Origin of the sequence: Pseudomonas sp. ME-P-057, assembly GCF_030208975.1 — a bacterium.
GTDB classification, from domain to species: Bacteria; Pseudomonadota; Gammaproteobacteria; order Pseudomonadales; family Pseudomonadaceae; genus Aquipseudomonas; species Aquipseudomonas lutea.
The window spans coordinates 1-82,903 of the sequence record NZ_JARVSX010000008.1 but is presented as its reverse complement, the minus strand read 5'-3'; the positions used below and the strand labels follow the sequence as shown (position 1 = coordinate 82,903).

The following is an 82,903-nucleotide window of genomic DNA, read 5'->3' as shown; positions in this document are numbered from 1 at the left end:
ACAAACACCGCATACCCCTGTAGGACCGGCTTCAGCCGGGAAGCCGGTCCCACAAACACCGCATACCCCTGTAGGACCGGCTTCAGCCGGGAAGCCGGTCCCACAACCACCGCATACCCCCGTAGGACCGGCTTTAGCCGGGAAGGCGTCAGTCGCCTACACCCGGAACTGCCTCAACAAGCCATTCAGCTGTTCACTCAAGCCCTTGAGCTGGTTGCTCGCCGCGCTGGACTGTTCGGCCGCCACGGCGGTGCTCTGCGACAGCTGAGCGGCCTGGGTGACGTTCTGGTTGATGTCTTCGACCACGTGGGATTGCTGCAGGGTGGCGCTGGCGATGGAGGCGTTGAGGCCATTGAGGTTACGCAGCGCCTGACTGATCGACGTCAGGCTCTGGCCGGCCAGGTTTGCCTGCTCGATGGTCAGTTGCGACGAACGACTGCTGTCGGCGATCACTTTGACCGCCGCGTCCGAATGCGCCTGCAACCGCTCGATCATGCCCTGGATTTCGGCAGTGGATTTCTGCGTGCGCTGGGCCAGCAAGCGCACTTCGTCGGCTACCACGGCAAAGCCTCGACCCTGGTCACCCGCGCGTGCGGCTTCGATGGCGGCGTTCAGCGCCAGCAGGTTGGTCTGTTCGGCGATCGAGCTGATCACTTCCAGCACCCCGCCGATCTGCGTACTTTCGCTGGCCAGGGTGCGGATCACCTCCACGGCCTGGTCGATGGTGCCGGACAAATGGCCGATCTGCTTGAGGCTGCTGTCGATGTTGGCCTGGCCCTGCTGCGCCTGGGATTCGGCGTTGCGCATCTCGCTGGCCGCGTGCTCCGCGTTTTTGGCCACGTCCTGCACGCCATAGGTCACTTCGTTGACGGCGGTGGCAACCTGTTCCATCTGCAACGACTGCTGCTGGCTGCGCTCCTGGGCCTGAATCGCATTGCTGCCCAGGTCGCTGGAGGCCTGGCCCAGACCGACGGCCGACGACTGCAGCTCCCCGACCACCCGGCGCAGCTTGGCGGTAAAGGCATTGAAGTGACGAGCCAGCTGCGTGACTTCGTCGTCGCCCTGGGTCTCCAGCGTGCGGGTCAGATCGCTTTCGCCGCTGGCTATGTTCGCCATGGCTTCTACGGTGGCTTTGAGCGGACGAGCGATGCTGCGCGCGATGGTGATCAGCAACAGCGCCATGACCAGAATGATGCCGGCACTGATCGACAGCGCTTTGACCACCTGGCGGTAGAACTCGGCCTGCACGTCATCGACATAGACGCCAGACCCGATGATCCAGCCCCATGGCGAGAACAGCGAGATGTAGGAGGTCTTGCCAACCGCTTCACTGGCGCCGGGCTTGGGCCAGCGGTAATTGACCATCCCGGCGCCTTTGGCTTTGGCCAGCGTGACCATCTCGTTGAAAACCTGGAACCCGTCAGGGTCCTTGATGCCCGACAGGTCCTGGCCCACCAGCTTCGGATTGGCCGGGTGCATGATCATCACCGGGCGCAGGTCGTTGATCCAGAAGTAGTCCGTCTGGTTGTAACGCAGCCCGCGAATGGCATCCATCGCCTGCTGCTGCGCCTGCTCGCGGGTCAGCGTGCCCGCGGTTTCCAGCCCATGGTAGTAGTCGAGCAGGCCACTGGCGGTCTGCACCACGTGCATGGTCTTGACGGTCTTGGCTTCGTACAGATCGTCGTGAATCTGCTTGAGCATCGCCGCCGCCAGCGTGAACAGCATTACCACGGCGACGATGAGGATCAGCCACAAGCGTCGGCTGATCGAAAGGTTGCGCATATTCATGATCGTCACTCCGTTTCTTTATTCTTGTTATGGGTGCAGGCGTGTTGGAACAGCGCGCCGGATAAACCGGATGCGCAACTGCGGATCGACAACCACGCAATGACAACGACAATGAGAGTGCGCGGTGTCATTAAGCGTCTCGGCTTGCCACCGACAAACCTGAGAGCGGCGAAGGGATTTATCTGCAATTTGCCGTTACGCGAACTACATTCGATGTAAGAAATGCCTTCGCTTTGCGTCAGATCCACTACCGGTATAGCGAAACGCTTACACGAGGAGAGGAAGTTGGCTCTAGGCCGGATGGCCCACACGCGTTACATTGGATCCATCAACTGCAGCAACGGACCGCTGCAGGATCAAGGACGATCGACCGTTGCCAGGCATTGGCGGCCAACAGGAAGTTGGACGGTGTTGGGAAAGCCCGCTTCGGCGGGTTTTTTATTGCCTGCGATTCGGCAAATGCCTTCTGCGCCACAACAATTAGGCCAATCTGCCAAACGTTTCGACCAAATGTTGTTTTCCGAGGGAATTTCCTGCGCGCGCGCCGCTCACAGTACGGACTACACCCGAGTCCAGGACAGGGCCGGCCGGGCAGGCAATGGGAATAATTATTGTGGATGTGGCGCAAATGGCAGCAGACGTACCGAACAAGGGACTCATTCTGGTAGTTGAGGACGAGGAAATCATTCGCGATTTCGTCTGCGAAATCCTCGGTGACGAAGGCTACGACACTTACGCGCTCGAGAGTGCGGACAAGGCGGAGCAGTACCTCAATGATCATGCAGGCAATGTGTCGCTCCTCCTGACCGACATCCTCATGCCGGGCACTTTGAACGGTGCCGACCTCGCCAACTTGTCAGGCAACAAGTGGCCAGAGATTCCGATCCTGATCATGTCCGGTCATGAAACACCGGAAAGCTCCGGCGTGGTCCATCCCGTGGAGTTCATCCGCAAGCCCTGGAGCTTCGGGCAACTGATCGACGGCGTTGACAGGGCCCTGCTGAGCGTCAAGGGCGCGTGAGACTCATCAGTCCGGCTCGCAGCCTTTGAGCACGAGCCGGATGATGGTCCGGGCGGCGGCTTCGTAGTCGGCGTCGTCCAGGGTGGGCTTGCCGGTCACCGTGGAGATCTGCCAGTCGAAGTCGGCGTAAGTCTGAGTCGCCGCCCATATGCTGAACATCAGGTGATGTGGGTCGAGCGGCGCAATCAGCCCGTCGTCGATCCAGCCCTGAATGCACTCGATGTTATGCCTCGCCTGACCGTTCAACTGCTCGACTTGCTCGGGCGTCAGGTGCGGCGCCCCGTGCATGATCTCGCTGGCGAATACTTTTGAAGCGAAGGGCAGGTCGCGGGAGATGCGGATCTTCGAGCGGATGTAACTGCTCAGGACTTCGGCGGGCACGCCTTCGCGGTTGAACGGGGTGGATGCCTGCATGATCGGCTCGATGATGCTCTCAAGCACCTCGCGGTACAGGTTGTCCTTGGACTTGAAGTAGTAATAGACGTTGGGCTTGGGCACACCGGCCTTGGCGGCGATGTCGCTGGTCTTGCTGGCGGCGAATCCCTTGTCGGCGAATTCTTCACTGGCTGCGCGCAGGATCAGTTCTTTGTTGCGCTCGCGGATGCTGCTCATAAACCGGTTTGTCCTTGCCTGCTCGGCGGTGGCGAATGTTAGCACCGGCCTCGCAGCAGGCTCAAGATTGCCACCGCCCCACAAAACTCCCTGGGTTTAACACAGGCGCGACGCTGCCGCCGGCAAGCGCCGGTGTTATTGTGTGGGCGCAGTAACGGGAGGCTTGGATCAACTGACGCCTTTACAAGGCTGAACGCGTATTCGGTGGCGAGGTGTCGGCAGAATGAACAGCCCTTTGTTTTCCAGCGTCGTTGCATATGCCCAGCATTGCGAGCGTCAGCTGGTGGAAATCCTGCATCGCCGGCCGACGCTTGACCGGCAGCAGGTCATGACCTGGGTCGACGAGCAGAGCCATGCCATGAAAGACCGCGATCCTCTCGACCTGTTGCGCTCGCTCAATGCGAGGGTCAGAGCGGGCAAGCCGCTGCCGTGGGAAGGGCAGGCCTGAGAGGGTCGCGCTTGCCCGGGTGAGGAGGTTGCAGTGGGCCGGGTCAGGCACCGCCAAGGTGTCTGATCCTATGCCCTGCGCCGCTCGCCTGAAGCGACTCGCAACTGGGGGTAGCCCCCACATTCATCCCAAGATGCGCTTAGAAAAAAACCTTCACCAGCAAACTGGCGGTGTTCTGGTCAGTGTCGAAATAACGCGTGTCGTTGATGCCGTACTTATTGGTCCAGTAGTCGTACTCGATGCCCACATACAACTGCCGCTCCGGAAGGTTCATGGCTTTGCCCAAGTCATATTTGATCTGCGGATTGAAGTGCAGGTTGGAGTGGTAATCGCCTTTGCTGTTGGACTGTTTATTGTCCACGACCCAGTCCATAAAGCCGTCAATCAGAATGTCCGATTTACCCACGGGCAGGGTGTAAGACCAGACCGGTGTAATCTGCCATGCGCCATAACCCGCCCGATGACCATCGTTGTATCGCTTGTAGAAGTTGAGCTGGAAATAGTCAAAACCCGGGACCTTCAGATCAAAGCCCGGCCCGATCAGAAACGATTCAACATCGCCTTCGCCGAACTCGTAAGTGGTCGCCAGCAACACGTCAGTAATGGGGCCCAGCTGGAATTTCTGATCGAAAATCTTGCCCATGGACAAGCGCGGCGAGATTTCCCCATACGTCGTGGCGTTGCCCACGCCCGCATCTTTCTTGCCGTTGTAACTGATGTAATCGAGGAAGACGAAGTTGTCTCCGTATTTCCAGCCATCGGCATGTTCGTAGGTGAACGTCTGCTGATTCTCGGGGTTCACGGCGAAGTTCTTGCCGTAAAGATAGGTCAGGCTGTTGCTCTGCCATTGCAGTAGATCACCCGACATCGCCGGCGCGGCGGCAAGCAGGCTACTTGCGGCCATGAGGCTGGAAAGTGTGCGTTTCATCTGAAGATTCCCTTGGTTTGACGTCGTTGTTTTTCACGTAGTGACGCTCTGTTATGGCGCCTTGGTTGATTCACTTAGTTGTCTGTTTGGTCAGCTTTGACTGGATAGCAAGAGCTGAGCCAACACCTTGAAAAAAGACAAAAAAGCCCCGCCGGCTGTTGGAGTGACAGTCGATTGGTGTGTGTTTCATTGCCGTTTGGAAGAGGCGCTGGCTGGCCGACGCGGTGTCCGGTCGGTCAGACGGGTAGCGTGTTGTTATTGGGCTGAATTCGAGCGGCGGCGGAGGATACTGACTCGCGCAGCGGCGCTCAAGTGCTCTGTGACAGAGCACTCCCGGCGAAAACAGGGCGGCCTACTGATGCGAATGCAGCGGCCCTGCCATCGCTGCACGTCCGGCGCCGCCCAGCACGTTGAACAACACGTTGAGCAGCACCGCGCTGAGGGTCGCCATGGCGATGCCGCTGTGGGTGATCGGCCCCATCCACATCGGCAACTGGCTGAAGAACTCAGGCCGCACCACCGGTATCAGGCCCATGCCGATGCTCACCGCCACCAGCAGTTGATTGCGACGGTCCGAAATATCGGCTTCCTGCAGGATCTTGATCCCGGTCGCGGCCACCATGCCGAACATTGCGATGGCCGCACCGCCCAGCACCGCCGGCGGAATCGAGGCGACCAAATACGCGGCTTTCGGCAGCAGGCTGAGCACGATCAGGAAGGCGCCTGCGACCGCGGTGACCGAGCGGCAGCGCACCCCGGTCATTTGCACCAGGCCGATGTTCTGGGCGAACGAGGAATGAGTGAAAGTGTTGAGGAACCCGGCGAGAAACGAGGCGGCGGCGTCGCAGAGCAGGCCTCGGCGCAACATGCCCGGCGTCACTTCGCGGTCGGTGATCTTGCCCAGCGCGAGGAACATGCCCGTGGATTCGACGAAGATGATCACCACCACCAGACACATCGACAGGATCGGCGCGAGGCTGAACTGCGGCATGCCAAAGTGCAGGGGCGTCATCACTTTCAGCCATTGCGCCTGGGCCAGACCGCTGAGGTCGACCATGCCGATGACACCGGAAAGAACGTAGCCCAGGCCCATGCCGATCAGCACCGAGATGTTGACCCAGAAGCCGCGCATGAAGCGGTTGATCAGCAGGATGGTCAGCAGCACCAGCGCGGCAACGCCCAGATAGAGCGGGTCACCGAAACTCACTGCTTTGCTGCCGCCGCCCGCCCAGTTGACGGCCACCGGAAATAGCGACAGACCGATCGAGGTGATCACCGTGCCTGTCACCAGCGGCGGGAAGAAGCGCACGATTTTCGACATGAACGGCGCAACCAGCATGCCGAAGAACCCCGCCGCAATGGTTGCCCCGAAGATCCCCGGCAGACCGACGCCGTCCATTCCGGCCATCGCCACCATGCTGCCCACCGCGGCGAAACTCGCCCCCATCATGATCGGCATGCGGATACCCAATGGGCCGATGCCGATCGATTGCACCACGGTGGCAATACCGGCGACCAGCAAGTCGGCGTTGATCAGAAACGCGATGTCTTCGCGCGACAATCCGGCGGCCTGACCGATGATCAGCGGCACCGCCACGGCGCCTCCGTACATCAACAGGACGTGTTGCACGCCCACCAGAATCAGTTGCAGCAGTGGCAGGGGCTGACGTGGCGGCGCAGCAGGGATGCGCGCGTGAGTGGGCTCGGACATGCAACACCTCATTGTTTTTATTGTATGAGTACGCCCGGTGCAGCAGGGCGGTGGAGCGCTTACATCGCAACAGTCATGGTGCGATTTTTTGTAGGAGCCGGCTTGCTGGCGAATGCTATCCATCTGACACATTGTGGTCGGTTGACACACCGCTTTCGCCAGCAAGCCGGCTCCTACAGGATTGGCTTCGTCAGACAGATCTGCAGGGCATCAGCCCCGCCCCGTTCATTAGTTCGCCTGCGCCCCCTTATCGATCCATTGCCCCAGCAGGTCGCGTTCCTGTTGGGTCATCTGGGTGATATTGCCCAGCGGCATGATTTGCGCCGTCACGGCCTGAGCCTGAATGCGCGGGGCCAGTTGCTGGATCTGTTGCGGCGTGTCGAACATGATCCCGGCCGGCGCGCTGCTGAACAACGGGCTGGTGGGTTTGGCGGAGTGGCAGACGGTGCAGCGTTCCTGAATCACGCTATGGACCTTCTCGAAGTCCACGCCGCCGGTGCTGGCTTGCGCCGGCTGGGCTGCAACCGCCTCGGCAGGCGCTGGGGTCGAGGCCGTCACCGGGGCTGTGGCCGGAGCCGGGACCGGGACCGGGGCTGAAGCGGGTGCAGGCGCTGACGCCACGTCAGGTTTCGGCTCGTCGGCGCGATGGCCGCCAATGGCCGTGCCCGGCAGCGGCTGATACTGGATTTTCTCTGCCACGTCCGGCCCGCGAGGCATTTGCGCAGGACCTGTGACGTACGCCAGGCAAATCATCCCGAGCGCACCCACTGGCAAGGGCCAGGCGTATTTGTGGCTGTTGTGACGGGTATTGAAGAAATGACGGACCAAGACCGCACACACCGCGATCCCGGCCAGGATCAGCCAGTTGTACTGACTACCGTAGGTGCTCGGAAAGTGGTTGCTGATCATGATGAACAGCACCGGCAGGGTGAAGTAGTTGTTGTGCCGCGAACGCAGCAAGCCCTTGGCCGGCAGTGACGGGTCCGGCGTGCGGTTCTCGGCAATGGCGGCGACCAGCGCGCGCTGCGCCGGCATGATGATGCGCAGCACGTTGCCCACCATGATCGTGCCGATGATCGCACCCGTGTGCAGGTAAGCTGCCCGCCCACTGAACACCTGGCTGAAGCCGAAACAGGCAGCGATGATCAGCACAAACAGTACCAGGCCCAGCAGGGCAGGCCGCTTGCCCAGCGGCGAATCACACAGGATGTCGTAGATCGTCCAGCTGGCGATTAACGAGCCGACGCCGATGGCGATGCCGGCGCCGCCACTCAGCGTGCTGCCCGGTGCCAGCAGGTAAAGCGTGGGGTTGGAGTAGAACACGATGCACAGCAGGGCAACGCCCGACATCCAGGTCCAGTAGGCTTCCCATTTGAACCAGTGCAAGTCGTCCGGCATGGTCGGCGGCGCCAGCTTGTACTTTTCCAGGTGGTAGATACCGCCGCCGTGAATCGCCCAGAGGTCGCCCGACAAACCGTCACGGGGGTTGGCGCGGTTGAGGTTGTTCTCCAGCCAGACGAAATAAAAGGACGCCCCGATCCAGGCAATCCCGACGATCATGTGAATCCAGCGCACGCTCAGATTCAGCCATTCCATCAGATGTGCAGCCACAGTCTTACCCTTTGCCTGCCACCCCTTGGCGGGTGGTCGGGCCCTTCTTATAGTTGGGGATCGAGAACCATCTTCTGACTCTCTTCGAAGAAATGCTCATCGCAGTTATTGCCACTGCCACTGCGATCAACCACCAGGAAGTCATCCCGCTTTTCGATCGTCAGCACCGGGTGGTGCCAGACGCCGCGATGGTAATTAACACCCTGCCTGCCATTGGTGATGAAGGCGCGGGTCAACTCTGGTTCAGGTGCATCGCCAATGGGCGCGACCACGACCAGAAAAGGATGGCCGAGCAGCGGAATGAAGGCCTGGCTGCCCAACGGGTGTCGCTCCAGCATGCTGATGGTCAACGGCATGGCCAGCGCTTCGGCGCGGAAGATGCTGATGATCGCCTTGTCCTCCGGTGTCGCCGTTTCCACCTCGGCCAGACGGTGGAAACGCATGGTCGAGCCGTTGTTGATCATGAAATGATCGCTGCCATCGGTCTCGATGACATCGCCAAACGGGGCGAAGGCGTGCTTGGTCAACGGCTCGATAATCAGTGTGCGCATGCGGGCTCTTCTGTTTCAGGTTCAGAATGAAAGCGCGTCCTCGCGGACACGGATCGTTAATGACAATGCGTCCGTGCGAACACGGATCGTTGATGACAATGCGTCCCTGCGGACACGGATCGTTTGGGCTTGCACATTCCTGTAGGAGCCGGCTTGCTGGCGAAGAGGCCTGTTCGACCGCCACACACGCCTGGCGGTCTGTCCACCGGGTTCGCCAGCAAGCCGGCTCCTACAGGTTCATGCGTTGCTCCTCCCAAGGCGTTCCCACGCGGAGCGCGGGAACGATCGAACCGTTCAGTCGCGCTCGTCAGGCGTTACTTCGCAACTTTGCCCAGCACCCGCAGCCGGCTCACGCCGCCATCGGGGAACACGTTCAGGCGAATGTGCGTGATCGGCCCCAGCGCCTTGATCTGCTCGACGAAGGTGTGTTCGGCGTGCATCTCCAGCTTTTGGCTGGGCAGCAACTCACGCCAGAACAGGCTCTGTGTTTCGATCTGACTGTCGGTGCCGCCTTTGACGAACGCCGCCTGGATCGAGCAGCTGTCCGGGTAGTTGCCCTTGAAGTGCAGGGTGTCGACCACGACTTGCTCAACCTCACCCGCATGGCCGAGGGCGACAATCACCCAGTCATTGCCGGGCGTGCGGCGGCGTGCTGTTTCCCAGCCGTCGCCCATGTTCGCACCACGGCCCGGGTTGAGGATGTTGCTCATGCGCCCGAAATGCTCGTCTGAACAGGCCAGTGCGCGACCGCCATTCAATGCAGCGGCGAGGTCGATCTGTTCGTTATCGCCCACGGCTGACCAGTCCCGGTGCGGCACGCCGTACACTCGAAGACGCGCCACGCCGCCGTCCGGGTAGATGTTGAAACGCAAATGGCTGTACGCCTTGGCGTCGCTGATCTCGTGGTAATGGTGGCTGTCGCCTTTGAGCTCTACCGCGCCCAGCACTTCGCTCCAGACGGTGTTGTCATCCGGCTCACCCGACGCCAGGAAGCAGCCTTCCAGCGAGGCGGATGGCGGGTAGTTGCCGGTGAAGTACGAGGTGTCGATGTCCACGCCCTTGATGCTCCCGGCGACGCCCAGACGGATCACCGCGCTGTCGTAACCTTCAAAACGCTTGCGCCTCGATTCCCAGCCATCCATCCACTTGCCGTTGTCGTCGAACACGCCTTCCTTCCACACCGCCGGGGTGGGCTGGAACAGGCGGTTGGCGTCGGCGAACCAGTCATCGGTGACGGAGAGGATCTTCGTCCCGAGACGCGCATCGGCCAGGTTGACGAACTTCTCGAAGGGTGCGGCGTAAGCTTTCATTCTTTTTGTCTGCCTTTGTGGGTGGGCGTGGGAGGGTCGGTCAGAGGGCTTGCAGGCGGAACATCGCGATCTTGTTGATCTCGTCGAGCGCGCAGGTGAACTCGGCGTCGGCCGTGTGGTGAATGCGCGTCTCGAATGCCGCGAGGATCTGATGCCGGTTGCTGCCTTTCACCGCCATGATGAAGGGGAACGCGAATTTCGCTTTGTAGGCGTCGTTCAGCTCGGTGAAGCGCTGGAACTCTTCGGCCGTGCAGTGGTGAATACCGGCGCCCGCCTGTTCAGAGGTGCTGGCTTCGGTCAGTTGGCCTTGCACGGCGGCTTTGCCGGCAAGGTCCGGGTGCGCGTTGATCAGTGCCAGTTGCGCGGCGTGATCAGCGCTCAACAGGATGTCGCTCATGCGTGCATGCAGCGTCTCGATGTCGTCCAGCTCGTGCAACTGGCCCCGGTCATACGCCTGTTCGGCGACCCACGGCGAGTGTTCGTAGACATCGGCAAAGGCCTGGACGAACGCCTCGCGGCCTAGGGAGGAGGGGGTCAGGGTCTGAAAGCGGCTCATTCGGCAGCTCCGTGGTTGAAGGGGTGGACCTGATGCCAGTGGCGCGCGATTTCGACCCGGCGCGCGAACCAGACCTGTTGGTGGCCTTTGACGTATTCGAGGAAACGCTGCAGCGAGGCCAGCCGGGCGGGGCGGCCAATGAGCCGGCAGTGCAGGCCGATGGAAAGCATCTTTGGCGCCTCGGCACCCTCGGCGTAGAGCACATCGAAGGCGTCTTTCAGGTAGTCGAAAAAGTCGTCGCCCTTGTTGAAACCCTGCACCTGGGTGAAGCGCATGTCATTGGTGTCCAGCGTGTAGGGGATCACCAGATGCGGTTTGCCGGTGGGTGTGTTCGGCTCCCAGTAAGGCAGGTCGTCATCGTAGGTGTCGCAGTCGTACAGAAAACCGCCTTCTTCCATAACCAGCCGCCGGGTGTTGGGCCCCGTACGGCCGGTGTACCAGCCCAGCGGACGCTCGCCGGTGAGTTCGGTGAGGATGCGGATGGCTTCGAGCATGTGCTCGCGTTCCTGAGCCTCGTCCATGTTCTGGTAGTCGATCCAGCGATAACCGTGGCTGCAGATCTCATGGCCGGCCTCCACCATGGCGCGGATCACATCGGGATGGCGTTGCGCGGCCATGGCCACGGCGAAAATGGTCAGCGGGATGTCGAATTGCTTGAACAGCTTGAGCACGCGCCACACGCCGGCACGGCTGCCGTACTCATAGAGCGATTCCATGCTCATGTTGCGCTGGCCCTGCAGCGGTTGCGCGGCGACCATTTCCGACAGGAACGCTTCGGACTCCTTATCCCCGTGCAGAATATTGCGCTCGCCGCCTTCTTCGTAATTGAGCACGAACGACAGCGCGATCCGGGCATTGCCCGGCCAGCGGGGATGGGGCGGGTTACTGCCGTAACCGATCAGGTCGCGTGGGTAGTCGGCGCTCACTGGATCTTCCTTATCTGCGTGTGTGCTGTGGCAAAGTGCATTCGGCGATGGCTGCTCACCACCGAGACGGTCATTGCGGTGTGAGATTGTATACAACTTTATTTACAAGTTGTAACGCTGTTTTTCCGCTCATTCTCACTTTTGTCCTCGGAAAAGGCGCTGCAAGAAACCTGCCTGCTTGGTCAAATAATCGTCTTCCGATGCCTTTGCCGCATCGATTGCGGCAACGATGGGGTTGCCCGGCAGTGAAAGGGAATTAGCTACCAGGTACTGATTTTTAATTGTGTACAATCCATGGCGAAACTGTCTTAATTCAGACGTCATCTGATCGAGGACGCTCTTTTCCGGTGCGTTCAGGTCTCACACCTAACTCAGGAGGCTTCACGCCATGGGACGACTCACCACTCACGTGCTGGACGCTGCTCACGGTTGCCCCGGCAGTTCGCTGCGCATTGCCCTTTACCGGGTCGAGGGCGATCAGCTGGAGAAAATTGCCGAGGCGCTGACCAACAGCGACGGACGCTGCGATGCGCCGTTGTTGCAGGGCGATGACTACCGCTCAGGCGTCTATCAGCTGCAGTTTCAGGCGGGCGATTACTTTCGCAGCAAGGGCGTGCAGTCAGGCGGGCAGGCGTTTCTTGATGAGGTGGTGCTGCGCTTTGGCATCGATGCCGGGCAAGATCATTACCACGTCCCGCTGCTGATCTCGCCCTACAGTTATTCGACCTACCGCGGCAGCTAAGCGGCTGCCGCTCCATCGCTTTGCCCCTGTTGCTCTTGCCCGCTCACACTGCGGGCTTTTTTTCGTCCCTTGCTTTCCACCTTGAAGTCAGTGGCTGATCAATGCGGCGGTCCCCGCACTGCCGAAAAGGCCGGCGCTGACGCGGTTGAACCAGGTCTGACCCTTGCCGGTGCGCAGGTAGCGGGCGGCGCTTTGGGCGCTGAGCCCGTAGAACAATTTGCAGCTCAGGTCGAGCACCGTCCAGGTGATGATCATGGTGATCAACTGGCCGAGAAACGGCTCGTCGGCGCGGAGAAACTGCGGCAGAAAGGCTGCGAAAAACAGGATGTCCTTGGGGTTGCTGCCACCCAGCACGAACGCGCGCCAGAACAGTGAGCCAAAGGCCGGTTTGCTGAGCGCATCGGGCACCTCGGCAGCGGTGGCAGGCCGGCGCGATTGTTGCCAGCTCTGCCAGGCGAGGTAAAACAGGTACAGACCGCCGACGATCTTCAACGCGCTGAAGAGCTGTTCGGACGCCAGCAGCAATGCGCCCAGCCCCAGCGCCGAGGCGCTGAGTAGGCAGATCGATGCGCAAACGCCACCGAGGAAGGCGGGGTAGGACCGCAACAGGCCGTAGTTGAGGCTGTTGCCGATCATCAGCAACGACAGCGGGCCGGGGATCAGAATCACCACCAGCGCGGCGCCGCTGAACAGCAGCCAGGTGTCCAGTGTCATGGGTGTTCTCCTTGTCGGTTTAAATCGAAAATATTGCCTGCGACCCCGATTCACTATCTGGCGCCAATCCACTGTAGGAGCCGGCTTGCTGGCGAACGCGGTGCGTCAAACGGTTCATCCTTGGGCGTTGCAGCGGGTTCGCCAGCAAGCCGGCTCCTACAAAGTCCGCGTATGACCGTGATCCATCCCTTGCCCGCTATGCATCCTGCAGCGGTACGCGCTGTTGTTCATCAGCGCTGTCTGGGTGATGGCTTACAAAAACACAAACTTGGCGATGAAAATCGCGCACAGCACCCACAGGCTGACCGAGATCTCCCGGTGCCGACCGGTGCCTGCCTTGAGCACCACATAGGTGATGAACCCCAGCGCGATCCCGTCCGCCACTGAAAACGTCAGCGGCATCATGATCGCGGTGACTATCGCCGGGATGCTGTCGGTGGCCTCATCCCAATCAATGTGCGCCATACCGCCCATCATCAGCATCGCCACGTAGATCAACGCGCCTGCGGTCGCGTAAGCGGGAATCATGCCAGCCAGCGGGGCGAAAAACATCGCCGCCACGAACAGCACGCCCACGGTCACGGCGGTCAGACCTGTCTTGCCGCCCGCCGCCACGCCCGAGGCGCTTTCCACATAGCTGGTCACCGGCGGCACACCGACCATGGCGCCGAATACGCTGGACGCGCTGTCCGCTTTCAACGCCCGCGAGAGGTTTTCAATGCGGCCATCCTCACGCACCAAACCGGCGCGTTGTGCCACACCCATGAGCGTGCCGGCCGTGTCAAACATGTGTACGAACAGAAATGCCAGCACCACGCTGATCATGCTGACGTTGAACACGCCGGCCAGGTCCATCGCCATCCAGGTCGGTGCCAGGCTCGGCGGCATGGAAAAGATGCCGCCGTAATGCACCAGCCCCAAGCCCCAGCCTGCCAGGGTCACGGCAATGATGCTGATCAGGATCGCGCCGAACACCCGGTGATAACTGAGCACGGCAATCATCAGAAAACAGATGGCCGCGAGCAGCGGACCGGGTTCGCGCAACGAGCCGAGCTTGATCAGCGTCGCCGGGCTGTCCACCACAATGCCCGCTGTCTTCAGGCCGATCAGCCCCAGAAACAGCCCGACCCCGGCGCCCATGGCGTAGCGCAGGCTGACCGGAATGCTATTGAGCAGCCATTCGCGGATGCGCGACAGCGTCAGAATCATGAAGATCACGCCCGAGACGAAGACCGCGCCCAGCGCCGTTTCCCAGCTGTAGCCCATGGTGCCGACCACGGTGTAGGTAAAAAAGGCGTTCAGGCCCATGCCCGGCGCCAGTCCGACAGGCCAGTTGGCGTATAGCCCCATCAGCAGGCAACCCAACGCGGCGGCGATGCAGGTGGCGACGAATGCCGCGCCATGATCGATCCCGGCATCGGCCATGATGTTGGGGTTGACGAAGATGATGTAGGCCATGGTGATGAAGGTCGTCAGGCCGGCCAGTAACTCGGTCCGGACCGTCGTGCCATGCAGGCTCAGCTTGAAAAGCCGCTCCAGCACACCTTTGTGCGGCGACGTGAGGTCGAGTGGCGCGGCTTCGGTTTTGCGACTTTCCACAGTGAAATCCTCGGGGTGTTTTTGTTGTTATTGCAAAGCCGACGGCAGGCTTTGGGAGGCGGTGGACCTGACAGGCCTGTTTGTTGACTGCGAGGTCAGAAACGTGCACGAGGGGATTATGCGTTTGTATACAAATATTGCAAATAATGTTTTTTATTATGTGTGCTTTATGGGTCGGATTGTATGCATATGTATCCTGCTTTTACGGGCCTGTGCAGACGGGGTCGGCTGTGTACAATGCGCCATTACTTTTACTGTGACTTTGCCGGGATATCTGCTATTGGTTGCTTCAACAGTGGTCGTACCCGCCCTGATCACGGCAAGGCCCAGCGCCGGATTCTGTTCCCACGAGTGCCCATGAACGATCAGTTGCAACCCCTCAAGAAACACCCGCGTCCGACCAAGTCCGGCCGCAGCGGAACCCAGGACGACATCGTCTACGCGCATATCTTCGAGGCCATTCTCGAACAGCGTCTCGCGCCAGGTACCAAGTTGAGTGAAGAAGCCCTCGGTGAGATCTTCGGCGTGAGCCGTACGATCATCCGCCGCGCATTGTCGCGTCTGGCCCATGAAGGCGTGGTGTTGCTGCGTCCCAACCGTGGCGCTGTGGTCGCCAGCCCCAGTGTTGAAGAAGCGCGTCAGGTGTTCTTCGCCCGGCGCCTGGTGGAAAAGGCCATCACTGAACTGGCCGTCGAGCACGCCACTGCCGAGCAGTTGGGCGAGCTGCGGCAGATGGTCAGCGATGAACGTGACAGCTTTGCCAAAGGGGATCGTGGCGCAGGTATTCGCCTGTCCGGGGAATTTCATCTGAAACTGGCGGAAGCGGCGAAAAACGCGCCGTTGATCAGTTTCCAGCGCAGCTTGGTGTCGCAGACCTCGCTGATCATCGCCCAGTACGAAAGCGGCAATCGCTCGCATTGCTCGTACGACGAACATACCCAGTTGATCGACGCCATCGAAGCCCGCGACGCGGCGCTGGCCGTCGACCTGATGATGCATCACATGGATCACATCGACAGCAAACTCAACCTCGACGAAGACAGCGCCTCGGACGACCTCCACGCCGTGTTCTCGCACCTGATGCTGCCAAAGAAAAAAGCCGGCCGCAGCACCGCGGCCTGACCCCACCCGTTCGCCGCAGAGCCTCTGGGAGTGAGCTTGCTCACGATTGCCTCGGGTCAGCAATGCATGCGGTGGCTGAAGGAATGCCATCGCGAGCAAGCTCACTCCTACAGTGGTTGGTGGTATTCGCGAATGGTTGATCTGGCCAAGGACCTGTAGGAGCGCGCTTGCCCGCGAACACGGTGGGTCAGCAATGCATGCGGTGGCTGAAAGAATGCCATCGCGAGCAAGCTCACTCCTACAGTGGTTGGTGGTATTCGCGAATGGTTGATCTGGCCAAGGACCTGTAGGAGCGCGCTTGCCCGCGAACACGGTGGGTCAGCAATGCATGCGGTGGCTGGAAGGATGCCATCGCGAGCAAGCTCACTCCCACATGGACCCTGTTTGCTGCGCGACAGCGCGGCGTCTGGACGACGACGAATCTCCTACATTTTCTGACGCTCATCCAATCCGCATTGAACGCACATCACTGTAGGAGCAATCGGAGGTTACGACGGTCGCGAAGCGGCGGGCCTGCGACATCAATGTCGGCTGACACACCGCATTCGCAGACAAGCGCTTCTACCGTTCGCGGCGCTGCCTTACCGCTTATGCACCAACACCCCCGCCGAATACGTTTCGCTGACGGTGCGGTCGTCGCCCAGCGTCATCAACACAAACAGCTGCTCTTCAATGCTCGTCGCCTGCTTCATGCGGTACGACAGCAGCGGTGTGGCGTTGAAATCCAGCACCACAAAATCCGCTTCGCTGCCCGCCTGCAGGTTGCCGATCTTGTCTTCCAGCCGCAGTGCGCGAGCCCCGCCAAGAGTCGCCAGGTACAGGGATTTGAACGGGCTCAGCCTCGCTCCCTGCAATTGCATGACCTTATAAGCCTCGTTCAATGTGTGCAGCAGCGAAAAACTGGTCCCCGCGCCGACATCGGTGCCCAGGCCGACGTTGACCTTGTGCCGCTCCGCCATCGGCAAATCGAACAGCCCGCTGCCCAGAAACAGGTTCGACGTCGGGCAGAAGGCAATGGCCGACCCGGTTTCGGCCAGGCGCTCACATTCCTCGTCGCACAAATGAACGCCGTGGGCGAACACCGAGCGTTGGCCCAGCAAGTTGAAATGGTCGTACACGTCCAGGTAGTTTTTGTGCTCGGGGAACAGCGCCTTGACCCATTCGATCTCTTTCAGGTTTTCACTGATGTGGGTCTGCAGGTAAAGATCCGGGTATTCGGTCAACAGTTGGCCGGCGAGGGTCATTTGCTCCGGCGTGCTGGTTGGCGCGAACCGTGGCGTCACCGCGTAATGCAACCGGCCCTTGCCATGCCAGCGCTCGATCAGCGCCTTGCTGTCGTCATAGCTGGACTGCGCGGTGTCCACCAGATAATCCGGCGCGTTGCGGTCCATCATCACTTTGCCGGCGATCAGCCGCAGGTTGAGCTTCTTGGCGGCACTGAACAGCGCCTCCACCGACGCCTTGTGACGGCTGCCGAACACCAGCGCCGTGGTGGTGCCGTTGCGCAGCAATTCGTTGAGAAAGATGTCGGCGACTTGCGCCGAGTGCTCGGGGTCTTCGAACTGCTTTTCGCAGGGGAAAACGTAGGTGTTGAGCCAGTCAAGCAACTGCTCGCCGTAGGACCCGATCATGCCGGTCTGCGGCAGATGGATATGGGTGTCGATGAAGCCCGCGGTAATGAGCGCGTCGTCATATGCCACCACTTCGACGTCGTCGGCGAGCGTGGCCAGCAAGTCTTCTGCATTGCCGAGCGCGACGATACGACCGTCTTCAACCAGCATCAGGCCGTCTGCGAAGTATTCGTACGACGCCTCCACGCCCACCTCGGCGGGGTCGGCGAGGCTGTGCACGATCGCGGCGCGGTACGCTTTTTTAGCGTGGGGCAGTGCTTGGGGCAGTGCTTGGGACAGAGGGGTCGTCATGTCTGGATTCGTTCTTCAGGGATTCAGGGCGTCAGGCTGCGGCGTGAGGCCGGCAGCAGACGGGCGACAGGTTCGGCGGACACGCTGTGCTCGCCGAAATGAGCGTTGTAGGTGGCAATCACTTCGCCGGCGATGGACACGGCGATTTCCATGGGCAGCTTGCCTTTGACCTCGGTGAGGCCCATCGGGCAACGCATGCGCTGCAGCGCAGCGGCGTCGAAGCCACGATCACGCAAGCGGTGTTCGAATTTGACGCGTTTGGTTTTCGAGCCAATCAGCCCGAAATAGCCGAAGTCACCCCGCTTGAGGATCGCTGCGGCCAACTCCAGGTCCAGTTGATGGTTGTGGGTCATGACGATGCAATAGCTGCCGGCCGGTAGATTGTCGACTTCTTCGATGACGTCCTCGGTCAGCACCTGCGTCACGCCCTCGGGCAGATGCGCTGGGAATTCAGTCTCGCGAGAATCGATCCAGCGCACCCGGCAGGGCAGGCTGGCAAGCAAGGGCACCAGCGCACGACCGACGTGACCGGCACCGAACACAGCGATATGCGCCTGGGGCTCGCCCATCGGTTCGAACAGCAGGACATTCACCCCGCCGCAGCACTGACCCAGGCTGGCGCCAAGGCTAAAGCGCTCCAGTCGGGTGTGCCCACTGCCACTGGCGAGCATGTCCCGGGCGATTTCCATCGCCTTGAACTCCAGGTGACCGCCGCCAATGGTGTCGAAAATGCGCTTGGCGCTGACCACCATTTTCGAGCCGGCATTGCGTGGCGTCGAGCCGCGTTCCTCGATGATGGTCACCAGCACACAGGCCTCGCCCTGGCGCTGCAGATCGGCGAGGGCGCTGATCCAGTTATTCATGTGATTCTCCTCATCGAACATCGATCGTACCCACGCTCTGCGTGGGCACGGCGGCTATGACGCTCGGCGTCGCTCAATCGGCGCGGAGGGTCTCGGGCTGCATTCCCACGCGGAGCGTGGGCACGATCTGCGAAGCCGCTGAATTGCGTCGCAACGCGCGCATTTGCTCACATCCCCACAACACCCGTTCCGGCGTCGCAGGTGCATCAATCCTTGGCTGATGCCGGTAATCCCCCAGGCTCGCGACGGCGTCCTTGATCGCACACCAGGCGGCGATCCCCAGCATGAACGGTGGCTCACCCACAGCTTTGGAGTGGAACACCGTGTCCTCGGGGTTCTTGCGGTTCTCGACGAGTTTTACGCGCAGGTCCGCCGGCATGTCGGCCACCGCAGGAATCTTGTAACCCGCCGGGCCGTTGGTCATCAGCTTGCCCTTGTCGTTCCACACCAGCTCTTCAGTCGTCAGCCAACCCATGCCTTGAATGTAGCCGCCTTCTACCTGGCCGATGTCGATGGCCGGGTTCAGTGAGGCGCCGACGTCATGCAGAATGTCCGTGCGCAGCATCTTGTACTCACCGGTCAGCGTGTCCACCAGCACCTCGGTACACGCCGCACCGAAGGCGAAATAGTAGAAAGGCCGGCCGCGCGCCTGGCTGCGATCGTAGAAAATCTTTGGCGTCTTGTAGTAGCCGGTGCTCGACAGCGACACCTGGCCCATCCAAGCCTGCTGCGCCAGGGTGTCGAAGCTGATCACTTGGTCGCCAACGCGCACGTGGCCGTTGCGAAATTCCACGCGCGACTCATCGCACTGGTAATGCTTCGCCGCGAATTCCACCAGCCGCTGCTTGAGGATTTCCGCCGCGTTCTGCGCTGCCTTGCCGTTCAGGTCGGCCCCGCTGGACGCGGCCGTTGGCGAGGTGTTCGGCACCTTGTCAGTGTTGGTCGCGGTGATTTGCACGCGGTCGATATCGACCTGGAACACCTCGGCCACCACCTGCGCCACTTTCACGTTCAGCCCCTGACCCATCTCGGTGCCGCCATGATTGAGGTGGATGCTGCCGTCGGTGTAAATGTGGATCAGCGCGCCAGCCTGATTGAGGAAACTGGCGGTAAAGGAAATGCCGAATTTCACCGGGGTCAGTGCCAGGCCTTTCTTCAACACCGGGCTGCTGGCGTTGTAGGCCTGGATGGCTTTGCGTCGCTCCACGTAGTCGCAGCTTTGCTCCAGCTCGGCGGTCATCTCTTCAAGCATGTTGTGCTCGACCGTCTGGTAGTAGTGCGTCACGTTGCGCTCGGTCTTGCCGTAATAATTCGCCTTGCGCACCGCCAGCGGGTCCTTGCCCAGATGCCGGGCGATGACGTCCATTACTTCCTCGATGGCGACCATGCCCTGCGGGCCGCCGAAGCCGCGGTAGGCGGTATTCGATGCAGTGTTGGTCTTGCAGCGATGACCGTTGATGGTGGCATCGCCCAGGTAGTAAGCGTTATCGGCGTGGAACATCGCGCGGTCGACGATCGAGGCCGACAAATCGGGCGAGTAACCGCAATTGCCGGCCAGGTCCAGCTGGATGCCTTGCAGGCGCCCATCGCTGTCAAACCCCACGTCGTATTCGACATAAAACGGATGACGCTTGCCGGTCATCATCATGTCTTCCATGCGCGGCAGGCGCATCTTGGTCGGTTGCCCGGTGAGGCGAGCGATCACTGCGCACAGGCAAGCCGGGCTCGCGGCCTGGGTTTCCTTGCCGCCGAAGCCACCGCCCATGCGCCGCATGTCCACGACGACTTTGTTCATCGAAACGTCCAGCACTTCGGCGACGAGCTTTTGCACTTCGGTCGGATTCTGCGTCGAGCAGTAGACGATCATGCCGCCATCTTCAGTGGGCATGACCGAAGAAATCTGCGTCTCCAGATAGAAATGCTCCTGGCCGCCGATGTGCAGCGTGCCCTGAAGCCGGTGGGGCGCGGACGCCAGGGCGGTGGCCGAATCGCCGCGCTGGTGAGTGTGGCTGTCGAGCACGAAGTGCTTGTTGCGATACGCCTGAACCACGTCCAGCACCGGCTCCAGGTCTTCGTACTCAATGATCGCGGCCATCGCCGCCTTGCGCGCGGTTTCCAGATCCCGAGCCGCCACGGCAATCACCGGCTGACCAACGAACTCCACCGTGTCGATGGCCAGCAACGGGTCGCCCGGCAGCAGCGGACCGATGTCCTTCAAACCCGGAATGTCGTCGTGGGTGATGGCGATGCGCACACCCTCGAAGGCGTAGCAAGGCGATACGTCGACGCGAACGATGCGCGCGTGGGCACGATCGGACAGGCGTGCGTAGACGTGCAGCTGATTGGGGAATTCCAGACGGTCATCGATGTAAATCGCTTCGCCGGACACGTGCTTGTCGGCACTGTCGTGCTTGACGCTTCGGCCGACGCCGGTGGTCAGGTCCTGTTGAAACAGGGCGAGCATGTCCTCTTGGGACCTGGCTGAATGATGGTTAGACATAGTCTGTCACCCGCGTCTGAATGTGGGGCGTCTTCACTTCAATGAAGTACTTGCGCAACAGGTTTTGCGCGCTGAGCAGCCGGTATTCCTTGCTCGCGCGGAAATCCGTCAGCGGGGTGAAATCTTCTGCCAGCGCCCCACAGGCACGCTCCACGGTGGCCTCGGTCCACGGCTGCCCGATCAGCGCCTGCTCGCAGCGCGTGGCACGTTTGGGAATGGCCGCCATCCCGCCAAATGCGGCGCGGGCGTCGACGATGACGTCGTTTTCCACCTGCAGCCGGAACGCCGCACAGACCGCCGAAATATCGTCGTCCAGCCGCTTGGATACCTTGTAGGCGCGGAACGTCTGTCGGGCGTTGGCCTTGGGCACGATGATGCGCTCGATGAATTCGCTTTCCTGCCGCGCGGTCACGCGGTAGTCGATGAAGTAATCCTCCAGCGCCAGGATGCGGCGCTGCTCAGCTTTGCGCAGCACGATTTGCGCACCCAGAGCGATGAGCAGGGGCGGGGAGTCACCAATGGGCGAGGCGTTGCCGATGTTGCCACCGAGGGTGCCCTGATTGCGGATCTGCAGCGATGCAAAACGGTGCAGAAGCTGGCCGAAGTCCGGGTACTCGTGGCTCAGTGCGCCATAGCAGTCGGTGAGTGATGTGGCCGCGCCAATCTCGATGCGGTCGTCGAAGTGCTGGATTGTTTTCATCTCGGCGACGTTGCCGACGTAGATCATTACCGGCAGCGGGCGGTGGAACTGGGTGACTTCAAGGGCCAGATCGGTGCCGCCGGCCAACAGCCTGGCGTGGGGATGAGCACTGTAGAGATCGGCCAGATCGGCCACGGTCAGCGGCACCAGGCAGCGCTTGTCGCCGTTGTCCAGTTCGCCGGTTTGCGTCGGCACGATGGCCTTGAGGCGGGCAATGGTCTGGGCCTTCAGGGCATCGAACTGGTCCGCTTGCGGTGCAGTGCAGCATTGCTCGGCGGCAGCGAGAATCGGTCGATACCCGGTGCAGCGGCACAGGTTGCCGGCCAGGGCCTCGTGGGCCTGGGCCTGTCTGAATTCAGACGACGCGTTCTCGGTGCTGTTTTTCTGCAGTGCAAACAGCGACATGACGAAGCCTGGTGTACAGAACCCGCACTGTGAGCCGTGGCAGTCCACCATTGCCTGTTGAACGCTGTGCAATTGACCCCGATGTTTGAGGTCCTCGACGCTGAGCAATTGTTTGCCGTGCAGCGAGGCCACAAAGGTCAGGCAGGAGTTGAGGCTGCGATAACTCAGTTGCTCCTGTCCCGCAGCATCGGTGGTCAATTCGCCCACCACGACAGTGCACGCGCCGCAGTCCCCGCTGGCGCAACCCTCTTTGGTGCCGGACTTGTGCAGATGCTCGCGCAGGTAATTGAGCACCGTCACGTTGGGGTCCAGAGCGTGTTCGGTTTTCAGCTCTTGGTTCAGCAGAAACTGGATCACGGGTCGCGCCTCGTTCTTGTCGTTGATAAGCACCGCTCACAGCCGCCGACGAGCGTGTCATCGAACGTGTCGATGAATTTATCAGCTCTGACTATCGGGTCAATAAATTTCTGACTCAAAGGTCAAGAAAATCACTGTTTTGTTTCATTGCCGACCGACCGTCGTTGCTACAGCGGGTCGTGGCGGTGAGAACCAGTGGTCAGAACTTCCATGTTTCTGCTTATTTCGTGCCAGTTTCCACAGGATGGCCCTGCGCCACAGGTGAGCAGTGCGATACACTCCGCCGCTTGTTTGCAGCTAATGAAGTTGAAGGAAAGAAATGACGTTCAAGGCACCTGACAGCCTCGCCGAGCAGATCGCTCATCACCTTGCCGAACGGATCATCCGCGGCGAGCTCAAGCCGGGAGAGCGGATTCAGGAACAGAAAGTCACGGCCGCGCTGAATGTCAGCCGCGGTTCGGTGCGCGAAGCGTTGTTGATTCTGGAGCGTCGTCACCTGATCGTGATCCTGCCGCGCCGTGGTGCGCAGGTGTCGGTGCTGACCCCGCACAACATCACCAGCTTGTGCGCACTGATGAGCGAAATGTACATCCTGCTGGGCCTTGCCGTTGCGCGCAGCTGGAAAGAGCCGCTGGACCTCGCGCCCTTCATGCAGATCCAGCAGCGGCTGATCGCCAGTGGCGAGCGCCAGGACGTCAAAGCCTTCGTCGAAGACAGTTTCAACGTGATGCGCGCGGCCTATCCGTTCGCCAACAATCCCTACCTGGAAGAGACCGTCGAGAACCTGCAACCCTCGATGAGCCGCTTTTATTTCCTGGCGCTGGACCAGCGCCAGGCAGAAATGAGCGAGTACCTGACCCTCTTCAGTCAATTGCTTGAAGCGGTCGTGGTGCGAGATCTTGCGCGCATCCGCGATGTGCTCACCCGTTACGCCGAGCGCAGCTGCCAGTCCGTGCTGTCCGCCCTGGAAGCCAGCTGATCCATGCGCCTGAAGTGCATCAGGCTGGCGGGGTTCAAATCGTTCGTCGACCCGACGACCGTGAACTTCCCCAGCAACATGGCGGCCGTGGTCGGTCCCAACGGATGCGGCAAATCCAACATCATCGACGCGGTGCGCTGGGTCATGGGCGAAAGCTCGGCCAAGAACCTGCGCGGCGAGTCGATGACGGACGTTATCTTCAATGGCTCCACCAGCCGCAAGCCGGTGAGCCAGGCGAGCATCGAGCTGGTTTTCGACAATTCCGACGGCACGCTGGTCGGCGAATACGCCAGCTACGCGGAGATATCCATTCGCCGCAAAGTCACCCGCGACAGTCAGAACAGCTATTACCTGAACGGCATCAAATGCCGCCGCCGCGACATCACTGACATCTTCCTCGGCACCGGCCTGGGCCCGCGCAGCTACTCGATCATCGAGCAGGGCATGATCTCCAAGCTAATCGAAGCCAAGCCCGAGGACCTGCGCAATTTCATCGAAGAAGCGGCGGGCATCTCCAAGTACAAGGAGCGTCGTCGCGACACCGAAAACCGCATCCGGCGCACCCACGAGAACCTGGCACGCCTGACCGATTTGCGCGACGAACTGGGCCGTCAGCTGGAGCGTCTGCAGCGTCAGGCCCAGGCCGCCGAGAAATACCAGGAATACAAAGCCGAGGAGCGTCAGCTCAAGGCGCAGTTGTCGGCGTTGCGTTGGCAGGCGCTGAACGAACAAGTGGCGCAGCGCGAATCGGTGATCGGCAATCAGGAAGTCGGCTTCGAGGCGCTGGTGGCCGATCAGCGCAGTGCCGACGCCGCCATCGAACGCCTGCGTGATGGCCATCACGACCTCTCCGAGCGGTTCAATCTGGTACAGGGCCGTTTCTACTCGGTGGGCGGTGACATTGCGCGCGTCGAGCAAAGCATCCAGCACGGCCAGCAACGCTTGCGCCAGTTGCAGGATGACCTGCGCGAAGCCGAACGTGCGCGCCAGGAAACCGAATCCCATCTGGGCCATGACAGCACGCTGTTGGCCACGCTTGGCGAAGAGCTGGAAATGCTCGAGCCGGAACAGGACATTACCCTTGCGGCCGCCGAAGAATCCGCCGCCGCGCTGGAAGAAGCCGAAACCGCAATGCACGGCTGGCAGGAGCAGTGGGACGCTTTCAATCTCACCTCTGCCGAGCCCCGGCGTCAGGCCGAGGTGCAGCAGTCGCGCATCCAGCAGCTGGAAACCAGCCTGGAGCGTCTGGCCGAGCGTCAGCGGCGGTTGGGCGAAGAGCGCCAATTGCTCGCGGCTGATCCTGAAGACGCGGCCATTCTTGAACTCAGCGAGGACCTTGCTGCGCGCGACATGGCTCTCGAGGAACTGAATGCTGAAGAAGAGCAGCTCATCGAGCGCCTCGAGCAGTTGCGCGTCGATCTGCAGCAGGCCACGCAGTCGCAGCAACAGGCCCAGGGCGATTTGCAACGCCTCAACGGCCGCATCGCCTCGCTGGAGGCGCTGCAACAGGCGGCTCTTGATCCCGGCACCGGCACCGCCGAATGGCTGCGCGATCATCAACTGAGTGAGCGTCCGCGACTGGCCGAGGGGTTGCGCGTTGAGGCCGGGTGGGAGCTGGCGGTGGAGACCGTGCTGGGCGCCGATCTGAACGCTGTGCTGGTCGATGATTTTACCGGGCTCGACCTGGCCGGTTTCAGCCAGGGCGACCTGCGGCTGGTGAGCGCCGGCGCCGACGTGACGCGCATCCCTGGGAGTTTGCTCGACAAGGTCGAGACACAGGTCGATCTGACCCACTGGCTGGGCCCGGTCAAACCCGTTGAAACTCTTGACGATGCGCTGTCGCTGCGCGGCCAATTGAGCGCCGGGCAAAGCCTGATCAGCCGCGATGGCTACTGGGTCGGGCGGGATTTTCTGCGCGTGCGCCGGGCCAGCGAGGCCGAAAGCGGCGTGTTGGCCCGGGGGCAGGAATTGCAGCGTCTGGAGGCCGAGCGCGAAGAGCGCGAAGCCACGCTGGCGGCGCTGGATGAACAACTGCTCAGCCAGCGCGAGCAGCAGCGCACTCAGGAAGATCACCGCGAGCAATTGCGCCGCCGCTTGCAGGACGAAGCCCGTCAGCAAAGCGAGCTGAAAGCGCAGTTGTCCGCTGCCAAAGCCAAGGTCGAGCAGTTGACCCTGCGGCGCACCCGGCTGGACGAAGAATTAACCGAGCTCGCTGAACAGCGGGCCATGGAGCAGGAAACCCTCGGCGAGTCGCGCCTGCAACTGCAGGACGCCCTCGACAGCATGGCGCTGGACACCGAACAGCGCGAACTGCTGCTGGCCCGGCGCGACAGCCTGCGCGAGCGTCTGGATCGCGTGCGTCAGGAAGCTCGTCAGCACAAGGATCACGCCAACCAGCTGGCCGTGCGCCTCGGCTCATTGCGTGCCCAGCACGATTCCACGCGCCAGGCGCTGGAGCGTCTGGAGATGCAGTCCGAACGCCTGACCGAAAAGCGCGAGCAACTGAGCCTCAATCTGGAAGAGGGCGCCGCGCCGCTGGAAGAACTGCGCATGAAGCTCGAAGAGCTGCTGGAGAGGCGCATGGTGGTCGACGAGGAAATGCGCACCGCCAAGAACGCGCTGGAAGACGCTGATCGCGAGTTGCGCGACGCCGAGAAGCGCCGCACCCAGGCCGAGCAGCAATCGCAGCTGTTGCGCGGGCAGCTGGAGCAGCAGCGCCTGGAATGGCAAACCCTCACCGTGCGACGCAAGGCCTTGCAAGAGCAATTGCACGAAGACGGCTACGACCTGGACGGCGTTCTGGCGACCTTGACCGTTGAAGCGAACGAGAAAGATGCAGAGGACGAGCTGGAGCGCATCGCCGCGCGGATTCAGCGGCTGGGTGCGATTAACCTGGCGGCCATCGACGAGTATCAGCAGCAGTCCGAACGCAAACGCTACCTGGACGCGCAGGACGCCGATCTGGTCGAGGCGCTGGACACGCTTGAAAGCGTGATCCGCAAAATCGACAAGGAAACGCGCAACCGCTTCAAAGAGACCTTTGATCAGATAAACAGCGGAATTCAGGCACTCTTTCCAAAAGTTTTCGGTGGCGGCAGCGCTTACTTGGAACTGACGGGCGAAGATTTACTCGATACAGGGGTGACGATCATGGCGCGTCCTCCCGGCAAGAAAAACAGCACGATTCATTTGCTGTCCGGCGGTGAGAAGGCCTTGACCGCACTGGCACTCGTTTTCGCCATCTTCAAGCTCAACCCGGCGCCGTTCTGCATGCTCGATGAAGTCGACGCACCGCTGGACGACGCCAACGTGGGGCGCTATGCCCGGTTGGTCAAGGAGATGTCACAGACGGTGCAGTTCATCTACATCACCCACAACAAGATCGCCATGGAAATGGCCGATCAATTGATGGGCGTCACCATGCACGAACCCGGCTGTTCGCGGCTGGTGGCGGTAGACGTGGAGGAGGCGATGGCGCTGGTGGAGTCGTAGTGGATGCGCAGTTGATCGCGCGACGGTCATGCAGATTGATGGGCAAAGGTGGCAGTCGCACGACCCGTACAGGAACCACCGTTGCAGCGTGACAGATGCTTGTGACCTGCCAGATGTACGAGACGGTGTAAAGTTGCCTTTGGTCGTGCTAGCTTAATGGCCACTTTTTCATTTCGCGTGGGTAAAAGGCCATTCAGAACATAGAGTTGGCTCCACGTTTTAAAGGGGTTTGCGCCCTTAATTTTTCAGAATTTCATTAGAGGCACGGGACTACATGGAAATCGGTCTGCGAGAGTGGCTGATCGTCATCGGCATAATTGTCATCGCCGGTATTCTTTTTGATGGCTGGCGCCGGATGCGCGGCGGCAAGGGTAAGTTGAAATTCAGGCTGGACCGCAGTTTCTCCAACGTGCCGGACGACGACGAACCCACGTCCGCCGAGGTGCTAGGCCCTGCTCGCGTGCTGGACACGCACAAAGAGCCGCAACTGGACGAGCACGACCTGCCGACCATGAGCGCCGCGCCGCGTGAGCGTGCCGAGCGTGAGCCTCGCCGCGGCAAGCGCAAGGACGAGCCCCATCAGGGCGATTTGAACTTGAGCGCCAATGGGCCGGATCTGTTCAGCGCACGCGATGATGATTTTCCGGACGACAAGCCGAACCAGCGCATTACCGAAGACAAGGACCTGCCACCGGTTGAAGAAGTGCTGGTGATCAGCGTTATTTCCCGGGACGAAAGCGGCTTCAAGGGCCCGGCGCTGCTGCAGAACATTCTGGAAAGCGGCCTGCGCTTCGGCGAGATGGACATTTTCCACCGTCACGAAAGCATGGCGGGCAATGGTGAAGTGCTGTTTTCGATGGCCAACGCAGTCAAGCCGGGCGTGTTCGATCTGGACGACATCGACCATTTCAGTACTCGCGCGGTGAGCTTCTTCCTCGGCCTGCCGGGCCCGCGTCATCCCAAGCAGGCATTCGATGTGATGGTTGCCGCCGCTCGCAAGCTGGCCCATGAGCTCAACGGTGAATTGAAAGATGACCAGCGCAGCGTCATGACCGCGCAGACCATCGAGCACTACCGTCAGCGCATCGTCGAGTTCGAACGCCGCGCACTGACCCAGCGTCGTTGATTTGTTGAGTGGCGCGTCCCTGTAGGAGCGCGCTTGCCCGCGATTGCGGTGGGTCAGTCACCAGCGCGTCGATTGCACGGACACTTTCGCCGGCCACCAGGCTCCTACAGTTACAAGCATCACAAATTGAGCAGCTTCGGCTGCTCTTTTGCATTTTGAGAATACGCCTATGAAAGCCGCCGAAACCCGCATCCTGGAATTGCGCGCTGAGCTGGATCAGCACAACTTCCGTTACCACGTGCTCGACGAACCGAGCATCCCGGACGTGGAATACGACCGCCTGTTTCACGAGCTCAAGGCGCTGGAGGCGGAGAACCCGCATCTGGTCACGCCTGATTCGCCGACGCAGCGGGTGGGCAGTGCCGCGTTGTCGGCATTCACCCAGGTGCGTCACGAGATCCCGATGCTGAGCCTGGGCAACGCCTTTGAAGAAACCGACATGCTCGAGTTTGATCGTCGGGTCAACGAAGGGCTGGACCTGCCGACTGCTTCAAAAAAGGTCGAATACAGCTGCGAACCCAAGCTCGACGGTCTGGCCGTGAGCCTGCTGTACCAGAACGGCGCGCTGGTACGCGGCGCCACGCGCGGCGACGGCACCACCGGCGAAGACATCAGCGTCAACGTGCGCACCGTGCGCAACATTCCGCTGAAGCTGCACGGCAAGGGCTGGCCGGAGACCCTGGAAGTACGCGGTGAAGTGTTCATGTCCAAGGCCGGTTTCGAGCGCCTCAACGCCAGCCAGCTGGAAGTCGGTGGCAAGACCTTTGCCAACCCGCGTAACGCAGCGGCCGGGAGCCTGCGTCAGCTGGATTCGAAGATCACCGCCAACCGTCCGCTGGAATTCTGCTGCTACGGCATCGGCCAGGTGTCCCACGACATCGCCGACACCCACACCGGCAACCTGCAACAGCTCAAAGCCTGGGGCATGCCGATCAGCCGCGAGATGAAAATCGCCCATGGCATCGAAGACTGTCTGAAGTACTACCACGACATTGGCGAGAAACGCCTGTCGCTGCCGTACGAAATCGACGGCGTAGTCTTCAAGGTGAACAGCATTGCCTCCCAGCGCGAGCTGGGGTTCCGTGCGCGGGAGCCACGCTGGGCCATCGCCCATAAATTCCCTGCCATGGAAGAGCTTACCGAGCTGCTCGACGTCGAGTTCCAGGTCGGGCGCACCGGGGCCGTGACGCCCGTCGCACGCTTGAAGCCGGTGAAAGTGGCCGGTGTCACCGTTGCCAACGCCACGCTGCACAACATGGACGAAGTGGCGCGACTGGGCCTGATGATTGGTGACACGGTGATCATTCGCCGGGCGGGCGACGTGATTCCGCAAGTGGTGCAGGTGGTGCAGGAGCGCCGCCCGGCAGACGCGCGCGTGGTCGAGGTCCCGCAGGTGTGCCCGGTGTGCGGTTCGCAGGTCGAGCGCACGCAGCTGATCAAGCGCAGCAAAGGCAAGGAAACCATCAGCGAGGGCGCGGTGTATCGCTGCGTCGGCCGTCTGGCCTGTGGTGCGCAGCTCAAACAGGCCATCATCCACTACGTCTCGCGTCGGGCGATGGACATTGAAGGCCTGGGCGACAAGACCATCGAGCAACTGGTGGACGAGAAACTGATCGGCTCGCCAGCCGATCTGTACAAGCTGACCTACGAGCAGATCATCGACCTCGAAGGTTTTGCCGACATCTCTACTAAAAAGCTGCTCAACGCGATCGCCGAGAGCAAGAAGCCGACCCTGGCACGGTTCATCTATGCGCTGGGCATCCCGGATGTCGGCGAGGAGACGGCCAAAGTGCTGGCCCGCTCGCTGGGGGCGCTGGATCGGGTCACGGTTGCATTGCCCGAAGTGCTCACGTATCTGCCTGACATCGGCCTGGAAGTCGCGCACGAGATCCACAGTTTCTTCGAGGACGAGCACAACCAGAACGTGATCGGCGCCTTGCTCGGCGAATGCGAGATGCAGCTGCAGGACACCGGCGATCTGGGCGCTGAGTTCGCGGCGAGCGCCACGCTGGGTGGCATGCTCGACAAGTTGAATATCCCGACCGTGGGGCCGGGCGCTGCGCAGAAGCTGGCAGACAAGTTCGGCACCCTTGAAGCGGTGGTGCGCGCCGACTGGCTGGACATGCGTCAGACGTTGCCGGAGAAACAGGCGCAGGCGGTCAGGGCATTTTTCGACATCGACGATAATGCGCAGCGGGCCCTGGCTATCGAACAGCAGCTCAAAGACTTTGGCATGCACTGGCACAGCGAGAAGAAGGTGGTCGAGGGCCTGCCGCTGGCGGGCCAGACGTGGGTGCTGACCGGTTCACTGGAGTTGATGAGCCGCGACGTGGCGAAAGACAAACTGGAGGGGCTGGGGGCCAAAGTGTCCGGCTCGGTTTCGGCGAAGACCCACACAGTGGTGGCGGGGCCTGGTGCAGGCTCCAAACTGACCAAAGCCAACGAACTGGGCCTGAAGGTCCTGGACGAAGAGGCGTTTGTGGGATTTTTGAAGAAGCACGGCGTGGAAGGAGATTGAGGTTTACCCAGCGCCGACCAGCTTCTAAAGCCTCAACATCTGATTTAAGGCTTGCCGCGCTCCATTGCAGGAGCGCGCTTGCCCGCGAAAAGCTTCCCGGCTGATGCAGGTCCGACTGAAAGCACCGAGTACAATCCGTGGCACCGGCTGAAGCCGGGAAGCCTTTGATCTGCACCTGATCTTGATCTTCATATACAGCCAGCCCAGACACCGCCAATCGCGACTCGATCATCCACACGCTCCGCGTGGGCATGCAGCCCAAGACGCTCCGCGTCGCTCCCGCCGCTTTTTTGCGCAGGCCCGACATGTCGAATCCCCTGTAGGAGCCGGCTTGCTGGCGAACGCGGTGTGTCAGCCCCGTTATTCATACCTGATCCCCTGCATTCGCCAGCAAGCCGGCTCCTACGACGACATCATCACGCCAAGCACCGGCGGTCATTGCCGAGCTCCCCCTCCGGCTGTCTTGCTCCGCGAATCCACGGAACCCCCGTCACCCTTAACGATCTAGTGCTTGCAGCCCCCCTCAGGATATCGCCATGTTCCAGTTCTTCGAGCAACTCAGCACACGGATCGCGGCGCCATTCGCCGGGGAGAGCAAACGCAACAGCAAAGTCTGGCAGTGCCGGTGCGGACAGTCGGTGTTCTTCCGCAACAGCCAATGCCTGGCATGCTCGGCAGCGCTGGGCTATCTGCCTGAGCAGAGCAAAATCGCCGCGCTGGAACCGGGGCCCGACGCGCAAACCTGGCGCGTGAGTGACGAACCCCAGGCCGGCCTCTACCGTCGCTGCGCGAACCTCAACACAGCAGCGGCCTGTAACTGGATTTTCCCCGCACTCAACGCAGGTGATTTCTGCATCGCCTGCAGCCTCAACAAGACCATCCCCGACCTGTCCGTGCCGGAGAACCCCGAGCGCTGGGGCAAAATCGAGACCGCCAAACGTCGACTGGTGGCGCAGCTTATTACCCTGGGCCTGCAGGTCGTCCCCAAAAGCGTCGACGAAGAACGCGGTCTGGCGTTTGAGTTTCTTGGCGTCGACATCGAGGGCAACTTGCCCACCACCGGCCACGCCAATGGCTTGATCACCCTCAATGTCGAAGAAGCCGACGACGCCATCCGTGAGAAGGTGCGCGTGCAAATGCACGAACCCTACCGCACATTGCTCGGACATTTCCGTCATGAAGTGGGTCATTACTATTGGGATCGCCTGATCGCCAACACCTACTGGCAGGACGGCTTCCGCCACCTGTTCGGCGACGACCGCGCCAGCTACGCTGATGCTCTGGACCATCATTATCAGCACGGTGCCCCGACCGACTGGCAGCAGCATTACGTCAGCGCCTACGCCACCATGCACCCCTGGGAAGACTGGGCCGAAACCTGGGCGCACTACCTGCACATGATGGATGCTGTCGACACCGCCCTGAGCCTGGGCATGAGTGCGCGGGACATGGAGCTCGATTACCAGCCGTTTCCCCTCGAAACACTGTACGACCCCCAACATCCAGGCGGCCTGGCGTTCCTCTCCTTCGTCAATGCCTGGATCGAGCTGGCCGGCATGCTCAACGAGCTGTCCCGTGCCATGGGACAGGCGGACTTCTATCCGTTCGTGCTGCCGCCGGCCGTCATCACCAAGCTGCACTTCATCCATCTGGTCATACAGGGGGCGGGCGGCAAGGCGGATGAGGTCCTGCAAGCACAGTGACCCCCTCATTCGAGTGAGATGAGGCCCATCCCGGTACGAAGCGGTGAGACCTTCCACCGCTTGTCCGTCACCCCTGCACGGGCGGAAATCTGGTGCTATTTTCCCTATATATATCGTTTTGATACTACTGGCGAAGCGGTTGATGAAGCGGTTCAAAAGGGATTTAAGTTATGGCCACCAGTGCTCCATTGCCCAGGAACGAGCGTTCACGGCTTTCGCGCATCACCCATATGGGGCTTATCGATGCGGCGGCGGACGACGTCCTCGATCACATCATTTCGATGGTGACCCACTATTTTGAGGTCCCCATTGCGCTGGTCTCCATCGTCAGTGAGCACCGTCAGTGGTTCCGGGCCCGCGCAGGCCTGGAGGAGCGGCAGACCCCGCGCGAAATCGCCTTCTGCGCCTACACCATCCTCAGTCACGAGACGTTCCAGGTCCCGGACGCGATGCTCGACCCACGCTTCAGCGACAACCCGCTGGTCACCGGTGAGCCGCATATCCGCTTTTACGCCGGCGTGCCCCTGGTAACGGCCGATGGCCTGGCGTTGGGTACGCTGTGCATCATCGGCACCCAGCCCCGGCCGCTGCTGGATAAGCGCGACGCTGCCATGCTGGAGATGTATGGCCAGTTGGTGATGAAGCGCCTTAATAACCTGCGCAACGCCAGTTACGTTGACCAGCCCACCGGGCTGTTCAACCGCCTGCGTCTGGAAGAAGACCTCGGCGCGCTGACCGATCGGCGCAAACATGCGCTGGTCGCTCTGGACATGGTCGCCCCCACCTTTCTCGACAGTATCGTCAAGGCCCTTGGCTACAGCTTCGCCCAGGAGCTGGTGCGCTGCATGATCGATAACTGCCGCAGTCAATTGCCCGCCGACACCGCGCTCTACAAGGTCAGCCCGACACGCATCGCGCTGATCACCCGCAATGCCAGACCGGAGCAGGCGGAGCGGCTGTTCAGGCAACTGCTTGAGCATTTTCGGCGGCCGCTGGTGTGTCGCAATATCCCGATCCAGATGGACGTCGGCATCGGCGTGCTGCCGCTGGGGCTGGAGCGCTGCGATGAGGGCGACTGGATTCGGCTGGTGGTCAGTGCGGCGGACGAAGCCCGCGGCAAGTCCATCGGCTGGCGCTGGTACGAGCCGCACCTGGACTTCGCCCAGCAGCGCGCTTTTTTGCTGCTGGCTTCGCTGGCCGAGGCGGTGCGCAGCCCGGATCAACTGTCTTTGGTGTATCAGCCACGGCTGGAAGTGGCGACGGGGCGGATCGTTACCGTCGAAGCCCTGTTGCGTTGGCAGCACCCGGTGCTGGGGCCGATCAGTCCGCTGGAGTTCATCCCGCTGGCGGAAAAAACCGCGCTGATTCGTTCACTCAGCCTTTGGGTGCTGCACAAAGCGGTCGCCCAGGCCGCGCGCTGGCAGAAGCAGGGTTTTGCCTTCAAAGTCGCCATGAATGTGTCGGCGATCGACTTGGCCAATTCGTCATTCAGTGACGCGCTGTTCGAGCAGTTGACCACCAGTGGGCTAGAGCCCAGTGGCTTCGAGCTTGAGTTCACTGAAAGTGCGCTGTGCGATAACCCCGAGGTGACCCGCTTACAGCTGGAGCGACTGCGCGCGCTCAACATCGACATCGCCATCGACGACTTCGGCACCGGCTATAGCAACTGGACCTACTTGCGGCAGCTGCCAGCCACCACGGTCAAGCTGGACAAATCCCTGGTTGAAAATATCGACAGCGACGAGAAGGATCGCGGCCTGGTGGAGGCCATCGTCGATCTGGCCAAGCGCCTGGGCTATCGCGTCGTCGCAGAAGGCGCGGAGACCGAGGCCGTGTATGAAATCCTCTGCGAGCTGGGCTGCCACGAAGTTCAGGGCTTCCTGATTGCGCGCCCGATGAGCGTCAGCGCGCTTGAACACTGGATGAACGCAGAGCGCCGTTGCAAGGTTCGGGCGTTGCGGTCTCTGGCGCACTGACCGCTAGAGCTTCAGGCGCATCACGCATTCCGCCCCTGCATTCACTGCGTCACGCTCCGGCAGCTCCTGCCAACCCTGCGCCCGGTACAGCTCGCGTGCGACGTGGTTGCCGGCGTCCACGGCCAGCATCAGTTGCTCGGTGTCAGGCCACAGCGCCCGGGTGAGTTCGGGCAGCGCTTGCAGGCAGCGCTTGCCCAGACCCTGGCCTTGAAACCGCCGATCAATCATCAGCGCGTGCAGCGTTGTCGTCACATGGGATTGTTGAAGGGCCCAACCCGGCAGCAGCGTCCGGCATTTGAGCAGGAAAAACCCCCGGGGGAGCTCATCGATCAGCAGCACGAAGCCCTGCCTGTCGGCGACGGGACGGGCTGTCAGGGTGTGCAGCCCGCCGTGGATGTCGCCGACGTGGCGGATTTGTTGCTGGGTTAACGCAAGGTCCAGCAATTGATCGTGTTGGCCGGGGGAAAGCGATTCGTAGCGGGTGAGGGCAACATGCATCGGGGTTTACCTGTGTCTTGCGCCAGGGCGCTTCAGCAGCGGCTGGCGAGAAGCCTAAAACAGCGCGTCATTGTGCCGTAACCGGTCCTCAACGGATGCAGTCGCATGGGTAACAAAGGCTTGAACGCGCTAAAAATCTTAATCTGAAACAAGAGGTTGTAACTTGGCGCGAGACCGGTACAATGGCGCGGCTCGCCACTGGCGAGCGTCGTTATGGTGACCCCATCGGTCCCCCCGCAACGATTACCCGTGAACCTGGTCAGAGCCGGAAGGCAGCAGCCACAGCGGGAACATTGTGTGCCGGGGTGTGGCTGGTGGGGTTGCCTCCATAACGCACCCTCCCTAGCGTCATCTCCTCGCCTCTCGATTAGCACTAAATTCTGTACACGCACATCATCCATCGCGTCTTACCTTAACTATTGTTCCAGCCGATTCCGGTGGAGCATCAGTTGTGACTTAACAACGGTCGGTTTTCCTAAGCATCTCAGAGTGAGTCTTCAGATTTTTGGGCTGTTCCACGCTACATCTGAAACACGACTCAAGAGTTGCTTGTAGGATCACAGTCGTTTTCTGAGTAAGACGTTTCTGAGTATGGAAATTTTGCTGTGATTTGGAATTGCCAGTACCGGGAGTTGGTACTACTCTGATTTTCCCGAGCAAGGAGCGAAATATGGAATTTCTAGCGAGAGTCAACGCGTTATCGGCCAAAATCCAGCAACAATCTGCAGCTATTCAGACCGAGGAAGCAACGAAAACAGCGTTTGTGATGCCTTTCATCAATTCTGTGCTGGGATACGACGTTTTTGATCCGCTGGAAGTGATCCCTGAATATATCTGTGACGTTGGGACTAAGAAGGGAGAAAAAATCGATTACGCCATCATGAAGAATGGTGAGGTACAAATCCTCGTTGAGTGCAAGAAAATTGGTGAGCCTCTTCATATCAACCATGCGAGTCAGCTCTTCCGTTACTTCCATGTCACCAGTGCGCGAATTTCCATCCTTACTAATGGTCGGGTCTATCGGTTTTATACCGATCTAGATGCGCCGAATAAAATGGATGACAAGCCCTTTCTTGAGTTGGATCTATTGGACCTTGATGAACATGCGCTGCCGGAGTTAGAGAAGCTAACGAAGTCCGCATTCGACGTCGACTCAATTATCAGTGCGGCAGGTGAACTGAAATACGTTGGACAGATAAAAAAGGAAATAGCTGCTCAGTTCACCAAGCCCGACGATGAGTTTATTAAGTTCTTTGCCGGTCGTGTCTATGAAGGCATTATTACGCAAAAGGTCCGCGAACAATTCGCGGTATTAACACGAAAGGCTGCTGCCCAGTTCTTGGGCGATCAGGTAAATGACCGCCTCAAGTCCGCCATCAGCGGTCCGATTCAGCCAACATTCGCCCTAGCCCCTGTTGACAGCAGCCCTGCGAAAGAATCGGTGGATGCGCCAGAAGATGATCGCGTCCAAACCACACTTGAAGAGCTGGAGGGATTTCACGTTGTAAAGGCAATAGTGAGGTCGGTCGTCGATGCGAAACGTATTGGCCATCGCGATACTCAAAGCTATTTCGGAATTTTGCTGGATGACAACAATCGGAAACCGATATGCCGACTGCATTTCAATAGAAGCCAAAAATATATAGGTATTTTTGATCGCGAAAAAAATGAAACCCGGCATGCGATTGATTCGGTTGATGATATATACGGCTTCTCCGATAACTTAAAGGGGGTGATTGCCCACTACAGTTGATATATGTCGTCCGTAGATTTACCGCATGAGTGCAGCGAGGGTTGCCTTTCAAGCGAGCGTGCCGGGCGGGGCGTTGATTTGGAAAACGTCTTGCCCTTGTTGTCCATACGGAAATGGAACTGCCGGCAGCGTGGGTAAATCGGATCGGCCTACCAGCGCCCAATGGAGGCGCTGGGGTCGCTGGCGTCGTTGCGGGGCTGGTTTTCAATTGAAGCATGAAGCTGGCGCAGGTCGTGTCACTGACTTAAGCCGATCGCTCAGCCATACCTAAAATAAATCTGCCCTCGTTTCGAATCAATACGATAGTCTTCGCACCATGTCGATACGGACACCTGACTGGAACGCAATAGATGGCACCTGATGACTATCTGGTAATGAGCAGCGCGGAGTGGGCGGGGCTGCGTGCCAGTACGCCATTGACGTTGTCGGAGGAAGATCTGGCGGCATTGCGGGGCGTGAACGAAGACATTTCCCTTGAGGATGTCGCCAACATTTACCTGCCGTTGTCGCGCCTGATCAATCTGCACGTCAGCGCGGCGCGCAATCTGGACAGCATCAAGGACACCTTTCTGGGACGGCCCGCCAAACGTCAGACGTATGTAGTGGCGGTGGCCGGCAGCGTCGCGGTGGGCAAGAGCACGTTTGCCCGGGTGCTGCAGGCCTTGATGGCGCGCTGGCCGGACCATCCACGGGTCGATCTGGTCACCACCGACGGTTTTCTGCACCCTAACGCCCGGCTTTTGGCCGACGGCATCATGCACCGCAAGGGCTTTCCGGAAAGCTACGATCGCAAGCGCATGGTCAAGTTTCTCTCGGACCTCAAGGCGGGCACGCCGGAAATCAGCGCGCCGGTGTATTCCCACATCAGTTACGACATCGTGCCCGACCAGTTCCTCAAGGTCAGTCAGCCGGACATCCTTATTTTCGAAGGGCTCAATGTTCTGCAGACCGCGGGCAACGATGGCCAGAAGCCGGGCAGCATCGTGTCGGACTTCTTTGATTTCTCGATTTACCTGGACGCTGCCGAGAGCGACATTGAGCGCTGGTACGTCGAGCGTTTCCTGATGCTGCAGCGCACGGCCTTTCGCGCACGCGGCGCCTACTTCCGTGAGTTGGCGGACTTGCCCCCGGAAAAGTCCCCCGACGCCGCGCGCAAGATCTGGCGCGACATCAACCGTCCCAACCTGCTGGAGAACATCCTGCCGACCCGCGAGCGCGCCAGCCTTGTCGTGCGCAAGGCGTCGGATCATTCGGTGAAGGAACTGTGGCTGCGCTGATGAGCTCGCTTGCGGGCAGACCCATTGTTGTGGTGTCTGCCTTTCTTGCGCTGTGCTTGAGCGCAGGGGCGCGGGCGGACGGCAATCAACTGCTTGAGGAATGCCAGGACGGCATTAACAGCATGAGCGGCGGCGTTAGCCGCAACAGCGTCGGCGTCGGTCACTGCGTCGGGGTGCTCCAGGCGACGATGGATACGCTGGATCTGTTCCATGAAGCGGGCGGGCTGCCGCGGCTGGTGTGCGTGCCGGAAGGCGGCATTCCGATGATTCAGTCCATGCGCATCGTGGTGCAGTCGCTGCAGGCGCATCCCGAAAGCCTGCACCTGAACGAGTCGGTATTGGTCGTCTCCGCGCTGAAAAACGCATTCCCCTGCCAGTAATTTCCCGCATTTGCGCTAGCCTGTTGGTTGAGTCGAGTTGATGGTCTGACTCAGTCCGCCGCGGCTTGCGTAGCGGTTTGCGCTGAGGACGATGGCAATGCGTGTCAATGGACTGATTGTGTTGCTGCTGACGGGGCTGGTGGCCGCCACCTACGGGTTCGGTATCTATCTTTTCGCTCAGCTGGTGCCGGACATGCGCGCCAGTCTGGGTTTCGACATCGCTTACGTCGGAACCATTACCGCAGCGGGGCAGGCGGGCTTCCTTGCCAGCGCGTTGCTGGCGGCCTGGCTCACGCCCCGCGTGGGCGGCGGTTGGGTGATCTTCGCTTCCGGGGCGGTGTGCGCATTGGCTTTGCTGCTGATGCCACTGGCCCAGAACATTGTGCTGATCGGCGTGCTGCTGACCGTGCTGGCTGGCACGGCAGCGACGGTGTTCGTGCCGATGGTCGATGTCATCTCCCGCGCCGTGCCCTACCAGTACCGGGGCATGGCGATGGGGCTGGTGTCGAGCGGCACCAGTTACGGGGTGTTTATCAACAGCCTGCTTGTGCCCCTTTACGCGCCACAAGGCGAGTGGCGCACGGTGTGGTGGATCGTCGCAATACTCACCGTTGTGCTGGCTGCGGGCGTGTTTCTGGTGTTCAAGCGTGCCCTGTTGTTTGCCTGCGAGCGCGACCACGCTGGCACTGCTCGGCCTGGGAGGACTGTGCTGCGTGAGGCCCTGCAGGGCTGGGTCTACAAGGTCTGGTCGATGAATTTTCTGATTGGTTTCTCGACCTTTCCGTTTCAGAACTATCTCTCTTCCTACTTGCGCACGGAGCTGGGTTTCGGCGTCGACTACACCGCGCAGATATGGGCAGGCATCGGCTTCGTCGGCATGTTCAGCGGCCTTGCGCTGGGTGCGTTGTCGGACCGGATCGGCCTGCGCGCGGCGATGCTGCTGGTGTACGCCTGCGTCGCGTCGGCGGCGGTTATTCTGGTCGTCGCGCCGAGCGGCTACTGGCCGTTGGTGGCGGGGGTCGTATTCGCGCTGGCGTTCTATCCGATCTTCGGGTTGATCCCGGCCTATGTGTCGAAGATGGCGTCCAGTGCAGCGCTGGCGGTGACCATTTTCGGCATCGCCAACATCATGCAAGGCGTCGGCGGCATGCTCGGCAATTATTGCGCGGGTGTGCTGGCGAGCGTGAGCGGCTCGTTTGTGGCGGTGTATGCGGTGATCGCAGCTGTCGCTGCGCTGCTGGCCGGCTTGACCCTCTGCTTGCCGAACGAGCGCAGCGGTGGGCGTGACGCAGCCAGTGATCACGCCCTGAATCGGTAGGAGCCGGCTTGCTGGCGAAACCGTTCCGTCAGTCGACACCATCGGTTGTGACCCACCGCATTCGCCAGCAAGCCGGCTCCTACAGATGTTGCTTTGGCATTTCATATCGGCCGGTGCAATACAGGGGACTTGCTATACAGAAAACTGCGACGTATTGCTTAAATCGCCCATCGGTGCCTGCCCGCGCGCCGCCATTGCGGTGTCCGGGTTGACTGTCTGCCTGTCAAGCGGGCGCAGCGGTGGGCGTGACGCAACCCGTGATCACGCCCTGAATTTGTAGGAGCCGGCTTGCTGGCGAACCCGTTCCGTCACTCGACACCGTCGGTTTTGACCCACCGCATTCGCCAGCAAGCCGGCTCCTACAGGTGTTGCATTGCCATTTCAGATTGGCCAGCAACAGCAGGGCACTTGCTAGACCGAAAACTGCAACGTATTGCTCAAATCACCCATCGGTGCCTGCCCGCGCGCCGCCATTGCGGTGTCCCGTTCGGTCAGGCCATCGAGTTTTTCCAGGCCGTGCACGCGGGTGATCAGGCGCAGAATCGAGGCGGTATCGTAGGTCGTGTGGTCGACCGTGCCTTTGCGCGCAAACGGCGAGATGACGATGGCCGGCACCCGCGTGCCCGGGCCCCAGCGGTCGCCTTTGGGCGGCGCCACGTGATCCCACCAGCCGCCGTTCTCATCGACGGTCACGACAATCACCATGTTTTTCCACTGCGGGCTGTTGCGCAGCACTTTGATGACGCGATCGATGTGCCGATCACCCGCCGCCACGTCGGCGTACCCGGCGTGCATGTTGAGGTTGCCCTGGGGTTTGTAGAAGGTCACTGCGGGCAGTTTGCCGGCCTCGGCATCCGCGAGGAATTTGTTGGTTGACGATTCGTCACCCAGTCCGGCATCGCGCAGGCGCTTGCGGCGTTCGGTCGGGTTGTCCGGGCCTTGCTGTTTGAAGTAGTTGAACGGCTGATGGTGGTACTGAAAATTCGGGATCTTGGGAATGCCCGTGGAGTCCTTGTACTCGTCCAGCGTGACCTGCCAGGCGCCGGCATACCAGGCCCAGTCGATGTCCTTCTTGGAGAGCTTGTCGCCGATATGCTCGTGGGTCTGGGGCACCAGCACGTTGGCCAGCCCCGGCTGAGAATAATCGGGCTTGTCCTTGTCACGCAGCCAGGTCGGCCAGTAGGGCGGGGCCATGGTGTTGACACCGAACCCGTCGGGCGTCAGCGCGCTGGGCCCGAATTGCGGCGGGCCGGTCATGGCGCTGGCAGGGGATTTTTCCAGCGGTTTGAGTCGGTAATCCAGAGGGTCGCTGCTTTCCAGCACGGCAATTTGCGACTTCGCCGGGGAGTTCGCCGCGTCCGGGTAGAAGGGGGCCCTGGCGGCGATGAGGTACTGGTGGTTCAAAAACGAGCCGCCGAAAGCGCCCTGGAAGAAGTTGTCGCAGAGCACGAACTCCCGGGCCACGTCCCACAGGCGCAGGGAATATTGGCTCTGCGCGTAATGACCCATGGTCAGGCCGCCCGAATCCGCCCACGCAACAAAGGCGTCATTTTTGCCGCCGTTGATTTGCATCTGGTTCTGATAGAACACGTGCCACAGGTCGCGGGTGATGACACTGAGGGGCAGGTCCTCGCCGCTCGGGCCTTTGAGCGGGAAGGGTGCGTTGGGCAGGTTTTCCTGGTACTGCACGCCCGTTGCATAGGTCACGCCGTCGACGCTTTGCGGTCCGACCTGGCACACGCCGCCCCAGCACGGCGGCAGCGTTTCGAGCAGCTTGCCGTCGCGATCACGCTGACGGTATTCCTCCGGCTTGACCGCCGAGAGCGGGTGGTCAACGCCGGGGAAATTGGCGAACAGGTTATTGAAACTGCGGTTCTCACCGTAGATGACGACAATGGTTTTGATGTTGTCCTGCAGCGCTTTGTCCAGCGCCGGGCCGCTCAGTACCGTGCCTGCGGCAGGCTTGCCGTCGACGGTCTCGGCGGCGCCGACGACCCCGCTCAGGGTCGCACCTGCCCCGAGCACTGCAACGCCCCCGAGGAACCGCCGGCGACTGCCGTTGACGGGCGTCTGATTGGCTGCTGCTTGGGCGGGATCTTCCGGTTTCTGGGTCATGGCAGGGCGCTCGCTCGTCGACTTGTTACAACATGTGTCGAAGGAGCCTAGCGAGGGAAGATGACGGAATTGCTACAGCAATGCGCCGCTTGAATCTCGCGCTAAGCTCCACGCCGCCTTCCCGGCTAAAGCCGGTCCCACAGTCAAGCGCATTCCCGGCTGAAGCCGGTCCCACAGTCTGGCGCTTTCCCGGCTAAAGCCCGTCCCACATTCTTCGGCAGTTCCACAAGTCGGTGCGCAGCCAGCGTCACTGACTACATGCGATGCACTTGTGGGACCGGCTTCAGCCGGGAAGGGGTCAGCGCAGGCGACATCGAATCTTTGGTTGTGGCGCATGACGCTTTCCCGGCTAAAGCCGGTCCCACACTTGTCGGCAATCCCACATTTATCGGCAGTCCCCTAATGGAAAGTGCGGCGCGGCCTTAATGTCCATCAGTCGCGTTACCCGAATGCACTTGATACCGCTCGACAATCCGTTCGATTTCGCCGGACATCTTCATCCGCAGCAGGGTGCGCATGATTCGTTGGGACGGCACACTGGGGTCATTGCGAGTCACGCAGCCCACTGGCTGCTCGTCGATGACCCAGACCGGCTTGAGTTTTTCATCGGCCTTGCGGTCGCGGTTGTACCAGTCCAGCGACCACTGGGTATCTACGGCATAGCGGTAGCGGTGGGCCGACAGCTTGGGCAGCACCTGTTCCTGCAGCCTGGCGTCTTCGCGGATCAGATCACCCGTGGCGAACAACGGGTCGAGCACCGGATAGGCATAGCCCAGCACGGTGCCGATGTGATCCCCAAGAATGGCGCTCAGATGAAAGGGCGCGGTGTCATAAGCACTGCCGACCAGCACGTTGTACTGGGTGAGCAGGGGCAGGCTCCAGGTGTAGTCGCCGGACATGTCCGGCAACCAGGACTGGGCGGCATAACAGCGCACGTCGACTTCGCCACGTTCGGTAGCCGCCTGCACGCGCAGTCGTGGATAGACACGGTACTCAGCCGTCTGGCCGATCTGCCTGGCCAGGCTTTCCATGATGTCGAACAGGATTCCGGTTTCGGGGCCTCCGGGACCGACTTGCATGAGCGGCATTGACCAGCTGTCGGCCACCGCAAAGCGAAGAGGCGGGCCATCGGCCGCCGCCGAAGCACTGAGCAGCCCCACCGCACACATCATCCATTTGCGCATCCGGATCCCTCGAAGTAACAGTGCGACGCCTCCGGCCCACCGCTCCGCGCGATTCCTGTGCGGAGCCGGCGTGAGGCGCTGGGTGGGAGAATCATCGTGCGAGCTGTCTTGCGCAGCCGTCCTGCGGGAGCCCGGCCGCCATAATAAAGCGATAAGCAGCGGACACCAGATGCAATTTTGCCCCTGCTCCGCTAGCATTGGCGGTCTTCCGCAACCCAGTCGACGGTTTTCAATGAGTTATCAGGTTCTTGCACGTAAATGGCGTCCGCGCTCGTTCCGCGAAATGGTCGGCCAGACCCATGTGCTCAAGGCCCTGATCAACGCGCTCGACAGCCAGCGCCTGCACCACGCCTATTTGTTCACGGGCACCCGGGGTGTTGGCAAGACCACCATCGCGCGCATTATTGCCAAGTGCCTGAACTGCGAAACCGGTATCACATCAACGCCGTGCGGAGAATGCTCGGTCTGCCGCGAAATTGACGAAGGCCGCTTCGTCGACCTGATCGAGATCGACGCCGCCAGCCGTACCAAAGTCGAAGACACCCGCGAGCTGCTCGACAACGTGCAGTACGCCCCGAGTCGTGGCCGCTTCAAGGTCTACCTGATCGACGAAGTCCACATGCTCTCCAGCCACTCGTTCAACGCGTTGCTGAAAACCCTCGAAGAGCCGCCGCCCTACGTCAAGTTCATCCTGGCGACGACCGATCCGCAGAAGCTGCCGGCGACCATCCTGTCGCGCTGCCTGCAGTTCTCCCTGAAAAACATGACACCTGAACGTGTGGTCGAGCACCTGACCCACGTCCTTGGCGCCGAAAATATTCCTTTCGAGGACGACGCGCTGTGGCTGCTGGGCCGCGCCGCCGATGGCTCGATGCGTGATGCCATGAGCCTGACCGATCAGGCGATTGCGTTCGGTGAAGGCAAAGTGCTCGCGTCTGACGTACGTGCCATGCTCGGCACGCTGGACCACGGCCAGGTGTTCGACGTACTGGCTGCGTTGATCGAGGGCGATGCCCGCTCGTTGCTCGAAGCGGTGCGCCATCTGGCCGAGCAGGGCCCGGACTGGAACGGCGTGCTGTCCGAGATTTTGAACGTGCTGCACCGGGTTGCCATCGCTCAGGCGCTCCCCGAGGGGGTCGACAATGGCCACGGTGACCGCGATCGCGTGTTGGCGCTGGCCCAGGCATTGCCCGCCGAAGACGTGCAGTTCTTTTACCAGATGGGCCTGATCGGTCGTCGGGACTTGCCGCTGGCGCCCGACCCGCGCGGCGGCTTTGAGATGGTGCTGCTGCGCATGCTGGCGTTCCGTCCCGCGGACGCCGACAACGCCCCGACACAGCCGTTAAAGTCAGTGGGGATCAACCCGGCCACGGTTGATTCCCGGACAGCGGTGGCGAGTTCAGCGTCCGCATTACCAGCACCAGCACCAGCACCTGTCGCCGCTCCTGCGCCCGTTGTTCACGCGCCTGCCGCAGCGGCAGTGGCTGAGGCGCACGCAGTGCCTGCGCTTGCGTCCGAGGAAGCACTTGACCTGCCCTGGAACGAGCCCAAAGCAAAGCCGCCTGTCGCTGAACCTGTACCTGCGCCTGTCGCAGAGCCAGCGGCCGATCCCGTAGCGGAAATCCCCGAACCAGTGCTCGACACGGTGTCCGAGCAACCTGACCTCACGCCCATGCCTGCGCCCACCCCGGCGAGTCCGGTACCGGACGCGCCGGAGGTTGAGTCGCTGGAGCAACTGCAGGCCGCTGCCGAAACGGTGACGGCGCAGAGGATTGAGCACGTGCCCGATGCGACGGCCTACGTGCCCGCGCCCATGGAGCGCGACGACGAGCCGCCGCCCGATGACGATTACTACGAGCCGGACATCGACATCGACATCGACCCGGCATCGTTTGCCTACCTGGATGACCTGGCGCATGAGGCTGTCGAAGCGGTGGAGAAGGAGCCCGAGCTGCTTCCTGCGGCCATGCCCGCCACCGGGCTTGCTGCGGACTGGCTTGAGCTGTTCCCCAAACTGCCGATTTCCGGCATGACCGGCAGCATCGCCGCCAACTGTACGTTGATCTCGGTGGAAGGCGACAATTGGCTCCTGCACCTGGATCCGGCCCACAGTGCGTTATTCAACTCCACCCAGCAGCGCCGTTTGAATGATGCGCTGAACCAATACCATGAACGCACCCTCAACCTGAGTATCGAACTGATCAAGCCCGAGCAGGAAACCCCCGCTCAGGCGGCGGCCCGCCGGCGCGCCGATCGGCAGAAGCAGGCCGAGGCGGCGATCCACGGCGATCCGTTCATCCAGCAGATGATGCAGCAGTTCGGTGCGTCGATCCGCGAGGATACGATTGTTCCGGTGGATGCGCCGGCGCAGGCTCATTGATTTCATCGGCGCCAGCCCGGCTGGCGCCCGCACGACACCCACGACTTTTGACCCAATGGCTTTCGAGGAGAAACTCCCATGATGAAAGGTGGCATGGCAGGCCTGATGAAGCAGGCTCAGCAAATGCAGGAAAAAATGGCCAAGATGCAGGAAGAACTGGCCAACGCCGAGGTCACCGGCCAGTCCGGTGCCGGTCTGGTGAGCGTGGTCATGACCGGGCGTCATGACGTCAAGCGCGTCAGCCTGGACGACAGCCTGATGCAGGAGGAAAAGGAAATTCTGGAAGACCTGATCGCTGCGGCCGTCAACGACGCCGTGCGCAAGATCGAAGCAGCGAGCCAGGAGAAAACCGCCAGCATGACCGCCGGCATGCAGCTGCCGCCAGGCATGAAACTGCCGTTCTGATCGCGTAGCGACCTCAAAAAAGCCAGGCCTGAGTGCCTGGTTTTTTTTCGCCTGCACATCCAACCGAACGCGTCCCGGTGAGGACGGTCTGCTCTCTATATCTTCGCAACTTGATATGGAGCCCGTTCCGATGACGCAAGAAATGATCCTCAACCAGCGTATTGTCCTGGCCTCCCGCCCACAGGGCGCACCCACTCCGGAAAACTTCCGACTCGAGCGTGAAGCGCTGCCTGACCTGCAAGACGGCCAGGTGCAATTGCGCACGCTTTACCTGTCGCTTGACCCGTACATGCGCGGACGCATGAGCGACGCGCCGTCCTACGCCGCACCCGTGGAAATCGACGCAGTGATGGAAGGCGGCGCAGTTAGCGTGGTCGAGCAGTCACGTCACCCGACATTCAAAGAAGGCGACCTGGTGGTCGGTCAGACCGGCTGGCAGACCCACAGCATCTCCGATGGCAGCAACCTGTTGCCTGCGCCAAAGGACCTGCCGAGCCCGTCCATGGCGGTTGGCGTGTTGGGCATGCCGGGCATTACCGGTTACATGGGCCTGATGGACATCGGCAAGCCGAAGGCGGGCGAGACGCTGGTCGTCGCTGCCGCGTCCGGCGCGGTCGGTTCAGTGGTCGGCCAGGTTGCCAAACTCAACGGCCTGCGTGTAGTCGGCGTTGCCGGTGGCGAAGAGAAATGCCGCTACGTGGTGGACGAGCTGGGTTTTGACGCCTGCATCGATCACCGTAGCGAAGATTTTGCCGAGCAGCTGAAGGCGGCTTGCCCGGATGGCATCGACGTCTATTTCGAACTGGTGGGCGGCAAAGTGCTGGAAGCCGTGATACCGCTGCTCAATCAGCACGCGCGCGTGCCGTTGTGCGGCCTGATCGCCCATTACAACGCCCAGTCCCAGCCAGAGGGCCCGGATCGTCTGCCGCTGTTGATGCGCACACTGTTGACCAAGCGCGCGCGGATTCAGGGCTTTATCGTCTACGAAGAGTACTACCACCGTCTGGAGGAATTCATGCAGGCCATGGTGCCGCTGGTAAAAGACGGCAAGGTCAAATTCCGCGAAGACGTGGTGGAAGGTCTGGAGCACGCACCGGACGCATTCATCGGCCTGCTCGAAGGCAAGAACTTCGGCAAGCTCGTGGTCAAGGTGTCGTGAGCCTGATTTGACGGTAATCAGAGGCGCGGGTATAAACCGCGTCTCGTGTTTTTGTCGGACGTTTCTCCAATGAGCTTCAGCCCCCTGATTCGCCAGTTGATCGACTCCCTGCGCATTCTCCCCGGCGTCGGTCAGAAAACCGCCCAGCGCATGGCGTTGCAGCTGCTGGAGCGTGATCGCAGTGGCGGCTCGCGCTTGTCCCAGGCGCTGAGTCAGGCGATGGAAGGCGTCGGTCACTGCAAGCAATGCCGCACCCTCACCGAAGAGGAACTGTGCCCGCAGTGCGCGGATGTCCGCCGCGACGACACGCTGCTCTGCGTGGTCGAGGGGCCAATGGACGTGTATGCAGTCGAGCAGACCGGTTATCGCGGCCGCTATTTTGTGCTCAAGGGGCATCTGTCGCCGCTGGACGGCCTGGGGCCGGAAGCCATCGGTATCCCGCAACTGATCGCGCGGATTGAAGAACAGGATTCCTTCACCGAAGTGATTCTGGCGACCAACCCGACGGTCGAGGGCGAGGCGACAGCCCATTACATTGCGCAGCTGCTGACCCCCAAAGGCCTGATCACTTCAAGGATCGCTCACGGCGTGCCGCTGGGCGGCGAGCTTGAATTGGTCGACGGCGGCACCCTCGCGCACTCATTCGCCGGGCGCAAGCCGATCCAGTTGTAAATGCCGCCATTTCGATGGCGCAGAAGCGTCATCGAAGCCCGTATGCCGCAGATTTCGTTGGGATTGCGTACTGCGCAGATATCGGGGGTTGCCTGGGTCGACAGTAGGAGCGCGCTTGCCCGCGAAACATATCGGCCTGCGACATCGCCGGGCCTGCCCTACCGTGTTCGCCAGCAAGCCGGCTCCTACGGATTTGCATACCTCGCACATATCGGGGGTTGCCTGGGTCCACTGTAGGAGCGCGCTTGCCCGCGAAACATATCAGCCTGTGACATCGCCGAGCCTGACCCACCGTGTTCGCCAGCAAGCCGGCTCCTACGATTCGGGGCGGCTCCTCCATTTATGCACTGCGATCTAATGATTGTCGCCATAGGCCTGCCCACACAAAACCTGTAGGAGCCGGCTTGCTGGCGAACGCGGTGGCTCAATCGATGAGGTTGAAGCGCCTGTCGACGATCACTTTTCCGTCAACGCGAACTCGGTCAGGCAGAAGGTCGGGATTTCCATGCCGCGCAGGCGTTGGGAGCCGCCCAGTTCTGGCAAGTCGATAATCGCAGCGGCTTCGTGAACCTTGGCGCCCATGCGGCGGATCAGGTTGGCGGCGGCAATCAGGGTGCCCCCCGTCGCAATCAAATCATCGAACATCACCACCGAGTCGCCGTCGCACAGGCTGTCGGCATGTACTTCGAGCAGCGCTTCGCCGTATTCGGTCTGATAGGCCTCGGCCAGCACGTCAGCCGGCAGCTTCCCCTGTTTGCGAAACAGCACCAGCGGCTTGTTGAGCTCATAAGCGACGATCGAACCGATCAGAAAGCCGCGTGCATCCATGGCGCCCACGTGGCTGAAGTCGGCATCGATGTAGCGCTGGATGAAACTGTCGATGACCAGGCGCAGGGCCTTGGGCGACTGGAACAGCGGGGTGATGTCACGAAAGATCACGCCGGGCTTGGGGAAATCCACGACAGGGCGGATCAGGGCTTTGATGCTGGATTCGTCGAAAAGCATAAGGATCTCGGGCAGGACATGACACAAAAGACGTCAGTCTAAGCCCGCCCGGGCCGTGATGCATCAGCTTTCCAGCGACCCGCCAGCCAGCGCACACAACTGAATGGGATCAAGAATATGGATTTCCTTGCCCTCGGCGGCGATCAACTCGTTTTGCTGGAAGCGGGTAAATACCCGGGACACGGTCTCTACCGCCAGCCCCAGATAATTGCCGATCTCGTTGCGCGACATGCTCAGGCGAAACTGGTTGGCGGAGAAGCCACGGGCGCGAAAGCGCGCCGACAGGTTGACCAGGAACGTGGCAATTCGCTCGTCGGCGGTCTTCTTGGACAGCAGCAGCATCATCTGTTGGTCGTCGCGGATTTCCCGGCTCATGACGCGCATCAACTGCCGACGCAATTGCGGCAACTGCACCGACAATTCGTCCAGGCGGTCGAAGGGGATTTCGCAGACCGATGTGGTTTCCAAGGCCTGAGCGGTGACGGGATAAGCCTCGGCGTCCATGCCGGAAAGCCCGACCAGTTCGCTGGGCAGGTGAAAGCCGGTGAGCTGTTCAGCGCCGCTGTCGCTCAGGCTGAAGGTCTTCAGCGCGCCGGAGCGGACGGCGTAGACGGAATCGAAGGTGTCGCCCTGGCGGAACAAAATATCGCCTTTCTTCAAGGGCCGACCGCGTTTGACGATTTCGTCCAGTGCATCCATGTCTTCCAGGTTCAATGAAAGCGGAAGGCACAACGGGGCCAGGCTGCAGTCCTTGCAATGGGCCTGGGTGTGAGCGCGCAGTTTGACTGGCTCAGACATCGGGTAATTCCTTGTAAAGAAACACACATAAGTCGTAAGGGTAACTCAGGGGTCAGCCCTGCGACTACCACGCGCCGTCCATGGCAAAAAGGGTGGCTGCTGCGCTTGAGGCGCAGAAGACCTATATGACGCAGGAGAATCGCTGACGGTTCTGGCCGCTCAGGTAAGCGTCGAAGACCATGCAGATCGAGCGCACCAACAGGCGCCCCGCCGGTGTCACGGTGATCCCGCCGACATCCAGCTGGATCAGCCCGTCCGTGGCCATGACAAGCAGTTGCGGCCATTGCTCACGAAAATACTCCTGAAAATGGATGGCGAAGGTGTGCTCGATGCGCGCGAAATCCAGGCGGAAATGGCAGATGAGCTGGCCGATGATGGCCCGCCGCAATTGATCGTCCCTTGTGCAACTCAGCCCGCGCCGGGTCGGCAATTGATCGCTTTCCAGCAGGCTCTGGTAGTCGTTCAGATCGCTGGTGTTCTGAGCGTAAAGCTCGCCAATCTGGCTGATGGCCGAGACACCGAGGCCGATCAGGTCGCAGTGGCCATGGGTGGTGTAGCCCTGGAAATTGCGCTGCAACGTGCCGTCTTCCTGGGCCATCGCCAGGTCGTCATCGGGCAGGGCAAAGTGGTCCATGCCAATGTAGCGGTAGCCGGCGCGGGTCAACTGTTGGATGGTGCGCTGGAGCATCTGCAGCTTGTGTTCGGCGCTGGGCAATTGCGCCGTGTCGATGCGCCGCTGGGGCATGAAACGTTCGGGCAGGTGCGCGTAGTTGAATACGGAAAGCCGGTCGGGCTGCAGCGCGATCACCTCGTCGACGGTCCGGGCGAAACCCTCCGGCGTTTGCAGCGGCAGCCCGTAGATCAGGTCGATGTTCACCGAGCGAAACTGCAACGTGCGTGCAGCCTCGACGATGGCGCGGGTTTCCTCGAGGCTCTGCAGACGGTTGATCGCCCGTTGCACCAGCGGATCGAGGTCTTGCAGGCCTAGGCTGACCCGGTTGAAGCCCAGTTCACGCAGCAGGCCCATGGTCGACCAGTCCGCTTCACGTGGATCGATCTCGATGCCGTAGTCGCCGGAATGGTCGTCCAGCAACGTAAAATGCTGGCGCAGATGGCCCATGAGCTGGCGCAGTTCAGCGTGACTGAGGAACGTCGGCGTGCCCCCGCCCAAGTGCAGCTGTTCGACCACCTGACGATCATCGACATGCGCGGCGATCAGGCTGACCTCGCGCTCAAGGCGTTGCAGGTACGCCTGCGAGCGGCCGCGGTCTTTGGTGATGACCTTGTTGCAGGCGCAGTAGTAGCAAATGTTCGCGCAAAACGGGATGTGCAGGTAGAGCGACAAGGGCCTCGACGCCTTGCGGCTGTCCCGCAGCGCATGCAGCAGTTCAAAGGCGCCAACCTGCGTATGAAATTGCACGGCAGTGGGGTAGGACGTGTAACGCGGCCCCGCCAGATCGTAGCGGTGGATGAGTTCAGAATCCCAACGAACGTCGTCGAGCATGCGGGTATTCCCGATAAGGCTGGCGGTGCGGGCAGTGTAGGGAGCACACGGGAGAAGACATTGATCTGGATCAACGAATGCGGGCTCTTAACCCTTCAGGAGATGGCAGTCGTCCAGGCGTCGCGCTGTCGGGCAGCAGCTGGCCATTGCGCAGGAACAGAGTGGGACGCCCCCTTGAACAGCAAGCTGCGGGCTCAGTCTGACGCCGGCTCAGCCGTGCGCCATGCCGGTATGGTCCATGGCGTGATGACGATGCCCCATGAGCCATTGTTGGTGCGGGCCGGGGAGGGTCCAAAGGCCGAATACAATCACCAGCACGCCGCCGGCGACGCGCACGCTGCGGCGACGGAGCAGTGCGGTGACACGCTCGGCCGCCACGCCGGTCGCCAGCAGCACCGGCCAGGTGCCGAGGCCGAACGCGAGCATCAATAATGCGCTGTGCCATGCATTGCCCTGGCTCGCCGACCACAGCAGTGTGCTGTAAACCAGCCCGCACGGCAGCCAGCCCCAAAGCGCGCCCAGCAACAGCGCTCGCGGCGCGGTCGACACCGGCATCAGGCGGCTGGCGATGGGTTGCAGGTAACGCCATATCCAGCGGCCCAGCCCTTCGATTCGGGTAAGGCCGCTCCACCACCCGGCGAGGTAAAGGCCCATGGTGATCATCAACACGGCCGCGATGACCCGCAGCATGATTGCGGCAGGACTGTTGGCCACGGCCCAGCCGAGCAGGCCGGTCAGCAGCCCGGCACAGGCATAACTGAAAACGCGTCCGGCGTTGTACGCCAGCAGCAGGCGCAGGCGTCGGCTGTGTTGCGCTTTGGGGATGGCCAGAGTCAACGCGCCCATGAGTCCGCCGCACATGCCCAGGCAATGCCCACCCCCAAGCAGGCCCAGGATCAGGGCAGACACGAGTTGGGGTAGGAGGTCAGGCATTGGCGTTTCTCCAAGGGGTGGCGGTGACGGTACTGACGTCTTCGCGGGCAAGCGCGCTCCTACAAGGGATCGCGTTCCGATGCGCAGCCGCGCCCGTACTAAAGACTGGGTCCCATTGTAGGAGCGCGCTTGCCCGCGAAAGCGCCTCTGCATGCACCGCAAAAACCCACGGGCTCACGCCTCACCGTCCCGGCGCTCGCTTGCCCTGCCTTCCACTGATGCCTCATCCACTCCGGCCTGATGCCCCGGGTCCTGGTCGTCAAACAAAATGCTGTGGGCCGGGCCGTCGAGGTCGTCGTACTGGCCGCTGTCCACGGCCCAGAAGAACACGTAGATCGCCACCGCCACGATCAGCAGCGCCACCGGAATCATGATGTACAGCGCGGGCATGCAACCTCCCAACTCGCTGGCAGGCTCATGCCGACACCGCTCGGCTTGATTCGGCAGGGCTTGAATCGGCCGTCTCCGTCTTGATCCGCGTCAGGCGCAGGGCATTGAGCACCACCACCAGCGAACTGACCGACATTCCGGCTGCCGCCCAAAGCGGCGTCACCCAGCCCAGCGCCGCGAAGGGCAGCACCAGCCCGTTGTACAGCCCGGCCCAGGCCAGGTTCTCCACAATGATGCGCCGCGTACGATCGGCCAGGCCAAAGGCTTCGACCACTGCAAGCAGCCGATTGGACAGCAGCACCGCGTCCGCGCTGGTCTTGGCCAGATCGGTGGCCGAGCCCATGGCAACGCTGATGTCGGCCGCTGCCAGCACCGGCACGTCATTGACCCCGTCGCCGATCATCAGAATCGTCCGCCCCTCGGCGCGCAGCTGCTGGAGCACGGCGAGCTTGTCATCGGGCGTCAGGCTGCCCCGGGCACTATCAATCTTCAGTTGCGCCGCGACACTGAACACCGCAGGTGAGCTGTCGCCGGACAGCAGTAATGTTTGCCAGCCCCGCCGTCGGCAGGCCTCGAGCAGGGCAGCGGCGTCATCGCGCAGGCGATCCTCCAGTGCCAGCCAGGCCAGAGGCTGAGTGTCATCCCCAAGCAGCAACCACTGGCCGGGCTCGTCTGGCATCTTCGGCACCGCGCTACCGCTGAGGGCGCTGACGAAGGCCGCCTCGCCGATGCGTAAGTGCCGACCGTTGACGCAACCTTGAAGGCCCAGGCCTGGCGTCGCAACAACCTCGTGCGCTGCCAAAGGCGCCCGACCAAACGCCCGGGCAATCGGGTGTTCGGAGTGGCTTTCCAGTGCGGCCGCCAAGCTCAGGCAGTCCTCGTTGTTCAGCACGCCCAGACGGTGAATGGCCCGCAGCGTCGGACGGCCTTCGGTCAGTGTGCCGGTCTTGTCGAAAATCACCGTGTCGATTTTGCTCAGCCCCTCCAGCACATGGCCACGGGTCAGCAACAGCCCGCGCTTGTGCAGCGTGCCCGTGGCGGCGGTGAGCGCGGTCGGCGTTGCCAGCGACAGGGCGCAGGGGCACGTGGCAACCAGCATGGCCAGCACAATCCAGAACGCTCGTGTAGCGTCGAGCTGCCACCAAAGCACGCCGACACACGCTGCCGACAGCAGCGAAACCAGCAAAAACCAATGGGCCGCGCGGTCGGCCATCTGCGCCAGCGGCGGCTTTTCCGATTGCGCCCGCTCCAGCAGGCGCACGACCGCCGAGAGCCGGGTGTCAGGCCCCAAGGCGAGCACCTCCACCGTGAGTACGCTGTCCACGTTGGCGGTGCCGGCGGTGACAGCGTCGCCGAGTTGACGGGGCTGCGGCATCGATTCGCCGGTGAGCAACGACTCGTCGATGTTCGATCTCCCGGCGATAATCCTTCCGTCTGCCGGCACCAGCGCGCCGGGGTGCACCAACACCTGATCGTGAACGCACAGTTGGTCGATGAGAATGCGTTCGGGCTGGCCGTCCGCGTTCAGCCGCAGGCACGACGGCGGCAGCAGGTTGACCAGTTGTGCGGTCGCCGCACTGGTGCGTTCACGGACGCGGCGCTCAAGGTAGCGGCCCGTGAGCAAGAACAACGCGAACATCCCGACCGCATCGAAATACAGCTCGCCGATGCCGGTGATCGCGGTCCAGAGCCCGGCGATGTAGGCTGCGCCGATCGCCAGCGACACTGAAACGTCCATCGTCAGATGCCGAGCGCGCAGGTCTCGCAGTGCGCCTTTGAAGAACGGCGCGCAGCTGTAAAAGACGATTGGTGTCGTCAGAAACATCGCCACCCAGCGCAGGATGGTGTGCATCTCCGGGCTGAGGTCGAGGTTGAATTCGGGCCAGGTCGCCATGGTCGCCATCATCGCCTGAAACCACAGCAGGCCGGCGACACCCAACTGCCGAAGGCTGCGGCGATTGCCCAGGGCCAGTTGCTCCGTAGCGGTGTCGGGGCGGTAAGGGTGAGCGGCGTAACCAATGCTGCGCACCTCGCTCAGCACTTGACTCAACGACAATGCCTGGTCGTCCCAGCGCAGGTGCAGTCGATGACTGGACAGGTTCAGCCGCGCCTCGATCACCGCGGGCAGCCCGCGCAGATGACGCTCGATCAACCAGCCGCACGCGGCGCAGGTGATGCCCTCGATCAGCAACGTGACTTCGGCCACCGTCGCTTGTCCGCAGACAGTACCTTCTTCACGCTGGGCGGAGATCCGTTGCAGGAGCCCGCTTGCCCGCGAACGGGGTCTGTCTGCGGCAGATGACTCGTCTGGCCGACCGCCATACGCGGGCAAGCGCGCTCCTGCCGCCTTTTCCGCTCGACCGGGACCTGTACGTTCGCGCGCCTCAGGGACACGGTGGACGAACGCTTGCTGTACGTCGGGGCGGTCGTAGAGCGCCTGTTCGTCTGCTGGCGGAACGGGCAGCGCCTGGGGTGAAGTCGAGGCTTCACTGCGGTGCCGGTAATAGCTTTCCAGCCCGCCGGCGACGATGGCATGGGCCACCGCCTGACAGCCGGGGCAGCAGAATTCACGCGCCTGGCCGAGTACCGGCGTGACAAACCGACTGCCCGGGGGAACGGGCAACGCGCAGTGATAGCAAGCGAGCGGGGTTTTCACGTCAGTGCCTGTCCGCGCCTTGAATCGGCTCGTCGCCCAGCGTCAGGCGCTGTCCGGGAGTGATTCTTTCTTCCTCGAACAAACGCCATACCCGACCGTTTTCCACCCCCAGCAATTCAACGAAGCGCCGCCCCTCGACACGGTCGCTCAACTGTCCGACGTAACGCCCCGGCTGGGAAGGATTGCGCGCGGGCACGACCTTGCGGTCCTTGTCCGGTTGGGTCGGTGAGATCAGGTTCAGCACCAGTGTCTCCGGCTGACTGGCGCCGCTCAAACGCACGTCGACTTCGCCGGTCAGCTCATCCACGCCGACGCTGGCGCTGAGGTTGAGGGCATGGGCGAACAGTTCGCGGTCAAGGGCGCGATTGATGCCTTTTCCGGCCTCATAATAATTATCGGTGACGAGGTTATCCGGGTGGGTGACGGCAATGGCCACCATCGCCAGCGTCAGCCCCACTGAGCAGGTCAAAACGCCAATGATCACCCACGGCCATAGATGCCGGTGCCAAGGACTTGCTGCGGGGGTGGCGTTCATCTTCAGCCTCGGTCAGCGAGTGGAGGGGCCGATGAAACGGCTCTTGGCGTGGACGTCGGTGTCGCGGCTGTTGGAACGGTCAGCTGCGGTGTCTTTGAGGGTAAAAATGACTTCTTGGCTGCCCGCCGGCAGCTGTTCAGGCGCGACCGACAGTTGCACCGGCACGCTGACGATTTCGCCGGCGGGCACCTTTACTGCTTGGCCGCCTTGCAGCTTCAGCCCGGGCAGCCCCGAGGCGTCCAGCGCATAGGTATGGTCAAGCTGATCCTTGTTGATGATCTTCACGCTGTACACGTTTTCGATCCGGCCGTCGGCGCTTTCCCGGTACAGCATGCGGTCCTTGCTGACATCCAGCCCCACCAGCGGGCGCGTCATGAACGCGCCGGTCAGCAGGCCGATCATGATGAGCAGCACCGCGCCATAGCCGATCAGCCGAGGCCGCAACCGGCGGGTCACTTGCCCGGCGAGGGCGTGCTCGGTGGTGTAGCTGACCAGCCCGCGGGGGTAGTTCATTTTGTCCATAACCGTGTCGCAGGCGTCAATGCACGCCGCGCAGCCGATGCAGGCGATCTGCAAGCCGTCGCGGATGTCGATGCCGGTGGGGCAGACCTGCACGCACATCGTGCAATCGATGCAGTCGCCGAGGCCCCGGGCCGGGTAGTCCAGGTCCTTTTTTCGCGCACCGCGTGGCTCGCCGCGTCGTGGGTCATAAGAGACGATGAGGGTGTCCTTGTCGAACATCACGCTCTGAAACCGCGCATACGGGCACATGTGGATGCACACCTGTTCGCGCAGCCAACCGGCATTGGCATAAGTGGCAAGGGTGAAAAAGCCCACCCAGAAATACGCCCAGCCGTCGGCCTGACCGATGAAGAAGTCGCCCAGCAATTCACGGATCGGCGAGAAGTAACCGACGAAGGTCAGCCCGGTCGCCAACCCGATCAAGACCCAGAGGCTGTGCTTGACGGCCTTGCGCATGAAGGTATTGCCGGTCATGGGCAACTTGTCGCGTTTGATGCGCTGGTGCCGGTCGCCCTCGGTGAGCTTTTCGCACCACATGAAGACCCAGGTCCATACGCTTTGCGGGCAGGTGTAGCCGCACCAGACGCGTCCGGCCCAGACGGTAATGAAGAACAGGCCGAAGGCGCTGACGATCAGGATCCCTGACAGCAGGATGAAATCCTGCGGCCAGAACGTTGCGCCAAAGATGTAGAACTTGCGCTCCGGCAGGTTCCACCACACCGCTTGATGGTTGCCCCACTCAAGCCAGACCGTACCGAAGTACAGCAGGAACAGCAGCGCGCCGCCCGCCATGCGCACGTTGCGGAACAGCCCGGTGAAGGCGCGGGTGTAAATCTCTTCCCGCGGCGCATACAGGTCGACCGTGTCGCCTTGGCTATCTGTCGGCGGCGTGATGTTGTGCAGCTCAATCCGGTCATTCATGGAAGCGTCCCATGACGGTGGAGCATGGAGATAAAGCACAGCGCTGGAGCGGTGGGCGCATGGGAGGAAGTTTGCAGCTGGCTGATCATTGCGGTGAGTCTGGCGGTGTGTCCGCCGGTTTGCCTTCGTGGGACAGGCTGTAGACGTACGCCGCCAGCAGATGAACCCGGTCATTGCCTTGCAGCACCGCTTGGGCGGGCATCTGGCCCTGGCGACCGTACTGAATGGTCTGCTGCAGTTGCGCGAAGCTGGCCCCGTAAATGAATCCGGCCGGGTGGGTGAGGTCAGGTGCGCCCAACGCGGCGACGCCTTTGCCTTGCGGGCCATGGCAGGCGCTGCAGGTCGTGGCGTAGATCTTCTGTCCCGCGGCCGGGTCTGCCTGGGCATCAGCGGGCAGGGCACGGCCCGCCAGCTGAGCCAACACGTACGCCGACACGTCCCGCACGGCCTGTTCGCCGAACACTGCGCCCCATGCCGGCATGACCGCGTGGCGTCCCGCCATGATGCTGGTTTTGATGCTTTGCGGGTCACCGCCCCAGCGCCAGTCGGCGTCGGTCAGGTTGGGGAATCCGTAAGCGCCCTTTGCGTCGGAGCCATGGCACACGGAACAGTTGGAAGCGAACAGCCGGCCGCCCATCTTCAGCGCTTGAGGATCCTTGGCCACTTCCTCAATGGGCATCGCAGCGAATTTGGCGAAGATCGGCCCGAAGCGCGCCTCTGACTGAGCCATTTCCTTCTCCCACTCGTGCACGCCGGTCCAGCCTGTGGCCCCGTCGGAAAACCGGATTTTCTTGTCGTTGTCCGCGTAGTCATAGCCCGGCAACAGGCCCGCCCAGTTGCCCAGGCCGGGGTACAGCGCAAGATAACCCAACGCGAAAATCAGGGTGCCCACGAACAGCAGAAACCACCACCTGGGCAACGGGTTGTCGTACTCCTCGATGCCGTCGAAGGCATGGCCGACGGTTTCATCCGTGGTGTCGACGCGCTGGCCTTTGCGGGTGGCAAACAGCAGCCAGGCCATCGCGAAAATCGTACCCAGCGTCAACACGGTGACGTACAGGCTCCAGAAGGTGCTCATTCCTTTGATCTCCTTGCGGTCTGTTGCGACGCCTGGGCCTGCGCCTGCTCATTGCGGTTGAGCGGGTGGGGCGCCTGAGGCTCATCGGCAAACGGCAGCAGCCTGGCATCGTCGAATTCAGCCTTGCGACGCGGGCTGTACACCCATAACGCCAGGCCGATGAAGGCCACCATCACTACAACAGTGCCCAGGCCTCTAATCGTTCCGATGTCCATGGCGATCACCGTTTGCTCTTGATGAGGGTGCCCAGGCCCTGCAGGTAGGCCACCAGCGCATCCATTTCGGTCTTGCCTTTCACCGCTTGCGCGGCACCGGCGATGTCGGCATCGGTGTAGGGCACGCCGAGGCTGCGCAGCACTTGCATCTTCTTCGCGGTCTGCTGGCCGTCGAGCGGCGTCTCGGCGAGGAAGGGGTAAGCCGGCATGATCGACTCCGGCACCAGGTCGCGCGGGTTGTACAAGTGCGCGCGGTGCCAGTCATCCGAATAACGACCGCCCACCCGCGCAAGGTCCGGCCCGGTGCGTTTGGAACCCCATAGAAACGGGTGATCCCAGACACTTTCGCCCGCCACCGAATAATGCCCGTACCGTTCGGTTTCGGCGCGCAATGGCCGGATCATCTGGGAATGGCAGCCCACGCAACCATTGGCCATATAAACGTCGCGGCCTTCGAGCTCCAGCGCCGGGCGTGGCGTCATGCCCTCGACCGGCTGAGTGGTGACGTCCTGAAAAAACAACGGGACGATTTGCGTCAGCCCGCCAATGGCAACGGCAAGGACCATGAAGATCGACAGCAGGCCGATGTTCTTCTCGAGTGCTTCGTGTTTGATCATCAATGCGCCCCCACGACGGCGATCTGTGCGGCCGCTTGCGCCTCATCCCTGTCCGCTGCGCGAATCGTGCGGAACACGTTGTAGGCCATGAACAGCATGCCACTGGCGAAAATCGCCCCGCCCAGCGCGCGCACGATGTAGCCGGGATGACTGGCCTGCAGCGCCTCGACGAATGAATAGGTCAGCGTGCCGTCGTCATTGATTGCACGCCACATCAAGCCCTGAGTGATGCCGTTGACCCACATCGAGGTGATGTAGAGCACGGTACCGAGGGTGGCCAGCCAGAAGTGGGTATTGATCAGCGCCACGCTGTGCATCTGCGCACGGCCGTAAAGCCTGGGGATCATGTGGTAAACGGCGCCGATGGAGATCATTGCCACCCAGCCCAGCGCGCCGGCGTGAACATGGCCGATGGTCCAGTCGGTGTAGTGGGAAAGGGAGTTGACGGTTTTGATGGCCATCATCGGCCCCTCGAACGTCGACATGCCGTAGAACGCCAGCGACAGCACGAGAAAGCGCAGGATCGGGTCGGTGCGCAATTTATGCCACGCGCCGGACAAGGTCATCATGCCGTTGATCATGCCGCCCCAGCTGGGCACCAGAAGGACGATCGACATCACCATGCCCAGCGACTGCGCCCAGTCCGGCAGCGCCGTGTAATGCAAGTGATGCGGCCCGGCCCAGATGTACAGGGTGATCAAGGCCCAGAAGTGCACGATCGACAGGCGATAGGAGTAGATCGGCCGTTCGGCCTGCTTTGGCACGAAGTAATACATCATCCCGAGAAACCCGGTGGTGAGGAAAAAGCCCACGGCGTTGTGCCCGTACCACCACTGGATCATGGCGTCCGTGGCGCCGGCGTACGCCGAATACGACTTGAACAGGCTCACCGGCAGCGCGATGTGGTTGACGATGTGCAGCATCGCGGTGACCACGATGAAGGCGCCATAAAACCAGGTGGCGACATAAATGTGTTTGGTCTTGCGGTTGACGATGGTGCCGAAAAACACGATGCCGTAGGTGATCCAGACGATCGCCAGCAGGATCGCGATCGGCCATTCGAGTTCGGCGTATTCCTTGGTGGTGGTGTAGCCCATCGGCAAGGTGACGATGGCGCCGATGATCACCGCTTGCCAGCCCCAGAAGTGAAAGGCGGCCATGCCGTCGGAAATCAGCCGCGTCTGGCAGGTTCGCTGGACCACGTAGTAGGAGGTGCCGAACAGCGCGCAGCCGCCGAACGCGAAAATCACCAGGTTGGTGTGCAGAGGGCGCAGCCGGCCGAAGGTGGTCCACGGCAGACCGAAGTTCAGATCAGGCCACACCAGCTGAGAGGCGATGAACACGCCCAGGCCCATGCCGATGATGCCCCAGACCACCGTCATGATGGCGAACTGGCGGACGACTTTGTAGTTATAAGCAGTCGGGTTCGGTGCAGTGCTCATTTCAGGTCCCACGGTGTGTATTAAAGAGTGGTAACGCCCGCACCCTCAACGGCGCCTGGGCCTGCTGCGCAATGGCGAAGGCGAGGGCGAGGCAATGCTGGGCGCAGCACACGCAGACACACAGGCGCTTTAGCGCAGGGCGTATCTGGCTGAGTGGTCTGAAAGAGAGAAGACAGGTCGAGCAGGATCGCGCGCGTGAGTGGGAGGGATTGGATACAACCCTGCGGGTGAAAACAGTGCTGTGCTGTTTGTCTGCAAGAGGGCTGCGGTGCCGTGCACAATCTTATTGCCTGGCCTGTGGCTAGCTGTCGCCGGTCCACTGTGCGGGCACAGCTTAGACGCGATTGATCGCGGAGGGAAGGCTTGAAAACGACCGCTGCGACACTTGGCCGCGCTGGGAGTGAAGTTGCCGCGTCCCGCACGGGACGCGGCGATCAACCATTTCCGGAGATAGCTGAAACGGTTCTCCGCCTGCCGTTCCTGAGCATCTTGAGAGCGTTTCTAATGCAAAGTTGTATACAAAAAGCCGCTGACATTGTCACTTTTATCTGCCCAAAAATATTTGGCCCGAGCTGGCAGAAGACCGGCGATCGTCACGGGTAATCGTCCGGCGCGGACAAAAAGCATGTTCCGTCGATGAAACCGCCCGGTTGTGTGCAGGTTGGGGCGCTCAGGGTTCGGTGCTTCTTGCCGAAGTGCCAGGACAGACTAACGGCCGGGAGCTGAACCCTTGCTGTCGCAGAGTACATGGCACGCCGGCATGGACAATATGAGCAGCGTTGTTGCCCGCCATTGCCCCGACCTCCTGAACCATGGCCCATAATGTCCGCCGTAGCGCCCGGCGCGGTGTCCGGGCGTTGAGCAATTCAAGAGAAAAGGTCCCCATGAGCAAGGCACACTCAGTCAGCAACAACGCCCAGGCATGCGCTCAATTGGCAGAGCAACACGGCTGGTTGTGGAATGCGCCCACCGGGACGGCGACGAACCCGGGGGCCACGTTGATCCTGGCCCACGGCGCGGGCGCGCCGATGGACAGTGACTTCATGAATGACGTGGCCGGGCGTCTTGCCGCGTTGGGCGTCGGCGTGCTGCGCTTTGAATTCCCGCACATGGCGCAGCGCCGGATCGACGGACGCAAACGGCCGCCCAACCCACAAGCCAGGCTGCTGGACAGCTGGCGTGAGGTATACGCCGCTGTGCGTTCGAGTGTTGAGGGGCGTCTGGCAATCGGTGGCAAATCCATGGGCGGACGCATGGCCAGCCTGATCGCCGATGACGTGCAGGCCGACGCCTTGTTCTGCCTCGGCTACCCGTTTTACGCGGCCGGTAAACCGGAGAAGCCACGCGTCGCGCACCTGGCGGAGTTGCAAACGCCAACGCTGATTGTGCAGGGCGAGCGAGATGCGCTGGGCAACCGCGAGACGGTTGAAGGGTACACACTGTCGAAACAGATCGACGTGCATTGGGTGCCGACCGCCAACCACGACCTCAAACCGCTGAAATCGTCGGGTGTCACGGCTGAGGCGTGCATGCAGGAGATGGCGGAACTGATCGCGGGCCGCCTGGCGAGCTGAAGGGTCAGGGATGGCGCGTAGGGTGGTGCGTTGTAATCGGAAGACGCCGTCTCGCGACGACGTCTTTGAGCCTTGTAGTCAGGCGCTCAAGCCTGACCGCCTGACAACAGAGTGGATTAGCGAATCGCGACGCCCAGGCTGTTGTTGATGTGAAGCAACTTGAAGTCCTGGCCGGTATTGAGGTTCTTGACGTAATACCACTTCGCCCCAAATACGTTCTTCGCCACCGTGGAAGACCAATAGTTGGCGTTGCCCATCGGCCAGCGGTTGCCGTAAGCGTTGTAGATCTCGATCAGCTCGTGAATGCTCGGGATCCGCGCGCCAATGCGGGACGCTGCGTTGGAGACTTGGGTGAGATTGCCCGAGCCGACGCCGTGGCATTCGATGACGCCGGTGACGGAGACGGTAAAGCTCTGCTTCTCGCCCGCCGCATCGATGACCGTGATCGTCGCCACGCCGTTGCCGCGTACCGACGTGAGACCGGAGGCATCGACGACCGCCACCTTTAGGTCGCTGCTGGAATACGTATAAGGAGGACGACCGCCACTGGCCGGGCGGAGCACCGTGGTACCGCTCGGGAACGCCGCCGGCAGCAGGCCCGGATAACCCGGGACAAGGTAAACCTTGCCGGCCAGCGTGACCGGCGAGGTGTCGAACACCATGCCTTCGATGATCGACAACTCAAGCGGCTCAGACGCCATGTCGGTTCCGTTGCGAGTGACGATGTACGTCAACGTGGCAGTGCCGCCCGTATCTGCCTCAATGACAGCTTTCGGTACGCCGAACACCAGTTCGGACAGATCGCCAACAGGCGTGACATTGGTTTCAAACGTCTGCTCGCCCACCCAGCGCACGCGCACGAGGTCTTGTTGCTCCATGGCGCGATAGCTGACGCGCACCACCGCATCGGGACCTGCGATCAGAGAGGGACGCAGAACGCCGTCCGGCCCCACGGAGTCCACGGTGGGCGCCGGCAACACCAGTGCCGCGCTCATGATCTTCAGGTCAAGCCGGGCCGATTCCTGCACGGTCCCGCTGGCGCGCGTCACGCTGTAGGTGACCACGACATTCTGGCCGTCGTTGGCCACTACCACGCTGTTGGAGAACACGAGGGCGAACGCCTTGCCGGCGTCGGTGGCAGAAATGAGTTTTTCCTGGCTTTCGTTGCTCTTGGGGCCTTTCCACCGTGCAGTCACGATTTCGCCTTCGCGCAGATTAGCCGATGCACCGATCACCAGCGTAGCGCCGTTCGAGGCATTGGCCGGGTCCAGGATATGGCCGTTGGCTTCGAGGATCACCGGGTCGGGCAAAGGTGTCAGCACCGACAGTTGCAGGTCGATCATCACCGGCTCGGACACCATCGATACATTGCCCGCGCGGTCCGTCACGGTGTAGGTCACGGCTGAGCTTTGCCCGTCGGCCTGCTCCAGAAATGCACGGGTGAAGTCCACCATGACCCGGTTCAGGCCCATGTCGTCTGCATCGACAACCGTCATCGGCCCTTCGGCCGCGCCCCAGTAGGTATGGATTTCGTCACCCGCGGCCATGCCGGTGTAGCCGGCGATCTTGCCGGGAAGCGAGTTGCCCAGGTCTTCCAGCTCGGAGGAGGTCAGGGTGTTTTGAATGGTGTCCGGGAAGATGATGGGGGCGAGTTGCGGGGCGCCGGGGGCGGTTTGGTCGATTTGGATTGTGATAGCGTCGGACCGGTCATACCGCATATTGATCGGATTCATGATTTCGTAAGCCAGGCGATGGTTGCCTTCGACCAGATAAGCTTGAGGGATTTCAAGAGTGAGCAGGTCGCCTGGAACTTCGCTATCTAACGTCATCAGGGAACCAATACGCTCATCGTCCCACAGCAGCTGACAAGTGTATCCGGGGCGAGCGCCATTCCATACTTCAAACTGAACCGGGACTGGGCCAGCGAGCTGGCTCGTTGTCAGCAGCCCGTCTGGAAGTGCGCCGGGTACAGCGGGCGCGACTAGATTTGTTAGTGTTTCACTGGAAATCATGTTGGCCATTTTGTTAATCCTTTATTATGGCGATACAAAGAGCGCGGGCCAACGTGGCCCGCGGTTTAAAGTTAGAGTGAGCAGGTTATCTCAGCCGGATCCAACATATTTACGATGACCCGGGTGGTTTTCGAATTGGCGGGACTTTGATTGCTGCCTTCACTCGGCTCAACTTTGAAAGTTGCTTCGGCGAAGCCAGTACAAATGGTTCGTACGTTTCGATGAGGTACCGTAAAGACATACCCATTGGCAATGTCGTCATCATCGATTCGTCGTGATGCCGTGAAACTCGCAGCGTCGATGGGATTGTTAAAATCGTCGAAGCCTTTGAATGTGAGCGTTACCAATTGATCACGTGAGATATTCACATAAGGCGGGATGGTTACGTCAGCGCCATCAGGGTTTTCGTTAGGCCCCAGGACGCCAGTCGTGGTCAGATTAAACGTGGGTCCCTCGAGCCCATCTGGACCTCCGGGTAGTTCTTCTTTAGATCTGACGACTACAAGTTGCACTGGACTAGATGTGGCGTTTGGATTGCCGAAGCGAGAGATTTTAAAACTGACAGGGATCTCGGCGCCCGTGCCTTGAGCTTTGATGATTTCATTGGAAATTGGAATATTCAGTTCGCGGGCTGCGGTGACGTCGCTGGCTTTGATCTGGTACCACTGGGCTTCAACTTGATCACCCCAGTGAAGATCGATATCGTCTCCATTTTGGAGGTCCATATTCCATTTGATGAGGCCGCGTGCACTGAGCTCGTAGTCGTCTTCGTCAATAAAGTTATCTTCAATATTGGGTCCGGATACGCTTGTCCCTTTTACTACAATGGCGCTAATCGGCGCCACAACCGGTCGTGTCAGAAATACCTCGATCATGCTGTCCAGCGAACTGCCCACAATCTGATCCGCTCGCCAGACTTCGTAGCTCACTTGAACCATCCCTTCCGGGAAGGTCTCAATGGTCTTGAACGGAACCCTTAGCGAAAGAACAATATCGTTTGATTCATCGCCAGGCGAGATTTCTACCGACGTCATTCGGATCTCTCCCCAATACAGCCTGATGCTATCGAAGGCGCTGGCGTCCGGATAATGAGGGATATCAACGCGTATACCTGTTTGAGCCTCGTTGAAATCGATCAGACTGCCAACACCTTCATCAATAACAGGGGCGGGGAAGTCGGTGGGCGCGTCTCTAAGTTTGAGCACGACGGTGGCAGGGTTCGAGAGCATTGATGGATTTCCCGCTCTATCAAATACTTGGTACTTAACAACGTGAGGCTCTTCGCCTATTGAGTCCAGAAACTCGCGAGAAAACTCCAGTTTTACCTCATCCAGTCCCACGTCGCTTTCATTCACCACTGCCTCTGGACCGGGGATGTCACCCCAATAGGTTTTAATCAGGTCGTGCTTTGCCATACCCGTGTACCCGGCCACGTGGGCGGGCAGCACACCGCCCAACGCGGCCAATTCCGCAGAGGTCAATCCACCTTCGATCTCTTTCGGGAATTGGATCGACGCCAATTCAGGTGCACCCGGCGGGGTTTTATCAATGATCAGCGTAAAGGCCGGTGAGGTTTTGGACACTTGGTTTGCCGGATTGGTTACCTCGTAAGCGACGGTATGCTCCCCCTCGCGCGTCAGGAGCTGGGTTTCAATTTCCAGTGTGATTGGCTCTCCAACAATAGCGTCGTCGCTAATAACCTTCAGGGAGCCTGTGGTTTTTGTATCGTAAACCAATTGATACGTATAACCCGGACGGGCGCCGTCCCACACTACAAAATCGATGACGATGGGTGCGGTTAGCATACTAATGGGTACCAAGCCAAAATCGTCCGAGTCATGAAATGCTCCCTTGATATCGGGAGGCATTAATGAGGGATCCAGTTCGGAACCGAGGGGGTTACGAATAACAGTAGGGGTGTAAATGTCATTGTTCATGAGATTTCCTTTGTCATTTATTATTGAATTCGATCGTTTGGTTTGTGCTGATCTGATGTCAGTTCACGTATAAGACGTAATAGAGCTATTGATCGTGTGTCAATATTTTTTTATATGAATTTCTTCGAGTGTCGGAAGCACGCAAGCGGCCGTCAGGTCGATTTTTATTTATTATTTCTGGGTGGTCGCAATGTGAGACAGGTATCACGAAGATTTCAGAAAACTCCTACAGATTTGATGCTGACGAATCGATGTCCAGTTTTATTCCACACGTGGATGCTGCTCAGTCCGATATATGAGGAATATCCATGCAGCCTTCAATGTCAAAACGCTTAAATACCACTTTGGGAGCCTGTGCCCTTAGTTGTCTTTACGCTTCTAGCGCCAATGCTTCCTTCGTAAGCGGCACAAATCATTTTCTGGTTTCTGAAGTGCAGAAAAACGAGAGATCTAGAGACGTCGAGCATTCACTGATGCAGGTGGTCGCTGACGAAGAACTGACCATCGATGCCTCGGTGCCGGCTGACTCGTACGATTTATACGATGATGCAGTGTTGAATATTGTGGGTGGTGGCGAGGCAAGCGCTGTTGATGCAGATAGTTCTCACGTTAATGTTAGAGGTGGTGTGATCACGTCAGGGCTTTTTTTGACGTTTAGCAAAGCCGCTGTCATCGACAGTGAAATCAGCAACGCGGATGGCTTTGGCATATCCATTGGTGCATCAGGGAACAGGATAGGGTACGGCTCTGATGTAAGCCTCATGTCGAGCTCCGTTTCAGGTAAGGACTATGCGATAGGGTTGGGTTTATATGGTGCAGTGCAACTCAATGATACTGAGGTCCGGGGGTTGTCCGAAGACAGTAGCGGGATACTCGCTGCGAATGGAAGGTTGGATGCGCGTGAAGGGAGTCACATATTCGGTGGTGTCAACGGCGTAGAAATTATCGATGGTTATGATTTTTATCCCCCCAGCCCAGAAGACCGACGCACTCAGATTCTTCTTAATAACTCGAGCATAGAAGGCGGTACCGGCGCTGCGATAAAAGTGCACAGACCAGACAAATACGCGACCGAGGCAAACATTCTGGTTGAGAACAGGGCAGAGTTGCGCGCCGGCAATGGCAGACTTTTGGATGTTCAGGACGGAAGCATCGTCAATCTTTGGGTCGATGACAGTGAGTTGAGAGGTAATCTCGTTGCAGATGAATCGAGCGCCCTCAACGTGACGTTGCGCAACGGTGCTCAATTGACGGGAGGACTGATAAACGTGAACACCTTCACGCTGTCCTCCGGAGCTCGTTGGAATTATGTGGGAGGTAACGATATCCGGGAAGTGCATCTGGACGACGGTGTGGTCGCATTCTCGGATGGCACTCATCAAGTTCTCTCTGTGGGCAGCCTTTCGGGTTCTGGCGTTTTTGACATGCGCATCAACCTGGACAATGGCACCGGTGATTTGCTGAGCGTGAACGGCGAGGCGACGGGTCGTTATCGTTTGCGTGTCCAGAACACCGGGCTCGAAGCTGTGCCGGCGGAGTTCGACCCTTTGCGGGTGGTTCATACCGAGAGCGGCGATGCCGAGTTCGGGCTGGTGGGCGGTCGTGCGGACCTCGGGGTGTATTCGTATGGGCTTGAGCGGCAGGGCACGGACTGGTTCATCGTTGGCGAGGGCAAGGAAATCAGCCCGTCCACCCAGAGTGCGCTGGCGTTGTTCAATACTGCACCGACGGTGTGGAACAGTGAGCTGACGACGCTGCGCAGCCGTATGGGTGAGGTTCGCGGTCAGGCGCAGGGCGGTGGCTGGATGCGCACGTATGGCAGCCGTTTCAATGCGTCTCTGGACTCCGGTGTTGACTACAGCCAGAAGCAGCAAGGACTGTCGTTCGGAGCCGACGCGCCGGTGCCGGTCGGCAACGGCCAGCTGTTGCTCGGGCTCATGGGCGGTTATAGCAAGTCGGACCTGGACATCGGCCGAGGGACTTCCGGCGAAGTCGACAGTTATTACGTGGGCGCCTATGGCACCTGGTTGTCGGAAGGCGGCTATTACGTGGACGGTGTGCTGAAACTCAACCAGTTCCATAACGAGTCGAAGGTGGCGATGAGCGATGGCACCAAAGCGAAGGGCGACTACAGCAGCAAGGCAGTCGGCGGATCGCTGGAGGTTGGCAAGCACATCACCCTGAGCGACGCGTATTTCGTGGAGCCGTTTGCGCAGGTGTCCAGCGTCTGGATTGATGGGAGCAGCTACACCCTCGACAACGGCATGCAGGCCAAGACCCGTCAGACCCAGTCGGTTCTTGGCAAAGTCGGCAGCACGGTAGGCCGCAGTTTTGCCATGAAGGACGGTGGCGTGGTCAAACCCTATGCGCGGCTGGCGCTGGCCCAGGAGTTCAGCCGCAGCAATGACGTCAGCGTGAACGGGCAGCGTTTCGACAATGACCTGTTCGGCTCCCGCGCGGAGCTGGGCGCCGGTGTTTCGGTGTCGTTGTCTGAGCACCTCCAGGTGCATGCTGATTTCGATTACATGAAAGGTGAACATGTTGAGCAGCCTTGGGGTGCCAATGTGGGTCTGCGCCTGGCGTTCTGACGCTCGCGTGGGTTGATTGAAAAAGCGGTATGAGCCCGGACTTCAGTGATGAAGCCCGGGCTTTTTTACGCTGGGCGCCAGGCATAGAGTCTCGGCGCCTGGCGCATCAGCTCACGGCTTGGGTTGGACCCGGCGACGTCGCGGCGGGCGGCCCGAAGGCGATGCCTTGCCCCGACGTTTGCTCTGGCGGGGCAGTTTGACGGTCAGCGTCTCCGAGATGCCGACGAGCTTGGTCCGCCGAACCACTTCATAGCGCACCTCGACTCGCCCGCTTTCGTAGTCCCCCAAGGCCTCGTTGTTCAGGTATTGAACCTGGCGTGGACCATTTCGCCCCTCGACTTTGCCAACCGTGGTGTAGAACGTGTTCTGGCCCCAGCGCAGCTTGAGGTGATCACCAAACCACAGCTTCGAGGAGCGCGGGATATTGATGTAAATGCCCATGTGCAACTGAGCTTCGGTAAGGGCATCCGCGTCGCCGCCGGTGATGTAGGGCGCGCTGAACACAGGCGTGGGGTTCGGATCTTGAGAATCGTGATGCCAGGGAAATCCCGGCACGTTCGCCAGATGCCCGACATAGAAGTGCGGATTCTCTGCCGCGCCCTGGCCGCTCGGCGGCTCGGCAATCAGATGCTCATAAAGCGGCACCGAAGATTTGCCGGCCGGTTTCTTCAGGTTTTTGCTGGCGGTATTTGCAATAGGCCCATTCTTGTCTTTGTTGGATTCATCGGGTGGTGACTGGAGTGTTGGTTGTATATCCATGTCATCTTCCATTGGAACTCCTTGATCAGATCGCTAGTGCGAGAATTACAGGGCTAAATGCCGTGAGCCTGTTTGTAGGATTGCGCGCTTCACGTGCCTATCATCGATTCCAAAAATAGTACTGTCAAACAAGCGCAATGCATGGGTTTGCGTGGCTTCTTTGAAAAATATTTGCTGTTGAATCACTCCTTGATATGTGAATGCGGCGTATTTCAAGGGTTTGAGCCCTCGATTTATATAAATATGTGTTCCGCGTAGTCTATAAAACTTTGATAGTCCATCAGACACTTCCTACGGATATGTAGGTTCTCTGGAACCTACATGCTGAAAATAAATTTAAATATTTTTCCGTGGTGGATTTGTTGACAGAACCTCCATGCATAAGCGTGGAGGTCGTAACCTTCGGTATTCAGATGAAGGGTGTATACGAGCCGTTACAATTGCACCGACACGAGGGTCGGCAGGCTGGTGATGGAGGTATTGCCTGCGCGGTCGGTCACGGCGTATTCGATGGACACCATTCCAGGTGCATGGGGTTGCAGGTGTTCGCGAGTGAAGCCGATCTCGACCGGACGCAATGTCAGCTCGTCCGCTGTCACCGTGTGGTTCGGGCCCGGGCTGCCGTTGAGCAGTGTCTGAACGACATCGCCCTGCTGCATGCCGGCGTAACCGGGCAGCAGACCGGTGAGCTGGTCGCTGAAGGTGGCGGTGGGGAAGATGAGGGGAGCGAGGAGGGTTGCGCCGGGTTGGGTGCGGTCTACTTTCAAAGTGATCGCCGGAGACGGAACGTGAGATTCGGAAAAAGGGCTTGATGCCATATAGGCCAGTTGGTAGGAGCCTTCCGATGCAAGCAGCTTTTGATCCAGCAATACCTCAACGATATCTCCAATGACATCCTCTTCAGTGATGGATCTAATATCCCCAACCCGATCGCCATTTAACATCAGCTGAAGATAATACTGGGGCTCCGCAGCTTCCCATACCCTAACGCCTACCGGGATCGGTTTTTCCAGATCTTCCTTATTAAGCAGGCCATCGCTAGCGCTAGCAATGCTAACCAATGGCGGGGTGAGTGGAATGGGTGCTCTGGCGTAGTCATTGCTCATGAGTTTCTCCGTCAACGCACTCTCTGTTTTCACATGTACGGAAAGTGCGCTTCATTAAAATGATTGGCGAGATCAACGATAATCCACCTCGTGGTGGTAACTATTTATCGTCTCTCAGCAATCAACTAATAGACTTCAACAAAACCTGTCAACAGCCGAACCTGTGTTCTTATCAAAAAAAACCAGCGTGCAATACTTTTCAGAAATGTCCTACTTATCTTCCATAACAAAAAAGCCCCGGCAGTGTCGCTGCCGGGGCTTTCTTATATCGCCGTGTTTATCAGCGGTTGAAGCGCTCCACCAGGGAGTACTGGGTATTGGCGGTTTGTGTCAGCTCTGCACTCAGCGTGGCAGAGCGGCGGGCTTCGTCGGAGGTCTGGTCGGCCAGGTGGGCGATGGTGCTGATGTTACGGCTGACCTCTTCGGCGACCGAGCTTTGCTCTTCGGTGGCTGCAGCGATTTGCGTGGTCATGTCGGTGATGTTGGCCACCGCGTCGCTGATGCCCACCAGCGCTCTGTCGGCTTCCATGACCTGCTCAACACCTTCTTCGGCCTGACGACGACCTGTGTTCATGGTCTGTACCGCGTTGTTGGCGGTGTGTTGCAGCTTGGCGATGAGGGAGTGGATCTGGCCTGTGGATTCAGTGGTGCGTTGCGCCAGTTGGCGGACTTCGTCGGCAACGACCGCGAAACCACGGCCCATCTCTCCGGCGCGTGCGGCTTCGATAGCGGCGTTGAGGGCCAGCAGGTTGGTCTGGTCGGCGATGCCTTTGATGACGTCGACGACACCGCCGATTTCGTCACTGTCCTTTGCCAGCTGGGTCACGGTCAGGCCGGTTTCCCCCACGGACGTTGACAGGCGCTGAATGGCTTCGCGGGTTTCGCTGGCAATCTCGCGACCCCGACGGGTCAGCTCGTTGGCCTGCTGCGTGGCATCGGCAGTGCGCTGCACGTGATTGGCGACTTCCTGAGTGGTCGCGGCCATCTGATTGACGGCGGTGGCGACCTGTTCGGTTTCGACGCGCTGGCGTTCCAGACCGCTGGAGCTGGCCTGGGCCAATGTGTCGGACTGCCGCGCCTGAGCATTCAGGTGCTCGGCGGTGTCCTGGAGCCGGGTCAGGCAGGTCTTCAATCGGGCTTCCTGGCTGAGGATCGACATTTCCAGGCGCGCCTGAGCACCACGACTGTCGGTGTACATCTGCGCGATCAGCGGGTCGGACGTGGTTTGCTCGGCCAGACGCAGCAGGCGCTTGAGGCCGCGCTGTTGCCAGCTCAGGCCCAGCAGACCCAGTGGCACGGAGAGCGCAGCGGCCAGCAGGAAGCCCCACGGGGAGTTCAGCCAGACGCCGATCAGAAAACTCAGCTGGCTGACCAGAATGAACGGCAGCCAGTCCTGCAACATCGGCAGCCATTTGTCACGGCCTGGCACAGCGGTCTTGCCGCTGTTGAGGCGTTTGTAAAGCGCTTCGGCGCGGCGGACCTGTTCGGCGGTCGGCTTGATGCGCACGGACTCGAAGCCCACCACCTGTTTGTTCTCGAAAACCGGGGTCACGTAGGCGTTGACCCAGTAGTGATCGCCGTTCTTGCAGCGGTTTTTGACGATGCCCATCCACGGCAGGCCCTGCTTGAGCGTGGCCCACATGTGCTCGAACACCGCAGACGGCACGTCGGGATGGCGCACCGTATTGTGCGGGGAGGTGATCAGCTCATCTTTGGAAAAACCGCTGATTTCTATGAAGGCGTCGTTGCAATACGTAATGACGCCGCGCGCGTCAGTGGTGGAAATCAACCGTTGCTGCGCCGGGAAAGTCCGTTCGCGTTGGGTGACGGGCTGGTTATTTCGCATGAGCTATTCGATCCAGGAAGGCTTTGACGAGTTATCGGCCCGAGGCAACAAAAATTAAGTTTTTGTGAACTGCGTCATGCTGCGGATGTGCTCGTACGTCTCAGCGGTCAAACGTCGGGTATGTCAGCAGGCTGAAATGCAGCAGGTTCAGGCCAAAATGGGTGAGCACTGCCGCCGGCAGCCCGGCGAGACGATAGGCGACTCCATAGCCCAGGCCTGCCATGCCGGTCAGAAGTGCCCATTCCCACCCGGCACCCACGTGGGCCATCCCAAACAGTGCCGACGCCAGGAGGATCACGACAGCGTCATGGTAAGGCAGCCGCCGTAAGCATCTTTGCAGGCCGCCCTGAATGTAGCCTCTGAATAGCAGCTCCTCCGTTAGAGAAACCAGCAGAAGATTGTTGACGGCCCAGATGCCTGCCTGCTCCGGCCACTTCGGTGACCAACCGACGATCCCCATCACAACAGCGGCGTTTAAACAGAGGGCGGCAGTGACTGGCAGGGTGATTGCCGTCACGACTGCCCAGCGCCGTGGATTGAACACGATAAACACCCAGGGGCAGGCCAGCGCGATCCACACGCCGATGAGGGGTTTGTCGAGATGCAAGTACATCGAATACGGCGAGGCTTCAGGGCTGAGACGCTCGCCGGCGATCACCCTGGCGCTGAAAAACCCCGGCAGCCAGTGGCTGGCAAGCCCCGCCGTGAGGGCAATGAACAGCAGGTGGCCAAAGGCCCGAACGGCAGGGTGCGGGAATCGGTTGACGCACATCCAGGCCATGACCAGCAAAGCCAGGGTGACGACCACCGGAACGCTCAGTTGGCCGTACAGCAGGGCAACGCTGTAGCCAACAGATAACAGGAAGAGGGCAGTCCAGCGTTGCGCCGACATGGCGTCATCCTTGGATGTCGGAAAAGGCTGGCGATTCTAGCGTTTAGTAAACGCGGGTGTATGTCGGATCTTGAGGGTGTCGGTCCGAATATCGCGTCGATGGTGGATGATGCGGTGTAGGGCGTTTCCGACGATTGCTGGAGATCGTGCAAGCATCTTCCCGGCTAAAGCCGGTCCCACGGAAAGCATTCGCTGTTCCAGGACCAGCTCACCAATCCTCCTGGAAGCATGCGCTGTTCTGTGGGACCGGCTTCAGCCGGGAAGGGGCCATCAGCAGCAGTATCAATTCCTCATTGTCAAAGCTGACGTCTTCCCGGCTAAAGCCAATCCCACTGGAAGCATGCGCTGTTCAGTGGGACCGGCTTTAGCCGGGAAGGGGGCGATGCAGGCGCGGCGGGGTGTCCGCCGCGCTTGAATCAAGACGCGATCAACTGGCGCAGCACGTAGTGCAGAATGCCTCCTGCCTTGAAGTACTCCACTTCGTTGACCGTATCGATTCGACACAGCACGTCGATGTGGTCCTGCTGCCCGTTCTCACGTGTGATCTGCACGGCCAGGCTCATGCCCGGCTGCAGATTGGCACCGGTCAGGCCGGTGATGGTCAGCACTTCCTTGCCGGTCAAGCCGAGAGTCTTGCGGCTTTCACCGCTGCGTAACTGCAATGGCAACACGCCCATACCGACCAGATTGGAGCGGTGAATACGCTCGAAACTCTCGGCGATGACTGCTTTCACGCCCAGCAGATTGGTGCCTTTGGCGGCCCAGTCGCGGCTGGAGCCGGTGCCGTATTCCTGACCTGCAATGATCACCAGCGGCGTGCCTTCTGCCTGATAGCGCATTGCGGCATCGTAGATCGGCAGTTTCTCGTCGGTTGGCACGTGCAGGGTATAGCCGCCTTCTTCGCCGCCGAGCATTTCGTTGCGAATGCGGATGTTGGCAAAGGTCCCGCGCATCATCACTTCATGGTTGCCGCGCCGCGAGCCGTAGGAGTTGAAGTCCTTGTATTCAACGCCCTTGCTGCGCAGGTAGCGGCCCGCCGGGCTGTCCAGCTTGATGTTGCCGGCCGGTGAGATGTGGTCAGTGGTGACCGAGTCGCCGAGTACTGCCAGCACGCGCGCCTGCTGCACATCGGCAATGACCGGCAGGGGTCCGGCAACATCCTCGAAGAACGGTGGATGCTGAATGTACGTCGAGTCCGGCTGCCAGACGTACGTCGCTGCCTCAGGCACCTGGATGGCCTGCCACTGCTCATCACCCGCGAAGACCTCGGCGTACTCCTTGTGAAACATGCCGGTGCTGACGTTCATCACAGCGTCGGCGATCTCCTGCTGAGTCGGCCAGATGTCGCGCAGGTAAACCGGCTGGCCGTCCTTGCCTTCGCCCAGGGGTTCGCTGCTCAGGTCGATGCGCACACTGCCGGCCAGCGCATAAGCGACCACCAGCGGCGGCGAGGCCAGCCAGTTGGTTTTTACCAGCGGGTGCACGCGGCCTTCGAAATTGCGGTTGCCGGACAGCACCGACGCGACGGTCAGGTCCGACTGCTGGATGGCTTTTTCGATCGGGTCGGGCAGCGGCCCCGAGTTGCCGATACAGGTGGTGCAGCCGTAACCGACCAGATCGAAGCCCAGCGCGTCGAGGTATTCAGTGAGCCCCGCCGCGTTGTAGTAATCGGTCACGACCTTGGAGCCCGGCGCCAGTGAGCTCTTCACCCACGGTTTGCGCTGCAGGCCTTTTTCCACGGCTTTTTTTGCCAGCAAACCCGCTGCCATCATCACACTCGGGTTGGACGTGTTGGTGCACGAGGTGATCGCCGCGATCACCACCGCGCCGTTTTTCAGGCGATAAGTCTGGCCGTTGTATTCGTACTCGGCTTCGCCGACCTGCGCCGCGTTGCCCACCGCGACACCGCCGCCGCCTTCGCTTTCCAGCCGGCCCTCTTCGTGTTTGCCGGGTTTGAGTGCCAGGCCCAGGAAGTCGCTAAAGGCCTGGGACACATCGGGCAGGGCCACCCGGTCCTGCGGGCGTTTTGGCCCGGCGAGGCTGGCGACCACCGAACCCATGTCCAGCTCCAGTGCATCAGTGAACGCCGGTTCCTGGCCGGGCAGCCGCCACAAGCCCTGGGCCTTGCAATACGCTTCGACCAGTTGCACCGTTTCGTCCGGGCGCCCCGACAGGCGCAGGTAATCCAGGGTTACGTCATCGACCGGGAAGAAGCCGCACGTTGCGCCGTATTCCGGCGCCATGTTGGCTATGGTGGCGCGGTCTGCCAGTGGCAAATCCGCCAGGCCGTCGCCATAGAATTCGACGAACTTACCGACCACGCCTTTCTTGCGCAGCATTTGCGTCACCGTCAGCACCAGGTCGGTAGCCGTGATGCCTTCACGCAGTTTGCCGGTCAGTTTGAAGCCAATGACTTCGGGGATCAGCATCGACACGGGCTGACCGAGCATGGCCGCTTCCGCTTCGATGCCGCCGACGCCCCAACCCAGCACGCCGAGGCCGTTGATCATGGTGGTGTGGGAATCGGTACCGACCAGTGTGTCCGGGAAGGCGTAGGTGCGGCCGTCTTCTTCCTTGGTCCACACGGTGCGGCCGAGGTATTCCAGGTTCACCTGATGGCAGATGCCGGTGCCCGGCGGTACCACGCTGAAGTTGTCGAACGCATTCTGGCCCCAGCGCAAAAAGGCGTAACGCTCGCCGTTGCGTTGCATCTCGATGTCGACGTTCTCGCCGAAGGCCTTGTCGTCGCCAAACCGGTCAACCATCACCGAGTGGTCGATCACCAGGTCCACGGGCGACAGCGGGTTGATGCGTTGCGGGTCGCCGCCGGCCTTGGCCACGGCAGCGCGCATGGCTGCGAGGTCGACCACCGCTGGCACGCCGGTAAAGTCCTGCATCAGTACGCGCGCAGGGCGGTACTGGATTTCTCTTCGGGATTTGCGTTCGGTCAGCCAGTCGGCGATGGCCTTAAGGTCGTCACCGGTTACCGTGCGGTTGTCTTCCCAACGCAGCAGGTTTTCCAGCAGTACCTTGAGCGACATCGGCAGTTTGTCGAGATCGCCCAGCGTGCGCGCGGCATCCGGGAGGCTGAAGTAGTGGTAGGTTTTGTTGTTGACGTCGAGTGTCTTGAGGCTTTTCAGGCTATCGAGGGAGGGCATGACTGACTCCTTGACGGTCCGTGCAGCTCAGCGCGGACGGGCGAACGAACGGTAAGAAGGGCGTGTTTCAGCGCTCTGTGTGGCGCCTTTTATGTTCATTGAGTAGTACTGGACCCGCCGGCTGAGCCAGTGGTTCCTGATTCGGCTATCATGCGCCGCTTTCGAGTCATTGAGGTTAATCCTCATGTACAGCTTGCGCTGCGACCCGGTTCGTGGCGCGCGAGGAGACCGTCCTGTGAACACCCTTTTCATGCATTGCCGTCCCGGCTTCGAAAGCGAGGTCTGCTCGGAGCTTAGCGAGCACGCCGCGCGCCTTGAGGTGTCCGGCTACGCAAAGGCAAAGACCGACGCCGCCTGCGCCGAATTCATCTGCACCGAGCCCGACGGCGCCGAGCGGTTGATGAACGGCCTGCGTTTCCGCGAGCTGATTTTCCCCCGGCAATGGGCGCGTGGCGTGTTCGTGCAGTTGCCCGAAACCGACCGCATCAGCGTGATCCTTGAGCACATGGCCGGCTTCGTAGCGTGCGGCAGCCTGTGGCTGGAAGTGGTCGACACCAATGACGGCAAAGAGCTCTCGACCTTCTGCCGCAAGTTCGAGGCGCCGCTGCGCAAGGCCTTGGAGAAGGCCGGCAAGCTGGTGGACAACCCGAGCCTGCCGCGCCTGTTGCTGACCTTCAAAAGCGGGCGCGAAGTGTTTCTCGGGCTGGCCGATGCGAACAATTCGGCGATGTGGCCCATGGGCATCCCGCGCCTGAAGTTTCCCCGGGAAGCGCCAAGCCGCTCGACCCTCAAGCTGGAAGAGGCTTGGCATCACTTCATTCCCCGCGATCAGTGGGACGAGCGCCTGTCCGGCGACATGACCGGTGTGGACCTGGGCGCCGCGCCGGGCGGTTGGACCTATCAGCTGGTGCGACGCGGCATGCTCGTTACTGCGATTGATAACGGGCCGATGGCCGAAAGCCTGATGGACACCGGGCTGGTCCAGCACCTGATGGCGGACGGCTTTACGTTCAAGCCGCGTCAGCCGGTTGACTGGATGGTCTGTGACATCGTTGAAAAGCCTGCGCGCAACGCCGCATTGCTTGAAACCTGGCTAGGGGAGGGCCTGTGCCGCGAAGCGGTGGTCAACCTCAAACTGCCGATGAAGCAGCGTTACGCCGAGGTGCGACGTTTGCTCGAGCGTATCGAAGACGGCTTCAAGGCCCGCGGCGTCAAGGTGGCCATCGGCTGCAAACAGCTGTACCACGACCGCGAAGAAGTCACCTGCCACCTGCGGCGACTGGACATGAAGCGCAAGGCCTAAAGCCGGTGGTCTTGCACGGCGTGACGGCAGGGCGGCACCTGTAGGAGCCGGCTTGCTGGCAAACGCGGAGGGTCAGCCTGCATCTGCAGCGGCAGACAGCCGGATGGGGGTAACGCTGCACCTGTAGGAGCCGGCTTGCTGGCGAACGCGGTGGGTCAGCTTGCATCTACGGTGGCGGTAAGACCTGTTCGCGGGCAAGCGCGCTCCTACAAAGGAACACCGCAGCAGCCTGGCCCGATGGTGGTCCCCAAAGAAGAACATCGCCAACGCACAGGCAGTGCCGATGACCCCGCATCGTGGTGACTGGGTGACGGGATGATGGCGGTGTGCCGGGGTGCGCGGGATGACGTGGTAGCGGGGTGACGCGGTCACGCTGCACCTGTAGGAGCCGGCTTGCTGGCGAACGCGATGGGCCAGCTTGCATCTGCGCCAACAGCTGGCGAATCCGGTGGGCCAGGCTTGCATCCAGGGTGGCAGTGGGATTCATAATCCGCCGTGCGCGCCCGCGTGGCGAAGAATAGGCGAGAAGCAATGACTCCTGAACACAACCCACCGGACGCTGACGTCCTTATCATTGGCGGCGGCCTGAGTGGCACCCTGCTTGCCGTGCAGCTCCTGCGCCTGCCGGGTCAGCGACGGATCGTCATCGTCGAGTCGCGCAGCGAACTGGGGCGCGGCGAGGCCTACAGCGCCACCGAACTGGGCCACACGCTAAACGGCAACGCCGCGCGCATGAGCGTTGACCCGGACGACGCCGACGATCTCACCCGCTGGTTGACCGCCTACATCGCCTCAGGTGGCTGGCCGGAATCCGATCAGCAACATGTTCCGGTCGCCGAGCTGTTTCCCCCACGCGGCATCTTCGGGCTTTACGTCCAGCAACGCCTCGCCGAAGCCCAGGCCGTCGGCGAGCGCTTCGGCTCTACCGTCGAGCACGTGCGCGGCGAAGTCACTGACCTGCAAGTCGAGGCGTCCGGCGTACGCGTCAGCCTGGCCGGTCACACCGAGCCTTTGAACGGCCGCTTCGGCGTACTGGCCACCGGCATGTTCGCCGCCGCCCGTACGCCTCAACGCGACTCCAACGCCCTCAACGCCGCTGCCGTCGACCCCTGGGACGTCAATGCCATGCGTCAACTCGACCCTCGGGGCCGCGTGCTGATCATCGGCTCAGGCCTGACCATGGTCGACGCCGTGGTATCGCTTGAGCAGGCGGGGCATCGAGGCCCCATCGATGTGTTCTCTCGCCATGGCCTGCTGCCCCATGTCCGTCGACAACCGCCAACATGGCCGGATTTCCTCGGCGCCGACCACGCCATTCGCAGCACCCGGCAGTTGGTCCGGGCGTTGCGCGAACAATGCCGGCAGGCGGCAGAGCAAGGCATCGACTGGCAGGCGCCCCTCGACACCGTGCGCGTGCACATCCCACGGTTGTGGAGCCAGGCGACTGACCTGCAGCGCCGCCAGTTCGTACGCCATGTAAGGCCGTGGTGGGAGAGCCATCACCATCGCTCGCCACCGACCAGTGCGCAATTGCTGGATCGGCTGATTGCAGAAGGCCGCCTGCACGTGCATGCCGCATCGTTGCTCGACGTTGAAGACTCGCCGGCCGGGGAGGTGCGCATACGCGTGCGTTATCGCGGCCGGGAAGACGCCAGCACAGAACGCGGCACTGCGCTCATCAACTCCACGGGCATTCAGTACGACTGGCGGCGGGTCGACCGGGCATTACCGCGCAACCTGCTCGCACGCAGACTGATCAAGCCCGGCCCGCTGGCGCTGGGCATCGCCGCCGATGCCGGTGGCGCAGTGCTGGACGCAGAAGGCGCCGTTTCATCACGCCTGTTCGCCATGGGCCCCCCGTTGCGTGGCCTGTGGTGGGAAAGCACCGCCGTCAACGATGTCGCCTCGCAAGCCAAGGCGCTTGCCGCGCGATTGGCGGCAGCCAGCCTGTAACCGGGCGATGCATGCCAGGCACTGCCGGCCCGGAGGCAGTGCTCAATCCTGATCCAGCAACTGCGGCCCGGCGCCGCGCTCGCCCAGGCTGTCGCCGAAGTTGCGCAGCGGGCAGGCCTCCATCGACAGGCAGCCGCAGCCGATGCAGCCGTCGAGTTGGTCGCGCAGCGCGGTGAGGCGGTTGATCCGCTCGTTCAAGTCGGTTTTCCAGCGCTCGGACAGCCGGGTCCAGTCATCCAGACTGGGCGAGCGGTCCTGTGGCAGGGTTTGCAGCGCGGTCTGAATGGTCGCCAGCGGGATGCCCAGACGCTGAGCGGTTTTAATCAGGGCCACACGGCGCAGCACATCCCTGGGGTAGCGACGCTGGTTGCCGGCGTTGCGCTGGCTGCTGATCAGCCCTTTGGCTTCGTAGAAACGCAAAGCGGTGATGGCCACGCCGCTGCGTGCGGAGAGCTGGCCGACGGTAAGTTCGCGGGCAATTGGCGGGGCGTCGTGTCCAGGCATGCAATCTCCGAAGCTGGCAGAAGAAGCTTGACCTCAAGTTAACTGGAGGTTTTAACCTGCGCAGCATCCCGTGTCGGAGCTTGCATGGCAAGCGGCACTCCGGCGCAAGAAACGTATGGGCTACAGCCGGACCGCGCCCCATCCTGTCAGCACCCAACCGCCATCCCTGGAGAGCCCTCATGACCCCAGTTACCGCCCACCTTCCGTTCAGCCAGTTCGTCGAGTTTGCCGTGGACCCGCGCCATCAGGCAGGGCTGGTGGACGCGCTCAACGACCGATTCGAACGCTTCACCCGCACCTACCCCGGCTTTGTCTGCGCCAGTGTTCAGGTCAGCGAAGACCGGCGGCGGGTGCTCAGCCATGTGCAGTGGCTGTCAAAACGCGACTGCGAGCGCGCGTTTGAGAATGCCGAAGAAGGCGAGGCGGACATGTGGGGGCTGATTCGTCAGCACCGCGCCACCTCGATGACGTTCAACGCGTACGAAGTGGCCGCCCAAATCGTCGGACCGCGCCACAGCTAAGCTCGGATCAGCCTGGCTCGGCAGATCAGAACAACTTCGCTCGGGCCATAGCGTTACACCGACAAATGCAGCATGCGGTCGCCCTGGGTCTGTTCACCCGGACGGCGTTTGTTGACGGCCAGTTCGCCGATCTTGATCAGCCGCGCGCGCACGACGTTGCGGCTCAGGCCCAGCAGTTGGGCGGTGTGCACCTGGTTGTAATGGCTGAAGCGATACGCGGCCCGCAGCAAGGCGTCCTCGACCTTTTCGTGCAGCGCCCCGGCCTGTTCTTCGAACAACCGCTGGAACGCACGGGCCAGCAGCGCTTCGGTGGAATCGTCCACCGCCAGTGAAGCGTCCTCCTGACGTTCAAGGCGCAAATTCGACAGGCGCAGGTCGCTGGACTGAATGATCCCGTTGCGGCAGATCAGCAGGGTGTGGTGAATGACGTTTTCCAGCTCGCGGATATTCCCCGGCCAGCCGTAGGTGCGCAGCTTGTGCTCGGCCTCGGCGCTGATCTGGATCGGCCCGCAACCCAGTCGCTGGCTGTAAACCTCGATGAAGTGGCGGGTCAGCGGCATGATGTCGCCGGGGCGCTCGCGCAGCGTGCTCAAGACCAGATTGACCACGTTGAGACGGTAAAACAGGTCTTCGCGGAAATGCCCGGCGTTGATCGCGCGTTCCAGCTGCACATTAGTGGCGGCCAGCACCCGCACGTTGATCGGCGTACTTTTGCGCGAACCCAGGCGGACCACCTCGCGCTCCTGCAGCACGCGCAGCAGCTTGACCTGAATCGCCAGGGGCAAATCGCCGATTTCATCGAGAAACAGCGTGCCGCCGTTGGCTTCTTCAAACCAGCCGGCCTTGGCGCTCAGGGCACCGGTGAACGCGCCTTTCTCCTGACCGAACAGCTCGGCTTCCACCAGTGACTCGGAAAACGCGCCGCAATTGACGGCCACAAAGGGCTGATGACGACGGCTGCTCAGGTTGTGGATGTGGCGCGCCACCAGCTCTTTGCCGGTGCCGGTCTCGCCGATGATCAGCACGCTGGCGTCGCTGGGCGCGACTTGTTGAATATGGGCCAGCAGGGCCTGGGATCTGGGGTCTTCGAACACTTGCGCGGTGGCGCGAATGGACGTGGCCAGAGCCGGCGAGGGCGGAAGGGTCAGTAGTTGCATGTGGGTCACTTGTGGTTGGAACGGTAAGCTGGCTGCCATGAAGGACTCCTTGTCGCGGTCGCGCAGCACGCGGGCTATCCCTGCAGGAGCGACCGGGGGGGCGCTCCACTTTGCTCGCGATGGCGGCGGGTCACTGGAGCAAGGGGTGCAGATAGATCCCTATCGCGAGCAAAGTGGAGCGCCACCCCGGTCACTCCTACCGGGTGAGCGGTTGCGGATTTACTTCTGCGGTGGCAAATCGTTGGCGATCATCTCGCCGAACGGCCCGGTTAGGTTGGTGATGCCGCGGCCGGCCAGGCTGCGATACGGCTCGGGCAGCAGCGGGAAGACCAGCTCGGCAAAGCGGTAGGCCTCTTCCAGGTGCGGATAGCCGGAGAAGATGAAGCTTTCGATGCCCAGGTCCGCGTATTCCTGAATCCGCGCAGCGACTTCCTGCGGATTGCCCACCAGCGCCGTGCCCGCGCCGCCACGCACCAGGCCCACGCCCGCCCACAGGTTCGGCGCGATTTCCAGGTTGTCGCGGCGGCCGTCGTGCAGCGCGGCCATGCGCCGCTGTCCTTCGGAGTCGAAGCGCGAGAAGGATTTTTGGGCGGCGGCGATGGTTTCATCGCTGATGTGCTCGATCAGGGTGTCCGCGGCTTTCCAGGCTTCTTCGCTGGTCTGGCGGACAATGACGTGCAAACGGATACCAAATTTCACGGTGCGCCCCTTGCGTGCGGCGCGCTCGCGGATGTCCGCCAGCTTCTCGGCGACAGCGGCGGGCGGTTCGCCCCACGTCAGGTAAACGTCGACCTGATCGGAGGCCAGTTCATGGGCCGCCTCGGACGAGCCACCGAAATACAGCGGCGGGTAAGGTTTTTGGATGGGTGGATAGAGCGCTTTGGCATTCTGCACTTTCAGGTGCTTGCCTTCGAAGTCCACGGCTTCGCCCTGCAAGACGCGGCGCCAGATCTGCAGGAATTCGTCGGTGACCTCGTAGCGCTCGCTGTGATCGAGGAAGCTGCCATCGCCACGGTTTTCATCAGGATCGCCGCCGGTCACGACGTTGATCAGCAGGCGTCCACCGGACAGACGATCCAGGGTTGCGGCCATGCGTGCCGAGACCGTGGGTGAAATGATGCCTGGCCGGATCGCCACCAGATAACGCAGGCGCTCGGTCAGCGGCACGAGGGCCGAAGCAATCACCCAGGAGTCCTCGCAGGAACGGCCGGTGGGGATCAGCACGCCGTGGTAGCCCAGATCGTCCGCCGCCTGCGCGACCTGCTTGAGGTAGTTGAGCGTGACCGGGCGCGCGCCCTTGGTCGTGCCCAGGTAATGGCCGTCGCCGTGGGTCGGTAGAAACCAGAAAACATCCATGAGAAATCCTTCGAGCAGATACGGTTGGCTTATAACAAGTGCGTCAGTTATAGAGGCTCCGATTTATTCCGTAAAAGAACTGAATCCCATATTTTTATAACGTTTGGAGATATGGCTGCGTTTCGCAGTGAATACGAGCCTGCCTGAAACACCCCACAGATCGTCGATTTGTAAGAGCCGGCTTGCTGGCGAATGCATTTCAAAAGGCACCGTTGCACTGAATCAATGATCGGGTTCGCCAGCAAGCCGGCTCCTACAGTGGATTTGTGTTGGCAGGGGATGCCGGCTCCTACAGTGGAT

64 protein-coding genes, 1 other RNA gene and 1 pseudogene are annotated in these 82,903 nt (G+C 61.0%); 25 read left to right on the top strand and 41 right to left on the bottom strand.

From position 1 onward, the window contains the following. Nucleotides 1-156: 156 nt before the first annotated feature. Nucleotides 157-1,788 carry a methyl-accepting chemotaxis protein gene (locus QRN48_RS03655; protein ID WP_285348965.1) on the bottom strand — a complete coding sequence of 544 codons (1,632 nt, stop codon included), beginning with the start codon at nucleotides 1,786-1,788 and terminating at the stop codon, nucleotides 157-159. Between the two features lie 598 nt (nucleotides 1,789-2,386). Between QRN48_RS03655 and QRN48_RS03650 the strand changes: the two genes are divergently transcribed. Continuing rightward, the gene (locus QRN48_RS03650) at nucleotides 2,387-2,809 is read left to right on the top strand and encodes a response regulator (RefSeq protein WP_081955336.1); all 423 of its coding nucleotides are present in this window, start codon (nucleotides 2,387-2,389) and stop codon (nucleotides 2,807-2,809) included. 6 nt (nucleotides 2,810-2,815) lie between these two features. Here QRN48_RS03650 and QRN48_RS03645 read toward each other — a convergent pair whose 3' ends face one another. Then, entirely contained in the window at nucleotides 2,816-3,421 is a 606-nt protein-coding gene (locus QRN48_RS03645; protein ID WP_191945365.1) for a TetR/AcrR family transcriptional regulator, read from the bottom strand. A 223-nt stretch (nucleotides 3,422-3,644) separates the two neighbouring features. Between QRN48_RS03645 and QRN48_RS03640 the strand changes: the two genes are divergently transcribed. Next, nucleotides 3,645-3,869: a hypothetical protein gene (locus tag QRN48_RS03640; RefSeq protein WP_037011469.1), complete on the top strand. Its 225-nt coding sequence runs from the start codon at nucleotides 3,645-3,647 to the stop codon at nucleotides 3,867-3,869. Nucleotides 3,870-4,008: 139 nt separating this feature from the next. Here QRN48_RS03640 and QRN48_RS03635 read toward each other — a convergent pair whose 3' ends face one another. From QRN48_RS03635 to QRN48_RS03600, 8 genes are all read right to left on the bottom strand, one after another. Further along, nucleotides 4,009-4,797 (bottom strand): outer membrane protein OmpK, encoded by a 789-nt coding sequence (locus QRN48_RS03635; protein WP_191945364.1) that lies wholly within the window; start codon nucleotides 4,795-4,797, stop codon nucleotides 4,009-4,011. 352 nt (nucleotides 4,798-5,149) lie between these two features. Beyond that, on the bottom strand, nucleotides 5,150-6,508 hold the full coding sequence (locus QRN48_RS03630) for a nucleobase:cation symporter-2 family protein (protein ID WP_285348959.1): 1,359 nt from the start codon (nucleotides 6,506-6,508) through the stop codon (nucleotides 5,150-5,152). Nucleotides 6,509-6,736: 228 nt separating this feature from the next. Then, nucleotides 6,737-8,119 carry a urate hydroxylase PuuD gene (locus QRN48_RS03625; protein WP_285348957.1) on the bottom strand — a complete coding sequence of 461 codons (1,383 nt, stop codon included), beginning with the start codon at nucleotides 8,117-8,119 and terminating at the stop codon, nucleotides 6,737-6,739. A 47-nt stretch (nucleotides 8,120-8,166) separates the two neighbouring features. Continuing rightward, nucleotides 8,167-8,670 carry an ureidoglycolate lyase gene (locus tag QRN48_RS03620; RefSeq protein WP_037011461.1) on the bottom strand — a complete coding sequence of 168 codons (504 nt, stop codon included), beginning with the start codon at nucleotides 8,668-8,670 and terminating at the stop codon, nucleotides 8,167-8,169. A gap of 314 nt (nucleotides 8,671-8,984) precedes the next feature. Then, on the bottom strand, nucleotides 8,985-9,980 hold the full coding sequence (alc, locus tag QRN48_RS03615) for an allantoicase (protein WP_285348955.1): 996 nt from the start codon (nucleotides 9,978-9,980) through the stop codon (nucleotides 8,985-8,987). A 40-nt stretch (nucleotides 9,981-10,020) separates the two neighbouring features. Further along, on the bottom strand, nucleotides 10,021-10,536 hold the full coding sequence (gene uraD, locus QRN48_RS03610) for a 2-oxo-4-hydroxy-4-carboxy-5-ureidoimidazoline decarboxylase (protein ID WP_285348953.1): 516 nt from the start codon (nucleotides 10,534-10,536) through the stop codon (nucleotides 10,021-10,023). Next, nucleotides 10,533-11,462, bottom strand: coding sequence for an allantoinase PuuE (gene puuE / locus QRN48_RS03605; protein ID WP_037011456.1), 930 nt, complete (start codon nucleotides 11,460-11,462; stop codon nucleotides 10,533-10,535). The genes uraD and puuE overlap by 4 nt, the downstream gene beginning before the upstream one ends. Nucleotides 11,463-11,597: 135 nt before the next feature. After that, the gene (locus QRN48_RS03600) at nucleotides 11,598-11,786 is read right to left on the bottom strand and encodes a hypothetical protein (protein WP_285348951.1); all 189 of its coding nucleotides are present in this window, start codon (nucleotides 11,784-11,786) and stop codon (nucleotides 11,598-11,600) included. A 64-nt stretch (nucleotides 11,787-11,850) separates the two neighbouring features. Between QRN48_RS03600 and uraH the strand changes: the two genes are divergently transcribed. Further along, a complete protein-coding gene (gene uraH / locus QRN48_RS03595; protein ID WP_037011453.1) occupies nucleotides 11,851-12,204 on the top strand; it encodes a hydroxyisourate hydrolase in 354 nt (117 codons plus the stop codon). A gap of 87 nt (nucleotides 12,205-12,291) precedes the next feature. Here the strand turns inward: uraH and QRN48_RS03590 are convergent, their stop codons facing one another. After that, complete coding sequence (locus tag QRN48_RS03590) at nucleotides 12,292-12,918, bottom strand: LysE family translocator (protein ID WP_037011451.1); 627 nt, start codon at nucleotides 12,916-12,918, stop codon at nucleotides 12,292-12,294. 184 nt (nucleotides 12,919-13,102) lie between these two features. Between QRN48_RS03590 and QRN48_RS25145 the strand changes: the two are divergent. Continuing rightward, nucleotides 13,103-13,147, top strand: a pseudogene (locus tag QRN48_RS25145) (hypothetical protein); the annotation flags it as partial. 23 nt (nucleotides 13,148-13,170) lie between these two features. On the opposite strand, the gene QRN48_RS03585 reads toward QRN48_RS25145, so the two are convergent. Then, entirely contained in the window at nucleotides 13,171-14,517 is a 1,347-nt protein-coding gene (locus tag QRN48_RS03585) for an NCS2 family permease (protein ID WP_191945356.1), read from the bottom strand. A 357-nt stretch (nucleotides 14,518-14,874) separates the two neighbouring features. On the opposite strand from QRN48_RS03585, the gene QRN48_RS03580 reads away from it, so the two are divergent. Further along, entirely contained in the window at nucleotides 14,875-15,639 is a 765-nt protein-coding gene (locus tag QRN48_RS03580) for a GntR family transcriptional regulator (protein ID WP_037011449.1), read from the top strand. A gap of 581 nt (nucleotides 15,640-16,220) precedes the next feature. Here QRN48_RS03580 and guaD read toward each other — a convergent pair. The 4 genes from guaD to xdhA form a co-directional block, all read right to left on the bottom strand. Next, nucleotides 16,221-17,561, bottom strand: a complete 1,341-nt coding sequence (gene guaD, locus QRN48_RS03575; protein WP_285348948.1) for a guanine deaminase — start codon at nucleotides 17,559-17,561, stop codon at nucleotides 16,221-16,223. Between the two features lie 23 nt (nucleotides 17,562-17,584). Continuing rightward, nucleotides 17,585-18,424 carry a xanthine dehydrogenase accessory protein XdhC gene (xdhC, locus tag QRN48_RS03570; protein WP_285348946.1) on the bottom strand — a complete coding sequence of 280 codons (840 nt, stop codon included), beginning with the start codon at nucleotides 18,422-18,424 and terminating at the stop codon, nucleotides 17,585-17,587. 73 nt (nucleotides 18,425-18,497) lie between these two features. Next, a complete protein-coding gene (gene xdhB, locus QRN48_RS03565; RefSeq protein ID WP_285348944.1) occupies nucleotides 18,498-20,924 on the bottom strand; it encodes a xanthine dehydrogenase molybdopterin binding subunit in 2,427 nt (808 codons plus the stop codon). Continuing rightward, nucleotides 20,917-22,386 carry a xanthine dehydrogenase small subunit gene (gene xdhA / locus QRN48_RS03560; RefSeq protein ID WP_191946085.1) on the bottom strand — a complete coding sequence of 490 codons (1,470 nt, stop codon included), beginning with the start codon at nucleotides 22,384-22,386 and terminating at the stop codon, nucleotides 20,917-20,919. The genes xdhB and xdhA overlap by 8 nt, the downstream gene beginning before the upstream one ends. A 319-nt stretch (nucleotides 22,387-22,705) precedes the next feature. Between xdhA and QRN48_RS03555 the strand changes: the two genes are divergently transcribed. The 6 genes from QRN48_RS03555 to QRN48_RS03530 all read left to right on the top strand — a co-directional run bounded on the left by QRN48_RS03555 (nucleotide 22,706) and on the right by QRN48_RS03530 (nucleotide 34,180). Next, on the top strand, nucleotides 22,706-23,365 hold the full coding sequence (locus tag QRN48_RS03555; RefSeq protein ID WP_191946084.1) for a GntR family transcriptional regulator: 660 nt from the start codon (nucleotides 22,706-22,708) through the stop codon (nucleotides 23,363-23,365). A 3-nt stretch (nucleotides 23,366-23,368) separates the two neighbouring features. After that, a complete protein-coding gene (gene smc / locus QRN48_RS03550; RefSeq protein WP_285348941.1) occupies nucleotides 23,369-26,857 on the top strand; it encodes a chromosome segregation protein SMC in 3,489 nt (1,162 codons plus the stop codon). 274 nt (nucleotides 26,858-27,131) lie between these two features. Continuing rightward, nucleotides 27,132-27,983, top strand: a complete 852-nt coding sequence (gene zipA, locus QRN48_RS03545; RefSeq protein WP_037011441.1) for a cell division protein ZipA — start codon at nucleotides 27,132-27,134, stop codon at nucleotides 27,981-27,983. Between the two features lie 169 nt (nucleotides 27,984-28,152). Continuing rightward, nucleotides 28,153-30,501 carry an NAD-dependent DNA ligase LigA gene (gene ligA, locus QRN48_RS03540; protein WP_285348940.1) on the top strand — a complete coding sequence of 783 codons (2,349 nt, stop codon included), beginning with the start codon at nucleotides 28,153-28,155 and terminating at the stop codon, nucleotides 30,499-30,501. Between the two features lie 536 nt (nucleotides 30,502-31,037). After that, a complete protein-coding gene (locus tag QRN48_RS03535; protein ID WP_285348938.1) occupies nucleotides 31,038-32,204 on the top strand; it encodes a zinc-binding metallopeptidase family protein in 1,167 nt (388 codons plus the stop codon). A 170-nt stretch (nucleotides 32,205-32,374) separates the two neighbouring features. Continuing rightward, a complete protein-coding gene (locus QRN48_RS03530; RefSeq protein ID WP_285348936.1) occupies nucleotides 32,375-34,180 on the top strand; it encodes a putative bifunctional diguanylate cyclase/phosphodiesterase in 1,806 nt (601 codons plus the stop codon). 3 nt (nucleotides 34,181-34,183) lie between these two features. Here QRN48_RS03530 and QRN48_RS03525 read toward each other — a convergent pair whose 3' ends face one another. Then, nucleotides 34,184-34,678: a GNAT family N-acetyltransferase gene (locus QRN48_RS03525; protein WP_191946080.1), complete on the bottom strand. Its 495-nt coding sequence runs from the start codon at nucleotides 34,676-34,678 to the stop codon at nucleotides 34,184-34,186. Between the two features lie 223 nt (nucleotides 34,679-34,901). On the opposite strand from QRN48_RS03525, the gene ffs reads away from it, so the two are divergent. From ffs to QRN48_RS03500, 5 genes are all read left to right on the top strand, one after another. Continuing rightward, nucleotides 34,902-34,998: signal recognition particle sRNA small type (gene ffs, locus QRN48_RS03520), an RNA gene on the top strand. A gap of 350 nt (nucleotides 34,999-35,348) precedes the next feature. Continuing rightward, nucleotides 35,349-36,431, top strand: a complete 1,083-nt coding sequence (locus QRN48_RS03515) for a type I restriction endonuclease (RefSeq protein WP_285348933.1) — start codon at nucleotides 35,349-35,351, stop codon at nucleotides 36,429-36,431. Nucleotides 36,432-36,781: 350 nt separating this feature from the next. Then, nucleotides 36,782-37,708: a type I pantothenate kinase gene (gene coaA, locus QRN48_RS03510; protein ID WP_191946079.1), complete on the top strand. Its 927-nt coding sequence runs from the start codon at nucleotides 36,782-36,784 to the stop codon at nucleotides 37,706-37,708. Beyond that, complete coding sequence (locus tag QRN48_RS03505; RefSeq protein ID WP_285348931.1) at nucleotides 37,708-38,088, top strand: Rap1a/Tai family immunity protein; 381 nt, start codon at nucleotides 37,708-37,710, stop codon at nucleotides 38,086-38,088. The genes coaA and QRN48_RS03505 overlap by 1 nt, the downstream gene beginning before the upstream one ends. Before the next feature lie 97 nt (nucleotides 38,089-38,185). Next, nucleotides 38,186-39,406, top strand: coding sequence for an MFS transporter (locus tag QRN48_RS03500; protein WP_285348930.1), 1,221 nt, complete (start codon nucleotides 38,186-38,188; stop codon nucleotides 39,404-39,406). 411 nt (nucleotides 39,407-39,817) lie between these two features. On the opposite strand, the gene QRN48_RS03495 is transcribed toward QRN48_RS03500, so the two are convergent. Both QRN48_RS03495 and QRN48_RS03490 read right to left on the bottom strand, forming a co-directional pair. Continuing rightward, complete coding sequence (locus QRN48_RS03495) at nucleotides 39,818-41,521, bottom strand: acid phosphatase (RefSeq protein ID WP_285348929.1); 1,704 nt, start codon at nucleotides 41,519-41,521, stop codon at nucleotides 39,818-39,820. Between the two features lie 422 nt (nucleotides 41,522-41,943). Continuing rightward, nucleotides 41,944-42,705 (bottom strand): substrate-binding periplasmic protein, encoded by a 762-nt coding sequence (locus QRN48_RS03490; protein WP_037011419.1) that lies wholly within the window; start codon nucleotides 42,703-42,705, stop codon nucleotides 41,944-41,946. 232 nt (nucleotides 42,706-42,937) lie between these two features. Here QRN48_RS03490 and dnaX point away from each other — a divergent pair, with 232 nt between their 5' ends. From dnaX to recR, 4 genes are all read left to right on the top strand, one after another. Continuing rightward, a complete protein-coding gene (dnaX, locus tag QRN48_RS03485; RefSeq protein WP_285348926.1) occupies nucleotides 42,938-45,085 on the top strand; it encodes a DNA polymerase III subunit gamma/tau in 2,148 nt (715 codons plus the stop codon). A 78-nt stretch (nucleotides 45,086-45,163) separates the two neighbouring features. Next, nucleotides 45,164-45,490: a YbaB/EbfC family nucleoid-associated protein gene (locus tag QRN48_RS03480; RefSeq protein ID WP_037011416.1), complete on the top strand. Its 327-nt coding sequence runs from the start codon at nucleotides 45,164-45,166 to the stop codon at nucleotides 45,488-45,490. A gap of 130 nt (nucleotides 45,491-45,620) precedes the next feature. Beyond that, nucleotides 45,621-46,649, top strand: coding sequence for an NADPH-dependent curcumin/dihydrocurcumin reductase (gene curA, locus QRN48_RS03475; RefSeq protein ID WP_285348924.1), 1,029 nt, complete (start codon nucleotides 45,621-45,623; stop codon nucleotides 46,647-46,649). A 69-nt stretch (nucleotides 46,650-46,718) separates the two neighbouring features. Further along, nucleotides 46,719-47,321, top strand: a complete 603-nt coding sequence (gene recR, locus QRN48_RS03470) for a recombination mediator RecR (protein WP_037011414.1) — start codon at nucleotides 46,719-46,721, stop codon at nucleotides 47,319-47,321. A gap of 456 nt (nucleotides 47,322-47,777) precedes the next feature. Here the strand turns inward: recR and QRN48_RS03465 are convergent, their stop codons facing one another. From QRN48_RS03465 to ccoN, 12 genes are all read right to left on the bottom strand, one after another. Beyond that, nucleotides 47,778-48,326, bottom strand: a complete 549-nt coding sequence (locus QRN48_RS03465) for an adenine phosphoribosyltransferase (RefSeq protein ID WP_285348922.1) — start codon at nucleotides 48,324-48,326, stop codon at nucleotides 47,778-47,780. Between the two features lie 63 nt (nucleotides 48,327-48,389). Beyond that, nucleotides 48,390-49,124, bottom strand: coding sequence for a fumarate/nitrate reduction transcriptional regulator Fnr (gene fnr / locus QRN48_RS03460; RefSeq protein WP_037011412.1), 735 nt, complete (start codon nucleotides 49,122-49,124; stop codon nucleotides 48,390-48,392). Nucleotides 49,125-49,245: 121 nt separating this feature from the next. Then, the gene (hemN, locus tag QRN48_RS03455) at nucleotides 49,246-50,628 is read right to left on the bottom strand and encodes an oxygen-independent coproporphyrinogen III oxidase (protein WP_285348920.1); all 1,383 of its coding nucleotides are present in this window, start codon (nucleotides 50,626-50,628) and stop codon (nucleotides 49,246-49,248) included. 210 nt (nucleotides 50,629-50,838) lie between these two features. Then, nucleotides 50,839-51,561, bottom strand: a complete 723-nt coding sequence (locus QRN48_RS03450) for a sulfite exporter TauE/SafE family protein (protein ID WP_285348918.1) — start codon at nucleotides 51,559-51,561, stop codon at nucleotides 50,839-50,841. A gap of 174 nt (nucleotides 51,562-51,735) precedes the next feature. Beyond that, nucleotides 51,736-51,951 carry a cbb3-type cytochrome oxidase assembly protein CcoS gene (gene ccoS / locus QRN48_RS03445; protein ID WP_285348916.1) on the bottom strand — a complete coding sequence of 72 codons (216 nt, stop codon included), beginning with the start codon at nucleotides 51,949-51,951 and terminating at the stop codon, nucleotides 51,736-51,738. A 25-nt stretch (nucleotides 51,952-51,976) separates the two neighbouring features. Beyond that, nucleotides 51,977-54,607: a heavy metal translocating P-type ATPase gene (locus QRN48_RS03440; RefSeq protein WP_285348914.1), complete on the bottom strand. Its 2,631-nt coding sequence runs from the start codon at nucleotides 54,605-54,607 to the stop codon at nucleotides 51,977-51,979. A 1-nt stretch (nucleotide 54,608) separates the two neighbouring features. Beyond that, nucleotides 54,609-55,142: a FixH family protein gene (locus tag QRN48_RS03435; RefSeq protein WP_285348912.1), complete on the bottom strand. Its 534-nt coding sequence runs from the start codon at nucleotides 55,140-55,142 to the stop codon at nucleotides 54,609-54,611. 12 nt (nucleotides 55,143-55,154) lie between these two features. Further along, a complete protein-coding gene (ccoG, locus tag QRN48_RS03430) occupies nucleotides 55,155-56,585 on the bottom strand; it encodes a cytochrome c oxidase accessory protein CcoG (RefSeq protein ID WP_285348910.1) in 1,431 nt (476 codons plus the stop codon). A gap of 85 nt (nucleotides 56,586-56,670) precedes the next feature. Beyond that, on the bottom strand, nucleotides 56,671-57,663 hold the full coding sequence (gene ccoP, locus QRN48_RS03425) for a cytochrome-c oxidase, cbb3-type subunit III (protein ID WP_285348908.1): 993 nt from the start codon (nucleotides 57,661-57,663) through the stop codon (nucleotides 56,671-56,673). Beyond that, entirely contained in the window at nucleotides 57,660-57,878 is a 219-nt protein-coding gene (locus QRN48_RS03420; protein WP_285348906.1) for a cbb3-type cytochrome oxidase subunit 3, read from the bottom strand. Before QRN48_RS03420 ends, ccoP begins: the two co-directional genes overlap by 4 nt. Nucleotides 57,879-57,883: 5 nt before the next feature. Further along, the gene (gene ccoO, locus QRN48_RS03415) at nucleotides 57,884-58,495 is read right to left on the bottom strand and encodes a cytochrome-c oxidase, cbb3-type subunit II (protein WP_191946065.1); all 612 of its coding nucleotides are present in this window, start codon (nucleotides 58,493-58,495) and stop codon (nucleotides 57,884-57,886) included. Continuing rightward, a complete protein-coding gene (gene ccoN, locus QRN48_RS03410; protein ID WP_285348905.1) occupies nucleotides 58,495-59,937 on the bottom strand; it encodes a cytochrome-c oxidase, cbb3-type subunit I in 1,443 nt (480 codons plus the stop codon). The genes ccoO and ccoN overlap by 1 nt, the downstream gene beginning before the upstream one ends. A gap of 884 nt (nucleotides 59,938-60,821) precedes the next feature. Here ccoN and QRN48_RS03405 point away from each other — a divergent pair. After that, nucleotides 60,822-61,511 (top strand): alpha/beta family hydrolase, encoded by a 690-nt coding sequence (locus QRN48_RS03405; protein WP_285348904.1) that lies wholly within the window; start codon nucleotides 60,822-60,824, stop codon nucleotides 61,509-61,511. 116 nt (nucleotides 61,512-61,627) lie between these two features. Here QRN48_RS03405 and QRN48_RS03400 read toward each other — a convergent pair whose 3' ends face one another. After that, nucleotides 61,628-63,523 carry an immunoglobulin-like domain-containing protein gene (locus tag QRN48_RS03400; protein WP_285348967.1) on the bottom strand — a complete coding sequence of 632 codons (1,896 nt, stop codon included), beginning with the start codon at nucleotides 63,521-63,523 and terminating at the stop codon, nucleotides 61,628-61,630. Between the two features lie 71 nt (nucleotides 63,524-63,594). Further along, nucleotides 63,595-65,460 carry a hypothetical protein gene (locus QRN48_RS03395; protein ID WP_285348903.1) on the bottom strand — a complete coding sequence of 622 codons (1,866 nt, stop codon included), beginning with the start codon at nucleotides 65,458-65,460 and terminating at the stop codon, nucleotides 63,595-63,597. 308 nt (nucleotides 65,461-65,768) lie between these two features. Between QRN48_RS03395 and QRN48_RS03390 the strand changes: the two genes are divergently transcribed. Further along, a complete protein-coding gene (locus QRN48_RS03390; protein ID WP_285348902.1) occupies nucleotides 65,769-68,048 on the top strand; it encodes an autotransporter outer membrane beta-barrel domain-containing protein in 2,280 nt (759 codons plus the stop codon). Nucleotides 68,049-68,159: 111 nt separating this feature from the next. Here the strand turns inward: QRN48_RS03390 and QRN48_RS03385 are convergent, their stop codons facing one another. From QRN48_RS03385 to acnA, 5 genes are all read right to left on the bottom strand, one after another. Continuing rightward, complete coding sequence (locus tag QRN48_RS03385) at nucleotides 68,160-68,807, bottom strand: hypothetical protein (RefSeq protein WP_285348900.1); 648 nt, start codon at nucleotides 68,805-68,807, stop codon at nucleotides 68,160-68,162. A gap of 434 nt (nucleotides 68,808-69,241) precedes the next feature. Then, a complete protein-coding gene (locus tag QRN48_RS03380) occupies nucleotides 69,242-69,913 on the bottom strand; it encodes a hypothetical protein (protein ID WP_285348898.1) in 672 nt (223 codons plus the stop codon). A gap of 280 nt (nucleotides 69,914-70,193) precedes the next feature. Next, nucleotides 70,194-71,759, bottom strand: coding sequence for a methyl-accepting chemotaxis protein (locus QRN48_RS03375; RefSeq protein ID WP_285348896.1), 1,566 nt, complete (start codon nucleotides 71,757-71,759; stop codon nucleotides 70,194-70,196). A gap of 100 nt (nucleotides 71,760-71,859) precedes the next feature. Continuing rightward, a complete protein-coding gene (locus QRN48_RS03370) occupies nucleotides 71,860-72,651 on the bottom strand; it encodes a CPBP family intramembrane glutamic endopeptidase (protein ID WP_285348894.1) in 792 nt (263 codons plus the stop codon). A 416-nt stretch (nucleotides 72,652-73,067) separates the two neighbouring features. Then, on the bottom strand, nucleotides 73,068-75,809 hold the full coding sequence (gene acnA / locus QRN48_RS03365) for an aconitate hydratase AcnA (RefSeq protein ID WP_285348892.1): 2,742 nt from the start codon (nucleotides 75,807-75,809) through the stop codon (nucleotides 73,068-73,070). Nucleotides 75,810-76,044: 235 nt separating this feature from the next. Between acnA and rlmM the strand changes: the two genes are divergently transcribed. After that, nucleotides 76,045-77,112 (top strand): 23S rRNA (cytidine(2498)-2'-O)-methyltransferase RlmM, encoded by a 1,068-nt coding sequence (rlmM, locus tag QRN48_RS03360; RefSeq protein WP_285348890.1) that lies wholly within the window; start codon nucleotides 76,045-76,047, stop codon nucleotides 77,110-77,112. 531 nt (nucleotides 77,113-77,643) lie between these two features. Next, a complete protein-coding gene (locus QRN48_RS03355) occupies nucleotides 77,644-79,065 on the top strand; it encodes an FAD/NAD(P)-binding protein (protein ID WP_285348888.1) in 1,422 nt (473 codons plus the stop codon). A 42-nt stretch (nucleotides 79,066-79,107) separates the two neighbouring features. Here the strand turns inward: QRN48_RS03355 and soxR are convergent, their stop codons facing one another. After that, nucleotides 79,108-79,569, bottom strand: a complete 462-nt coding sequence (gene soxR / locus QRN48_RS03350) for a redox-sensitive transcriptional activator SoxR (protein WP_037011388.1) — start codon at nucleotides 79,567-79,569, stop codon at nucleotides 79,108-79,110. A gap of 179 nt (nucleotides 79,570-79,748) precedes the next feature. Here soxR and QRN48_RS03345 point away from each other — a divergent pair, with 179 nt between their 5' ends. Then, nucleotides 79,749-80,090 carry an antibiotic biosynthesis monooxygenase gene (locus tag QRN48_RS03345; RefSeq protein WP_037011386.1) on the top strand — a complete coding sequence of 114 codons (342 nt, stop codon included), beginning with the start codon at nucleotides 79,749-79,751 and terminating at the stop codon, nucleotides 80,088-80,090. A 53-nt stretch (nucleotides 80,091-80,143) separates the two neighbouring features. Here QRN48_RS03345 and QRN48_RS03340 read toward each other — a convergent pair whose 3' ends face one another. Then, on the bottom strand, nucleotides 80,144-81,247 hold the full coding sequence (locus QRN48_RS03340; RefSeq protein WP_285348966.1) for a sigma-54 interaction domain-containing protein: 1,104 nt from the start codon (nucleotides 81,245-81,247) through the stop codon (nucleotides 80,144-80,146). Between the two features lie 219 nt (nucleotides 81,248-81,466). Continuing rightward, nucleotides 81,467-82,603 (bottom strand): FMNH2-dependent alkanesulfonate monooxygenase, encoded by a 1,137-nt coding sequence (gene ssuD / locus QRN48_RS03335; RefSeq protein WP_037011385.1) that lies wholly within the window; start codon nucleotides 82,601-82,603, stop codon nucleotides 81,467-81,469. Nucleotides 82,604-82,903 lie beyond the last annotated feature (300 nt).

Coding starts and splice junctions, on each gene's coding strand:
- QRN48_RS03655 (WP_285348965.1), bottom strand. CDS start 1,788: ATGAATATGCGCAACCTTTCGATCAGCCGACGCTTGTGGCTGATCCTC.
- QRN48_RS03650 (WP_081955336.1), top strand. CDS start 2,387: ATGGGAATAATTATTGTGGATGTGGCGCAAATGGCAGCAGACGTACCG.
- QRN48_RS03645 (WP_191945365.1), bottom strand. CDS start 3,421: ATGAGCAGCATCCGCGAGCGCAACAAAGAACTGATCCTGCGCGCAGCC.
- QRN48_RS03640 (WP_037011469.1), top strand. CDS start 3,645: ATGAACAGCCCTTTGTTTTCCAGCGTCGTTGCATATGCCCAGCATTGC.
- QRN48_RS03635 (WP_191945364.1), bottom strand. CDS start 4,797: ATGAAACGCACACTTTCCAGCCTCATGGCCGCAAGTAGCCTGCTTGCC.
- QRN48_RS03630 (WP_285348959.1), bottom strand. CDS start 6,508: ATGTCCGAGCCCACTCACGCGCGCATCCCTGCTGCGCCGCCACGTCAG.
- QRN48_RS03620 (WP_037011461.1), bottom strand. CDS start 8,670: ATGCGCACACTGATTATCGAGCCGTTGACCAAGCACGCCTTCGCCCCG.
- alc (WP_285348955.1), bottom strand. CDS start 9,980: ATGAAAGCTTACGCCGCACCCTTCGAGAAGTTCGTCAACCTGGCCGAT.
- uraD (WP_285348953.1), bottom strand. CDS start 10,536: ATGAGCCGCTTTCAGACCCTGACCCCCTCCTCCCTAGGCCGCGAGGCG.
- QRN48_RS03600 (WP_285348951.1), bottom strand. CDS start 11,786: ATGACGTCTGAATTAAGACAGTTTCGCCATGGATTGTACACAATTAAA.
- uraH (WP_037011453.1), top strand. CDS start 11,851: ATGGGACGACTCACCACTCACGTGCTGGACGCTGCTCACGGTTGCCCC.
- QRN48_RS03590 (WP_037011451.1), bottom strand. CDS start 12,918: ATGACACTGGACACCTGGCTGCTGTTCAGCGGCGCCGCGCTGGTGGTG.
- QRN48_RS03580 (WP_037011449.1), top strand. CDS start 14,875: ATGAACGATCAGTTGCAACCCCTCAAGAAACACCCGCGTCCGACCAAG.
- guaD (WP_285348948.1), bottom strand. CDS start 17,561: ATGACGACCCCTCTGTCCCAAGCACTGCCCCAAGCACTGCCCCACGCT.
- xdhC (WP_285348946.1), bottom strand. CDS start 18,424: ATGAATAACTGGATCAGCGCCCTCGCCGATCTGCAGCGCCAGGGCGAG.
- xdhB (WP_285348944.1), bottom strand. CDS start 20,924: ATGTCTAACCATCATTCAGCCAGGTCCCAAGAGGACATGCTCGCCCTG.
- QRN48_RS03555 (WP_191946084.1), top strand. CDS start 22,706: ATGACGTTCAAGGCACCTGACAGCCTCGCCGAGCAGATCGCTCATCAC.
- smc (WP_285348941.1), top strand. CDS start 23,369: ATGCGCCTGAAGTGCATCAGGCTGGCGGGGTTCAAATCGTTCGTCGAC.
- zipA (WP_037011441.1), top strand. CDS start 27,132: ATGGAAATCGGTCTGCGAGAGTGGCTGATCGTCATCGGCATAATTGTC.
- ligA (WP_285348940.1), top strand. CDS start 28,153: ATGAAAGCCGCCGAAACCCGCATCCTGGAATTGCGCGCTGAGCTGGAT.
- QRN48_RS03535 (WP_285348938.1), top strand. CDS start 31,038: ATGTTCCAGTTCTTCGAGCAACTCAGCACACGGATCGCGGCGCCATTC.
- QRN48_RS03530 (WP_285348936.1), top strand. CDS start 32,375: ATGGCCACCAGTGCTCCATTGCCCAGGAACGAGCGTTCACGGCTTTCG.
- QRN48_RS03525 (WP_191946080.1), bottom strand. CDS start 34,678: ATGCATGTTGCCCTCACCCGCTACGAATCGCTTTCCCCCGGCCAACAC.
- QRN48_RS03515 (WP_285348933.1), top strand. CDS start 35,349: ATGGAATTTCTAGCGAGAGTCAACGCGTTATCGGCCAAAATCCAGCAA.
- coaA (WP_191946079.1), top strand. CDS start 36,782: ATGGCACCTGATGACTATCTGGTAATGAGCAGCGCGGAGTGGGCGGGG.
- QRN48_RS03505 (WP_285348931.1), top strand. CDS start 37,708: ATGAGCTCGCTTGCGGGCAGACCCATTGTTGTGGTGTCTGCCTTTCTT.
- QRN48_RS03500 (WP_285348930.1), top strand. CDS start 38,186: ATGCGTGTCAATGGACTGATTGTGTTGCTGCTGACGGGGCTGGTGGCC.
- QRN48_RS03495 (WP_285348929.1), bottom strand. CDS start 41,521: ATGACCCAGAAACCGGAAGATCCCGCCCAAGCAGCAGCCAATCAGACG.
- QRN48_RS03490 (WP_037011419.1), bottom strand. CDS start 42,705: ATGCGCAAATGGATGATGTGTGCGGTGGGGCTGCTCAGTGCTTCGGCG.
- dnaX (WP_285348926.1), top strand. CDS start 42,938: ATGAGTTATCAGGTTCTTGCACGTAAATGGCGTCCGCGCTCGTTCCGC.
- QRN48_RS03480 (WP_037011416.1), top strand. CDS start 45,164: ATGATGAAAGGTGGCATGGCAGGCCTGATGAAGCAGGCTCAGCAAATG.
- curA (WP_285348924.1), top strand. CDS start 45,621: ATGACGCAAGAAATGATCCTCAACCAGCGTATTGTCCTGGCCTCCCGC.
- recR (WP_037011414.1), top strand. CDS start 46,719: ATGAGCTTCAGCCCCCTGATTCGCCAGTTGATCGACTCCCTGCGCATT.
- QRN48_RS03465 (WP_285348922.1), bottom strand. CDS start 48,326: ATGCTTTTCGACGAATCCAGCATCAAAGCCCTGATCCGCCCTGTCGTG.
- fnr (WP_037011412.1), bottom strand. CDS start 49,124: ATGTCTGAGCCAGTCAAACTGCGCGCTCACACCCAGGCCCATTGCAAG.
- hemN (WP_285348920.1), bottom strand. CDS start 50,628: ATGCTCGACGACGTTCGTTGGGATTCTGAACTCATCCACCGCTACGAT.
- QRN48_RS03450 (WP_285348918.1), bottom strand. CDS start 51,561: ATGCCTGACCTCCTACCCCAACTCGTGTCTGCCCTGATCCTGGGCCTG.
- ccoS (WP_285348916.1), bottom strand. CDS start 51,951: ATGCCCGCGCTGTACATCATGATTCCGGTGGCGCTGCTGATCGTGGCG.
- QRN48_RS03435 (WP_285348912.1), bottom strand. CDS start 55,142: ATGAACGCCACCCCCGCAGCAAGTCCTTGGCACCGGCATCTATGGCCG.
- ccoG (WP_285348910.1), bottom strand. CDS start 56,585: ATGAATGACCGGATTGAGCTGCACAACATCACGCCGCCGACAGATAGC.
- ccoP (WP_285348908.1), bottom strand. CDS start 57,663: ATGAGCACCTTCTGGAGCCTGTACGTCACCGTGTTGACGCTGGGTACG.
- QRN48_RS03420 (WP_285348906.1), bottom strand. CDS start 57,878: ATGGACATCGGAACGATTAGAGGCCTGGGCACTGTTGTAGTGATGGTG.
- ccoO (WP_191946065.1), bottom strand. CDS start 58,495: ATGATCAAACACGAAGCACTCGAGAAGAACATCGGCCTGCTGTCGATC.
- ccoN (WP_285348905.1), bottom strand. CDS start 59,937: ATGAGCACTGCACCGAACCCGACTGCTTATAACTACAAAGTCGTCCGC.
- QRN48_RS03405 (WP_285348904.1), top strand. CDS start 60,822: ATGAGCAAGGCACACTCAGTCAGCAACAACGCCCAGGCATGCGCTCAA.
- QRN48_RS03400 (WP_285348967.1), bottom strand. CDS start 63,523: ATGATTTCCAGTGAAACACTAACAAATCTAGTCGCGCCCGCTGTACCC.
- QRN48_RS03395 (WP_285348903.1), bottom strand. CDS start 65,460: ATGAACAATGACATTTACACCCCTACTGTTATTCGTAACCCCCTCGGT.
- QRN48_RS03390 (WP_285348902.1), top strand. CDS start 65,769: ATGCAGCCTTCAATGTCAAAACGCTTAAATACCACTTTGGGAGCCTGT.
- QRN48_RS03385 (WP_285348900.1), bottom strand. CDS start 68,807: ATGGATATACAACCAACACTCCAGTCACCACCCGATGAATCCAACAAA.
- QRN48_RS03380 (WP_285348898.1), bottom strand. CDS start 69,913: ATGAGCAATGACTACGCCAGAGCACCCATTCCACTCACCCCGCCATTG.
- QRN48_RS03375 (WP_285348896.1), bottom strand. CDS start 71,759: ATGCGAAATAACCAGCCCGTCACCCAACGCGAACGGACTTTCCCGGCG.
- QRN48_RS03370 (WP_285348894.1), bottom strand. CDS start 72,651: ATGTCGGCGCAACGCTGGACTGCCCTCTTCCTGTTATCTGTTGGCTAC.
- acnA (WP_285348892.1), bottom strand. CDS start 75,809: ATGCCCTCCCTCGATAGCCTGAAAAGCCTCAAGACACTCGACGTCAAC.
- QRN48_RS03355 (WP_285348888.1), top strand. CDS start 77,644: ATGACTCCTGAACACAACCCACCGGACGCTGACGTCCTTATCATTGGC.
- soxR (WP_037011388.1), bottom strand. CDS start 79,569: ATGCCTGGACACGACGCCCCGCCAATTGCCCGCGAACTTACCGTCGGC.
- QRN48_RS03345 (WP_037011386.1), top strand. CDS start 79,749: ATGACCCCAGTTACCGCCCACCTTCCGTTCAGCCAGTTCGTCGAGTTT.
- QRN48_RS03340 (WP_285348966.1), bottom strand. CDS start 81,247: ATGCAACTACTGACCCTTCCGCCCTCGCCGGCTCTGGCCACGTCCATT.
- ssuD (WP_037011385.1), bottom strand. CDS start 82,603: ATGGATGTTTTCTGGTTTCTACCGACCCACGGCGACGGCCATTACCTG.